Source organism: Paenibacillus phoenicis, assembly GCF_034718895.1.
GTDB classification, from domain to species: domain Bacteria; phylum Bacillota; class Bacilli; order Paenibacillales; family Paenibacillaceae; genus Fontibacillus; species Fontibacillus phoenicis.
Map to the genome: position 1 here is coordinate 2697844 of NZ_JAYERP010000001.1, position 111030 is coordinate 2808873.

Annotated in this window: 129 protein-coding genes, 4 pseudogenes and 3 riboswitches (2 of these 136 cut by a window edge); of the genes and pseudogenes, 33 read left to right on the top strand and 100 right to left on the bottom strand. The window is 50.4% G+C overall.

Annotation, left to right across the window (positions count from 1 at the left end; translation table 11 throughout):
• Together U9M73_RS12710 and U9M73_RS12715 are read right to left on the bottom strand one after the other, a co-directional pair.
• Nucleotides 1–67, bottom strand: the start of a protein-coding gene (locus tag U9M73_RS12710; RefSeq protein WP_009225083.1) for a helix-turn-helix domain-containing protein. The gene continues 719 nt to the left of window position 1, outside the view; 67 of the gene's 786 nt are visible here — the first part of the coding sequence; its start codon is at nucleotides 65–67; its stop codon lies beyond the left edge, outside the window.
• A gap of 125 nt (nucleotides 68–192) precedes the next feature.
• Entirely contained in the window at nucleotides 193–435 is a 243-nt protein-coding gene (locus tag U9M73_RS12715; protein ID WP_323077547.1) for a hypothetical protein, read from the bottom strand.
• A 94-nt stretch (nucleotides 436–529) separates the two neighbouring features.
• Here U9M73_RS12715 and U9M73_RS12720 point away from each other — a divergent pair.
• The 3 genes and pseudogenes from U9M73_RS12720 to U9M73_RS12730 all read left to right on the top strand — a co-directional run.
• Nucleotides 530–808: pseudogene (locus U9M73_RS12720) on the top strand (pyridoxamine 5'-phosphate oxidase family protein); the annotation flags it as partial.
• A gap of 128 nt (nucleotides 809–936) precedes the next feature.
• Nucleotides 937–2235, top strand: a complete 1299-nt coding sequence (locus U9M73_RS12725) for an aminotransferase class I/II-fold pyridoxal phosphate-dependent enzyme (protein ID WP_036645138.1) — start codon at nucleotides 937–939, stop codon at nucleotides 2233–2235.
• Between the two features lie 108 nt (nucleotides 2236–2343).
• Nucleotides 2344–2478 carry a YjcZ family sporulation protein gene (locus tag U9M73_RS12730; protein WP_232282282.1) on the top strand — a complete coding sequence of 45 codons (135 nt, stop codon included), beginning with the start codon at nucleotides 2344–2346 and terminating at the stop codon, nucleotides 2476–2478.
• A gap of 65 nt (nucleotides 2479–2543) precedes the next feature.
• Here the strand turns inward: U9M73_RS12730 and U9M73_RS12735 are convergent, their stop codons facing one another.
• The 5 genes from U9M73_RS12735 to U9M73_RS12755 all read right to left on the bottom strand — a co-directional run bounded on the left by U9M73_RS12735 (nucleotide 2544) and on the right by U9M73_RS12755 (nucleotide 7430).
• Nucleotides 2544–3770 carry an ABC transporter permease gene (locus U9M73_RS12735; protein ID WP_009225079.1) on the bottom strand — a complete coding sequence of 409 codons (1227 nt, stop codon included), beginning with the start codon at nucleotides 3768–3770 and terminating at the stop codon, nucleotides 2544–2546.
• Between the two features lie 2 nt (nucleotides 3771–3772).
• Entirely contained in the window at nucleotides 3773–4525 is a 753-nt protein-coding gene (locus U9M73_RS12740) for an ABC transporter ATP-binding protein (protein WP_009225078.1), read from the bottom strand.
• Nucleotides 4526–4548: 23 nt separating this feature from the next.
• The gene (locus U9M73_RS12745) at nucleotides 4549–5967 is read right to left on the bottom strand and encodes a DEAD/DEAH box helicase (RefSeq protein ID WP_323077550.1); all 1419 of its coding nucleotides are present in this window, start codon (nucleotides 5965–5967) and stop codon (nucleotides 4549–4551) included.
• A 122-nt stretch (nucleotides 5968–6089) separates the two neighbouring features.
• Complete coding sequence (locus tag U9M73_RS12750; protein ID WP_323079127.1) at nucleotides 6090–6866, bottom strand: SDR family NAD(P)-dependent oxidoreductase; 777 nt, start codon at nucleotides 6864–6866, stop codon at nucleotides 6090–6092.
• Nucleotides 6867–6971: 105 nt separating this feature from the next.
• Nucleotides 6972–7430 (bottom strand): chemotaxis protein CheX, encoded by a 459-nt coding sequence (locus U9M73_RS12755; RefSeq protein WP_323077551.1) that lies wholly within the window; start codon nucleotides 7428–7430, stop codon nucleotides 6972–6974.
• Between the two features lie 271 nt (nucleotides 7431–7701).
• Here U9M73_RS12755 and U9M73_RS12760 point away from each other — a divergent pair, with 271 nt between their 5' ends.
• Both U9M73_RS12760 and U9M73_RS12765 read left to right on the top strand, forming a co-directional pair.
• Complete coding sequence (locus U9M73_RS12760) at nucleotides 7702–8604, top strand: LysR family transcriptional regulator (protein ID WP_323077553.1); 903 nt, start codon at nucleotides 7702–7704, stop codon at nucleotides 8602–8604.
• Nucleotides 8605–8667: 63 nt separating this feature from the next.
• A complete protein-coding gene (locus U9M73_RS12765) occupies nucleotides 8668–9477 on the top strand; it encodes a histidinol-phosphatase (RefSeq protein ID WP_009225073.1) in 810 nt (269 codons plus the stop codon).
• A 139-nt stretch (nucleotides 9478–9616) separates the two neighbouring features.
• Here the strand turns inward: U9M73_RS12765 and U9M73_RS12770 are convergent, their stop codons facing one another.
• Both U9M73_RS12770 and U9M73_RS12775 read right to left on the bottom strand, forming a co-directional pair.
• Nucleotides 9617–10180 carry a GNAT family N-acetyltransferase gene (locus U9M73_RS12770; protein ID WP_009225072.1) on the bottom strand — a complete coding sequence of 188 codons (564 nt, stop codon included), beginning with the start codon at nucleotides 10178–10180 and terminating at the stop codon, nucleotides 9617–9619.
• Nucleotides 10181–10216: 36 nt separating this feature from the next.
• Nucleotides 10217–10960 carry a DUF1361 domain-containing protein gene (locus U9M73_RS12775; RefSeq protein WP_323077555.1) on the bottom strand — a complete coding sequence of 248 codons (744 nt, stop codon included), beginning with the start codon at nucleotides 10958–10960 and terminating at the stop codon, nucleotides 10217–10219.
• A gap of 178 nt (nucleotides 10961–11138) precedes the next feature.
• On the opposite strand from U9M73_RS12775, the gene U9M73_RS12780 reads away from it, so the two are divergent.
• On the top strand, nucleotides 11139–11474 hold the full coding sequence (locus tag U9M73_RS12780; RefSeq protein WP_009225070.1) for an MGMT family protein: 336 nt from the start codon (nucleotides 11139–11141) through the stop codon (nucleotides 11472–11474).
• Here the strand turns inward: U9M73_RS12780 and nagZ are convergent.
• The 7 genes from nagZ to selD form a co-directional block, all read right to left on the bottom strand.
• On the bottom strand, nucleotides 11462–12784 hold the full coding sequence (gene nagZ, locus U9M73_RS12785) for a beta-N-acetylhexosaminidase (RefSeq protein WP_323077557.1): 1323 nt from the start codon (nucleotides 12782–12784) through the stop codon (nucleotides 11462–11464). The genes U9M73_RS12780 and nagZ overlap by 13 nt on opposite strands.
• A 36-nt stretch (nucleotides 12785–12820) precedes the next feature.
• Nucleotides 12821–13405, bottom strand: coding sequence for an LOG family protein (locus tag U9M73_RS12790; RefSeq protein WP_260070363.1), 585 nt, complete (start codon nucleotides 13403–13405; stop codon nucleotides 12821–12823).
• A 37-nt stretch (nucleotides 13406–13442) separates the two neighbouring features.
• Nucleotides 13443–13985, bottom strand: coding sequence for a hypothetical protein (locus tag U9M73_RS12795; RefSeq protein WP_009225067.1), 543 nt, complete (start codon nucleotides 13983–13985; stop codon nucleotides 13443–13445).
• A 63-nt stretch (nucleotides 13986–14048) separates the two neighbouring features.
• Nucleotides 14049–14507, bottom strand: coding sequence for a DinB family protein (locus tag U9M73_RS12800; RefSeq protein ID WP_036645134.1), 459 nt, complete (start codon nucleotides 14505–14507; stop codon nucleotides 14049–14051).
• A 380-nt stretch (nucleotides 14508–14887) separates the two neighbouring features.
• Entirely contained in the window at nucleotides 14888–17287 is a 2400-nt protein-coding gene (locus U9M73_RS12805; RefSeq protein WP_323077562.1) for an S-layer homology domain-containing protein, read from the bottom strand.
• A gap of 136 nt (nucleotides 17288–17423) precedes the next feature.
• On the bottom strand, nucleotides 17424–18461 hold the full coding sequence (gene mnmH / locus U9M73_RS12810) for a tRNA 2-selenouridine(34) synthase MnmH (RefSeq protein ID WP_260070366.1): 1038 nt from the start codon (nucleotides 18459–18461) through the stop codon (nucleotides 17424–17426).
• A gap of 22 nt (nucleotides 18462–18483) precedes the next feature.
• Nucleotides 18484–19536, bottom strand: coding sequence for a selenide, water dikinase SelD (selD, locus tag U9M73_RS12815; protein ID WP_260070367.1), 1053 nt, complete (start codon nucleotides 19534–19536; stop codon nucleotides 18484–18486).
• Between the two features lie 204 nt (nucleotides 19537–19740).
• Here selD and U9M73_RS12820 point away from each other — a divergent pair, with 204 nt between their 5' ends.
• The gene (locus U9M73_RS12820; protein ID WP_323077564.1) at nucleotides 19741–20820 is read left to right on the top strand and encodes a permease; all 1080 of its coding nucleotides are present in this window, start codon (nucleotides 19741–19743) and stop codon (nucleotides 20818–20820) included.
• 41 nt (nucleotides 20821–20861) lie between these two features.
• Here the strand turns inward: U9M73_RS12820 and U9M73_RS12825 are convergent, their stop codons facing one another.
• Nucleotides 20862–23474 (bottom strand): carbohydrate-binding protein, encoded by a 2613-nt coding sequence (locus U9M73_RS12825; RefSeq protein ID WP_323077566.1) that lies wholly within the window; start codon nucleotides 23472–23474, stop codon nucleotides 20862–20864.
• A 230-nt stretch (nucleotides 23475–23704) separates the two neighbouring features.
• Nucleotides 23705–24226 carry a YfiT family bacillithiol transferase gene (locus U9M73_RS12830; protein ID WP_323077567.1) on the bottom strand — a complete coding sequence of 174 codons (522 nt, stop codon included), beginning with the start codon at nucleotides 24224–24226 and terminating at the stop codon, nucleotides 23705–23707.
• Nucleotides 24227–24419: 193 nt separating this feature from the next.
• Here U9M73_RS12830 and U9M73_RS12835 point away from each other — a divergent pair, with 193 nt between their 5' ends.
• On the top strand, nucleotides 24420–25103 hold the full coding sequence (locus U9M73_RS12835) for an MBL fold metallo-hydrolase (protein WP_323077568.1): 684 nt from the start codon (nucleotides 24420–24422) through the stop codon (nucleotides 25101–25103).
• A 22-nt stretch (nucleotides 25104–25125) separates the two neighbouring features.
• Here the strand turns inward: U9M73_RS12835 and U9M73_RS12840 are convergent, their stop codons facing one another.
• The 7 genes from U9M73_RS12840 to U9M73_RS12870 all read right to left on the bottom strand — a co-directional run bounded on the left by U9M73_RS12840 (nucleotide 25126) and on the right by U9M73_RS12870 (nucleotide 30478).
• Nucleotides 25126–25359, bottom strand: coding sequence for a hypothetical protein (locus tag U9M73_RS12840; RefSeq protein WP_323077569.1), 234 nt, complete (start codon nucleotides 25357–25359; stop codon nucleotides 25126–25128).
• Nucleotides 25360–25372: 13 nt separating this feature from the next.
• On the bottom strand, nucleotides 25373–25708 hold the full coding sequence (locus tag U9M73_RS12845) for a cupin domain-containing protein (protein ID WP_016311003.1): 336 nt from the start codon (nucleotides 25706–25708) through the stop codon (nucleotides 25373–25375).
• Nucleotides 25705–25851, bottom strand: coding sequence for a hypothetical protein (locus tag U9M73_RS12850; protein ID WP_016311002.1), 147 nt, complete (start codon nucleotides 25849–25851; stop codon nucleotides 25705–25707). The genes U9M73_RS12845 and U9M73_RS12850 overlap by 4 nt, the downstream gene beginning before the upstream one ends.
• Nucleotides 25848–26786: a glycoside hydrolase family 43 protein gene (locus tag U9M73_RS12855; protein WP_323077571.1), complete on the bottom strand. Its 939-nt coding sequence runs from the start codon at nucleotides 26784–26786 to the stop codon at nucleotides 25848–25850. The genes U9M73_RS12850 and U9M73_RS12855 overlap by 4 nt, the downstream gene beginning before the upstream one ends.
• A gap of 156 nt (nucleotides 26787–26942) precedes the next feature.
• Nucleotides 26943–28562 carry an extracellular solute-binding protein gene (locus U9M73_RS12860; RefSeq protein ID WP_323077573.1) on the bottom strand — a complete coding sequence of 540 codons (1620 nt, stop codon included), beginning with the start codon at nucleotides 28560–28562 and terminating at the stop codon, nucleotides 26943–26945.
• 47 nt (nucleotides 28563–28609) lie between these two features.
• Nucleotides 28610–29536 carry a carbohydrate ABC transporter permease gene (locus U9M73_RS12865; protein ID WP_009225057.1) on the bottom strand — a complete coding sequence of 309 codons (927 nt, stop codon included), beginning with the start codon at nucleotides 29534–29536 and terminating at the stop codon, nucleotides 28610–28612.
• Between the two features lie 18 nt (nucleotides 29537–29554).
• The gene (locus U9M73_RS12870; protein WP_323077575.1) at nucleotides 29555–30478 is read right to left on the bottom strand and encodes an ABC transporter permease; all 924 of its coding nucleotides are present in this window, start codon (nucleotides 30476–30478) and stop codon (nucleotides 29555–29557) included.
• Between the two features lie 362 nt (nucleotides 30479–30840).
• Between U9M73_RS12870 and U9M73_RS12875 the strand changes: the two genes are divergently transcribed.
• Nucleotides 30841–32586, top strand: a complete 1746-nt coding sequence (locus U9M73_RS12875; RefSeq protein ID WP_323077576.1) for a sensor histidine kinase — start codon at nucleotides 30841–30843, stop codon at nucleotides 32584–32586.
• On the top strand, nucleotides 32583–34211 hold the full coding sequence (locus U9M73_RS12880; protein ID WP_323077577.1) for a response regulator: 1629 nt from the start codon (nucleotides 32583–32585) through the stop codon (nucleotides 34209–34211). The genes U9M73_RS12875 and U9M73_RS12880 overlap by 4 nt, the downstream gene beginning before the upstream one ends.
• A 60-nt stretch (nucleotides 34212–34271) precedes the next feature.
• Here U9M73_RS12880 and U9M73_RS12885 read toward each other — a convergent pair whose 3' ends face one another.
• Both U9M73_RS12885 and U9M73_RS12890 read right to left on the bottom strand, forming a co-directional pair.
• Nucleotides 34272–34697 (bottom strand): hypothetical protein, encoded by a 426-nt coding sequence (locus U9M73_RS12885; protein WP_009225053.1) that lies wholly within the window; start codon nucleotides 34695–34697, stop codon nucleotides 34272–34274.
• A gap of 149 nt (nucleotides 34698–34846) precedes the next feature.
• Nucleotides 34847–35493 (bottom strand): annotated as a pseudogene (locus U9M73_RS12890) (FusB/FusC family EF-G-binding protein).
• A gap of 229 nt (nucleotides 35494–35722) precedes the next feature.
• On the opposite strand from U9M73_RS12890, the gene U9M73_RS12895 reads away from it, so the two are divergent.
• Nucleotides 35723–36097, top strand: a complete 375-nt coding sequence (locus U9M73_RS12895; RefSeq protein WP_009225051.1) for a hypothetical protein — start codon at nucleotides 35723–35725, stop codon at nucleotides 36095–36097.
• A 280-nt stretch (nucleotides 36098–36377) separates the two neighbouring features.
• Here U9M73_RS12895 and U9M73_RS12905 read toward each other — a convergent pair whose 3' ends face one another.
• The 4 genes from U9M73_RS12905 to U9M73_RS12920 are packed head-to-tail and all read right to left on the bottom strand — an operon-like array spanning nucleotide 36378 to nucleotide 37985.
• The gene (locus tag U9M73_RS12905) at nucleotides 36378–36548 is read right to left on the bottom strand and encodes a hypothetical protein (protein ID WP_407673926.1); all 171 of its coding nucleotides are present in this window, start codon (nucleotides 36546–36548) and stop codon (nucleotides 36378–36380) included.
• 44 nt (nucleotides 36549–36592) lie between these two features.
• A complete protein-coding gene (locus U9M73_RS12910; RefSeq protein ID WP_323077580.1) occupies nucleotides 36593–36982 on the bottom strand; it encodes a VOC family protein in 390 nt (129 codons plus the stop codon).
• A gap of 17 nt (nucleotides 36983–36999) precedes the next feature.
• Nucleotides 37000–37473 carry a hypothetical protein gene (locus U9M73_RS12915; protein WP_036645129.1) on the bottom strand — a complete coding sequence of 158 codons (474 nt, stop codon included), beginning with the start codon at nucleotides 37471–37473 and terminating at the stop codon, nucleotides 37000–37002.
• A gap of 50 nt (nucleotides 37474–37523) precedes the next feature.
• A complete protein-coding gene (locus tag U9M73_RS12920) occupies nucleotides 37524–37985 on the bottom strand; it encodes a GNAT family N-acetyltransferase (protein ID WP_009225047.1) in 462 nt (153 codons plus the stop codon).
• A gap of 218 nt (nucleotides 37986–38203) precedes the next feature.
• On the opposite strand from U9M73_RS12920, the gene U9M73_RS22205 reads away from it, so the two are divergent.
• Entirely contained in the window at nucleotides 38204–38296 is a 93-nt protein-coding gene (locus tag U9M73_RS22205) for a hypothetical protein (RefSeq protein ID WP_407673980.1), read from the top strand.
• A complete protein-coding gene (locus tag U9M73_RS22210; RefSeq protein ID WP_009225046.1) occupies nucleotides 38256–38450 on the top strand; it encodes a hypothetical protein in 195 nt (64 codons plus the stop codon). Before U9M73_RS22205 ends, U9M73_RS22210 begins: the two co-directional genes overlap by 41 nt.
• A 22-nt stretch (nucleotides 38451–38472) precedes the next feature.
• On the opposite strand, the gene U9M73_RS12930 is transcribed toward U9M73_RS22210, so the two are convergent.
• The 11 genes from U9M73_RS12930 to U9M73_RS12980 all read right to left on the bottom strand — a co-directional run bounded on the left by U9M73_RS12930 (nucleotide 38473) and on the right by U9M73_RS12980 (nucleotide 46178).
• A complete protein-coding gene (locus tag U9M73_RS12930; RefSeq protein ID WP_323079184.1) occupies nucleotides 38473–38685 on the bottom strand; it encodes a hypothetical protein in 213 nt (70 codons plus the stop codon).
• A 51-nt stretch (nucleotides 38686–38736) separates the two neighbouring features.
• The gene (locus U9M73_RS12935; RefSeq protein ID WP_050769752.1) at nucleotides 38737–39114 is read right to left on the bottom strand and encodes a hypothetical protein; all 378 of its coding nucleotides are present in this window, start codon (nucleotides 39112–39114) and stop codon (nucleotides 38737–38739) included.
• A 239-nt stretch (nucleotides 39115–39353) separates the two neighbouring features.
• A complete protein-coding gene (locus U9M73_RS12940) occupies nucleotides 39354–40133 on the bottom strand; it encodes an MBL fold metallo-hydrolase (protein WP_323077582.1) in 780 nt (259 codons plus the stop codon).
• A 244-nt stretch (nucleotides 40134–40377) separates the two neighbouring features.
• Entirely contained in the window at nucleotides 40378–40707 is a 330-nt protein-coding gene (locus U9M73_RS12945; RefSeq protein WP_323077584.1) for a DUF2711 family protein, read from the bottom strand.
• A 204-nt stretch (nucleotides 40708–40911) separates the two neighbouring features.
• Nucleotides 40912–41580 carry a Type 1 glutamine amidotransferase-like domain-containing protein gene (locus U9M73_RS12950; protein ID WP_323079129.1) on the bottom strand — a complete coding sequence of 223 codons (669 nt, stop codon included), beginning with the start codon at nucleotides 41578–41580 and terminating at the stop codon, nucleotides 40912–40914.
• Between the two features lie 463 nt (nucleotides 41581–42043).
• Nucleotides 42044–42871, bottom strand: coding sequence for an abortive infection family protein (locus U9M73_RS12955; protein WP_036645180.1), 828 nt, complete (start codon nucleotides 42869–42871; stop codon nucleotides 42044–42046).
• Nucleotides 42872–43140: 269 nt separating this feature from the next.
• Nucleotides 43141–43425 (bottom strand): hypothetical protein, encoded by a 285-nt coding sequence (locus U9M73_RS12960; protein ID WP_323077585.1) that lies wholly within the window; start codon nucleotides 43423–43425, stop codon nucleotides 43141–43143.
• Between the two features lie 251 nt (nucleotides 43426–43676).
• Nucleotides 43677–44597, bottom strand: coding sequence for a hypothetical protein (locus U9M73_RS12965; protein WP_323077586.1), 921 nt, complete (start codon nucleotides 44595–44597; stop codon nucleotides 43677–43679).
• Between the two features lie 235 nt (nucleotides 44598–44832).
• A complete protein-coding gene (locus U9M73_RS12970) occupies nucleotides 44833–45360 on the bottom strand; it encodes a histidine phosphatase family protein (RefSeq protein WP_009225038.1) in 528 nt (175 codons plus the stop codon).
• A gap of 186 nt (nucleotides 45361–45546) precedes the next feature.
• On the bottom strand, nucleotides 45547–45894 hold the full coding sequence (locus U9M73_RS12975) for a HepT-like ribonuclease domain-containing protein (protein WP_009225037.1): 348 nt from the start codon (nucleotides 45892–45894) through the stop codon (nucleotides 45547–45549).
• Nucleotides 45891–46178 (bottom strand): nucleotidyltransferase family protein, encoded by a 288-nt coding sequence (locus U9M73_RS12980; RefSeq protein WP_036645127.1) that lies wholly within the window; start codon nucleotides 46176–46178, stop codon nucleotides 45891–45893. Before U9M73_RS12980 ends, U9M73_RS12975 begins: the two co-directional genes overlap by 4 nt.
• 318 nt (nucleotides 46179–46496) lie before the next feature.
• On the opposite strand from U9M73_RS12980, the gene U9M73_RS12985 reads away from it, so the two are divergent.
• Nucleotides 46497–47396 carry a hypothetical protein gene (locus U9M73_RS12985; protein ID WP_009225035.1) on the top strand — a complete coding sequence of 300 codons (900 nt, stop codon included), beginning with the start codon at nucleotides 46497–46499 and terminating at the stop codon, nucleotides 47394–47396.
• Nucleotides 47397–47616: 220 nt separating this feature from the next.
• Here the strand turns inward: U9M73_RS12985 and U9M73_RS12990 are convergent, their stop codons facing one another.
• Together U9M73_RS12990 and U9M73_RS12995 are read right to left on the bottom strand one after the other, a co-directional pair.
• A complete protein-coding gene (locus tag U9M73_RS12990) occupies nucleotides 47617–48195 on the bottom strand; it encodes a DJ-1/PfpI family protein (protein WP_323077590.1) in 579 nt (192 codons plus the stop codon).
• A gap of 231 nt (nucleotides 48196–48426) precedes the next feature.
• Entirely contained in the window at nucleotides 48427–48705 is a 279-nt protein-coding gene (locus U9M73_RS12995; RefSeq protein ID WP_036714646.1) for a DUF6809 family protein, read from the bottom strand.
• 107 nt (nucleotides 48706–48812) lie between these two features.
• Here U9M73_RS12995 and U9M73_RS13000 point away from each other — a divergent pair, with 107 nt between their 5' ends.
• Nucleotides 48813–49031 carry a helix-turn-helix domain-containing protein gene (locus tag U9M73_RS13000; protein ID WP_036714644.1) on the top strand — a complete coding sequence of 73 codons (219 nt, stop codon included), beginning with the start codon at nucleotides 48813–48815 and terminating at the stop codon, nucleotides 49029–49031.
• 230 nt (nucleotides 49032–49261) lie between these two features.
• Here U9M73_RS13000 and U9M73_RS13005 read toward each other — a convergent pair whose 3' ends face one another.
• The 6 genes from U9M73_RS13005 to U9M73_RS13030 all read right to left on the bottom strand — a co-directional run bounded on the left by U9M73_RS13005 (nucleotide 49262) and on the right by U9M73_RS13030 (nucleotide 55416).
• Nucleotides 49262–49714: an NUDIX hydrolase gene (locus tag U9M73_RS13005; protein ID WP_094093757.1), complete on the bottom strand. Its 453-nt coding sequence runs from the start codon at nucleotides 49712–49714 to the stop codon at nucleotides 49262–49264.
• 227 nt (nucleotides 49715–49941) lie between these two features.
• Nucleotides 49942–50649, bottom strand: coding sequence for a class I SAM-dependent methyltransferase (locus U9M73_RS13010; protein WP_323079130.1), 708 nt, complete (start codon nucleotides 50647–50649; stop codon nucleotides 49942–49944).
• A gap of 162 nt (nucleotides 50650–50811) precedes the next feature.
• Nucleotides 50812–51954, bottom strand: coding sequence for a tyrosine-type recombinase/integrase (locus tag U9M73_RS13015; RefSeq protein ID WP_323077594.1), 1143 nt, complete (start codon nucleotides 51952–51954; stop codon nucleotides 50812–50814).
• Between the two features lie 120 nt (nucleotides 51955–52074).
• Complete coding sequence (gene sdhB / locus U9M73_RS13020) at nucleotides 52075–52860, bottom strand: succinate dehydrogenase iron-sulfur subunit (protein WP_323077597.1); 786 nt, start codon at nucleotides 52858–52860, stop codon at nucleotides 52075–52077.
• Nucleotides 52861–52872: 12 nt separating this feature from the next.
• Nucleotides 52873–54618, bottom strand: coding sequence for a succinate dehydrogenase flavoprotein subunit (gene sdhA, locus U9M73_RS13025; protein ID WP_009224828.1), 1746 nt, complete (start codon nucleotides 54616–54618; stop codon nucleotides 52873–52875).
• A 126-nt stretch (nucleotides 54619–54744) separates the two neighbouring features.
• Nucleotides 54745–55416 (bottom strand): succinate dehydrogenase cytochrome b558 subunit, encoded by a 672-nt coding sequence (locus U9M73_RS13030; protein WP_323077599.1) that lies wholly within the window; start codon nucleotides 55414–55416, stop codon nucleotides 54745–54747.
• 283 nt (nucleotides 55417–55699) lie between these two features.
• On the opposite strand from U9M73_RS13030, the gene U9M73_RS13035 reads away from it, so the two are divergent.
• Nucleotides 55700–56611 (top strand): LysR family transcriptional regulator, encoded by a 912-nt coding sequence (locus U9M73_RS13035; protein WP_009224826.1) that lies wholly within the window; start codon nucleotides 55700–55702, stop codon nucleotides 56609–56611.
• Between the two features lie 99 nt (nucleotides 56612–56710).
• Here the strand turns inward: U9M73_RS13035 and U9M73_RS13040 are convergent, their stop codons facing one another.
• From U9M73_RS13040 to U9M73_RS13050, 3 genes are read right to left on the bottom strand one after another with little or no spacing between them, the layout of a single operon-like run.
• Nucleotides 56711–57991: an ArsB/NhaD family transporter gene (locus U9M73_RS13040; protein ID WP_323077601.1), complete on the bottom strand. Its 1281-nt coding sequence runs from the start codon at nucleotides 57989–57991 to the stop codon at nucleotides 56711–56713.
• Nucleotides 57992–58033: 42 nt separating this feature from the next.
• A complete protein-coding gene (locus U9M73_RS13045; protein WP_323077603.1) occupies nucleotides 58034–58696 on the bottom strand; it encodes a potassium channel family protein in 663 nt (220 codons plus the stop codon).
• A gap of 17 nt (nucleotides 58697–58713) precedes the next feature.
• The gene (locus U9M73_RS13050; protein WP_323077604.1) at nucleotides 58714–60057 is read right to left on the bottom strand and encodes a TrkH family potassium uptake protein; all 1344 of its coding nucleotides are present in this window, start codon (nucleotides 60055–60057) and stop codon (nucleotides 58714–58716) included.
• Between the two features lie 67 nt (nucleotides 60058–60124).
• Nucleotides 60125–60287: riboswitch (cyclic di-AMP (ydaO/yuaA leader) on the bottom strand.
• A 349-nt stretch (nucleotides 60288–60636) separates the two neighbouring features.
• On the opposite strand from U9M73_RS13050, the gene U9M73_RS13055 reads away from it, so the two are divergent.
• On the top strand, nucleotides 60637–62349 hold the full coding sequence (locus tag U9M73_RS13055) for a CPBP family intramembrane glutamic endopeptidase (RefSeq protein WP_407673981.1): 1713 nt from the start codon (nucleotides 60637–60639) through the stop codon (nucleotides 62347–62349).
• Here U9M73_RS13055 and uvrC read toward each other — a convergent pair.
• Together uvrC and trxA are read right to left on the bottom strand one after the other, a co-directional pair.
• Complete coding sequence (gene uvrC / locus U9M73_RS13060) at nucleotides 62309–64126, bottom strand: excinuclease ABC subunit UvrC (protein ID WP_050769744.1); 1818 nt, start codon at nucleotides 64124–64126, stop codon at nucleotides 62309–62311. The genes U9M73_RS13055 and uvrC overlap by 41 nt on opposite strands.
• Before the next feature lie 144 nt (nucleotides 64127–64270).
• Nucleotides 64271–64588, bottom strand: coding sequence for a thioredoxin (gene trxA, locus U9M73_RS13065; RefSeq protein ID WP_009224820.1), 318 nt, complete (start codon nucleotides 64586–64588; stop codon nucleotides 64271–64273).
• A gap of 272 nt (nucleotides 64589–64860) precedes the next feature.
• Between trxA and U9M73_RS13070 the strand changes: the two genes are divergently transcribed.
• Entirely contained in the window at nucleotides 64861–65016 is a 156-nt protein-coding gene (locus U9M73_RS13070) for a hypothetical protein (RefSeq protein ID WP_009224819.1), read from the top strand.
• A 93-nt stretch (nucleotides 65017–65109) separates the two neighbouring features.
• Here U9M73_RS13070 and dnaI read toward each other — a convergent pair whose 3' ends face one another.
• The 3 genes from dnaI to U9M73_RS13085 form a co-directional block, all read right to left on the bottom strand.
• Entirely contained in the window at nucleotides 65110–66063 is a 954-nt protein-coding gene (gene dnaI / locus U9M73_RS13075) for a primosomal protein DnaI (protein WP_009224818.1), read from the bottom strand.
• A 37-nt stretch (nucleotides 66064–66100) separates the two neighbouring features.
• Complete coding sequence (locus U9M73_RS13080) at nucleotides 66101–67651, bottom strand: DnaD domain protein (protein WP_260070535.1); 1551 nt, start codon at nucleotides 67649–67651, stop codon at nucleotides 66101–66103.
• A 202-nt stretch (nucleotides 67652–67853) separates the two neighbouring features.
• Nucleotides 67854–68027: an anti-repressor SinI family protein gene (locus U9M73_RS13085; RefSeq protein ID WP_260070536.1), complete on the bottom strand. Its 174-nt coding sequence runs from the start codon at nucleotides 68025–68027 to the stop codon at nucleotides 67854–67856.
• Between the two features lie 39 nt (nucleotides 68028–68066).
• Nucleotides 68067–68151: riboswitch (cyclic di-GMP riboswitch) on the bottom strand.
• Nucleotides 68152–68612: 461 nt separating this feature from the next.
• On the opposite strand from U9M73_RS13085, the gene U9M73_RS13090 reads away from it, so the two are divergent.
• The 4 genes from U9M73_RS13090 to U9M73_RS13105 all read left to right on the top strand — a co-directional run bounded on the left by U9M73_RS13090 (nucleotide 68613) and on the right by U9M73_RS13105 (nucleotide 71642).
• Nucleotides 68613–69872, top strand: coding sequence for a hypothetical protein (locus U9M73_RS13090; protein ID WP_323077608.1), 1260 nt, complete (start codon nucleotides 68613–68615; stop codon nucleotides 69870–69872).
• Between the two features lies 1 nt (nucleotide 69873).
• The gene (gene sipW / locus U9M73_RS13095; protein WP_323077610.1) at nucleotides 69874–70479 is read left to right on the top strand and encodes a signal peptidase I SipW; all 606 of its coding nucleotides are present in this window, start codon (nucleotides 69874–69876) and stop codon (nucleotides 70477–70479) included.
• Between the two features lie 91 nt (nucleotides 70480–70570).
• A complete protein-coding gene (locus U9M73_RS13100) occupies nucleotides 70571–71158 on the top strand; it encodes a CalY family protein (protein WP_260070539.1) in 588 nt (195 codons plus the stop codon).
• 148 nt (nucleotides 71159–71306) lie between these two features.
• Nucleotides 71307–71642, top strand: coding sequence for a helix-turn-helix domain-containing protein (locus U9M73_RS13105; protein WP_009224812.1), 336 nt, complete (start codon nucleotides 71307–71309; stop codon nucleotides 71640–71642).
• A gap of 76 nt (nucleotides 71643–71718) precedes the next feature.
• Here U9M73_RS13105 and U9M73_RS13110 read toward each other — a convergent pair whose 3' ends face one another.
• Nucleotides 71719–72012 carry a YuiB family protein gene (locus U9M73_RS13110; RefSeq protein ID WP_009224811.1) on the bottom strand — a complete coding sequence of 98 codons (294 nt, stop codon included), beginning with the start codon at nucleotides 72010–72012 and terminating at the stop codon, nucleotides 71719–71721.
• 214 nt (nucleotides 72013–72226) lie between these two features.
• Between U9M73_RS13110 and hemQ the strand changes: the two genes are divergently transcribed.
• Nucleotides 72227–72973 carry a hydrogen peroxide-dependent heme synthase gene (hemQ, locus tag U9M73_RS13115; protein ID WP_009224810.1) on the top strand — a complete coding sequence of 249 codons (747 nt, stop codon included), beginning with the start codon at nucleotides 72227–72229 and terminating at the stop codon, nucleotides 72971–72973.
• A gap of 170 nt (nucleotides 72974–73143) precedes the next feature.
• Here the strand turns inward: hemQ and U9M73_RS13120 are convergent, their stop codons facing one another.
• Both U9M73_RS13120 and U9M73_RS13125 read right to left on the bottom strand, forming a co-directional pair.
• Complete coding sequence (locus U9M73_RS13120; RefSeq protein WP_260070541.1) at nucleotides 73144–73395, bottom strand: hypothetical protein; 252 nt, start codon at nucleotides 73393–73395, stop codon at nucleotides 73144–73146.
• 1 nt (nucleotide 73396) lies between these two features.
• On the bottom strand, nucleotides 73397–74590 hold the full coding sequence (locus U9M73_RS13125; protein WP_009224808.1) for an NAD(P)/FAD-dependent oxidoreductase: 1194 nt from the start codon (nucleotides 74588–74590) through the stop codon (nucleotides 73397–73399).
• A 441-nt stretch (nucleotides 74591–75031) separates the two neighbouring features.
• Here U9M73_RS13125 and U9M73_RS13130 point away from each other — a divergent pair, with 441 nt between their 5' ends.
• Nucleotides 75032–76030, top strand: a complete 999-nt coding sequence (locus U9M73_RS13130; protein WP_323077613.1) for an NAD(P)/FAD-dependent oxidoreductase — start codon at nucleotides 75032–75034, stop codon at nucleotides 76028–76030.
• Between the two features lie 393 nt (nucleotides 76031–76423).
• On the opposite strand, the gene sda is transcribed toward U9M73_RS13130, so the two are convergent.
• Nucleotides 76424–76567 carry a sporulation histidine kinase inhibitor Sda gene (gene sda, locus U9M73_RS13135; protein WP_028540204.1) on the bottom strand — a complete coding sequence of 48 codons (144 nt, stop codon included), beginning with the start codon at nucleotides 76565–76567 and terminating at the stop codon, nucleotides 76424–76426.
• 225 nt (nucleotides 76568–76792) lie between these two features.
• The gene (locus tag U9M73_RS13140; protein WP_009224805.1) at nucleotides 76793–77455 is read right to left on the bottom strand and encodes a YheC/YheD family protein; all 663 of its coding nucleotides are present in this window, start codon (nucleotides 77453–77455) and stop codon (nucleotides 76793–76795) included.
• Between the two features lie 196 nt (nucleotides 77456–77651).
• On the opposite strand from U9M73_RS13140, the gene U9M73_RS13145 reads away from it, so the two are divergent.
• Together U9M73_RS13145 and U9M73_RS13150 are read left to right on the top strand one after the other, a co-directional pair.
• Nucleotides 77652–77876, top strand: a complete 225-nt coding sequence (locus U9M73_RS13145) for a hypothetical protein (RefSeq protein ID WP_009224804.1) — start codon at nucleotides 77652–77654, stop codon at nucleotides 77874–77876.
• Between the two features lie 171 nt (nucleotides 77877–78047).
• On the top strand, nucleotides 78048–79241 hold the full coding sequence (locus U9M73_RS13150) for an AI-2E family transporter (RefSeq protein ID WP_260070543.1): 1194 nt from the start codon (nucleotides 78048–78050) through the stop codon (nucleotides 79239–79241).
• Between the two features lie 44 nt (nucleotides 79242–79285).
• Here U9M73_RS13150 and U9M73_RS13155 read toward each other — a convergent pair.
• Nucleotides 79286–79381, bottom strand: a pseudogene (locus U9M73_RS13155) (iron-sulfur cluster assembly accessory protein); the annotation flags it as partial.
• A 203-nt stretch (nucleotides 79382–79584) separates the two neighbouring features.
• Between U9M73_RS13155 and U9M73_RS13160 the strand changes: the two are divergent.
• The gene (locus tag U9M73_RS13160) at nucleotides 79585–80172 is read left to right on the top strand and encodes a hypothetical protein (RefSeq protein ID WP_323077619.1); all 588 of its coding nucleotides are present in this window, start codon (nucleotides 79585–79587) and stop codon (nucleotides 80170–80172) included.
• A gap of 585 nt (nucleotides 80173–80757) precedes the next feature.
• Here the strand turns inward: U9M73_RS13160 and U9M73_RS13165 are convergent.
• The 18 genes from U9M73_RS13165 to U9M73_RS13250 form a co-directional block, all read right to left on the bottom strand.
• Nucleotides 80758–81060, bottom strand: coding sequence for a phBC6A51 family helix-turn-helix protein (locus tag U9M73_RS13165; protein WP_323077620.1), 303 nt, complete (start codon nucleotides 81058–81060; stop codon nucleotides 80758–80760).
• Between the two features lie 55 nt (nucleotides 81061–81115).
• The gene (locus U9M73_RS13170) at nucleotides 81116–81610 is read right to left on the bottom strand and encodes a cytochrome P450 family protein (protein ID WP_323077622.1); all 495 of its coding nucleotides are present in this window, start codon (nucleotides 81608–81610) and stop codon (nucleotides 81116–81118) included.
• An 83-nt stretch (nucleotides 81611–81693) separates the two neighbouring features.
• A complete protein-coding gene (locus U9M73_RS13175; RefSeq protein WP_323077624.1) occupies nucleotides 81694–82485 on the bottom strand; it encodes a hypothetical protein in 792 nt (263 codons plus the stop codon).
• A gap of 27 nt (nucleotides 82486–82512) precedes the next feature.
• Nucleotides 82513–82893 carry a hypothetical protein gene (locus U9M73_RS13180; RefSeq protein ID WP_323077627.1) on the bottom strand — a complete coding sequence of 127 codons (381 nt, stop codon included), beginning with the start codon at nucleotides 82891–82893 and terminating at the stop codon, nucleotides 82513–82515.
• Entirely contained in the window at nucleotides 82890–83618 is a 729-nt protein-coding gene (locus tag U9M73_RS13185) for a hypothetical protein (RefSeq protein ID WP_323077629.1), read from the bottom strand. Before U9M73_RS13185 ends, U9M73_RS13180 begins: the two co-directional genes overlap by 4 nt.
• Nucleotides 83619–83799: 181 nt before the next feature.
• Complete coding sequence (locus U9M73_RS13190; RefSeq protein ID WP_323077631.1) at nucleotides 83800–84414, bottom strand: hypothetical protein; 615 nt, start codon at nucleotides 84412–84414, stop codon at nucleotides 83800–83802.
• Complete coding sequence (locus tag U9M73_RS13195) at nucleotides 84414–85037, bottom strand: hypothetical protein (RefSeq protein WP_323077633.1); 624 nt, start codon at nucleotides 85035–85037, stop codon at nucleotides 84414–84416. The genes U9M73_RS13190 and U9M73_RS13195 overlap by 1 nt, the downstream gene beginning before the upstream one ends.
• Nucleotides 85038–85041: 4 nt before the next feature.
• Nucleotides 85042–85491: a hypothetical protein gene (locus U9M73_RS13200; RefSeq protein ID WP_323077635.1), complete on the bottom strand. Its 450-nt coding sequence runs from the start codon at nucleotides 85489–85491 to the stop codon at nucleotides 85042–85044.
• Nucleotides 85488–85781 carry a hypothetical protein gene (locus U9M73_RS13205; protein ID WP_323077637.1) on the bottom strand — a complete coding sequence of 98 codons (294 nt, stop codon included), beginning with the start codon at nucleotides 85779–85781 and terminating at the stop codon, nucleotides 85488–85490. Before U9M73_RS13205 ends, U9M73_RS13200 begins: the two co-directional genes overlap by 4 nt.
• On the bottom strand, nucleotides 85778–86101 hold the full coding sequence (locus U9M73_RS13210; RefSeq protein WP_323077639.1) for a cold-shock protein: 324 nt from the start codon (nucleotides 86099–86101) through the stop codon (nucleotides 85778–85780). The genes U9M73_RS13205 and U9M73_RS13210 overlap by 4 nt, the downstream gene beginning before the upstream one ends.
• A gap of 2 nt (nucleotides 86102–86103) precedes the next feature.
• A complete protein-coding gene (locus tag U9M73_RS13215) occupies nucleotides 86104–86466 on the bottom strand; it encodes a hypothetical protein (protein WP_323077641.1) in 363 nt (120 codons plus the stop codon).
• 306 nt (nucleotides 86467–86772) lie between these two features.
• A complete protein-coding gene (locus tag U9M73_RS13220) occupies nucleotides 86773–86982 on the bottom strand; it encodes a hypothetical protein (protein ID WP_323077642.1) in 210 nt (69 codons plus the stop codon).
• Nucleotides 86975–87346 (bottom strand): hypothetical protein, encoded by a 372-nt coding sequence (locus U9M73_RS13225; RefSeq protein WP_323077643.1) that lies wholly within the window; start codon nucleotides 87344–87346, stop codon nucleotides 86975–86977. The genes U9M73_RS13220 and U9M73_RS13225 overlap by 8 nt, the downstream gene beginning before the upstream one ends.
• A gap of 110 nt (nucleotides 87347–87456) precedes the next feature.
• A complete protein-coding gene (locus U9M73_RS13230; protein ID WP_323077645.1) occupies nucleotides 87457–88374 on the bottom strand; it encodes a hypothetical protein in 918 nt (305 codons plus the stop codon).
• A 484-nt stretch (nucleotides 88375–88858) separates the two neighbouring features.
• Nucleotides 88859–89134: a helix-turn-helix domain-containing protein gene (locus U9M73_RS13235; protein WP_323077646.1), complete on the bottom strand. Its 276-nt coding sequence runs from the start codon at nucleotides 89132–89134 to the stop codon at nucleotides 88859–88861.
• A gap of 437 nt (nucleotides 89135–89571) precedes the next feature.
• Nucleotides 89572–89994 (bottom strand): hypothetical protein, encoded by a 423-nt coding sequence (locus U9M73_RS13240; protein ID WP_323077647.1) that lies wholly within the window; start codon nucleotides 89992–89994, stop codon nucleotides 89572–89574.
• A 323-nt stretch (nucleotides 89995–90317) separates the two neighbouring features.
• A complete protein-coding gene (locus tag U9M73_RS13245; protein ID WP_323077649.1) occupies nucleotides 90318–90527 on the bottom strand; it encodes a hypothetical protein in 210 nt (69 codons plus the stop codon).
• 72 nt (nucleotides 90528–90599) lie between these two features.
• A complete protein-coding gene (locus U9M73_RS13250; RefSeq protein ID WP_323077650.1) occupies nucleotides 90600–91130 on the bottom strand; it encodes a hypothetical protein in 531 nt (176 codons plus the stop codon).
• A 113-nt stretch (nucleotides 91131–91243) separates the two neighbouring features.
• On the opposite strand from U9M73_RS13250, the gene U9M73_RS13255 reads away from it, so the two are divergent.
• Nucleotides 91244–91471 (top strand): helix-turn-helix domain-containing protein, encoded by a 228-nt coding sequence (locus U9M73_RS13255; protein ID WP_323077652.1) that lies wholly within the window; start codon nucleotides 91244–91246, stop codon nucleotides 91469–91471.
• Between the two features lie 5 nt (nucleotides 91472–91476).
• Nucleotides 91477–91602 (top strand): annotated as a pseudogene (locus U9M73_RS13260) (ATP-dependent DNA ligase); the annotation flags it as partial.
• On the opposite strand, the gene U9M73_RS13265 reads toward U9M73_RS13260, so the two are convergent.
• From U9M73_RS13265 to U9M73_RS13275, 3 genes are read right to left on the bottom strand one after another with little or no spacing between them, the layout of a single operon-like run.
• Entirely contained in the window at nucleotides 91592–92290 is a 699-nt protein-coding gene (locus U9M73_RS13265; protein WP_323077654.1) for a RelA/SpoT domain-containing protein, read from the bottom strand. The pseudogene U9M73_RS13260 and the gene U9M73_RS13265 overlap by 11 nt on opposite strands.
• Nucleotides 92287–93411: a ParA family protein gene (locus U9M73_RS13270; protein ID WP_323077655.1), complete on the bottom strand. Its 1125-nt coding sequence runs from the start codon at nucleotides 93409–93411 to the stop codon at nucleotides 92287–92289. Before U9M73_RS13270 ends, U9M73_RS13265 begins: the two co-directional genes overlap by 4 nt.
• A 13-nt stretch (nucleotides 93412–93424) precedes the next feature.
• On the bottom strand, nucleotides 93425–93622 hold the full coding sequence (locus U9M73_RS13275; protein ID WP_323077656.1) for a hypothetical protein: 198 nt from the start codon (nucleotides 93620–93622) through the stop codon (nucleotides 93425–93427).
• A 110-nt stretch (nucleotides 93623–93732) separates the two neighbouring features.
• On the opposite strand from U9M73_RS13275, the gene U9M73_RS13280 reads away from it, so the two are divergent.
• On the top strand, nucleotides 93733–94104 hold the full coding sequence (locus tag U9M73_RS13280) for a hypothetical protein (RefSeq protein WP_323077657.1): 372 nt from the start codon (nucleotides 93733–93735) through the stop codon (nucleotides 94102–94104).
• Between the two features lie 91 nt (nucleotides 94105–94195).
• Here U9M73_RS13280 and U9M73_RS13285 read toward each other — a convergent pair whose 3' ends face one another.
• The 4 genes from U9M73_RS13285 to U9M73_RS13300 all read right to left on the bottom strand — a co-directional run bounded on the left by U9M73_RS13285 (nucleotide 94196) and on the right by U9M73_RS13300 (nucleotide 96875).
• Nucleotides 94196–94408: a phage holin family protein gene (locus tag U9M73_RS13285; RefSeq protein ID WP_323077658.1), complete on the bottom strand. Its 213-nt coding sequence runs from the start codon at nucleotides 94406–94408 to the stop codon at nucleotides 94196–94198.
• Between the two features lie 3 nt (nucleotides 94409–94411).
• Nucleotides 94412–94720, bottom strand: coding sequence for a hypothetical protein (locus U9M73_RS13290; protein WP_323077659.1), 309 nt, complete (start codon nucleotides 94718–94720; stop codon nucleotides 94412–94414).
• A 526-nt stretch (nucleotides 94721–95246) separates the two neighbouring features.
• Nucleotides 95247–96281, bottom strand: coding sequence for a tyrosine-type recombinase/integrase (locus U9M73_RS13295; RefSeq protein WP_323077660.1), 1035 nt, complete (start codon nucleotides 96279–96281; stop codon nucleotides 95247–95249).
• Between the two features lie 237 nt (nucleotides 96282–96518).
• A complete protein-coding gene (locus tag U9M73_RS13300; protein ID WP_009224775.1) occupies nucleotides 96519–96875 on the bottom strand; it encodes a HesB/IscA family protein in 357 nt (118 codons plus the stop codon).
• A 195-nt stretch (nucleotides 96876–97070) separates the two neighbouring features.
• Here U9M73_RS13300 and mqnE point away from each other — a divergent pair, with 195 nt between their 5' ends.
• Nucleotides 97071–98177 (top strand): aminofutalosine synthase MqnE, encoded by a 1107-nt coding sequence (mqnE, locus tag U9M73_RS13305; RefSeq protein WP_009224774.1) that lies wholly within the window; start codon nucleotides 97071–97073, stop codon nucleotides 98175–98177.
• A gap of 22 nt (nucleotides 98178–98199) precedes the next feature.
• Here the strand turns inward: mqnE and U9M73_RS13310 are convergent, their stop codons facing one another.
• Nucleotides 98200–98433 carry a YuzB family protein gene (locus tag U9M73_RS13310; protein WP_323077661.1) on the bottom strand — a complete coding sequence of 78 codons (234 nt, stop codon included), beginning with the start codon at nucleotides 98431–98433 and terminating at the stop codon, nucleotides 98200–98202.
• Nucleotides 98434–98511: 78 nt separating this feature from the next.
• On the opposite strand from U9M73_RS13310, the gene U9M73_RS13315 reads away from it, so the two are divergent.
• Nucleotides 98512–98757, top strand: coding sequence for a NifU family protein (locus U9M73_RS13315; protein WP_009224772.1), 246 nt, complete (start codon nucleotides 98512–98514; stop codon nucleotides 98755–98757).
• Nucleotides 98758–98862: 105 nt separating this feature from the next.
• Here U9M73_RS13315 and U9M73_RS13320 read toward each other — a convergent pair whose 3' ends face one another.
• The 8 genes from U9M73_RS13320 to U9M73_RS13355 form a co-directional block, all read right to left on the bottom strand.
• Nucleotides 98863–99636: an SDR family oxidoreductase gene (locus U9M73_RS13320; protein WP_009224771.1), complete on the bottom strand. Its 774-nt coding sequence runs from the start codon at nucleotides 99634–99636 to the stop codon at nucleotides 98863–98865.
• Between the two features lie 399 nt (nucleotides 99637–100035).
• Nucleotides 100036–100917 (bottom strand): MetQ/NlpA family ABC transporter substrate-binding protein, encoded by an 882-nt coding sequence (locus U9M73_RS13325; protein WP_009224770.1) that lies wholly within the window; start codon nucleotides 100915–100917, stop codon nucleotides 100036–100038.
• Between the two features lie 60 nt (nucleotides 100918–100977).
• The gene (locus U9M73_RS13330) at nucleotides 100978–101646 is read right to left on the bottom strand and encodes a methionine ABC transporter permease (protein WP_009224769.1); all 669 of its coding nucleotides are present in this window, start codon (nucleotides 101644–101646) and stop codon (nucleotides 100978–100980) included.
• Nucleotides 101646–102659 (bottom strand): methionine ABC transporter ATP-binding protein, encoded by a 1014-nt coding sequence (locus U9M73_RS13335; RefSeq protein ID WP_009224768.1) that lies wholly within the window; start codon nucleotides 102657–102659, stop codon nucleotides 101646–101648. Before U9M73_RS13335 ends, U9M73_RS13330 begins: the two co-directional genes overlap by 1 nt.
• A 90-nt stretch (nucleotides 102660–102749) precedes the next feature.
• A riboswitch (SAM riboswitch) is annotated at nucleotides 102750–102907 on the bottom strand.
• Between the two features lie 127 nt (nucleotides 102908–103034).
• Complete coding sequence (locus tag U9M73_RS13340) at nucleotides 103035–103751, bottom strand: Cthe_2314 family HEPN domain-containing protein (protein ID WP_009224767.1); 717 nt, start codon at nucleotides 103749–103751, stop codon at nucleotides 103035–103037.
• Between the two features lie 14 nt (nucleotides 103752–103765).
• A complete protein-coding gene (locus U9M73_RS13345; RefSeq protein ID WP_260070546.1) occupies nucleotides 103766–105532 on the bottom strand; it encodes a UbiD family decarboxylase in 1767 nt (588 codons plus the stop codon).
• Between the two features lie 174 nt (nucleotides 105533–105706).
• On the bottom strand, nucleotides 105707–106702 hold the full coding sequence (locus tag U9M73_RS13350; RefSeq protein ID WP_323077663.1) for a COX15/CtaA family protein: 996 nt from the start codon (nucleotides 106700–106702) through the stop codon (nucleotides 105707–105709).
• Nucleotides 106703–106850: 148 nt separating this feature from the next.
• Nucleotides 106851–107219 (bottom strand): thioredoxin family protein, encoded by a 369-nt coding sequence (locus tag U9M73_RS13355; protein WP_260070548.1) that lies wholly within the window; start codon nucleotides 107217–107219, stop codon nucleotides 106851–106853.
• A 147-nt stretch (nucleotides 107220–107366) separates the two neighbouring features.
• Between U9M73_RS13355 and U9M73_RS13360 the strand changes: the two genes are divergently transcribed.
• The gene (locus U9M73_RS13360) at nucleotides 107367–108665 is read left to right on the top strand and encodes a DUF2515 family protein (RefSeq protein WP_323077666.1); all 1299 of its coding nucleotides are present in this window, start codon (nucleotides 107367–107369) and stop codon (nucleotides 108663–108665) included.
• 404 nt (nucleotides 108666–109069) lie between these two features.
• On the opposite strand, the gene U9M73_RS13365 is transcribed toward U9M73_RS13360, so the two are convergent.
• The gene (locus U9M73_RS13365) at nucleotides 109070–110704 is read right to left on the bottom strand and encodes a putative polysaccharide biosynthesis protein (protein ID WP_323077667.1); all 1635 of its coding nucleotides are present in this window, start codon (nucleotides 110702–110704) and stop codon (nucleotides 109070–109072) included.
• A gap of 51 nt (nucleotides 110705–110755) precedes the next feature.
• Nucleotides 110756–111030: the 3' portion of a DUF456 domain-containing protein gene (locus tag U9M73_RS13370; RefSeq protein ID WP_036645012.1), read on the bottom strand. 211 nt of this gene lie beyond the right edge of the window; 275 of the gene's 486 nt are visible here — the last part of the coding sequence; its start codon lies beyond the right edge, outside the window; it ends in the stop codon at nucleotides 110756–110758.

Below are 111030 nucleotides of genomic sequence, written 5' to 3' on the forward strand. Positions count from 1 at the left end.
CGGGTTCGCATACGATTTTGGCGAATGCCGGCTTCAATTCAAATGATGATGGTGAAACGTGAAGCATGTCCTTCCCCCCCATAAAAAAACTACAAACGCATCATTTTGCCTGATCCGTACAGTATCCTGCCCTCCTATTTTAATAACGAGGACAAGTTTATCACCTTTATTATACCTTTAAAGCGCACGGGTTTAAATATCCCCCCAGGCCGCTTTCATTCGAAATACACCCTCGATGAGCGTCGGTTCGTCCAAATGAAAAAAAACAAAGCAGGCTGCCGGTGGCACCGGAGTGATCCGGTAGATCGCCGCATCGCGAAACAGGACGCCGCGGGCGGCCGCAGTTTGGCGGAACGCCTGGTATTCCTCCGGCGAGCGGCACCATTCGGCGTACAGCAGCAATCCGGCATCGGCCGCCGAGGGCCATCGCCGCACGAAGCGCATGGTACAAAGCTAATAAAATTGGTTCTTTTTTCTTGTCAATTTCCGGCGTAAGCTGAATGTCAAACAATCGGAGGGGGAACCATCCATGCGCAGAAAAGAATTTAGCATCACAGAAGAGGCGGAAATTCGCGAGTTTTTGCAGGAGATGAGCTTCGGTTTTCTCGGTACGGTAGGCGAGGACGGCTGGAGCCGGGTCACGCCGCTCAAATTCGTTTATGATGGCGAGCATTTCTATTTTCACGGAAGTCTGGCCGGAGAGAAAATGAAGCAGATCACTCGGGATCCGCAGGTCTGCTTCACGGTAGCCAAGGAGTATGCGATCATTCCGTCGTGTTTTACCGATCCCAAGCTGGCCTGCCCGGCCCACCAAGAAAAATAAGCCAAATCCGTTGTGATTTCACCGTGACGTGCCCGAGTCGAAATGATATAATGTTAGGCAGTTTAAGACGTTACTGTCCTAAAATATCAAACCGATTTGGAAGGATGAATGTGATGAACCCACTCGCGGAGCAGTTAAACGAGAGCGTCAAATCCGGCAACCGGCACGTGTATGACATGCTGTCCACGCTGGGCAAGGAAATTTACTTCCCGAAGGAAGGCATTTTAAGCCAATCTGCCGAAGCTTCAGCCCACGCTAAGAAATATAACGCTACGATCGGCATCGCTACCGAAAACGGCATCCCGATGCATCTGGCAGCGATTCAGGACACGTTGTCCGCCTATAAACCGCAGGATTTGTACCCTTATGCCCCGCCAGCAGGCAAACCTGAGCTGCGCAGCGTATGGCGTGACAAAATGATCCAGGAGAACCCGTCGCTCGAAGGCAAGAGCTTCGGCCAACCGATTGTTACCAACGCCCTGACCCACGGGCTCAGCATCGTCGCCGACCTGTTCGTTGATGAAGGCGATGTTGTCATTTATCCGGACAAAAACTGGGAGAACTACGAGCTTACCTTCGGCATTCGCCGTCACGCCGACATCGTGAATTTCCCGCTGTTCACCGAAGACATGACCTTCAACAGCGCCGGATTGCGTGAAGCGCTGCTAGCTCAGAAGGACAAAGGCAAAGCGATCGTTATCTTGAACTTCCCGAACAATCCAACCGGATATACGCCGGGCGCCAAGGAAGGCGGAGAGATCGTAGCTGCCATCCAGGCAGCGGCCGAAGAAGGAATTAATGTGGTCGTCGTGACCGACGACGCTTATTTTGGGTTGTTTTTCGAAGATTCCCTTCATGAATCATTGTTTGGCAAGCTGGCAGGACTGCATCCGCGCATTTTGCCGATCAAAGTGGACGGCGCAACGAAAGAAGAATACGTCTGGGGCTTCCGCGTCGGATTTATTACTTACGCCGCCGAAGACCAAGCGGTGCTGACCGCATTGGAACAGAAGACGTTGGGGATCATCCGCGCCACGATTTCGAGCGGTGCCCATCCTTCGCAGACGTTTGTGCTTCATGCCCTGAAATCTCCGGAATTTACCGCCCAGAAGGAAGAGAAATTCCGGATTATGAAAGGCCGGGCCAATAAAGTCAAAGCCTTGCTCGACAGCGGCAAGTATGGGGACGTTTGGGAATACTATCCGTTTAATTCCGGCTATTTCATGTGCCTGAAGCTCAAGACGGTTGCGGCGGAAGCGCTGCGCCAGCATCTGATCCACCAGTACGGTATCGGCACGATCGCGCTGGGCGACACCGACCTGCGGATCGCCTTCTCCTGTATCGCGGAGGAGCATCTGGAGGAACTGTTTGATCTGATCTATCAAGGGGTCCAAGACCTGCAGGGCAAATAGGCGGCGGGTCCGTCGGAGAACGGCACATTGGCCCACGCACGCCAGCCCCTCTTCTCATACAATACGGTGTACTATCACAATACACCTAAATGGGAAAGGGGAATGAAGATGAGTGGAATTGAAGAAGCAAGAGGCGGCTACGGAGGCGGCTACGGCGGTCACGGCGGCCTGTTCACGAGCACGGGTGTGATCCTGGTTCTCTTTATCCTGTTGGTTATCGTTAGCCGTTCCATCCTGTATTAATCTGCTGAATAAAAAGTTTCCAAGCAAAAACGGACCGTCTCCCACCCGGGAACGGTCCGTTTTTGCTATTCCTCGTCTTCGTCCTCCTCGCGCCATCTGCGCTTCCAGGAAGAACGCATGCCTATCGCCAGCAGCAAGCCTGCGGCCAAGGAACCAAACGTCAAAAGGGCATCGCCGCCCGGTATGACGGCCATCGGCAGCCATAGCAATACCGTGATCGCGAACAGCAATCGGGAGCTTAATCGAAGCGTCGCCGTCTTCCGTGCGCCGGCAGGCAATGGATAGAAGGAGGCTGCCGGTGAGTCCCGATGGGTTTGGCGTAAGGCGGCTAGCTGCATGCCCGACAGGAACACAAACAGCAAGTGAATCGCCGGTCCGAGCCAGGATTTGTCGTTCCATCCCGTCAGCACCATGCCCAGCAGTGTTAGGCGAAGCAGGATGCCCAACAGCTCGCTGCGGACAAACGTCTTGACCAGCAAATAACGGTAGGCCTCGGCCGGCTGCCAAGGAATCCGGTTGCCGATGCCGGACAACCAGCGGCGGCGGATCACCTTCTGTCCTTCCGACGGCACGTCCACGAACCAGCCGAGAATCATCTGCACCCGGGCAGCCGCCGTGCGTTCAGCGGTGATCAGGTTGTCCCAAGGGACCCTGTATTTCATCGGAAACCGCAAGATCAGGCCGTAATTGAGGCTGACGAGCACCGTGAACAAGGTGCTTTTCCAGGCTGGCTGCCAGATCCAAGCCGCCGTCATCAGCAGCACAAAGCACCAGCGCAGCAAGCGGTACCCGGCTCTGGCCCGGGACGTCGTAATTCTGAGCTCCTGCCAAGCTCCGTAGGCACTTAACGCCTTGAGCAACAGCAGGACGACCAGCATCAGCCATAGGGGCTGAATAACCCCGCCCTCTCCGCTGCGCTGATACAACGGCCAAGCCAGCAACACCACAATATAGAGTCCAACCAGCTTATAAATCAGTCCGTTCCGAAAAGCCGGGGCTAGGTAGGCCTTCATTTGCGTCTCCTGCGGCAGTAAGAAAATTACGTCAGCCGGCTGCGCATAGGTTCGAAATCCGGCATATACGGTCAGCGGACCCCATAACAGCAGCAAAATCCAGCGAATCGGCAAACCGGGCGGAATGTTTTGCAGAAACGCCGTATACCAGGCCGAAAACGCAATAATAAGCAGGAGCAGCAAGACGGCGAGGCCGCTCTGAAAGACATAGGGCAAATACGGGAGCACTTTGCCCCAGAAGGCCGCTCTCCGCCGGCTTCGCAGCGTTTGAAGCTCCATCGCTATTCGCCGTCCTTCACTAAGGCGTAGAAAATTTGCTCCAGCGAAGCTCCCGAGGCTTGCGCCTGCTCCCCGATGTCAGCCAGCGTCCCTTGGGCCAGCACTCTCCCCCGGTGCAGAACGATAAAGCGGTCGCAGTAATTTTCAATCGTTGATAGAATATGCGAGCTTAATAGAATCGAGGCTCCGCCTTGTTTCATTTCCAACATGAAATCAAGCAATGACCGGATGCCCAGCGGGTCCAATCCCAGAAACGGTTCATCGATAATATACAGCGGCGGCCGGGCGACGAACGCACACATGATCATCACCTTCTGCTTCATCCCTTTGGAGAGATGGGCTGACAGGCTGTCCGCCTTCTCTTCCATATGGAACAGCTTCAGCAGATGGTCCGCCCGCTCCCGGTAAGCCGCCGGCTCCACGCCGTAAGCCCGGGCCGCAAACTCCAAATGCTCCCGTACTGTCAATTCCTCATAGAGCAACGGCGACTCCGGAACGAAGGCCAACTGTGATTGGTACGTTTCCGGCGCTTCGTCCCGCGTGTTGCCGGAGATGCGAATCTCTCCCCGATGCGGCGTCATCAGCCCCAGAATATGCTTCATGGTCGTGCTCTTACCGGCTCCGTTTAACCCGATCAGCCCAATCATTTCCCCCGGCTTCACCTCGAAGCTAATCTCGTGAAGTACAGGCCTTCCCAAACTGTAGCCGCCGCTCAGCTCGTCGACCTGCAATACGGGCAGTTCACTTCCACTCAAACCTAACGCCTCCCACGATCCGCCTAACTGCGCGGCGGCTTATTTTTCAACCACTTCGGAGCGCCTTTATTCTTCCGATCCGAAAGACGCTCCTTCTTCCGCTCCGCGGTTGGCGATGCCTTCCGCGGTCCTCCGTGACCGGAAGCCGGCCGGCCGGAAATCTGCGCGGACGGGTGTGTTCGCCCGCTGCCGCCTTCCCCTGCTGTACGGCCTGCGGTCCCCGATGAGCCTGCGCGGCGAGGAGCCGCGTCTGCGCCGGCCTTGCCGCGAACGGAGGAACGAGTTCGCTTGCCCGAACCCGCCTCGCCGGCATCCACCAGCTTCCCGCTATATAACGCCTTGGGCTCAATCTCAATGCCCAGTTCTCGAGCGAATTTACGCATGATGAACTCTTCCTGCGGCGTAACGATCGATACGGCCAGCCCTTTCCGGCCCATACGGCCAGTTCGGCCGACCCGGTGAACGTAATGCTCGGAATCAATGGGCGGATCGAGGTTAACGACCAGGGCCAAATTCTCAATGTCCAGTCCTCGGGCAGCAACGTCGCTCGCCACCAGCACGCGGATTTTCCCCTCGCGGAATCGCTGCAGCGTCAAGCTGCGCGCCGTTTTGTCCGCATCTCCATATAAAGCTCCGGCGCTGAGACCAAAATAATTCATCTTCGCCTCAACTTCGGCGATCTGATCCGTATTGTTGATAAAAACAATCGTCCGCTCCGGTTCGAAGTGGCGTACGATCCGCCGCAGCATATCGATTTTGTCCCGCGCTTCGGATACGAAGTAAAGATGCTCCACCGTTTTGGACGTCCGCTGCTCCGGTTCGATCCCGATTTCAAGCGGCTCCTTCATCTCTTTCGCCGCCAATGCCCGAATATCCGGGTTAATCGTCGCCGACAGGAACATCAGCTGGCGGTCCCGCAACGTCCCGCGCAGAATATGCTCCACGTCTGCCGTGCCGCCGAGCTGGAACATTTGATCCACCTCGTCCACAACAACGGTGAGCAGCGTATGCAGCTTTAGCTTGCGGAGCGCCAAAATTTCGCGGATGCGTCCCGGCGTGCCCACGACAAGTTGGGGATGCAGCTTCAGCTTCTCCAGCTGGCGCTTGATCGCTGCGCCGCCGATCAACGCCTGACTTCTGATCCCCAGCGGTTCTCCGTACTTCTCCGCCTCCCGCAAAATTTGCATCGCCAGCTCCTGGGTTGGTGCCAAAATTAACCCCTGTAACGTCTTCTCCCCAGGGTTAATCCGTTGCAGCAATGGCAGCAGGTAAGCCAGCGTTTTCCCCGTCCCCGTCTGCGACTGCGCAAGGATATCCCGGCCTTCCAGCGCCGCAGGGATACACTCCGCCTGAACCGGTGACGGCTCCGATATTCCGTAGTCCAGCAAGGCTGCGGTCAACTGTTCACCAATTCCCAGCCCGGCAAATGTAATATTCGTCATTTCGCCATTCATCCTTTATTTTCAAAGTACTTGATGTCCTATGCCAATATTTTCATTATATGCGATAAGCCTAAGTCACAACAAATCCACACCGACGCAAATAGCCTGCCTTCACAGGCAGGCTATTTCTTATTCATCATTCGATAGCTTAACCGGTCCGCCAATCGCGGGAACATCTGGTACCACTTCGCTCCTGCGCCGGCGATCCAAGGCAGGTTGATCTCCATCGTGCCTTTCTCTGCCGCCTTTACCATCGCTTTGGCCACGCGCTCCGGATTGAGCATCATCCAACGCACGTTCTTGACATAACCGCCGCTTGGATCCGCAATGTCAAAAAAAGGCGTATCAATCGGTCCCGGATTAATCGTCGACACCGTAATGCCGTACTCCCGGACCTCTTGACGCAATGCGCTGCTAAAGCCAATAACCGCATGCTTCGTCGCGGTGTAGGCCGCAGACTTGGCCGTGCCGATTTTGCCGGCCATCGAAGCGACATTAACGATCCGTCCGGAACGGGCAGCCTTCATCGAGGGAAGAACCGCCTTCGTGCACCGAACCATACCTATGTAATTGACGTTCATCATCTCCGCAAATTCGGAAATCGGCATTTGGTCCAAGGATTCGAACTTGCCGTAACCTGCATTGTTTAACAGGACATCCACCCGTCCAAACTCCGTCAGAACCTGGTCGAATCCTTCCTTCACGGAAGCGTCGCTGCCAACGTCCATCTCCAGTACCCGATAAGGTCCGGCCAGACTCGCCGCAACCCGGTTCAGCTTCTCCGCATTCCGGGCAGCCAGAACGACCACAGCGCCGCGCTCAGACAACCTCTGCGCCGCCAAGGCGCCAATCCCGCTGGATGCGCCGGTGACGACAACGATTTTGCCCTCTAACGACATACTCACCTGTAACTTCCCTTCAAGAGGTAGTTCAAAAAGTCATCTTCCGTTCACGAAGCCGCATCAAGAAAGTGATTTAACCATGACTTTCTGCTGTACCTAATCTTAAGAGATCATCACTTGAATGTCCAGTTCGCCGATGCCGTCCATCAGCAGTGGGATGCAAAGCGCCTTGCGGGGCCCAATCCCTGCCGCGTGCTCCATCTTAAGGACCTGCGGAGGCGTAATGTCCACAACAATTCCCTGATTGGACAAAATGGTGCTGGCATTCCCGCTGATCATGTTGCCGAGCTCGGAGATCGCGCTTTGTCCCATCTCATCCATTTCCGTCAGGACGAATCCGCCCATCATCGCCGAAACGATGCGCAGCGCCACGGCCTCTTGCAAACCGAACACCACCATGCCGCTGAAATGGCCCGTCATTCCGATTTGAATCCATATATGATCCTGCACAGGAATTACTTCTTTAACCCCCATACTCCCGGTGGAAGGCGAAACTTGAACAACCTGTTGAATAACCGAACGTGCGGATTCAAGAAAAGGATTTATGACTTCTGCTTTCAAAAGGATGCGCCCCTTTTCACTAGAAGAATAACTTTACGATTCAATAGACCCGGCATTTAGTTAAAACTTATTATACTTTATTCCTAGGCACAAGTCATTAAAAATCGAATGACGGGGACAAAAGTACTTCTAAAGGATGATCTTGTCGAATGAAGCCGAATGGCGTGTCATTGATTTAGCCAACGAAATTCCCCTATAATGAATTAATCATGGAGGAAGGCGCCGCATCCGGCGCATTTCCCAAGGAACGGGAAAGAAAGGAGGCCTTCTGGTGAATATTAGTCAGTTGGAGACGCTGATTACGATCTCCAAAACAAAAAGCTTCCGAAAGGCTGGTGAATTGCTCAACCTGACCCAGCCCGCAGTCTCGGCTCAAATCAAAAGCCTGGAGGATGAGTTTAATACCGTATTGGTTGACCGCAACCAACCGGTTACCCTGACGGACCGGGGGCAAGTTTTCCTTGAGCAGGCGGAACGCATTCTGGACATCGTTGAAGAACTCAAGCAGAAGCTGTCCGATATGGAGCATACCCCGCAAGGACATATCGTGTTAGGGACAACCACGTCGATCGCAATTCAAATTCTGCCGCGGATCTTATCGTATTTCCAAGACCAGTTTCCGCTGATCAAAACCACCATTCAATCCATGCCCTCCAGCCAGATCTATCAGAACGTGGAGCAGGGTCTTGTCGACATCGGCATCGGGTATTTGATCGAAAACAACCCGCAAGTTCTCTCGTCGGTGCTGTATTATGATACTTTCGAATTCGTCGTCTCGCCGCTGCACCCCTTGGCGAGCAACCCATCTCCCACTCTGGAATCGCTGCGCGGCATCCCTATGATCATGCTGTCTCCCGATACGGTCGGACGCCGGTTTATCGACGAGGTCTTCCGGCAACACGACATCGAACCGCACATCGTGATGGAACTGTCCAGCAGTGAAGAAGTCAAACGGATGGTGGAGATCAATCTGGGCGCGGCGATCATTTCACGGCAATCGATATTACGCGAGTTGAAACAAGGCACGCTAAAGGTTGTGCCGATCCCTGAGCTTGAAGTCACTCACCCGGTGGGCGTCATTTACAAATCCAGCCGATACATCAACTCGGCGATGCAGCAGTTTCTGGGTGACCTGAAGGGCATGCCGGAAACCCATTTTATCAGTTCTGAATAAACCAGGATACGCACGTGCAGATAAGCACAACACCTCAACGCCAACAGAAAGGAGCCGTCTCCCATGAAGTTTGACCTTCACACCCATCATTTCCGCTGCGGCCATGCGGACGGGAACATCCGGGATTACATCGAAGCCGGCCTGGCTGCCGGATTATCGGTAATCGGGATCAGCGATCATACGCCATACTTCGGCCATGATGAGGACCAGCCTTTTCCCCGGATCGCCATGGGCAAACAAGCTTTTGCCGGATATGTTGAGGAAGTGCTGAAGTTAAAGCAGGAATACGCTGGCCGAATCGATGTTCTACTGGGGATTGAATCGGATTTCTTCCCGGAACATTTGGGCGCTTATCGGAATATGCTGAACCAGTATCCTTTTGATTACATTATCGGATCGGTTCACAGCGTTGGAGAGGTCAGCATCTTCAACAAAAATCGTTGGAAGGGCCTGAGCCAAGAGGAAAAAGTGGCCAGCAAAGAGGCCTATTACGATTTGATCCGCCAATCGGCGCGCAGCGGGATGTTTCAAATTTTGGGACACATCGACGCGATGAAGGGCAACTACCCGGCATTTACGGACATTCCCGCCGCACAAGCGATTGACGATACTTTAAAAACGATCGCAGAGCACGGGGTGGCCATCGAAATCAACACCTCCGGGAAAACCAAGCTGAGCGGCGGATGGTATCCTGATGATTCCATTCTCGAGCGGGCCCTTCATTTCGGCGTTTCCGTCACCTTTGGCTCCGACGCCCACACGCCGTCACGGGTCGGGGATGAGTGGGAGGAAGTCGCCCAACGCTTGAAGGAAATCGGATTTCAGGAATGGGTCTATTTCAAAAATAAACAGAAAGTCACCGTTCCTCTGTAGACAAAAAAAGAGAACCCGATCACGTCCTTCGGGTTCTAAGAGAGATATATATTCAAAAGGGGGTCATGTAATAAGTGTACCCCCTTTCTATTAGGGTTTGATCACAGCTATATTTCATTTGTGTAACAAAAACGATCACTTATGTTTCAAAGGACTTCCCTTCGATGATATATCGTTTGAGCGCCAATCTTCGGCCTCTTCGCCCCGCCGGGGAGAGCCTTCCGGCTTCCCGCAGACCGCATTTCCGAAGGACGCGCTCCGATGCCGGATTGTCCGGGCTGCAGCGTGCTTCGACGCAGCCGAGCCCAAGTGTCTCAAAAGCGAAATCCAGCACACTCGCTGCCGCTTCCGTTGCATAGCCCTGGTTCCAATGCGCCGGGGAGATCAGATAGCCGAGTCGCGCAGTTTGTCCCTCAACGTCCCAATGCTGCAGCGAGCATAAACCAATCCAATCTCCTTCCGCTTTACGAATCACAGCAAAGTGAAGATCCCGCAATACACGGTAGGATTCCTCGAAATAGCGGTATAGCCGGCCGGGAAATAGCAGCTTGCCCGGATTGAGTTCGGTAAAGGCGCGCACCGCCGGATCGGACATGCAGCGAAACATCGCCTCCGCATCCTCCGGAAGCAGCCGCCGCAGCACCAGCCGCTCACTTTCCAGGACTGGAAACTGCCGCCGCAGCTGCTCTTTCATTTCCGTCATGTCCCATCCCCCCCGGATCTCGCTTCTAAAATCCTGTCACACCTTATCCCCTTGCATCTGTTCCGAGGCGCGATAAATTCTTGCCACCCCGTAATGCACCACATAACAGAAGAAGGTAATCAAAAAGATCCATTTGCAAAACCCCACCATATGCGCCACGTTCGCGGCATCGGTAAAATAATCCGCCGTTTCTCGGAGCACATATCCCGGATGCCTGAGCAAGTCCCAGCTGTTCCAGCGGATAAAGCGGCCGAGATAAATGCCGAAGCTGCTAAGCAGCAGCACGAGAACAGCAAACGCCCAGCCTGCCAAGCCGCCTCCCGCTCGCCGCACCAGGTGATGCACCGATGCCAGGGATACCGTCGCCAGCGCCAATCCCAGCAACGCAGCAAACAACAACGTAAAGAGGTGATCCCAGAACGAAAGCTCTTCCCAGAACCGGATGCCCGCCGCAATCGGGTAACGGTTAAACGGGTGAAGCAAATCGGTGATGAGATACGCGGCATTTGGATAGAAAAACAGCCATAACAGCCCAACCGGAACGCTTAATGCAACCTTGGCCGTCCGCGATGGGATCAAGTGGATCATGTCGAGCAGAACCGCCAGCCCGAGCGGAATCCAAGCCAAAAACACGTTCCAGATCAGGAACAAATAAGGCGGCCGTCCGCCATCCGGCAACCGCGTGCCGATTACATATTTCATCCCGATCACCGTGAAAATGAATAAAACAACATATAAAATCCATTTCTCCGGATACCCCAGCATCCTCCAGCGTTGCAAACCCATCCCTCCCGTCTGCCTTTGACCTATATACGTTTGGAGCCGGCGGATCGTTACCGTGGCAGCGTTCCTCCTCTGCTCCGGGCTGGGGCGGATGATTTTGAGGCTGGAACTTGTTATTGCGGCGTGGTATATAACGGTATAGACAATCTTCATTTAAAAATAAGGAGTTTTCATCATGCAGCCGTTTACCGCACGAACGATTGAAATCATCTCCTCCATCCCGCCAGGCAAGGTGATGACCTACGGCCAGATCGCTGCCGCAGCAGGAAGTCCCCGCGCCGCCAGGCAGGTCGTCCGCATCCTGCATAGCATGAGCGGTAAATACGGATTGCCGTGGCACCGGGTTGTAAACGGGAAGGGGCAAATCGCATTGCAAGAAGAAGCCGCCTTCCAAGAGCAGACATGGAACCTGGAAGCGGAAGGCGTCGAAGTGCTGCCAGGCGGACGGATTGATCTGGATCGTTACCAGCACCAGTACCGCCCGGACAGTCCCAAGGATCAGAGCCCGTAAGGCTTAAGGATATCGCTGATATCCTGATTTAACTGCTTCGTATTCGGCCCTTGCGCAGGGTCGTTAGTGAGTTTATATTTCTGCTTCAGCTTCAACACGTTATACACCCGTTCATCCAGCGTTTCCGCTGAAATGGTGCCGGAGCTGACGGCATCGCGCAGCGCCTGGATCACCTGCTTCTCCTTCTCTTCGTCATGGCCCACCAGCACGATGTTCCCGCCGGCCTGAATGAACTGCACGGCCGCGTCACGGATATCGTAATGCTCCACGATGGCGCCCATCGTCATATCATCAGAAATGATCGTCCCCTCGTATCCCAGCTCCTCCCGCAGCAAGTCATGAATGACCGCCTTAGAGAAGGAAGCCGGATGCTCGGGGTCCAGCTTCGGCATCAACAGGTGAGCGATCATGACGACGTCGGCCCCCTCTTGAATCGCCTGCTTAAAGGGCACCAGCTCCAGCTTCCGCAGCCGGTCCAAATCATGCTCCACAACCGGCAGCCCCAGATGCGAATCCACCGAAGTATCGCCATGTCCCGGAAAATGCTTAACGACCGGAATTACGCCTTGCTCCCGGATTCCCTTCATCACGGCAATGCCCATGCGGCTAACGATTTCCGGCTTCGTGCCAAATGCCCGATCCCCAATCACCGGATTATCCGGATTGCTGTTGACGTCAAGCACCGGGGCGAAGTCCAGATTCAGTCCGAAGCCGGCCAGCTCTTGCCCGATGATTCCGCCAATTTGCCCGGCCAATTCCTCGCTGACGGTATTGCCGATTTTGCGAGCGGCAGGCAGCTTCGTGAGTTCCCCAGGCATGCGGCTGACCCGCCCGCCTTCTTCGTCAACGCTCAGAAACAGCGGTACCGCCTTGTTCTGGTTGGCGGTCTTCAAGCCGTTAAATAAGGTAAGCGCCTGCTTGGTGTCCTGGATGTTGTCTTTATAGAAAATAAAGCCCCCAACGTGATACTCCTCGATGAGCTGGCGAGTCACGTCGTTTGGCTCAGTTCCATCCATGCCCACCAGAACAAGCTGGCCGATTTTCTCCTCGGTGCTGAGCTCATCCAGCAGTTTGGCGGCAGGATCGGCCGGTTTCTCCGAGGTTTCCGGCGCTTCGGGGGTTGAAGGGGACGTCTCTCCTTGGTTCGTTTCCGTCCCGTTGGAGGTGGAACCTCCGTTTCCTTCTCCAACAGAAGACGAAGGATTGCGTGCTGCCCCCGAACATCCCCCGACTACGAGGATCACGAGCAGCAGCAAGCAAGTGATCATCCAGAGGCTTCTGCTCCGATGCGATGTGTTGATTCTGTCCATTCTATCGCCTCCGTCTCTTTTTTGAATGCCTATATTTCACAGGGTTCGCCCCTGCTTCCATTTCTTCTCCGCAATAACCGGTACAAAGTTCTCCATCCGCGACAGCAGCTCGCCCGGTTCCTCGGCTAGATTGATCAAGGCTTCATGCCCAGGATGGACAAAGCCGGCCCGGATGCAGGAATTCACCAATTCCATCAGCGGCTCGAAATAGCCCTGCACATTAAGAACGCCAACCGGCTTCTGGTGGATGCCGATTTGCAGCCAGCATAACACCTCAAACAGCTCCTCCAACGTGCCAAATCCACCGGGAAGAGCGATGAACCCGTCTGCCAGCTCGCTCATCTTTGCTTTCCGGGCATGCATACCCTCGACTTCGATAAACTGCGTCAACCCCGGATGCGCCATTTCTCCGTGAATCAAACCGGAAGGCATGATGCCAATCGCTTCGCCGCCGGCCTCCAATATCGCATTCGCTACGGCGCCCATCAGCCCGTGCCTAGAGCCTCCATAAATTAAGCGGTATCCCCGCTGTGCCATGACTTTTCCCAGCTGTTCCGCCTTGACGCGGTATTGCTCGTCTTCACCAAATCGCGAGCCGGCAAATACGCAAATCGATTTCATCCTCTTCCCTCCTGCAAAATAAATAGACAACACGTGTTCAAGCGAAATCTAACCGTGCGCCGGCCAGATCCCAACGATGGCTGAACTTCTTCAGCCGCGGATGCAGATGGCTCGGCTCGGCCGCAAGCAGAAGCCGGATCTTGACGATCCACTCCTCAAAGGAGGAGAAGGAAGCAAACTGGTTTGCCAGCTCCGGTGTCAGATACAGGAAGTGGGGGGCCGGATAAGCCTCCGTTAGATGACGAAGGGCTGTGTCGAAGGGCGTATACTTTTTCCGCTTGCCTTCCCAGCCTTCCACAAGGAGCGCCGGCCCTGCTCCCTTCTGCTCCCGTCTCCACGCATGCAACCGGTCCTCCCTTCGATAGAAAGGACTCACCGGTTCTTTCGACATCCGTCTCATCGTTTCTTCATGGAGCGGATAAAGGACCAGCTTCGCAAACTTGCGGGTCTCCGCCTCTTCCGCGGCCCGCAGCAGCTCTTCGTCCGAAATCAACTCAAAGGAATCGTAGAAGATTAACGTCCCTTTCCGGCTCGGGGCCGGAGGCTCATAACCAAAGGGCACCTGAATATTCTGTCTCAAGACGTTTCCTCCTCGGTCGTAATTTGGGAGATATGGATAGGTTACCCTTTTTTTTATCAAAAGCTAACGAAGTCCCCGGTCAATAAAATTTGGTGACACCGGCACCCGCCCCAACTCCCGTGACCACACTGACAGCTGACCGATATGATGAATCTCGTGGGCAATCACATGACGGAGGATTTCGCCTTGCGTAAACTCTCTTCCCCATGAATCGGTCACAAGTATTCCGTCCATCTCGGGGGTCCAAGTCTGAAGAAACGCCTCGACTTCCGTATGAAAGGAATCCGACAGCTTCTTCACCAATTCTAAAGACATAAACGATTTGAAGTCCTCCTGAAAATCCGGTTTCCCTTCGATGGTGCGGATCCAGCTCCATTCAACATCAACGATATGAAATAAGGTCTGTAAAATACTCCCCACACCGCCGACCCGCTTGCGCAGCAGCTCTTCTTCAGGGACATTCTCACACCAGTGAAACCATTCGTCCCGGACTTGCCAATTATATTGAAACCACTTTAACATCAACCTAACTCCTTTCCCTGGTAAAGGTACCTTAGACGTAACTCCACTCTTCTCAGCAGTAACCTGATTTTACCATAAGTATCTGGCTCAATTCAGCACGCGGAATGTAAAAGGCCCCCGGACCTCATGTCGCGGGAGCCTTTGGGGTATTGGGCTCATGAGTATTACTGGTCACTGTCGTTAGCATCCGGCGCGGTAGCCGCATAAGCTTCAGCCGCCGCCAGCAAGTAATACGCCAGCCCGGTTTGTTGTCCTTCTGACCATATTTTTTCATAAAATCCAGATGTCTTTCGATGAGCTGTTGAACTTTCTCATCATTGTGGGCAATCCCGGAGCGTAATGCCTCCTCAAAGGGGAGAGTCAACACTCTATCCTGGGGCTTACTGCGAGGCAATCGGCTGATCGGTATGACCTTGGAGCTTCACCAATCTCATCAGGATAGAAGCGGCTTCGGCTTTGGTGACTTGGCGCTGCGGGTTGAATTTGCCGTTCTGGCCTTGCAGCAATCCGAGTCGAACCGCTATGGTGACCTCGCCGGGGCGAGTGATTTGCTTGGCATCGCTGAACTGGTTGATGAATGCGTCTTTGCCGAAGAAATTCGCCGCCAAGCGATCGTATTTGACCATCGAGGTAAGCAAGACGGCCAGCTGCTCTCGGGTCAGCTTCTGATCCAGTTGTAACGGCTCGGCCGGATCGATCCACCCCAAATCGGCAGCGTACTTCACCGCCTGGGAATACTTGTCGTCCATCGAGACCTCTGCGGACGCGGCAGACGGGGATGCCAGCACGTAGCTTGTATAATAAGGATTCGCCGCCTTCACGGCATAGGTCAGCCAGTCCCCCACCGTGATCGTCTCATTGGGATTCAGGTTCCCTTGCTCATCCGTTTCTAGAATGCGGTATTGAACCAGGGTCTTCAAATCTGCCTCTGCCCAGTGGCCCTTCACATCTTTGGGCTCGATGTCACCCCGCGTTGGTTCCATGCGGATGCCCTCATACGTCGTCACCCACTTGCCCGTCACGGCATTCAGCACTTGAAAAGACGTTCCTGGATCCTTGAATTGCGGTGAGTAAACGAGGTATACCTTTGGATCCACGTAGGTATTATCAATCATATACCCGCCGATCTGGTTATACTGCAATTCTAATTTAAAGTTGTCCAGGTACGATTGGAGTGCTTGCTCCGCTGTTACGGTTGCTGTTTGGCTGTCCGGCAGATCCTCCGGAATTTGCTCGTGGTTCACAGAATAGAAGAACAACCGACCATACGCATCGACCGTAATAAAAACCCCTCCACCGAGCACCGGAAGGTCATTAACGTAACGGGTCAATTCGAAGCGGAATTGCTCTCCATTCGAGAGGCGACTCCAAGATTCCCCGCGTTCAATCAGTTTTAGGTTCCGGCTCGCTTGCGGATATAACTGGTTCACCCATTCCAAGGCGCGCTGCTTCGCTTGCTCATAATTCAGTTTCGCTGCTCCAGGCGGAGGCGCCAACGGTTCACGCGGCTCGCCATAATTAAACGCTTCAATCTGGAACCCGAGAATTTGTCCGCTCAAGGCATCGACCGTGGCGTACGTCTGGGCCGGGAAATACATCGGTCCCGTCAGGTTCTGGCGCTCCTCTTCCCATCTTAAGCTCCATGTCTTCCTCTCCGGATTCCTGTAATCGCTGCTCATACTCGGATATATAAGCTTCCGGCCTTCTGGAATAAAAACCGTTTGTTCCACCAACTTCGCGGCTTCATCAGATGTTAATTCCACTTTAGAAGTGCGCGGCTCAAATATCTTGGTCCCGGCTGGAACATCGCTAATTGTAACCGTGGTGGAGGTCAGCTCTGTACCTTCACTGTTAATCTTGCGTCCCGTCTGGGCGTTAATGGCCAGGGAAGCATCCGAAACCGGCTGCCAAGCCAGGATCCAATCGGAAATGGCACCGTTCTTCCGTACCGGGACATACCCCAGTTCAACCTGGAACTCGTCTCGGAACTTCTTCTCCGCTTCCGCTTTAGAAACCGTCGGAACGGAGGACGGATATTCCAACCTCTCCTCAGAACGGCTAAAAAAGACGACTTCTCCATCGCCGGTTACCGTGATATGAATGGATTCAAAACCGGAGGGCAGCCCATTCTTCAGAACATCGAAAGAAAAATCATACTGTACCGGACCAAATAAAGCCTGCGAATCCAAGTAAAAAAGAGAATCACTTTCTTTCACCTCATCGGCTGATAACGATGGAGCAGCTTTGGCGAGAAAGGCATTCGCTTGTTCCGAAGCCTGCTCTCTCGTTAATTTCGGAGGATAATAGACCTTATTGCCTTGTCGCGGAAAGGTAATATAGGTGCTCATCAAATCCCCGGTGATGGCATCCACCCTGCTTGAAAAGCTGTGACTCCCATTGCCAACTTCAACTTGCCAATGAATGGTCCAGACATCCTGATAGCTTGGTGCAGGGTACACATTAATAATCCCGTATTCGACCTGGTTCACTGTCGCCTCTTTCAAAATCGGAAACAATTCCCGAACCTTAGCGATAGCCTGCTCCTTCGTAATTTTGGCACGAGACGAATCGGCAACTGCCTCCCCTTGCTTGGACGGATCGGTTCCCAAGTTCCCGGTGTTTACGATCGTCGTCGTTGTTGACGTAGAGGCTGTGGCCTCCTCTGCCAGCGCCGCCCGCTGCGGCAAGGCCACTGAAAGCGCCACCAAACCAAGAAATGCCAATTTGACAGGCGGCTTTTGCCGTGCTGCTTTGCTGATTTGATTCAATTGTTGCTTCAACCGTTTCACCTTCCCACATTTACCCATATTTTCTTTTCCATTGTAAATGCAATTGGCTGAATTTACCATCCCTAAAACGGTTTAGCAAAATAACAGCCCGCAGAACCTCTGCGAGCTGTTAAGAAGTCAATCGGAGTTAAACCAACTTCGGTAAGAGTCGTTGAACTTCCATGACGGCTTCGTCAACCGTGTTGGCCCGAATCACCGTAAATTCCGCTCCCTCGTATTGCCCTTCTGTATGGGCATACCGAGGATCATAGTAGTAAGTTAGAAGAAGCTCAACCGCGCGGTCATAGCGGCCTGCAAGCAGGCTTTGTTCGATTTCCGCAGCGATGGGCGTATGGATTCTGGATTTGATTTTTCGGAACGCTAGCAGACAGCCCTCCGGATTGTTCCAAGGCTCGTAATCCTCCAAAATGATCTGCACCCGTACGTCCGTTGGCAGATCGATCCGGATATGCCGCCCCTGCTCTTTCTTCTCCATGAGGAATTCAGGGACAACCACCTTGCCGATTCGTTTGCTTTCCGCCTCCATCAACACGTAAGGCGCTTCCCGATAACGCAGGAGATCATCCAACAGCAGCGAGTCGAACATCTTCTGGTTATGCGCCTGCAGCCCAATTTGCCCAAACACCGAGCCCCGATGACCCGCCATCTTCTCCAGATCGATAACGGGATACCCTTGTTCCTGAAGCTTGCGAAGCAGCAAGGTTTTGCCGCTTCCCGTATTCCCGTGGATCACGGTGAGTTCAGGAGCAAACTCCATCTGCTCGAGCGTGCTGACAACCCATTGGCGATAAGCGCGATATCCGCCGGCCAGCCGGTACGTATGGATATCCATCAGACTGAGCAGCGTCGCCGTCGTTCGGCTTCGCATCCCACCACGCCAGCAGAACACCGCTTTACGCCCCGGGATTTCCGCAAACTTCCGGACAAAGTCGGGCAGCTTGGCTGAAACGATCTCAAGCCCGCGTTGTTTGGCGGCGTCTACGCTCACCTGCTTATATAAAGTTCCAATTTCCGCCCGCTCCTGATCATCAAACAGCGGGATATTCAAACTGCCTGGAATCGTGGACTCGGCGAACTCGGAGGGCGATCTAACGTCAATCATGGTGATCGCTTTGCCGCTTTCTCGCTGCTCCGCCCATTCCTGCAAGCCTATATCCTGAAACATATCCAATGCTGCAAACCCCTTCCTAGGCTTCGACCACAATATGGCCCGCGTTCTCTGCGGTGACCTCACCGATCAGGCTCGCTTCAACGCCGGCTTTCTGCAGTTCATCCAACAGCTGCTCGCTTTGATCCGGATTCACAGAAATCAGCAAGCCTCCCGATGTCACCGCATCGCACAGGATGTATCGGCCGATCTGATCCAGCGAGTCCGGGAACGTAATGTTCGCTTCCACATGCGCGAAATTGTTCTTCGTTCCGCCAGGGACAAATCCTTGCTCCGCTAATTCCCGCACGCGTGGAAGCACCGGCACGCGGCTCTGGAAGATGGTGATGCCGGTTCCGCTGCCCTTGGCCATCTCCAGGGTATGTCCCATCAATCCAAAGCCGGTCACGTCCGTGCATGCGTGTACATCATACGGCTCCATGACTTCAGCGGCCGTTTTGTTTAAGGTCGACATGACTTCGGTGACCCGCTTCGTCTCTTCTGCGCTGAGCTGATCCTTCTTGATCGAGGTGGTCATGATGCCAACGCCGATCGGCTTCGTTAAGATCAGCTTGTCCCCCGGCTTGGCGCCAGCATTGGTTCTGACCTTATCCGGGTGAACCAACCCGGTCACAGCCAAGCCAAATTTCGGCTCTTTGTCGTCGATGGAGTGGCCGCCCACCAGCGTCGCTCCAGCTTCTTGCACCTTGTCTCCTGCGCCGCGCAGGATGTCGGCCAGAATGCTTTTATCCAAAGTGGAAATCGGAAAAGCTACAATGTTCAGCACGGTGAGCGGCTTGCCGCCCATCGCGTAAATATCGCTGAGCGCATTTGCGGCGGCGATTTGGCCAAACGCGTACGGATCGTCAACGATTGGTGTAAAGAAATCGACCGTTTGCACCAGCGCGAGGTCATCGCTTAACCGATATACCCCGGCATCATCACTTGTATCAAGCCCCACCAGCAGATCTGGATTCGGCACCGTTGGCGGGAGGCTTCGAATCACTTGCATGAGGTCTGCCGGGCCGATTTTGCAGCCGCAGCCTCCTTTGCTGGACAAGGATGTTAATTTTATAGGTTCAACAGTAGACATGACGGATCACAATCCTTCCCTACGTATCGATATAGGATTTTCTAGCTTATGCTTATTTAAGCGTACTCCGTTGAATTACAAATGGCAACCGTCCCGCTTCTCGCTTACCAGCAGATTCAATGTAGTTCACTTGCCATCGTATGGTATACTATATTTCGTGTCTTAGTTCAAATTTTGAATCATATGTGAAGGGAAATGAAGTCTATGGTTTCATCATCAAGCGGCAACTATCCGCAACAGCAACCACGCGGTTTGGATAAACGCAAAACGGCGATATTTGTCGTTCTGTTTCTCATCATAGCCATCGCTGGCCTAAGTTATGTCAAGTGGTGGCCTTATTATGGAAAAGCGTTCAAAGCCGCCACCGAGCATTCGATTGGCTCTTCGATCCTTGGATCAGATGCTTCCGGACCCATTTCATGGAGTGCCGCGCTCGATTATGCAGCCGCCTATTTCAAATCGGTCTGGAAGGCCGCCGTCCTCGGGATTTTACTAGGATCGCTTGTCCAGGTGCTCCTGCCGGCTCAATGGTTATATAAAGTGCTTGGGAGCAGCCGGTTTAAGAGCACGTTTCTGGGCGGTATCGTCTCCTTGCCGGGGATGATGTGCACCTGCTGTGCCGCCCCTATCGCCGCCGGCCTGCGGAAACGTAATGTATCCGTCGGCGCCAGCCTGGCCTTCTGGCTGGGTAATCCGGTACTGAATCCGGCGACATTGATCTTCATGACCTTTGTCTTGTCCTGGAGATTTACTTTGCTCCGCCTCGTGTTTGGCATCGTGCTGACGTTTGGGGTAAGTTACCTCGCCAACCGTCTGGCGAAAGGCCAGCAGGTTCCCGCGCCAGCGGAGCTGGAAAAGGCGGAAGCGGCAGCCGAACAGAAGAACGAGGGACCGTTCGCTCTTCGCTGGCTGAAGAGCCTCGGGATGATGATCCTGAACGTTGTACCGGCGTATCTGTTGTCCGTCTTGCTGCTGGGAGCCTTCCAAGGCGTCTTGTTCCCCGTTGAGTTGGGCAGCGGCATTCTAGCCATCCTGTTGTTTGCCCTCGTCGGCACGTTGTTCGTCATTCCGACGGCTGCGGAAATTCCGATTATTCAATCGTTCACCGCGCTTGGGCTTGGCGCAGGCCCAGCTGCAGCCCTGCTCATCACGCTGCCGGCTGTCAGCCTGCCGTCTCTGCTGATGGTGTCGCGTTCGTTCCCGCGCAAGGTGTTGGGATTCTTGTTCGCCTCAGTGGTCATCCTTGGCATCGTTGCCGGGATTGTGGGCGCTTGGGTGCTGTAACAAATTAAAAAGGAGCCGAGATTCACGGCTCCTTTTTTTGTTTATTTTTTTCCGCCCCCCGCAACAGGAACAAGCTGAAGCAATTTCGACTCGGCCCCTTGCAGTGTGACGTGCAGCTCCGTTTTCTCACGCCATTCTTCACCAGTCCACAGATCCGTCACGCGGAAGCCGGACTTCCCTTTGTTGTCCATGGCAGCCCGCTCGAAGGAGATCGTCCGTTCCACCGGCTCGTTCGTGAAATTGAAGATCGCGAGATAATATCCCCCGCCGTCTTTTAAGATGTAAGCGTCCGCCGCTGCCGTTCCGGTGTTGCCCTCCATCGGCCGGAATGCTAGCCCTTTCTTCGCCACCGCATTCACCGCCGGGTTCACCAGCAGCTGCTCCATATACTCCCGGGCCGTCTGATTCGCCACATCATCCGAGTTTAGGAACACAGTACCGGAAATCGCCGCCGCGTTCACTCGGGTTTGCGCTCCAAGCAGTGAGCCGCCCTTCTCCAACGTCATATAGTCCGGATCCGTGTAGCGGTAGATGGTTCCGTTTTGCCACCAGCCGTAGGTCAGGTTGTTTAACTGGTATTCCGTACTGCCCAGCGAACCGTCAACATCGCAGGAGATCCGCCGGCTGTGCGCGTATTGGCTGGGGAACAGCGGCGCGATCGACGCGCTGATGAACATCGAGCCGTCCAGCGCATCCACGATGTAAGCCATTCCTTCGTTATAAGCCTGAATGCCGGTAAAAACTTGCAGGTTAAAGTGTTGGCCTTCCAATGCGCCATGGCTCAGAAAATCCAGCTTAATATACTCGAAGCCATGCTCCTTAAAGCGATTCATATAATAGTCGATACGCTGCTTCGTCCCCGGATGGGTCGGATCGACGGCATAGGCGCCGTCTATCTTCGGCAGCGGATTCCCTTGCGCATCGCGAAGGACGATATCGCCATAGGTATATTTTCCGTCCGTGCCTTCCACAGTCTGGTTCAAATTATCGCCCCAGTAGACGAACGGGCCGTAATAGATGCCTGCTTTTTGATCGTTCGCCTTAATATAATCCACCAGCTGCCCCAGCTGCTCATCGTTCATATTATCCCAGTACGAGTCGAGGTTAATATACAGCTGACCTTCGTTATTAAACGACTCTCCTTGCAGCTTCTCCTTAAAGTAATTGGAGGTTTCGATCACTTGATCGTAGCTTAATTTGCTGCCGACAGCTCCCCAGCTGTTCCAGCCCACCGGGACCCCTTGCGGAACACCGGGACCAAAAGCCAGCGGCGGGGCTTCCACTGCATTTGCCTGACCATAGGTTTCCAAACCGTCCCGATAGTCGGTAAAAAATCCAACAAACACCTTCGGAGAAGCAATCGTCGTCCCGCTGACCTTGGCATGCGGCAGCGAATCGTGCGTGGAAGCAAGAGAAGTGAAGCCGCCATATACGTTCAGCTTGTTCAGACGGTCATTGGATCCGCTCCAATAAATGCCGGTTTTCCACGTATCATGGCTAACCGAACCCACCACAAAGCCGCGACGGCTGTCGTTATCGAAAATGGCCGTCAGTTCCGAGCTTTCATAATTTTGATTGTTGAGATCCGTGTTGATCGTCTTGGACAAATACCGCGACCATGCATCGTTATCAAAGGGAGCTACCAGCACCCGGTTGTCGCCATATTGGCCGATATCCACTCCGCCGCGGTGATCTACAATCAGCGGGACAATATAGTTCGTTGCGAGCGGCGTATCTTGCTCGGCAATAACTTGAGTGAGCAAATAATCCTTCTGCTCATAGATATAGTAGATTTGCTTCAGGGTCGGCAGACCTTCCTGCCTGTTGTTCACCGTGACCTTGATCCCTTTGCCTCCCCGGTCGTGGAACCGCTCCACCTCTTCCAGCTTGAACTCATGCTTGGCGTAATCCTTGCTGGTTAAGTACTGGTCCAACTGTATGGAGCTGTACGCCCCTTGGATCTTGGCCTCTTCACCGCGATTTTTCCAGCTGTACGCCGAGAGCCCATTTTCCGTATTATAGAGCAGCTTCAGACTGCCGCTGGTTACGCTCATCCCTTTCGCGTGCCGGGTTACGGCAATCGGCCCGTATTTCACCGTGCTGAGCGGCGCACCAAGCTCCAGATCTTCACCGTTCCCCGGATCGGTTCCCGGCTCCGAGGACGAGACGAAGGTCAAGCTAATTTTGTCCAAATCCGGAGCATATCCGCCGTCATCGTCAAAAGACAACGTATTATCGCCCGCCTGTAAACGGACCTCGAAGTCGAATACGCCCACCGTATTCCAATCCTTCGTCGCCGGCGGCGAGAAGCGCTCCCGCTCTCCGTCATTTACGCTGACCATAAACGAACGGGGATCCCCGGAAATATAGGACAAGCTTAGCTTATAAACGCCTGCCTCCGTTACATTCACCGCGTTAAACTGCATTGCCGAGCCTTGGTAAAGGTTGCCTACTTTTGCCCCGCCGGAGCAGGTGTCGCAAGGAACCGGACCGGCTTTGCCGGAGTAGGTATTTGCCGCCGCCTCCGCCTCAAACGTATAAACCGCCTCCGTTGCTTGCGTGCTTCCTGCTTCAGCGGCCGCCTGTTTTGGGGCGATCTGCGCGCCACCTGTCAGCGAACAAGCCAATATCGCAATCAGTACATATCGGAGCATTGCACTCCACCTCGACCTCTTCCCCGTACCCGCCTTCACGAATCATCCATCCTTTCATCGATAAGTTCGATTACGAACCCCATGTTAAAATAGACAGCGCTTTCTTTCTATAACTCAAAATGCCGATTTATAGCGGAAATTAAAGTTCTTTTCCAATTTCGATGCAAACAAAAAACAGCCTGCCGTCCTTATTAGGACTTTCAGGCTGTCTGCAAAAGAGAAGGATGGAACTATAGATCCAACCGCGTTCTTAACGCCGTAATATGAGCAAGATGATGATTCCCGTGCCAAGCGTAGTTTCCGAGGTTGTAGGCCAAGCTCGTCGTTTTCCCCGATTCGGGATGGTGGAACGAACGCTCAAAATCTTCCTCGCTCAGCGATCTCAACAGGTGGGTCCAGCGACGATGCAGCGCTTCCAACAGAAGCAGTGAAGCTTCGATGTCTCCCTCGTAGTCGGACAGCTTCGCCCAACGGTCTTCGTGATAAGGCCGAATCGTTGGGGTCTCTTCAGTCAGCGCCAGTTTAAACCGGGTGTAGGCATTGATATGGCTGTCAGCCAGATGGTGCACAACCTGCCGCAGCGTCCAGCCGCCCTCGCGGTAGGGAAGGTTCAGCTGATCTTCACTTAATCCGGCCACCGCCTGCCTTAATCGCGTCGGCAGCGTCTCGATTTCACGTATCCATTGCTCCCGCTGTGCCGCCGTAATCTCGCCTGTGAAGGCATACTCGCCTATTGGATATCTAGGGTCCATGTCTGGTTCGCCTCCTGATCAGGAATTAAACTGCCACTTTCACTTTCTTATTGATTCATTTATACCTGATCAAGCTGACATTGTCGATAACCTATTCCATACGATTGAAGCTTAGGACTTGTCCTTTGGGCTATTCTCTGCTACGATTTTGGCGCAGGTTAAACTATGTTTAAATGTCGAGGAGGGGACGAAAATGGAACATTCTAAAGAATCCGGCATTCTGCCGTTGCCGCTCAACCTGAAGTTGCAAAATGGGAACCAGATGGCTGTCCATGCGGCGTTATTATGGGGTACCGATCATCTCGTCCTCGTTGACACCGGGGTTCCCGGGCAATTGGATGTGATCCGCGAAGGGTTGGAGCAAGCAGGATTCTCCTTGGATCAGCTGACCCATGTGATCATTACACATCAAGACCGCGACCATATCGGCAGCCTGCCGGAGCTGATCCGGGCGAAGGAAGGGAAGTTGGAAGTGTTGGCCCACGAGGAGGGGATTCCGTATCTGGCTGGTGAAATCCCGCTGATTAAGGGCGGTGCTTACGCCGAGTCGGTGAAAGTCAATACGGCGCTTCACGACGGGGACGATTTGCCATTTGGCGGAGGATTACGAGTCGTGTACACCCCAGGACACACGCCTGACCATATTAGCTTGTATCATCCTTCCAGTAAAACGTTAATCAGCGGAGACGCAGTCGTCTCTAGCGAGGGCCAGGTACAGCCGCCCGTACCGAATTTCACGCAGGATTACCCCCAGGCCCTGAGATCGGTCAAGAAATTGGCTGCCTTGGATGTGGAAACCGTGATCACCTATCATGGCGGCGTATGTACCGGGGCGGTTCAAGAACGGCTGAAGGAGATTGCGGCAGGCGTAAAATAAACCGTTCGCGGCAACAGAACCGCTAGATATCCCCTACCGGAATTAAGCCGGTTAACCAGTTTATTTCGCTGTCTTCCATAAAACGCGACGGCCAGCTTCGGTCGTCCTCGCCCCAATCGGCAAACGTGCGGACCGAATGGTAAAAAGCTTCGATCCGCTCGGCCGTTGGCTCTTGCAGCATTTGTTCGATCAAATACAGGATTCTCCGGTCGAACCGGGGCTGTACATTTCTGTTCTCCTCTTCTTTTATCTGCATCCTTCCAGTGGATTTAAGCCAGCACTCGGTCCCCCCGTGTATTTGGGCGGGATATAACAAGGAATTCCACCGAATCAGCGGATCGGTTCATGGCCTGATGCGGCATATTCGGCGGGATCTCAAGCCCTTCATGCGGATGAAGCTCGTATTGGATTCCGTCCAATTCGAGATGCAGACAACCGGACAGGACGAAGAAAAACTGCTCCGCCTTTTCGTGAAAATGCCGGACTTCCTGGCTGTCCGGGGGCATTTTCTCATGGATAATGCTGCACTCCTCCCGATCCACCAGCCGCCAACCGTCGCAATTTCCGCCCCACACATAATGCTCTGCGTTCTGTTTACTGATCACGTCATTTCCATCCTCTCTGCGATAAAATGACGCAGCCGTGCATCCTCCCACTTATACAGCGTTAGCAGCGTTTCATAGTAAGCTTGGCGTTGTCGTTCATTGCCTTTTTGCAAATACGTTAGATCCATAAAGTTGTTCGTCATCCTTCCGCCCGCTGCAACGGTCTGGCCGTAACGCCTTCATGGGTCATTTGCACTGGCTGGATTCGCCCGTCCTCTTCAAATAACATGCGATCGATGCAAACCACGCGATGATTCGCATCGGTTTCACTGAGCGGCCGGCGGTGGTAAACGATGTACCACTCGTCGCTGCCCGGAATTTGCAGAAATCCGTGATGACCGGCGCCGGTGGCGATTTCCGGATCCTGCTGCAGAATCTTGCCTACGCGCTTGAACGGTCCAACCGGCGAATCGGACATGGCGTAGGCTACGGAATAATCCGGTCCGGTCCAGCCCCCCTCGGCCCACATGAAATAGTAAATGCCGTTCCGTTTGAACATGCAAGGCCCCTCAACATAATGATCCGGGGTGATCTCCTTGAACGTGGTTCCATCCTCGAACGTGTCCAGATGAATCATGTCCTCGGTCAGCTTCGCCACATTGCAATGTCCCCACCCCCCATAGTACAGGTAAGCGCTTCCGTCATCATCGAGAAAAACATGGGGGTCAATCGGCTGCGCGCCAAAATGAAACCGATCAATCAACGGCTTGCCCAGCGCATCCCGGTACGGACCCTCCGGCCGATCGGCAACCGCCACGCCGATTCCGCCCAGCTCCTCGTCACTTTGAATGTCGTTCGCAGCAAAATAATAATAGAACTTTCCGTTTCGTTCGATCGGCGACGGAGCCCATAGCGCCCGTCGCGCCCAAGCGATATCTTCCATCGTCAGGATGCGCTCAACCTTCGTCCACTCCGTCAAATCCGTGGAATAGAAAGCATCAAAAAACGTCTGTTCATCGTAAGGGGCCGAGTACGTCAGGTAAATCCAATACCGATCCTGAAAAATCCTCGCTTCCGGGTCCGCATACCAGCCTGTAAATAAGGGATTGCCGGATCTCTTGAGCTGCTCTTCGTTCATGGGGCTCCTCCTTTTTGCTTATTGCATCAACGGACACATAATGCTATATTCTCCGCCGCGGGTATCCATACCTGCATGGGATCATCCCGTCATCCCTAAAGAATACAAAACCGCCCTGCAATCCATGTACAGGACGGTTCCTTGGCGATTAAGATGTTATTTCACGCTCATGTAACGGTCGTAGGCGTCGGTGCGGATTTTCATCAGCTTCTCCAGGCCCATGTCGTTCAGCTTCTTTACGTAAGCGTCCCAGCCTTCGTCGATGCCCCCTTTCGTTACCCACTGGGCGCGCATCGTCGAAACATAAGTGTCGATGTCCGTGGTCAGGGTCGGGAGCTCCTGGAACTCCTCGGCCGTATACATGACATTCGGGAATGGCGTAGTCACGTATTCGCTGCCCATTTTGTCAATCTCCAGCTTCAGGCCGTCGCCAGCTTTCGGGTTAAGCACGATGTTCTTCTCGAAGGAAGGGCTGACGTATTTCGGTCCGAAATCCCGCAGCGATTGCTCCCAGTACCATGCGTCCGCGCTGGTGCCGGCCGGCGGATCCATCAAGGTGTAGGTGCCATCGTCATTCTTCTGAATGACCGTGCCAATCGCGCCCCAGAAGTTCTGGATGCTCGCTTCGTTGGTATAGAACTGGTCGGCCCAGCGGGCGGCCACTTCCGGATATTTGCAGGACGTCGTAATCAACAACTCGTTGCGGTTAAAACTCATGCCGTTCGGATTCCCCGGATTGTAACGCTTCCCGTCGGGACCTGCGATAGGCGGAATGGCGACATACTGATCACTCCATTTGCCAAACACCGCGTCCGGCGTCCACTGGTTCGTAAATCCGACGATCGGAGCATCCGCATTCTGCTGTTTCGCCGACGTCATCGTGGCATCCTGGGTGAACAACTCTTTGTCGATCAGGCCTTCCGCATACAGCTTATGGGCGAATTTCAAGCCTTCCTTGTACTCCTCGCTGGTTGGATAGAACACCGGTTTGCCATCCTTCACCAACATGTTATTGGCGTTGATGTCGGTAATGCCAAATGGATTCAGAAAATCCGGGGCCAACCCGGTTTCGGTATACGGAATTTCGTCCGCTTTCCCGTTGCCGTTCGGATCCTGCTCTTTAAACGCTTTCAACACGTTGTATAGATCATCAACCGTGTCCGGCACTTGGAGTCCCAATTTATCGAGCCAAGCCTTGTTAATGACCGGCTGGTTTTTCGTTTTCGGACGCGATGGCAGCCGGGTCGGCAAGGAATAGATTTTGCCGTCCGGGAACGTGCTGATCTTCTTCAGCTCCGGCGTCTCGGCCATCGCGGCTTTGAGGTTCGGCATGTATTGGTCAATGTACTCGTCCAGCGGACGGAAGTAACTTAAGTTATTCACGATATCGGAGTCGGAAAAAGTCTGGTCGCCTAATATAATGTCCGGCAGCGTGCCGCTGGCCAGCATGATCGATTTCTGCTCGTTCCAATCGTTCGAGGACACGACCTGCCATTCAATTTTGACATTCGTACTCTTCTCCAAATCCTTCAGCCACTGATTCTGGGTAAACGTATCGCCCATGTTCCCCCAGCGCATCGTCAACACCTTTAGCGTAACGGGTTCGTTTACGATCGGCAGCCCCTCTTTATTGAAGAAGCTCGTATCGCTTGGCGCCGGACTTCCGGAATCCGCGGATTTACCGCCGCCGCACCCTGCGAGGCCAAAGGCGAGCGCTCCCGCAAGAATCAGCGCGGTCCATTTTTTTACCGTGAATCTGCCTGTTTGTTTGCTCATTGCTCGTTCCCCCATTCTTTGATTGTACCATGCCTTACGGTGTCCAATTAGCTTTTGACCGCTCCGATCATCACCCCCTGATTGAAATATTTCTGCAGGAAGGGATACACGCACATGATCGGGACGGTGGCGATAATAATGACGGAGTAGCGCATCAGATTGGCGAGCCGAAGCGCGATTTGGGCTGCTTCCCCGGTCCCCATGCCGGACTGCATCTGGTTTGTGATCAGGATGTTGCGCAGGATCAGCTGCAGGGGATGCAGGTCCGGATTTTTTAAATAAATCAAAGCATTGAAGTAAGAGTTCCAGTAACCAACCGCGATCCATAGCCCCAGCACGGCGATGATCGCCTTGGACAGCGGCAGCACGATCTGGGCGAAATAACGGAGATTGCCGCAGCCGTCAATTTGCGCCGCCTCCCACAAATCCTCGGGAATGCTCGACTGAAAGAACGTCCTTGCAACGATGATATCGTACACGATCACGGAAAACGGCAAGACCATCACCAAAAACGTATCGTACAGATGGAAATCCCGGATCGTCAGGAAGGTTGGAATGAGTCCGCCGCTGAAAAACATCGTAAAGATGAAAAACAACGAAAGGAACTTCCGTCCGACCAGATCCTTCCGCGACAACGCGTACGCCGCTGACACGTTCACGATCAGGCCAATGGCCGTGCCTACTACCGTATACAATATCGTGTTTCGATAGCCGATCCAAATATTTTCGTGCTTCAGCAGCTCCTTATAGCCATCCAGGGTAAACCCCTTGGGAACAAACCACACCTGCCCGTTCGCCACCGCTGACGGGTCGCTGAAAGAAGCGATAACGATAAAATAAAGCGGGTAAATTAACACAATCAGAAACAGCACCGCAAAGACATAAAGCAGCACTTCCATCACTCTGTCGGAAGATCGATTGTTAATTGGCTGCACGGCTGGATTTGTTGCTGAATGGGCTGTCTCCATTTTCATCTCCTTCTCCCCCCTTCCCTACCACAGGCTGTTCTCGCTGTATTTCTTGGAGATCTGGTTCACCAGAATCAGCAGCAGGAAGTTAATGACCGTGTTAAACAGGTTGACCGCCGAGGAGAAGCTGTACTGGCTGCTCAGCAGGCCGATCTTGTAGATGTACGTGGACAAGATTTCACTTGCGGTAATGTTCAGGTCGTTTTGCATTAGATAGACCTTCTCGAATCCAACGCCCAGCAGACCGCCAACCCGCAAAATGAGCAGCGTGATCGCCGTCGGCACCAGCATCGGAATATCGATGTAGCGGATTTTGTGCCAGCGGCTGGCTCCATCAACGGTAGCCGCCTCGTACAAGCTGGGATCAACTGTAGACAACGCAGCAATGTAGATGATGCTGTCCCATCCAACATGCTGCCACACGTCCGACCAGACGTAGATGCTGCTGAACCAACCGGCAGAACCGATCAAATCAGGTGCATCTCCGCCGAACAGTTTGTACAAATTGCCGACCAGTCCGGTGCTCGGAGAGAGCAGAATCAGCATCAACCCGACCATGACGACGGTAGAAATGAAATGCGGCATATACGAGACGGTTTGAAAAAAACGTCGGAACCGGTTCGGCCGCATCTGATTGACCATCAAGGCCAGCCCAATCGGAATCGGAAACGTGGCGATACTGTATAAGCTGATAATGATGGTGTTCTTAATCGTCGTCGAAAATTGATACGAATGAAAAAATTTCTCAAAATGCTTGAACCCCACCCAAGGACTACCGTCAATGCCAAGCGCCGGGCTATAATCCTTGAACGCAATGACCACGCCGTACATCGGTTTGTACGCGAATAACAGCGTCAGCACCACCGCAGGCAACAGCAGCAAGTACAGTCCCCGGTTTCTTTTGATTTGTCCAAGCGTCCGCCTTAGGCCCACTGCGCCGGATTTCATGACATCCCCTCCTTCTTGATCGTCTAAACTCCTAGTCACGCCTTTCGTATGTCCGGCGGCTTCATGTCTTCAGTATAGTGCCCAGCCTGGTGCGTTTATCGGACTCAAACTCGGCAGTAAACGGACTTTTGCTCGCCGGCTCCCATGGGCCCGAAGCCTGTCCCCTTAACCAGCGGCCGAAGGGAATAACGGAATCCGGACTTGATTTGACGCTTTCCGGACTTTCCGTTGGTGTGGATGGGATTCGGTCTTCTTTTTCTAAAGGAAGGATTTATAATAGGGTTAATACCTTTGACAGCGCATTCATAAAGGTGTTCACACTGAAAAACAAGCTAGTATCGGCAGGAAGAGGCGAGGGGGCCATGGCTAACACCGCGAAAAACAAACCATATCCGATTCGTCACTACGTTAACTTCATGTTTCTGATCTCCTTCATCATCCTGATCCTGGATTTTGTCATCAGCTTATCTGCGGTATCGATCGTCAAGCAGCAATCCACGCGTTTTCTGCAGGATACCGCGGATTTATACATCAACCGGATCAACCACGATTTCGCTTATATCAACCACTATACGGGCTGGACGCTGGCGAACGATGAGAACTTGCAGGCGATGAACGATCACCCGATGAACAGCGTGGAGTTTTTTGAGGGGAATGAAAATCTGCACAAGCGCTTTAATGAGCTGCAAAAAAACTACGGCCAGGAATACAATTTCTTCGTGTATTTGAAGAAACAGGATTTTTTCCTCAACTGTGCGCCGATCAGTATTCCGTATTCAGATTACCTGGAGCTCAAGGAACAGGTCATCGCCAATGTGGAGGCGGGACGGGATGTCTACGAGAAAATTTACTCCAAGTGGACACCGGTTGAAATTAACGGCAGGCACTATATTACGAACATCGTTCCTTTTCACGATAGCTACATGATCAGCCTGGTGTCCGCGGATCAACTGATTCGTCCTTTACGGGAGCTGAATCTCGGCGAGAACGGGTTCGTCTCCCTGGTGGATAATCGCAGCCAGGTCTTAACCAGCCCGATCTCCAACAACGGCGCGCTGCTGGACGATGATCGGCGACCCTCGTTCTTTCAGAACTTGTTTAAGGGTGGAACGACGGTTAACGGGGAGTTCACGAACGCTTCTTTTCACGTAAAGCTGGTGATCCAGTTCGGGACATTTGAGAAAATCATGATCGCCCAGCTGCTGATCCTCCTGCTCGCCGTTATGATCACCTGCAGCCTGGGGTTCATCCTGATCTACTTCCGGAACAAGGTCCTTCTTCCAATCAAGAGCTTCTCCTATAACCTGGCGTTTTGGACGGAGGAAGGGGAGCCGTTGGCGTTCGAGAGCAGTAAGATCATCGAGCTGGAAAGAGCAAATAAACAATTCATGAACCTGGTCGACCAGATCAAGAAGTTTAAAATCGACTTGTACGAACGGGAACTGGAGAAGCAGCGGATCCAATTGGATTATATGAAGCTGCAGATTAATCCGCATTTTTTCCTGAATTGCCTGACGAATATCTATAGCATGGCGCAAATGCAGCTATATCAGGAAATCGAGCAGATGGCCTTATCCACCTCGCGATATTTCCGCTACATCTTCCAAAACGATGGCGATTTCGTTAAGTTGAGAGATGAGATCGAGCACGTGCGGATATATCTGGATATTCAGAAACACCGGTATCCGGACGCACTGGTTTATCGCATCGACGTAGAGGAAATGTTGGCCGCAGAGATTCAAATCCCGCCGCTCGTCTTGCAGACCTTTGTGGAAAATGCGGTGAAATATGCGGTGTCCCGTATTTCACAAGTACACATCGAATTGGCGGTGCGATTGGAGCGGGAGGATGGCGAGGAGCGCATGACGATCCGGATCACCGATACCGGACCCGGATTCCCGCCGGAGATCCTGGAGTGTCTGCAGAACGGCAGACCTCTGGATCAATCCGCTGGAAACCATATCGGAATCATGAACACACTGCAGCGTTTGGCGTCTCTCTACAACGGGGATGCAGCCGTATCGTTCTCCAACCGGGAGGACGGCGGTGCATGCGTGATCTTATCCCTTCCGGCAGATGCCGGGACGAACAGGAGCGTGGCAGTATGAATGCATTAGTCGTGGATGACGATGTTTACGTCGTCGCTGCTTTAGAGAAGAAAATCGAGTGGAAGGCTCTGGGGATCGATAAGGTCTATACCGCAAACAACGTCGCCCAGGCTCGTGACATCCTGCAACAGCACTCGGTACAAATTCTGATCTCTGACATCGAGATGCCGCAGGGTAGCGGACTTGAGCTGCTCGCTTGGATCCGGGAAGAGAACTATGCCGTCCAGGCTATCTTCCTGACAAACTATGCGGATTTCAACTATGCGCAGAAAGCGATTGAGCTTCAGAGCTTCGAGTATTTTCTCAAGCCAATCGAGTTTGATAAGCTGATGCTGATCCTTCGTAAAGCGGTCGCGCGGGCCGAGGAGCAGCAGCAGCGGGAGAAGGCGATGCAAGAAGGGGTGCTATGGCAGAGAAATCAGGCCAACCTCTTGGAGTATTTCTGGCGTAAGCTGGTGAACGCCAGCGTGGCCGCACCCGTTAAGCCTGCAGCGGTGGCTCAGGCGGTGGAAGATCAGCAGCTCTCCTACCTTCCGTCCGACATCCTTCAGCCAGTGCTGATTCACGTGTTTCCATACAACGGCAGCTTAGGCCGGGAGGAGAAGGGGTTGTTCGATTTTGCCCTCGGGAATGTATTGGGCGAACTGCTCAAACATCCGCAGTTTGCCGTCGAGACGATCCTGGAGGTGAAGGAGCATCAATGGATGGCCATCCTCAAGTGGAACGCCCCGCCGGAACCCGACGTACTCGCGGAGTTATGCTCCGAAGGGATTCGCAGAGCCAACGCCTATTTGCATTGCGATGCTTGCTGCTTAGTGGGTCTCTCCGATCGGCTGGAGAGTATCGGCCACGTACTGCACCAACTGCTGGCGATGAACGAGGGTTTGACCAAAACCCGCAACCGAACCTATTGGGCAGAGCGCGATGATCTAAAAAAGCAAACGGTATATCATCCCCCGAATTTGACCCGTTTGGAGGAACTGCTTCATCAGAACGATTCGGCTTCGTTCCTCGCCGAGACGGCGCGATATCTTCGCGACTGCCTGGACCGCAAGACGCTGGACACCTCTTGCCTTGCCTTATTCCGTCTGGATATTGTGCAGCTTGTCTATGCCTTCTTGAAGTTAAAAGGCATCGAAGCGCACAAATTATATGCAGCGCGGGCCAATGAGCAGCTGTTGGCGCAGTCTCTCCATTCCATCGAGGACATGCAGGAATACGTCACTTATTTGGTGAATACGGCCATGGCCTATCGGGATTTTGCGGCGGAACCGAAATCCGTTGCCGAGGAGATCAAACAGTACATCCACGCCCATTACGGGGATGAGCTGACCCGGAACGACCTCGCGGAGGTCGTCTACCTCAACCCGGATTATCTCGCCCGCTTATTCAAGAAAGAAACGGGCATCTCGCTGGGCAGCTACGTCATCCAGGTCCGGATCTCCGTTGCCAAGCAACTGCTCGAAACAACCAAACTGTCTGTGTACGCTGTGGCAAACCAAGTCGGCTACGCCAACTACTCCTACTTCTCCAAGCTGTTCAAGCAGGAGGTGGGAGTCACGCCCAACGAGTACAAGAAGAACCCGCGCACTGCTGCACGATGGCCGGTGGCGGAGCGGGCTTGAACGCTCCCCAAGCGCATGAAGAAGGGCCTTTCCGACGATCGGAAGGCCCTTTTCCCTTGTCTATTTCGATTTTTGCACCTTAAACGTAAATTTCCATTCCGCCGTATTCCCGGAATACCGGCCTCGATTTTCGGTAACCTTTACTTTAAGTGACTTGGTAATGTCCTTGGTCACGGAGGACCCTTTCACCGTTGCGTTAGCTGAGCCGCTCTCCGGAATTTTGTCCTGCTCTTCCGCATACGCTTTTAACTTCAGACTCTCCGATGATTTTAGCTTCAGAGTGACGGTTGAGCCTTCCTCGATTTCTTTGCCATTCACCGATGCCTTGGTATACCACTCATTGCCAACATGATTGTTCTCCACCAACTCAACACTAACGAGGGTCACCTTGAGTTTGATCGTCTTTGTTGTAGCCGCCGACACAGGCTGAACCAAGCAAACCCAAATCAAGGACAGCATCAGCATAATTTTCAGTGCTTTTTTCATTGAGAGTGCCTCCCTCAAATCATATTTCCAGCAGTGCTCCGCACGGCCTGGGTTCCGCTTCCATTTTACTCCAATCCTTTGACACCCACAATCCTATGCAAGTGCAAAAGAAGATCGCCGATCAACGGCGATCTTCTTCGCTTATTCACTTATTTTCCAACCGACAGCAAGAACCGCTCCAAAGCCCCCGTATCCGTAATGCTATGGTTGCAATCCCGGTTCTCCAGGCAGACATAATTCCCGTACATGGAGAAGTTGTCCGGCGAAGCATGGGCGGACTTGGTTTTCACCGAGAAAAAGGCAAGCTCCTGATGCCGATTGCAGAACAAGCAATACCCTTTCTTATTGGTCGGCGTGATGCGGCCCTCGATGCCGATGAACCGGCCTTCGTACGGGTAGACGATGTATAGCTTGTTCGTCGCGATGTCCACCCAACTCAAGTACGTCACGTAACGAAAGTCGATGGCGGCGAGATCCGGTACTTTCAGCTTTTATTTTTAGGGAATAGCTTCTCAATCTGCTTCACCGTAATCGGCGGAAAAGGCTCCAGATATTGTTCCAACGCGCCAAGATATCTTTGGAACTCATAAGCTGTCTCGAAGGTCGCGATTTGACCGAGCATCTGCTTCTGCTCCTCCGTCAGCGTCGGAAAGGCCTCAACGATATTCGTAACGGCACTAAACCTTACTGTCTCCAGAACGCTTCGATCCGCGACGGCTCGCAGGGTTTTCTGAAGAAATTCCGCTTGTTTCTTGATCACGTTATACTGGTGGTTTCTAATAAATGGTGTACACATAGCTTTCAGCCCCTTATTTGTAATGAATCAATTCAATAAGGTGCAAAGCCTGTTATTAGAAACGATAAAATGAATTTTGGGCGATCGAATAGGAAAAAGTATATCAGCAAGTTCGGAAAGCCGCAATTCGATTCCTCTTAAAATCAAACAAGTGCCCTACTCTCTTGTCCACACCGATTCATAGAAACGGAAATATATTATATCACCCCTATGAAAAGGAGTGATAGATTTGGCAAACCGCGATGTACGTCTTGCATTATGGTCAGGTACTAATTTTACTGGCCGCCGAATTCTCTTCAGACGCGGCGGGGTCGCTGTCCGCGATCTTGGAGCGTTCAGATTCAACAATGCACTTACCAGCTTCCGTCTCAGAAATATTGTGCAAAGCTCTCGCGTTACCCTGGTGTTGTTCTCGGGAACGAACTTTCAAGGTTCCTTCCGGGTATTCCGGGGCAGTCAAAATGTGTCCAACTTGGGCAATTTCAACTTCAATAACGTGACATCTTCGCTCATTTTAGTTGGCCGTAATCTGACGAACTCGGAGATCGCTGAAATCCAACGCACCGGAAGACCACCTAGAGACATTCTTATTATTAGACAATAATTGATTACAGGCTCATCGTTGGAAGCAGATCTAAAGAAGCTAGAATTCACCGCGTTCCTCTTACCCGGATTGGTTTCCTCCTTAAATGCACGAATATAGCGAAACGCCCCGGCCTTAGATCGCTCTTTGGCTGGGGCGTTTGTTGTTTAAGCTGCTTTTTTACTTTGCACCTTTGTAAGTTAAATTGATGTGATTCAGGTCCGTACTGCTATCAAAAATAAATTCAAGCTGGTAATCCCCACGGACGTACACTAATTTTTTCTGAGTGAGTTTACCCGATTTAATGGTAGAAGTCGAGTTTGGCATCCCATTTCTGGATCATTTCATCACGTGGATTGCCCTCATCCGCATTCAGAATTAGGGATACATTCAACTCGCCTGAATGTTTGGGGGGTTCTAAACTTGACCATTTTATTCCGTGTTTCGCCAGTTTCATATGTGCCTCTTGCACTTGCTTGCCTGAATAGCCGTGTTCATTAAATAAAAATAATCCTACTAATGCAAAGAAGCAACAATTTCTACCTTCATTCGATCAGGATCCTCAAAAAATACCGCATAATGATCCGGTCCACCTGCATAAGGATGTCTATCTTTATACAGAATAGTAACCCCACGATCTTCAAGCTGATTCGTAATCTTATTTACCTGCTCCTTGGAATTAGCTTGGAAAGCAAGATGATTTAATCCCACTCTTTTTCGGTGATAGGGAATATCTAAGTATTTTTCTCCTGTTTGTACAAAGACAATATATGTAGTTCCGCTGATCCAACTCACTCCCTGGTCCCACTCTTGATAGACCGAATATCCAAGCTCTTGAAAAATCCAATCCCAGAACGCTCTACTTGTTTGGAGGTCGGAAACATTGATTTCGACATGATGGATCATTGATAAGCTCCTTTTTATTACATTCCCTCAAGGATGTTTCTAGCAACCTGGTTTGCTTCATTTTTATTTCCCGCTGGTCCTGATACATATCCCTCAGTAAGATGATATCTCTCATTTATATCATTCAATTGTAACCATACCTTATTAAAATCAGCGGATGTCATTATGGAGCCGATTGAATTTAGTACATGAAACTCATTATTCTTTGTAAGTGTTTCAAAATATTTGTTGCCTTCTCTCTTGAGCTTGATATCATAGACCAAATCGTTATCTACAATCATTTTTCCGATGAACCTATCTTTCCCAAATAGCACTTTATAGTGCTCGCCGATGATTGATATTTGCGTTTGCTTTTCGAACTCCGTTTCTACCGAGTAAATAGTGCTTCTCAGACTTACTTCTACATGACGGGGACGATGAAAGTCATAAGTGAGATAAAGAATTACAATAAGGAATATACAACATAATGTTATGATCACTCTCTTCTTCAATTGGTCACCTCCATAAGATGAAACCTGAAGGATGTTACGGAGTCTTCAAGTTATTCAATCAAATCAAGACTTAACCGGATCATATCCCTGCACTGAATTCCGTTCTCATAAATCTTTTCAGGATAATGTCTTATAAAAAAATCCCGATCGATTCCAGTAATTCGGAATCCACATTTTTGATAAAGGAATAGCTGACCTATGCTTGAGTTTCCTGTCCCTATTTCAATCGTTTTGACGTTTTGTTCTCTTGCTTTGTCAATTGCAAAATGGATCAGTTTCTTCCCGATTCCTCTTCCCTGAAAGTCTTCACGCACCGCGATATTAACAATCTCCAATGTTCCTGGTCGTGTTTGTAGTAATACAATGACAGCAATAACTTTATCTCTATCATGCAAACCAACATAACACTGACCTCTTTGCAAATACTCCTCGATCATCTCTTGCGATGGATCAGCTAAGAGTAATAGATCAAGGGGAATATCTTCGTGATCCTTAAGTAATCTAATCTTCACATCCATATTTATCTCCCATACATTCTGCAGTAATTGAATCTATTGTTCTTGCATGCATGAACTAATATTCTTTATTGAACCTACAAATTACGTCGATGATTTTGTGTATTGAAATCTAGAAATAGAAAGACCAATCCCACAATAATGCAGAGTGACCCAAACCAATAATTGATCCGCCTTCTTCGACCAAGGAATTCAAACTTCAAACCGTAAGACTCATCCAAGAAGAAGGGAAAACGGTGGCGCAGGTAGCCCGAGAAATGGGGCTGCATGAGTACGTTGTACCGCTGGATCGCCGAATTCAAGAGTAGCGGAGAAGCCGAATCAGGTCTGGAGGACCCCTGCACGCGTAAAATTGTCGGCTTCCATATGGACGAACGAATGACGAAGGAGCTTTGTTTGAAGGCCCTGGATCAGGCGTATCGCCTTCAGAAGCCCAAAGGGAACGTGGCTGCATCATTCTGATCGCGGCAGCCAGTACGCATCCTCAGACTATTAGCAGCGATTGAAACAATATGTCATTATAGGCAATAAATGGATTTTCAAAGCCCCATACTCCTAAAAGTATTGCTATTTCAATTAGCCAATGAAATATTTTGTTTTTTTCTTTTTTATTTTCTTCCATTACTCTTCTTCCAAAAAATGTTTTGTGTCCGGCTGCTTCCGCTTCCTTGCTACTGAAATGCCTCTCCGAATCCACTCCTAACTTCGTGCCGGACCGAGGGCGAATGCCCGATGCGTGAATATGGTGTTATCTGTAGTAATCGCCATCTTCGTCCCCTCTTCCAAACGGCAGTTCTATATATTCTTCTATTTCATAATCCTCATCCATTTCAGAAAATAATAATCGTTCAATCTCTTGGTTTTCTATTATCTTCTTCTTTTTCATATCTGTCCTTCTAATTTTATTTTGTAAATCTATTTCCAATTGCTTCTTATATTCTTTATCAATTTGGATTCCCAGTTTTTCTAGTTCTCTTACTGCACACAATAGATCAACAGCAAAATGATTGCTATATCCTCTAACAAGATTCTTTCCATTGTACTTAACTAACCAATGCTTCGCAGCTTGTAGTCTGCCTTCTTGATTAAGTCTTTTATGTCTTGGTGTATTATTTTTCTTTTTCATTTTTCCTCTTGGCTCTTATGAATTTTGCGATTATTACAGATTACGTTCGTGTATTCACGACGTCCTTCCCCCTTAGATAGCTCCTATCTTAGGGGGAAGGATGTGTCCGGCTGAATTCACTTCCCTGCTTCTGCCAATGACATCCCCGAATCCACTTCCGACTCCGGTCCGGACCGAGGAGGCTCGTCCCCCGATGCGCAAATATGGTGTTAGCTGAATTTGCTGTCTTCTACGAATTACTAAAAATAGATCTTTACATCTTTGTAATCATGTATCCCTGTTCCATGCCTGGCTAATCCTTTATTAAACAGCTCCTGGCAGGCATTATTCAACTCAATTATAAAATCCTTGCTCAAGTCTAATTCATTATGTCCCGGCAGTATTCTTGTTATATGATCGATTCGACTTATCTTCTCTACAGATTTGATAAACAACAATGGATCTGTCGTTGGATAAAATGCAAACAAAGTTCCCTTGTAGATTAAGTCTCCAGTATACAAATAGCCGCGCTCTTCTTCATAAATACATAGATGCCCTGGTGAATGCCCAGGTGTATGTAAGAAAGTTAATGTTCTGTTTCCTAAATTTATCGTTTGATTATCCTTTAATACGGCAGTGGGCTTACCCCTGTATGGCTCATAAGCTTCTATTCTAAAATCAACTGGTAACGGTTTTGTAATATCTCTACCTACATCACGACGTATTACCTCAATAGGAAGTCCAGGTATTCCATTCTCTAACCAATCATTCTCTAACTCATGTACGTATATTTCATTAAACTGCCCATGACCCCCAATATGATCCCAATGAACGTGTGTTGTTAAGACTTTAATAGGCAAAGAAGTTAATTGATCAACAACACTTTTGATATTTCCTATTCCAATTCCTGAATCTATTAGCGCAGCGTATTCATCACCAATAACTAAATATGAATGCACCTTCTCCCAATGGCCATATTCACTTATGGCAAAAGTCATTGGGTCGATTTCTTCAATTGTGAACCACTCATCGGGATTCAATGAGTTTCCCTCCCTTTTACTTTCGTTCTTTACAGCAATTTCAGCTAACGTTACTGTATCTGCAAACCCGAGAGGCTTAAAGGAGCGATAGCGACTGGGTCCCACGGACTTAGTCTCGCAGGGTTGTGAGCTGATTTAACTTCTCTGCTATTTCTTCTTGCGAACCAAGGGCGTAGCCCGCAGCGTAGATACTATGTTATAGGATGTCAGCGACTTCTTTGAATCATCTATATACCGAAGTTTATTACTCAAGATACCAATTTATCATTGTAGCTTCATTACATTCAATCGCTTCCCAACCTTCACTAGTAATTATTTCTTTCGTGTTTATATCATTGCTTAATATAAGTGTAATCAATGAATCATAAACACTTAAAAATGCTGTATCATTAGTTTCATACGTTACAATAATCTCTGAAGGTGCCATTTCATAGAAGTTTTTATTTGTAATATCATCTACTAGTATTTCACCACTTGTATCGAATATTGGTTCAGAGTATTGGATTTTTGTAATTCCCTTTGATTTAAATACTTCAATTATTGTTGCAATTAAGAAGTGAGAGATAAATCTCAAGTTAGTTCTCCAATTCGTTCAGCAGAAACATAACCTCTAAAATAGAAGAATCCTCTCGGTTCCAAAAAAGCAATGGTTTATACTCATCTTTTTCTAGTCCGGGTAACCAATTACTCACAAACTCTTCTAAAATCGCCTTCGTCAAGACTCACCAAGGTTCCACCAACCAAGTAAGTTATCTTATATGTTAACAGCGGTGTAATATCAGGGCGAATAAAGTTTCCAATGCCCTTCGGTAACAACTTCGACTGCTCCGTCGGTCACTTTGATGGCGGTCTGATCATCAATCGCATACGCCGGCCCCTGCATCCCGGCGGCCCATCTCTCTGCAGCTGACATGGTGTTTTCCGGAAGCATCTCGTGGTCCAGATGCGGAAATATTGCAAAATCAACCAGTCCCAGCGCTTCATCGCCACCGGTGGGCGGAGTCCAGCCAACGAAAAATTCCCCGATGTTAGGTGCCATCACCATACTCCCGGCGCTCAGTCCCACATAGACTGTGTGCAGCGACGGCAAGAGGTCTGCCAGCCCGGATTGCCGCATCCAGTGGCACAGGTATAGGGCGTCCCCGCCCGCCACTAGCAGGACGTCCGTCTTCTGGACCAGCGGCACCCAGCGGTCTTCGCCGATGCTTGGCAGCGCTGTAAGCTCCAGCACGCCGACGGACTTCCAGCCCAGGCCGACCATGTGATCCTCGGAATTTCCGCTGATGAATTCCCAGGCTTTGACGCCGGGGCCGACCCAGGGGTGTCCGTACATCGCGGTGGGGATGCACAGGGCATTGGAGTCGGAGATCGGCTTGCCCAGCATGCCAACCAGCGCGTCGTGTATGCTTTTGTTACTGATGCCTCCAGATGTGAGCAGAAATTTCATAACTTCACTCCCTTTCATTGTGTGCATCTGACGTTTATTCCTTTACACTTTTCAAACGGGGGTGCGAACGTCTAAGGGACAGCTTAAGCTGGTATACAACCCAAACTGACCTGACATTGTTTCGGTCTTTTAATTACATCGGACATTGTTTCTATCAAACAATCATTTGCTTTAGTGGACTTCGTAATTTCCCATATGCCTAGGTATTCAAAAAAATGATTGAACTATCCTGCCCTTGCCAGTAGTTTACTAACTAAGAAGAAATCTCTTTTGATTTTTTCGCTGATTTCCTATAACGTTTTTGTATTCACGAAACGACCCAGCCTTAGATAGCTCTTATCTTAGGCTGGGTCGTTTGTTGTCTGAGCTTGCTTCTTCGGTTATTCGTCTGACAACCAAGAGACCATTAAGTCTCGCAGCGTGAATACGGTGTTATATGAAGTGTCACTCTTCATTGAAAGTACTACGATAATATTTCATTCCATTCTTCTTCTGAGATAACTTTATTTTTGACTTTGCTAGACTCAATTGATTCTATAAATGAAACAATGCTTGAAATATTCTTAAAGATTAATAAACTTTCTTGATAATTCAAAATACTGTTGTCATGAGCAAAACTCCTATCATTTCTTACTTCATTAAAAGCTTCCAGTATCGATATCGAACTTTTTAGTATTCTTTCTGTCATTGATGATTCTATATATCCATTCTTTTTGAGGAATTTTATATACTCTCCATAAAAACTATGAAGCGGTTTACTCTTGTCATACGATATCCCATGCCGATCACACAGACTTCTTATATATTTGACCATATAAGTATGAAGTCTATCTAACGCTACTTCTGGTTCATTTTTTTCAATTGCCTCTCTTATATTCTTGGCAAGGAGTTTAAAGTTCATATCATCAATCTGGGGTTCAGTCAAATCAGCTAAGTGTTCAGAGATATTTTCACGTTTAAGTTTTTCTGCGATCTTGATACATTCATCAAACAGCTCTTGTTCTTTATCGCTTATTTCTTCCTCAAACCTTGCTTTCATTTCCTTCCAATAGTTCAACAAATCAATGGTAAGGACAGAAACAATATAATTGTTCTCCAATCTCCATATTGCTCTAAGTCTATTTGCTTTTGAGTCTCCAAAGATAGAATATTTGGGGTCATAAACATCAATATTCACAGAATCAAATACGGATTGCTGAAAACTATTATTAGAAAAATTCAGTACATATCCACCCCCCATATTAAAAATTCTCTCGAGTTTTATTTTTTCAATGTTTGTCAAGTCTGACACCAATGATCACACCCTCAAAAACATATTGTGACATTTCATCTAACGTTTCCGTGTTCACGACGTCCCACCGACTTAAGCCACGAAGTGGCGGCCGCGATGCGGTTAGTCGGTGCGGATGTGTCCGGCTGATTCTGCTTCCCAGAAGCTGCCAATTACATCCCTGAATCCACATCTTACTCCTGCCGGACCGAGGGGCGAATGCCCCGAAGCGTGAACATGGTGTTAGACGAAGTTATTGCCATCTTGATATGCCTGCATTAATGTTCTTATTACTCATTTTTCATTTCATTTCTAATTCTATTCTCAATAACAAGTAAATCTTCTCTTGCATCCTTAGCAATAATCTTCAATATAATTCCCAATAAAATAAGAAATATAGAAACTAGAAATGAAAATATTGTTATAAGTTTTCCAAGCAATTTATCTTTAATATCGTAATCTATAAGCTCATTAAAGTTGCTTGTACTAAAGAAAATAATACCTAAGAAAAAGAATACAACCCCTACTAAAATAAGCCAGATTGATGGTTTTTTGGCTCTTTCAAAATACGGCATAGTAATCCTCCAATCAAATTATTATTTCGATTTAAATCAACAAATTTAAAGTCCTTTGATGTGAGGTTTTTACTGTATTGCAATAATTTCGTCTAACGTTCTTGCATTAACGACGCCCCACCACCTTAAGGCTCCAGAGGAACCGGCCGCGATGCGGTTAGGTGGTGCGGGTGTGTCGCCTGTGATAGCCTCTTCGAAATGCCTCGGGCGACCGTGGGACGGCGAAGCCGACCCGATGCGTGAATGCATTGTTAGCTGATGTTGCTGCCTTCTCTTGAAATTTCCCGCGAGGTATTTCTTCTATAATTATCAAATAATTTTTTTATATCCGATTTTCTTGTTACATAGCTAGTTAATACTTGACTATTCTGAACAAAGTTACTAACTTTCTTAATATTGATGTTACAGAAGAAAAGAATCCTTAGTTTTAATTTACCTCTTAAATTATCATCTATGGTTTTCTTAAAGCTAAGTCTTATAAACAATATCTCATACGCAGCATAGAGTACAAAAAAATATATGTAGATTACAAACATCAATGAAAGGAGTAGCGGTAAAAGAAAGTCCTTAATTAATTCACTTACGTTAATTTGATCTAAGCCTAATATAATTGATCTTATTGAGTGAATTATTACAATGAACCCTATTATAAATAATATAGCGTTGAAGAAGTTCTTTATGATTGCATTTCTATTTTGGTAATCTGCCGAATGTTCTATAAATCCTACAAATATAGAAGAAACGATAATAAGAAACACAATTACAATCTCCCATATTACTCTGAAACTATAAAGGTTAGTAATGAACTCTACGATAGCGACTATTTTGACATTTTCTTTAATCATATTATAAAAGTAGCTAATATCTTTTGCCTTTCCGATTGCAGATGACGCAGAAATTACACCGGTAACGAAAAACCATACAAGTGTGTCTTTCAACTGTCTATATTCCCAGAATCCAATCTTTATTAAAATATAGATCATTAACAAGTAATAAATACACATAGTGATATACCAATATACTAACTTTCTACTAAACATAATTTTTAGCATACCTGGAATTTGTGCTCTTACATTATGTAAAGAGAGTGCATACAAAATAAAAATCAATATCCAAAATCCAATAGCTAGTTCCCTATTGCTAAATACTTGATTTAATTGTGAGAGCCACATTTTATCATCTCGCTCTTTTGTGTTTTCGCAGCAATGTCAGCTAACGTTCTCGTATTCACGAACCCTCACTGGCTTAAGAGGCTTTAGCCCCGGGTCCGACGGACTTTGCCAGTGCAGGGTTGTCTGCTGATTCCACTTCCTCGAAAACCCTCTTGCAGACCAAGGACCGTTAGGCCCGCAGCGTGAATACGGTGTTATCTGCTGTTCCTCGACTCCAATGAAATACTTTCAAGTACTAATTCTTTGTTATCTCGATGATTGAAGCATGTGGAATCTCCTCGATTTCGTACTGTGTCCTAAATGCCATTCCATGTCCTACTACAATCACATAGTCATATGTTTTGTATTTATCAATCACTTTGTCCATTCTATCTTTCATCATTTGTTTAGATTCCCATTTCCTCGTTTCTCCTGCTGGATAAATTCCTTTATGATTATCATAATCTATACTTAATTCTCTTAATTGCTCTAATGAATCATATTGAAAGGTGAGATCTCGCTGCCATTCCCTTAGATCAAATTCGACTCTTAGCTCTAGCTTTAGTTCTTTGGACAGGATCGCGGCTGTCTGCATTGCTCTTGTATATGGAGAACTTATTATAATATTTCCCTTTTTTAGTCTTGGATCTCGTGATGCACTATGTACTTGTTTGATACCGCCTTCTGTAAGTGGGACTAAATCCCGTCCATGTCCTCTAAGTTTATATATTTCGTTAATTTCCCATAATGGTTCGCCATGGCGAACTAAATAATATGTTGTCATTCATTCCACGTCTCTCTATTAATAATTTGCTTTCGAGGAATTGCAGATAACGTTTTTGTATTCACGAAACGACCCAGCCTTAGATAGCTCTTATCTTAGGCTGGGTCGTTTGTTGTCTGAGCTTGCTTCTTCGGTTATTCGTCTGACAACCAAGAGACAATTAAGTCTCGCAGCGTGAATACGGTGTTAAGTGAAGTCTCCCTCTTCTTGAATTGCCCTCACGATAATGGGTTTAACTTCTTTTAGGTTTCTTGTAGCTACTTCCCAAACGATACTTTCATCAATTCCAAAATATTCGTGAATCAAGATATTCCTTAGTCCGATCATATTCTTCCAAGGGACTTCTGGATACTTCCTCTTAACTTCATCGCTAAGATTTCTAGCGGCTTCTCCGATAATTTCTAAGTTTCTTATTACTGCATCCAAAAGCATTTGATTAGCTAAAAACTCATCATATTTAACGGCACCGAGATAAGTTTCTATCCGATTAATTGACTCTAGAATGTCCATTAGTACATTAACCGATCGCTTCACTGATATTGTACCTCGCTAAGAATTTCATCTTTCATATAAGATTTAATGGCATTAGGGGTTACAAGATCGACTTCTCTGCCAAATACAGACTCTAAATAATCCTTCAAATCCAAAAATTCAAATCCTACTGGACGAGAAAATTCAACTAATAAATCGATATCACTTGTTTCCGTCTGTTCATCTCGAGCAAAAGAACCAAATAATCCTATCTTCGAAACATAAAAACGATCCATCAAAAATCTCTTTTCAATCCTTAACTTGTTTTCAATATCTTCTCGCTTCATTGAATTCCCTCCTTGTTTCAAGATTATGTTTTCATTATAACCTAATGGATATTATTTTGTTCGTATTGTCTTTAAAGGGAGATTTCACTTAACGTTCTTGTATTCACGAACCCGAGAGCCTTAAGTGAACAACGGGAACGGGTCGCCAGACTTAGGCTCGCAGTGGTTGTCTGCCTGATCCCCTTCTTCGAAATGCCGCGGGCAGACCAAGGGGCATTAGCCCTGCAGCGTGAATACGGTGTTAGACGAAGTACTTGTCCTCTTTGAGTTTACTGATATAGTTATTATTAAATCCTTAATGTCCTTGGAGGTAATATCTTGAGAAATCTTGTGGACGATTATTTAACTCATAATTTAACCCCTTTACTTTTAGAATTTGGTGCAAATACAGAAGTTGTCTCGAAAGTCTGCGCTGATATCAACTCAAGGTTATCGTCAATAATTTATCGTTGGAGTGATGAAGAATTCCGTTCAACAATACTCCTACATGGAATTGAAGAAGCCACATACTATAGCCCTGTGAGTGATATAAATATAAGGGCACTTGTGGTAGTTTGTATTAGAAATAGCTTGCTAGAGGACCTTTCAAGCACAAGATCTGCAGCCAAAAGTCTTGGTTTATCAAATCCTATTATCTCAGATGACCAAATTAAGAAAATTACTTCGGATGCTATTACTTTCTTCTCAAATAACGACCTGCTGTCAGCATCCCAACAAATCACTAAGCCTCTAGTGGATCCTTTCGAAAAGATTCAATTTGAGTATCCTCTAGCCTGGTATGTAATGAGAAAACTTAGTAAATGTACTAATTTTACAACATTTGGGGCCAAAGAAATTTTGAAAAGTAATGACTATACTACCAACAAAAGTAATGCATCGGATATCTTTGTAGAAGTTCAAAGTGGAATTGACCCCACTATTAATCATACCTTAAACAAAATACTTGAAAGTATTAGAAACAGGAAACAGCACTTTTTCTTTTCGGACTCTTTCAAGATGATAACAAGGCACCCAGAGAAATTGTATAAAATTATTGAATCCGTCCTAAATGCAAATGCTCCAGTAGTGACCTTTAACTATTACATTAGTAATGGCTATGTTGCACGCAGAACTAATTTGTTAAAACCAGCCCACTCAGAGAAAGATCTTAACGAAAAGTACAAGAATACTAATGGCTTAAGAAAGGCGCATTTAGAGATAATTAAAATCATGCGCTGATTTTAATGTTCTGATCACTTACAAGTATTTCGTCTAACGTCTGTGTATTCACGACCCCGAGAATCTTAAGGCTCCGGAGGAGCCGGCCGCGACGCGGTTAGGTTCGCAGGGTTGTCCGCTTGGATCCACTTCTTCGAAATTCCTCGGGCGGACCGAGCAGCCACCAGGCTGCGATGCGTGAATACGGTGTTAGATGAAGTACCCGTTCTCTTCGATTCACTTACACCTCAACAATTCCTTGTGATTCATATGGATAGTCAATTTGTTTCTTGATGATTTCTACAGCATCCTTATTAACTAATAGGCTAACAATATATAAAGCAAGATCAATTGATGTCGATACTCCCCCGGCAGTTATGAGATTCCCATCCTTAACTATTCTTGATTTAATCACTTCTTCACAATATGGCTCTAGTAATTCATAAGCATTGGGATGTGTTGTTGCTTTCTTGTACTTTAAAAAGCCTGCAGCTCCTAGTAAAAGCGAGCCTGTACAAACAGACACTATGTACTTTACCTTATCAGCTTGTCCCAACCATGTGATAAATTCCTCGTCAAATCTGAGTTTACGTGTTCCCATCCCTCCAGGAACAAATAATAGATCATATTGTGAGAGATCTGGCTTGATCTTGTTTACTTTAATTGTTAATCCTAACTCATCAGATATTTCTTCAGATAGGCCACAGATATCCCATGTGGTCCCTTTTTCTTCAAATAAGTTCAACCGATAGATAACATCATAAAATCCAATAAAATCAAGAAATGTGATTCCATTGAAGAGGACAAAACCGATCTTCATACGAACTGACCTCCTAGGTTTGATCGCTCTTTACAGGTATTTCATCTAACGTTTTTGTATTCACGAAACGACCCAGCCTTAGATAGCTCTTATCTTAGGCTGGGTCGTTTGTTGTCTGAGCTTCTTCCATGATTATACATCCGACAACCAAGGGGCGATAGCCCCGCAGCGTGAATACTGTGTTAACTGAAGTCAACAACTTCATCGAACTGCTTCACTCTCTATGTATTACTAGTCTTTATTCCCATCAGCATAAGCCTCCGTTATAATTTGAACACCCATTTTGAAACCATAGATGAATACTTCAGTTGAATATATCGAAGAAGACTTTCCTAATAGATCATATATTTTTTCAAGAAGTTCTATCTCATCCTCCGTCAGGCTGGTTATTAGCTTCTCCTTGAAGTTTGAGATTTCGACATTCAACAACTTGTACTCTGGATTCTTTGGTATAATCTTTTCTTCTGGTCTAATTTCTCCAAAATACAATTGCTCTAATAAGCTACTCATCCTTCATTCCCTCCATTGTGTTTCTCATAAGAATACTTTAGCGATTTTATCGCTAAAACTCAATAGCGAATTACTCGCTAGAGTATTTTTATGTTGGAGGTGTTTATATGTACCCAAGAATTAGAAGCTTGCGTGAAGATAAAGATTTAACTCAATCTCAAATTGCTGCATATCTCAACTGTAGTCAACGTATATACAGTAATTATGAACGCGGTGAAGTCGATATTCCAACCGCCATACTCATTAAACTTGCCGACTTCCACCAAACCAGCACCGATTATCTTCTTAATAGAACTAACATTAAACAAGCTTATCCCAAAGATTGAAAAAGATTTTTGGAGTTCTTATTTCACTATCGTTGATTTCAGTTAACGTTCTCGTATTCACGAACCCGAGAACCTTAAGGCAGCTTTAGCTGCCGGCCGCGACGCGGTTAGGTTCGCAGGGTTGTTCGCCTGAATCCACTTCCAGCTTCATCCTCATCGGGCGAACCAAGGGCCGACTGGCCCGCAGCGTGAATATATTGTTATATGACGTCATAGACTTCTTCGATTAACTACCAATGAATGTATCCTGACTTCTTTAAGATCTTATAGGTCATTGAATTCAATTCATTTATTGGCTCTTTTAAACTAAAATACTTCAATTCAAGTCCTTCATTATCATTGATTGTTGGAATCCCAGATACCTTGTGGGCTTCGTATACTATAATTGCATTATAAACTTCATCGCCATGAGGATATTGATAGTACATATCACTTCCAGATAAGACCGTTATAAATTTCAGTTCTTCTGCATTGAGTCCAGCTTCTTCATATAATTCTCTATGTCCTGCTTCTTCAAAAGTTTCAGCTATTTCTAAGGCTCCTCCAATAACTCCCCAATCTCCTGTATCCGTTCTTCTTTGAAGCAGTATATTCTTTTCTTCGTTCAATACGATAACCGTCACACCAGTCAAAATTAAAGGTCGAGTACCGACCAATTTCCGGAGTTCTGAAATATATCCCATCTTGATTCCTCTTTCTAATATTCATTTGTCTGTGATGTCATATAACGTTCCTTGTATTCACGACGCCCCACCACCTTAAGGTCACGAAGTGACCGGCCGCGATGCGGTTAGGTGAATGGATGTGTCCCGGCAATTACTTCCCCGACTTATCTTCCGGGACCGAGGCGGCTTGTCCGCCGATGCGTGAACACATTGTTAGATGATGCTTGCAGGCCTCTTTGAATTACTTACACTATTTTCTTTGCAACATAGGTTATACAATCCGTTGTCAGTTTTACGGGTTCTCCATTTCTGTCAATCTCATATTCTAATTGTTTTACAAATCGTTTTTTGATTTCCCAACCAGAATATTGATGATCCAATAATTCCATCATTCGTTCAGTAGATATATTCACTTCAAACATTGGATCTAATTCTTGTCCATTATCAAGGTTTACTTCCTTTATGTTCGATCCAATAATTATACAGTTGGATCCATTCGTTTTGGTTCCAAGAGTCATTTCTTTAAGCTTTATTTCCAATGCCCTTTCCGAACTAACATGTTCCAAGGCAGATACAGAAATAATCATGTCATACTCGTCTTGTTCGATTCTGAACTGTTCAATATCTGATAATCTTGTAACAATATATTGTTCAACCCCAAATTTGTTACTATAGCTTTTCAATTTATCTATCGCTGATTCCAATAAATCAACGCAAACTACTTTCCCCATTCTGGTCTTTAATGATTCTGCTATGGGGATACTATTCCTACCAATTCCAGATCCTAAATCTAATACAGATAAGTATTCTTGACCTTTATACTCATCGAGGAGGTCGATTACGGTTCTTACTGGTCTATGCAGCCACGAACCAGGTTCATACAAATTGTAATTATCATAACAGAAGTCATGATATTTCTTCTCTTCTGATCTTATATACGCTACTCTGTCCAAACCCTCACCTCTAGCTTTCTGCAAGTTTCATCTAACTCCCTTATCTCTGCACGTCACAAATACCATCTTGACCTGGGGATTTGCGTAATCGATTACATCACCTTAATTATACCTCCATTCCTTAATTCTGTAAGTTGTAATTTATCCTCCTCCCGGAGTCTGCTATTCCCCCCTTCGATCACGTAAAATCCGATCAAGCGGACTCTCAATCCGTTTCAGATTCTTGGTGCTGACGTGGGTGTAGCGTTCGGTGGTGGAGGGATTGGCGTGGCCCAGCAGTTCCTGGATATAGCGGAGGTCGGTGCCGTTCTCAAGCAAATGGGTGGCGAAAGAGTGCCGAAGGACGTGAATGCCTACCTGTTTCCGGATGACGGAGGTTTGCAGGGCTTCCTGAAATACCTTTTGCAATGAACGTTCATGCAAGTGGCTCCCCGAATGCTGCCCCGGAAACAACCACATCGAGTTGGAGAGTCGCTCCGCTTCTACGTATTTTTTGATCATGTCCCAAGCCGTTTGCGATAGTAAGGTATGCCTGTCCTTTTTGCCTTTTCCTTGCCGGACTCGAAGGATGCCGCGTTCTGGGTCGATATCCGTGACTTTCAGCCGTACGACCTCGCTCACGCGCAGCCCTGAGGCGTAAGCCAGATACAACATCGTGCGGTGCTTCAGATTCGTCGGCGCTTGGATAACGCGGAGTACTTCCTGCTCCGATAGGACATAGGGCAGTTTTTTCTCTTTTTGGGGTCGGATATATTTCATCTGTTCGGAAGGTTGCTTGAATACCTCGACGGCCAGGAAACGCAAAGCACTGATGGCTTGGTTCACATAAGCAGGAGAGTGCCCTTGCTCAAGGAGCTGCAAAGCATACTGTTGTGTACGGGACGAGTCGATGATCGCGGACATAATTTTCTCATCCTTGAGGGTTCCTGGGCTTTTCATCTTCAAATGATCAGCCAAGTTCTGCAAATATCGCCGGACATGCCCCCTGTAGGCCTTGCTGGTTTTGAGGCTATATCCCTTCAGCTTGAGCGAGGTGAGTAGCTTTTGTTCCAGGGCCTGAATGAATTTTTCATCGCTGGATAGCTTTGACGACACGGCTAACCCGTCCATTCGAATCTCCGCTTCCGGAAAGCACTCTGCGAATTGCCTGATTTTCTCCTCTGTGCAAGGAAAACGCCAGAACTTCCCATTAGGATCCCACTTCCCTCCCCCAACCGCACGCAGCTTACCTACATCCTCTTTCGAGAAATCCTCCAATTTCACGGAAACCTGATCATGTTCGATCCGATAAATATGAATGTACATCCCTGATCCCCTCCATTATTCTGTCTAGCTTGAAAAAAAGAGACAGCCCCTCCCGGGGTCTGTCTCCGATTCTTTCGAATGAATGGTGTTACTTTATCGGTATGAATCCATTAGATTCTATTACTGCTGAAACCACATTTTAAACATGTGCTTCGTGGTCGCCTTGTTCATTTCGGCGATGGAAGTGGTCAGCGGGATGCCTTTCGGGCAGGCGCGGACGCAGTTTTGCGAGTTGCCGCAGCCTTCGATGCCGCCGGGTTCCATCAGGGCCTCCAGACGCTCTTCGGCGTTCATCTCGCCTGTTGGATGCGCGTTGAACAAGCGCACTTGGGAAATAGCTGCCGGACCGATGAAGTCCGTCTTCTCATTGACGTTTGGACAAGCCTCCAGGCAGACGCCGCAGGTCATGCACTTGGACAATTCATACGCCCATTGCCGTTTCTTCTCCGGCATCCGAGGCCCCGGTCCCAGATCGTACGTGCCGTCGATCGGAATCCATGCTTTCACCCGCTTGAGCGCATTAAACATCCGGCTGCGGTCGATCACCAGGTCGCGTACGACCGGGAACGTCCGCATCGGTTCAATGCGAATCGGCTGTTCCAAATTGTCGATAAGTGCCGCACAAGCCTGGCGCGGTTTGCCGTTGATCACCATCGAGCAGGCGCCGCACACTTCCTCCAGACAGTTGGACTCCCAGCAAACCGGCGAGGTACGCTCGCCCTTCTGGTTCACCGGGTTCCGCTGGATTTCCATCAAGGCGCTGATCACGTTCATGCCAGGGCGGTAATCCAGCTCGAATTCTTCCGTATAAGGCTTCGAGTTCGGATCATCCTGGCGTGTAATGATGAATTTAACTTTTTTGGCCGTTTGTTGTTTGGCCGATACATCCGTTTCCGCCATTGCCATGGGTATCCCCTCCTATTTGTCCTTCGAGTAGTCGCGAATCCGCGGTGGGATCAAGGAGACGTCGACCGGTTCGTACGAAATTTCCGGGCCGTCCGGCGTCCACTTCGCCATTGTCGTCTTCAAGAATTCCTCGTCGTTCCGGTTCGGGAACTCCGGTTTATAATGCGCGCCCCGGCTTTCGTTACGCAGCAGCGCCCCCTTCGTCATGGCTTCGGCCAGCTCCAGCATATTCCACAGCTGACGGGTGAACGCCGCTCCCGTATTGTTCCAGCGGGACGTATCGTTGATGTTGATCTTTTTGTAACGTTCTTTGAGTTCTTTGATTTTGCCTATGGTTGCTTCCAAGCGATCGTTGTGACGAACGACGGTCATGTTCGCGGTCATCCATTCGCCCAGTTCTTTGTGGATGACATAGGCATTTTCCGTGCCATCCATCGCCAGGATCCCTTCGTATTTCTCTTCTTGGGCCTTGCGGTAACTTTCGAAAATGCTTGGGCTCAAATCCTCTGCCGATTTCTTCAGGCCACGAAGATATTCCACCGCTTTCGGTCCGGCCACCATGCCGCCGTAAATCGCCGACACCAGCGAGTTGGCGCCAAGACGGTTCGCCCCGTGATATTGGTATTCGCATTCGCCAGCCGCAAACAGGCCAGGAATGTTGGTCATTTGGTTATAGTCGACCCACATACCGCCCATAGAGTAATGGACTGCCGGGAAAATTTTCATCGGAATTTTGCGCGGATCGTCGCCCATGAACTTCTCGTAAATCTCGATAATCCCGCCGAGCTTCACGTCCAGCTCTTTCGGATCCTTGTGGGACAGGTCGAGATACACCATGTTCTCGCCGTTAATGCCCAGCTTCAGGTCCACGCACACATGGAAAATTTCCCGTGTCGCGATGTCCCGCGGTACAAGGTTACCGTAGGCCGGGTATTTCTCCTCCAGGAAGTACCACGGTTTGCCGTCCTTATACGTCCAGATCCGTCCGCCTTCGCCGCGTGCAGATTCCGACATCAGACGCAGCTTGTCATCGCCCGGAATCGCCGTTGGGTGAATTTGAATGAACTCACCGTTAGCGTACGTGACGCCTTGCTGATACACGGCACTGGCCGCGGTCCCCGTGTTGATGACCGAGTTCGTCGTTTTACCAAAGATAATCCCTGGGCCACCTGTCGCCAAAATGACCGCATCGGAAGGGAACGTGGTGATTTCCATCGAGCGAAGGTTTTGTGCGGTAATGCCGCGGCAGACGCCTTCATCGTCCAAAACAACAGACAGGAACTCCCAGTTTTCATATTTCGTGACCAGGCCGGCCGCTTCATGACGGCGTACCTGCTCATCCAGCGCGTACAGCAGCTGTTGTCCGGTCGTTGCTCCGGCAAACGCCGTGCGGTGATGCTTCGTCCCGCCGAACCGGCGGAAATCAAGCAGCCCCTCCGGCGTGCGGTTGAACATGACGCCCATCCGGTCCATCAAGTGAATGATGCCAGGTGCAGCTTCGCACATCGCCTTCACCGGCGGTTGGTTGGCCAGGAAATCCCCGCCGTATACGGTATCGTCAAAATGCTCCCAAGGCGAGTCGCCTTCGCCTTTCGTATTCACGGCCCCGTTAATGCCGCCTTGCGCGCACACCGAGTGGGAACGTTTTACCGGCACAAGGGAAAACAGCTGTACCGGCACGCCTGCTTCGGCTGATTTGATCGTAGCCATCAAGCCGGCCAAGCCGCCGCCAACGACGATTAAGCTTTGTTTAGCCATTTGCTTTCAACTCCTAAAAGTTTTGTGAGCGATACTTCAACGGAAATGCTTCGTACAAAACTTGCACCGGAAGCATTCGCTTAGTTTTGTGAGCGTTACTTCAAACGAGTCATCTACGAACAAAGCCTAAGCCATCCAAGCCTTTGCCGTCTCCAGCAAGGCAGTGCCTTCGGCTTGGAATTCCGAGCCGCGGAATGCGATCAGCGACCACACGAACATGATAGCAACGATCGCGAACAAGCCCATGCAAATATAGGAGGACACACGTTGCGACCGCGGGCCGACTGTCACGCCCCAGCTGACGAGGAACGACCACAATCCATTCGTAAAGTGGAAGGCCGCCGACACGACCCCAATCAGATACAACACGAAGAAAATCGGGTTGCTGACGATGTCATGCATTAAGCCGCCCAATTCCTCATGCTCCACATTGCCCAGTGCCACCTGTACACGGGTCTCCACCACGTGCCAGATCACAAACACAAACGCGATGACGCCAGTGATCCGCTGCAGCAAATAACGCAGGTTACGTTCAGTTGGGAACCGCCGATTGTTCGGCTTCGCCTGAAACGCAATATAAAGCCCGTAAACCCCGTGATACAAGAGCGGCAGCCAGATCCCAAAAATCTCCAAAACCAAGACGAGCGGCAGGCTGTTCAGGAACGCGACAGCTTCCCTAAAGCCTTCGCTCCCGCCTTCCACCGCCGAAAAGTTGGTGATCATGTGCTCCAGCAGGAAAAATCCCAGCGGAATGACGCCCAGCAGCGAGTGCAGTTTTCTGGAATAAAACCCTTTCATAAATGCGTATACCCCTTTCTCATTCCATCATCCGTTTCAACTTGCGCAATTTCACTCAAGATTCGACCTTACGGGGGCGCGGAGGTTGAATATGATATATCCCACACCGCAGTCGGTAAAACCCCTTTGTACCTCCAATAACTTGTGAACAACTTGTGTCACTTTTCATGTTACTCCTTTTTATCTTATAATGGAATTGCAATATATTTATTAATCATTATAACAAATTCACATATGTAAACCTGTCGAATCTTGTCCTTCGCCCAGAAAAAGGAGGTAACCCATGCTGGAAGAGTTGCTGGTGTTCACCACCGTCGTGGAGCAATCCAGTTTGAACAAAGCATCCAAGCTGTTAAACCTGTCCCAGCCCGCCCTTTCGCGGAAAATCGCCAAGTTGGAGGAGGAGTGGGGAGTCTCCCTGTTTCACCGCAAAGGGAAAAGACTCGAGCTGACCCGCGTCGGGCAGGAAGCTTACCAATATGCGCTGGAACAGCGGCAACGCCACCAGAACTTCCTGCAGACCGTGTCCCGAATCAAGGCAGCGGAGCGCCGTATCGTCACGTTAGGCGCCAGCCTGACGACGATCCAAACCACCCTGCCGCCGCTCGTGACCTCGTTAATGGAGAAGTTTCCAGATATCGAATTGAAGCTCGTTACCGGCAAAACCCATGAAATCGTCTCTTATGTCCGCGAGAAGAGAGTGGACTTCGGCGTCGTGGCCTCCCTGGTGAACGAGACGGGCTTGAAATGCTTGCCGCTGTTCAAAGACCACCTCGAGTTGGTCGTTCCCAAAGGGCATGAGCTAGCCGCCGCCGGGCAGAAGCGCCGTCTGATCATGGACGATCTGAACGGTCGGCCGATGATCGTATTTTCCAAGGGAACTTGGTATCGCCGGCTGATCGACGACCTGTTTGGACGCTACAGCATCGTGCCCGATATTCGCATGGAAATCGATTCGTTTGAAGCGATCGTCCGCCTGCTGCCGATCTGTAAAGCAGCCGCGCTATTGCCCAAATCGTACCTGCGTATGCCGCTGCTGCGGGATAACGGCCTGCTGACCGTGCCGATTCCAGAACTGGCCCAGACACGGCGCGAAACCTGTCTCGTATATGGCGACAAATCGGAGCTGACGAGCGAAACGAAGGAATGGATCACGCAAATCCGCGAAACCCTCGTGAAAGAATTGCCGCTCTAACGCCACCATGATCCACCCGAACCTAAACAGCTATTCGTTACACCAAAAAAGCTGCCGCTCCTTCAGGCTAAAACCTGGATTAGCGGCAGCTTGTCTATTTTAAATGAAGTATCGCAAATAAACGTAGAGGCTGGAGATCAAAATGGTGACGATCATCAGCGGCAGCCCGTATTTCAAATATTTTAGGAAGCTGATCGGTTCCCCTTCCTTGGCGGACATCCCAGCAGCGATCAAATTGGCGCTGGCTCCGATTAATGTTCCGTTTCCACCGAGACAAGCGCCAAGCGATAGGCTCCACCATAGCGGCTCCAGGTGCTGAATCCCCATTCCGCCCATGTCTTGGATCATCGGAATCATCGTCGCCACCAGCGGAATATTGTCGATAAACGCCGACGCCAAAGCACTCAGCCAGAGGATCAGCATCGAGGTGGTTAGCGGATCGCCTCCAGTCAGGCGCATCACCTCTTCGGCCACTCTCGTAATGATTCCCGTTTCAACCAACCCTCCGACCAATACGAACAAACCCACGAAAAAGAAGATGGTGGGCCATTCCACCGAACGGAAGGCTTGTTCCATCACGTGCTCGCCGGTCATGAGCAGCAGCAAGAAGGCGCCAGCCAGCGCAATAGTAGCCGTTTCCAGATGTATGTATTGATGAAGGAAAAAGCCCAACAAGGTCAACCCCAAGGCGATCAGGCATTGGGTGAGCAGCTTTTTCTCCGTAATCAAGCCCTCCAGACTGATCTCCATCAAGCTCTGTTGATGAGCATAAGCCTTTTTCAACTCTTTGCGGAAGATCACGATCACAAGCGGCAGAATCACTGCCAAAATGATCAACACGACTGGCGTCAAATTTTGCATGAAGGCTACGAAGGTCAGTTCCTTCACGGCGCTGCCAATCATAATGTTGGGAGGGTCTCCGATTAAAGTCGCCGTCCCGCCGATATTCGTGGCAAGAATCATAGAAAAGAGGTAAGGGAACGCCTGAACCCTCAACCTCCGCGTAATGCTAAATGCCACCGGGACCATCAAAATAATGGTCGTTACGTTATCCAGGAATGCCGAACCTATCGCGGTGATCAGCGCCAGCAACCACAGCAGAGTGATCGGATTGCCTTTGGCCAGCTTGGCCGTCCATATACCGATGTACGTGAATAAACCGGTCTTGGCTGTCGTATTCACGATGATCATCATCCCGATCAAGAGTCCCAGCGTATTAAAATCAATATGATGCACTGCGCTCTCCTGATCAAGGATGCCAAAGATTATCATGAACGCCGCACCAGCCATAGCCAGCATCGTTCGGTGAATTTTCTCAGATATAATGAGTGCGTAGGTCAGCAAAAAAATGATTAAAGCCCAAATGGCCTGTTGTTCCATACTTCTCTCCGTTCCATGCTAGTAAGCCATCTTACCATCTTATTAAGGATTGATGATTGATTCAAATTGCTCGATATTTTTCTTTGCTCCTATAATAACCATAATGTCGCCTTCATTTAACTGATCCATCGCAGTGGGAGCAACCAAAATACCGCCATTGCGGTGAATCGCCACAATACTGCAGCCAAAGCGCGTCCGCGGATTAATATCGCCCAGGCTCTTTTGGTCCAGGCATGCCGGGACGTTCATCTCGACGATGCTGTATTCCTTCGACAGTTCAATATAATCCAGCAGATTCGGGGTAACCAGCTGATGGGCAACACGAATCCCCATGTCGCGTTCCGGATAGATCACCCGATCCACCCCCAGCTTCTCTAGGGCCCGGCCGTGCAGAAGCGAGATCGCCTTGGCGACTACCGTTTTCATGCCCAGATCTTTGAGGAGAATGGCCGCTAGGATGCTCATTTGAATATCGTTGCCAATCGCCACGATCCCGCAATCGAAATTACGAACCCCCAGCGACTTCAGCACCTCTTCCTCTGTTGCATCGGCGACAACCGTATGCGTGAGCCGATCGCTTAATTCGTCAACGATCTCTTCATTCCGGTCGATGCCCAGAACCTCATATCCTAACTCCACCAACTCCAAGGCCAGGCTCGATCCGAAGCGCCCCAAGCCGATGACCACAAACTGCTGCTTTTTCATTTTTGCCCCATTTCCCCTTATCCAATAATGATTTTGCCTTCTGGATGGCGATACAGCTCTTTCCCCTTCCTTGGACCGATGGCATAAGCAAGCGTCAAGGGCCCCAGCCGTCCGGCAAACATCGTAAGACTGATCACAACTTTCCCAAATTCCGTCAAGTGCTCCGTTAAGCCCATCGATAATCCAACCGTTCCAAAAGCCGAAGTCGTTTCAAATAAAATGGAGAGGAAGCTTGCGTCTTCTGTGGTGGACAGAACCATCGCTACAGCAACGATGACGAACAGTGCCATCATCGTAATCGTGAGCGCCTTGAAGATCCGTTCTTGGGCCATCCGGTAACGGAACAACACCAAATCGGTTCGTCCGCGGATCATGGAGATCACCGCGCCGATGAGAATCGTAAAGGTAGTTGTCTTGATCCCGCCCCCCGTCGAGCCGGGCGAAGCCCCGATAAACATCAGGATGATTATGAAGAATTGCGTAGCCTGACGCAGCGAACCGATATCAAGGGTGACAACCCCTCCCGAACGAGGCGTAATCGATTGGAACATTGAAGCCCAGATTTTGCCGCTCCAACTGAGCGGTTCCAGCGTACGCGAGTTCGTGAATTCGAACACGAAAATGACGATCGTGCCAATCGCAATCAGCGCCCCCGTCATGGACAGCACCACTTTGGAATGAAGCGACAATTTGCGATGCTTGCGATACTCTGCCAGATCGGACAAGACAATAAAACCAAGCCCCCCGGACACGATGAGCAAGATGGAGACGATGTTAATCAAAGGATCGTTAACATAGGGGATTAAACTGCGATTTTCCCCAAACAAATCAAATCCCGCATTATTAAACATCGAAATCGAATGCCAAATCCCATAATACAGCGCCCGGCCAAACGGCATATCAAAGGCCCAGCGAATCGTGAGGAGCACCGCCGCACTGGACTCGATGATCAGGGAGTACATCAGCACCTTGCGGATTAAGCGAACGATGCCTTCCATTGAGCTCTGGTTCATCGCTTCCTGGAGCAGCAGACGGTCTTTCAGCGAGATTTTCCGTTTGAGGACAAGGGAGAACAAGGTGGCCATGGTCATAAAGCCAAGCCCCCCGATTTGTACAAGCATGATGATGACGATATGTCCAAAGGTTGAAAAATACCTTCCCGTATCCACCACAAACAGCCCCGTCACACAAGTTGCCGAGGTTGCCGTAAATAAAGCATCAATAAATGGCATCGGTTCCCCGGACGTCCCAGAGATCGGAAGCATAAGCAGCAGAGTTCCCAACAAAATGATGAGGGCAAACCCAGTCACCAATATCTGCGGCGGAGAAAGGTTAATTTTCTTGGTATGCAACGCGTTCACCTCATCATCGTTCTGAAAAAAACACAAAAGAAAAAAAGCACTGGAAATCCAATGCCTTTCGGTGTTTGGTTCCTGATGCACAGGCCTACGAGGTTAGCTGACGGATTCGGACATGCCCAGTTGCCCTATTCGCGGAACATATCCCCTTGCTGGGAGTTGAAGCTCCGTGAAATTCACCCCAAAATATACGGTTCCCCCGTTTTCATTGCGAAATTCGGCCAATCTTTTCAATTGTTTTCAATCATTTTTCGTCAAATGGATTATATCCCTTATTCCGTCCCGCCACAAAGCTCTATTTTCAAGAAAAAGACCAGAAAAGGACGAAATCAGGGAGTGGGAGGATCAACTTCGCCCCCAATCTGAGTGATGCGAGGGCTTGCCGGAGTTTTTGCCGTTTCTCGTCATTTTTGCCATCCGTCTGGCGCAGGGGGGATAGCTGTGTTATCTTTACTTTGACGTACTTGAGGGAAAAACATACCTCATAATATAAGAAGAGTACGTGTTCCCGATTTCATTCAACTTAATAACAAAGGAGTTTTGCGAGTGAGTTCCCCTTTGACGTCAAATGGCCGCCGCAGGATGAAGACCAAAAATCTGTGGCTGCTGGCCGCCCTAGGATTCATTGTGTTCGTCGCCGTTCAACTGTTTCCGACCACCGATTCGGAGTCCTTGCAGCTGCAGCAAGCAAATGAGGTGATCAGCAAACCGGAAGCAACTGCCCGTGCAAGTGAATTTGTCCAATCCGTACTTGGGATCGACCTGCCGAATCCCACGAAGGATAAAGCATTGATTACATACGAAACGCGTTCCGATCTGTTTGGTTACTTAACCAAAGCCGATCTGCTCGCCCCATACTTAAAAACGTATGACAAGCAATTTCCATATGACGTATTTCGTGTCCGTTACACGGACCCCACCGAATCGTTAAGCGCCGTGACCGTGGATGTCCATATGACCACCGGTCAAGTCGTCGGCTTCGAGGAGATCAGTTCCTCCAGCAACGCCACCAAGCAGATGATGCTTGATGTAGGATCGGAAACCACCGATTCCATGAAGGCATGGGAGGGGGATTTAACGTTAGCGGAGAAAGAAGAGCTGGCACAGCCTTACCTGAACGCCTTTGGATTTAAATCAAGCGATCTGGAGCTGGCCTCCGGTGAAGGGGATGTGGGCCTCCTCTACCATATCAATGGCTACACGTTAGGCGAATCGCAAGCGGAAATCAAGCTCAGCTTCGAATACGGCAAGGTTTCCTCGTTGGAGAGCTATTTTACCGTACCGCAGGCTCATCAGGACTACGTCGCCGGACAGACGAAAATCGCCAGCTGGCTCACCTATGCCGGATACGCCCTGTTGACGTTCGTGCTGGCGATTCTGGCGATCGTCTACAGCGCGCTGACACGGGCCCATACCTCGTTTAAGCGGGGTATTTTCCTGGCCTCGGCTTACTTCGTGCTATCCACGATTGGAACGATCAACATGATCCCCGTGTTCCAAAAAGACGGTCTTGAATCCGGCGTGCTCATCTTTGGCCTCTTCTTCCAAGGTCTGGTGACGTTGTTCCTCGCCGCTTCCGTGTACTTCTCGCTGGTGGGCGGCGATGGACTGTGGCGGAAGAACGGCATCAACTTGTGGGCGCGATCACGGGAAGAAGGGTACGGCCGTTCCATCCTGACCTCCGTGGCTGACGGGTATGCCTGGGCATTGATCCTGTTAGGCGTTCAATCCGTTGTTTTCTTCATTCTAGAGCAAACGATTCATACCTGGTCCACGACCGATGCGACGCAATCGCCTTACAACATGGTGTACCCGCTATTGTTTCCGCTGCTGGCTTGGGTGGCAGGGATCGGAGAAGAAGCGGTGTATCGCTTGTTCGGGATCCCAATGCTGAAGAAAATGTTCCGCAGCACCTTTGTCGCCTGCCTGCTGTCGACCTTAATCTGGGCGTTTGGCCACACGTTGTATCCGATTTATCCGGTCATTTCGCGCCCGATCGAATTAACCTTTATCGGACTGCTGTTCAGCTTCGTGTTCCTGCGCTACGGCTTCGCGACCGTTGTCTTCTCGCACGTCATCTTCGACAGCATCCTGATGTCGCTGAGCCTGATGTTTATGGGCGGAGCGCTGAACATCGTCGCCGGGTTGTTCTACATCGCCTTGCCGGCGATCGTTGCGTATGTGATTTACTTGTTTAACCCGCCAAGCAAGGAGCGGAAGACCCCGACGCCGCAACAAAAAGAGGAGCCGTATGTTATGACTCCTCTGGCGGATCTTCGTCCCGAAGGGCATTAAGGATTTGACGGGCTAATTTATCCCCGATAGAAAGAGGCCGAAAGTCTTCGACGGAGGCCTCTTTAATTTTTTTCAGCGATCCAAAGTGCTTAAGCAGCGCCTTCCGGCGTTTCTCCCCGATGCCGGGGATCGAGTCCAGCCGTGAGGCGACCATCGACTTGGCCCGCTGTTCGCGATGGAACGAAATGGCGAAGCGGTGCACCTCGTCCTGAATCCGCTGCAGCAGGTAGAACTCCTGGCTGTCGCGCGGCAGATAAACCGGCTCCGGCGGATCAAACGCCATCAGCTGTGCGGTTTTATGCTTGGCGTCCTTCACGAGGCCGCATACCGGGATGTGTAGGCCCAGCTCGTTCTCCAGCACATCGGTAGCCGCAGAGATCTGCCCCTTGCCTCCGTCGACCACGATTAGGTCAGGCCGCGGTAAATTCTCCTTCAGCACCCGCTCATAGCGACGGCGGATGACCTCGCGCATCGTCTCGTAATCGTCCGGGCCCTTCACGGTTTTTACTTTATATTTGCGGTATTCCTTCTTGGCCGGCTTGCCGTCAATGAACACCACCATGGCTGAGACCGGGTTCGACCCTTGGATGTTGGAGTTATCAAACGCTTCGATCCGCGACACCGACTCCAGGCCAATCGCTTTGCCGAGGTTCTCGGCCGCCTTCGAGGTGCGTTCCTCATCCCGTTCGATCAGGCGGAACTTCTCGTCCAGCGTCACGCGCGCGTTCTCCTCGGCCATTTTGGTCATTTGCCGCTTTAAGCCGCGTTGCGGCACCAGCGTCTTCACCCCCAGCCATTCCTGCAAGGCGGTTGGAGCATCGAGCGCGCCGGCCTCCTCTTGATCCTCCGGCTTCTCCGGCAGCAGAATCTCCTGCGGCAAAGCCGGGTTATCGCTGTAATACTGCGTCACGTAGGACATAAAATCGCCGTAGGCGTCGCCGTAAAACGGAAAGACCGACGCATGCCGTTCGATCATTTTTCCCTGACGCATGTATAGAATCTGCACGCACATCCAGCCCTTGTCTACGGCATACCCAAACACGTCGCGGTCCTTCGCATCGGTCACCGTAATCTTCTGCTTCTCCATCAGCGCATCGATGTTGATGATTTGGTCGCGCAGTTCCTTGGCCCGCTCGAATTGCAAGGCTTCGGCCGCCTCGTGCATTTTGCGCTCCAGCTCTTTCTTGATCTCCTCATGCCCGCCGCTAAGGAACGAAACAATTTCTTGAGTCATCTTCTCGTACGTTTCCTTCTCCACCTCATGCACGCAAGGCGCCAAGCACTGGCCGATGTGATAATACAAGCACACTTCCTTCGGCATCACATTGCATTTGCGCAGCGGATACATGCGGTCGAGCAGCTTCTTCGTTTGCTGAGCCGCGTAGGCGTTCGGATACGGACCAAAATATTTTGCTTTATCTTTAAGCACCCGCCGGGTCACTTCCAGCCGGGGATGCGGTTCATTCGTAATTTTGATATAGGGGAAAGTCTTGTCATCCTTCAGGAGGATATTGTAACGCGGATGATGTTCTTTAATCAGGTTACATTCCAGGATAAGTGCTTCCATATTGCTCGCGGTCACGATGTATTCGAAGTCGCGGATCTCGGATACGAGCAGCTGGGTTTTCCCGTTATGGCTGCCTGTAAAATAGGAACGGACCCGGTTCTTCAGCACCTTGGCTTTGCCGACGTAAATGATCTTACCGTCTTTGTTCTTCATTAAGTAACAACCCGGGGAATCGGGCAGCAGCGCCAGTTTATGTTGGATTCGCTCCATCGCTTTCTCGTAACTTAACGTTTCATTGGCCGATGTGTCCAAGCTTCCTCCTCCTTTCTCCACTCCAAGTTAACGCAGAAAACGCCTCCGGCCCAAACCGGAGGCGTCATCCAAGGCGTCAAGCGACGCGCCTGATCGTCTGGATTATTGATGTTTAGCGATCAGGTTCTTCAGCGTATCCTTCGAGTTCAATCCGACGATTTTATCGACCGGTTGACCGTCTTTGAACAGGATCAGTGTAGGAATGCTCATCACGCCGAAACGGGAAGCTGTTTCCGGGTTATCATCCACGTTCAGCTTGGCGATCTTCACGGAGTCACCTACTTCTGCATCCAGCTCCTCCAGAATCGGAGCGATCATTTTGCAAGGGCCGCACCATGGAGCCCAAAAATCAACAAGAACCGGACCTTGTCCTTCGATTTCAGCATTGAAGGACTGATCGGATACGTTCACGATAGCCATGATAATTTCCTCCTTATTTGGGTTGCCCGGCCTGGCACTTTAGTGACACAAGCGCGAACAACTGGATAGTTAGACAAAAAAATTGGAGCAGTCAGCCCAAAAAGCTGTTGCCGAACTCATTATACCACACTACACTGAAAAAAAGAAAGTGTATGGTAACGCCTTCTTTACAAAACGAAAAAAGTTTGGTTATACTAAGAATAACCTGAAAACGGATTGTCTATGACATATTTCATTGACGAGACGATAATTTCCTGAGGAGGCCCGTCGCCATGGATGCTAACACGCATGCGAACGATCCGCGGCAGCATATCAACGAAGAACCCCGCAACGATCTGTTTGATTTGATGAACGGCTTTTTTGGCATGTTGACGTTTATGATCGTGATTTTCTTCGGCATGGTCATCATTAAATTTATCGCCAGCTAGGCGGTAACCAGACCTCGAATTAACGAAAGAGCCAGGCGATCCCCCGATAAGGGATGTGCTCGGCTCTTTATCTTTGTCCGCAGTATTCCGTTATTAGGCTTGGCCGCGCTTATTCGTCCCATTCACCTGAACAACGTTCACGAACGGGGCAATCCGATCCATTAACCGTTGGCCCTTATGCCGCTCTTCCCCGTCCTTGCTCGTAAAGCTCAAATGCTTCTCCAACGCACTCAAGGAATAGTTTGACGTGTAGAACGTGGGCTTCCGGTTCATCCGATAATTCAAAATCGCGCCCATGACATGGTCGCGCACCCACGGATTCAGGTTCTCTGCACCGATATCGTCAAAGATCAGCAGATCCACCTGCTTCATCATTTCCACCGTTTCGCGCAGCTTGTCGCTGTCCTGCAGCATGCTCTTCAGCTCTTCCACGAATTCCGGCATATAAACGATGGCGCCGGAGTAACCTTCCTTGGCCAGTTCGTGCAGCAAATAGCACATCAAGAACGTTTTGCCGGTGCCAAACGGACCTTCCAGATACAGCCCTTTCGTTTGCAGGCCGGATTCCTTCGTTTCATTAATATAGCGGAACACTTGCCCTACCGCCGGCGCACGCATGGCATCCTTCGTCATGATTTCCACTTCGTCATAACCGGCTTCCAGCGCCCGCTCATCCACATAAAAGCTATGAATCCGTTTCTTGACGGACAATTCGCGCTCATATTGCAGTTGCTTGGGGCATGGCACCTGACGATCTACAAGCTGCGGGCTCCCGCCCACCTGCTCGACCGTCAGCTTCGTGAAATGGCCAGGGAAATCGTTGGGACATTGCTCCAAGCCCGGGCAGTTGGCGCAGTGCTTGCTGTCGTTGATGTATTGATACAGCTTGGCCATCCCGCGCGTCAGCTGCTCCTGTTCCAGCTCCGGATGTTGGTCCCGGAGTTCCCTTACCAGCGGGTCATTCATCAGACGTGCGGTCAGCTCCTCGGAGCGTTGTTTGAATTGCGTGCTTTTCATCTGCGTAAGCAGTTCCCCAAGTGATTCCATTGATTGTGTCACCTTCCTTCCCCAAGCCTAAACGGATTCAGACTTCTTTTTTATGCTTTCCGGATTGCATGCGTTCCGCCATCTTAATCAGCTCAGCAAATTCTTCTTCCGATACGGCGGTCTCCTGGCCAGTCCGTTCCACAATCGGGATTTCCGGCTTCGGCTTCGCTCCCCGGCTGCCGTAGGTTCGCGCCCGTCCTCCACCGGAGGCGGCGCCGCCCGCCTTCTCCTTGACCTTCTCCTTCACCTTCGATTGGTCGCGGATATATTGTACGGCCTGCTCATACGTGTTGATCTGCTTAAGCAGCATGTTGGCTGCGATCGCATCGATGAAATTGCGATTGATCCGCTGCTCCCCGCCAGAAGTGAGCAAAGACATCAAATAATGGATCAGTACGTTGATTACTTCGCCGGGCAGCTTGTAGTTCAAATCGATTTTCTCAAAAATGTCCAGCAGGTTGTCCGGAATCGATCCCGGAAAGAACGTCTTCAGTAACCGGGTATACGGCTCATTGCGAAGCATCATATTATATTGGTGAATATCGCATTTGCTTTGGAATTGCGGCGGTACGTCAACGTAATACTCCATCTGTACCGCAACCTCCTCGGCCACGTTCCCCGCTTGAGCGGAAGCGGCCGCCGCTTTCGGCTCCTCGCCGCGCAACGCGACGATTTTGCCGTAAGCTACCTCGCGTTCCTCCTGACGGCGCTTGCCTTGGCGGAACTGCAGGTTGGCCTTGTGCTGGAGTGCATCCAGCAGAATCCCGCCGCCCGGATCAAAGACGCCGTCTTCATCCAGCAGCCGGCAAATATCCTGGACGCTTAAATCGTACTTGCGGGCAACATAATTCACCACGCCCATCCCTTCCGGGTCAAAGCGAAGCGCCTCAACGAAGGAGCGATTCTGGGACTCACGCGGAAAACGCAGGATGATGTCCGCATAGTTGATCGCATCCTCTTCCAAAGCCAGCTTGAGCCCCGGCTGCCTGGCGATCGACGTCTCGGCAATCGCCTGCTCCAGCTCGTAATCAATGGAATGGGTGTTCAGCTCAAAGATCTCATAGAACGGAACCGTAATATTTTCCTTATTCAGGCCAACCCCTGACCACGCCTCCGGTTCTCCGCGGAACAACTGCTCCCGCAGAGACAGGACCGCGAATTTCCCGATCTTGTCTCGTAGCAGCAAAGTCAGGTGCTGAGTCCGGAAAAATTCCGCCGGCGCCAGCGGTGCCTGAAGCTCATATTCGTAGATATAATCGTCGCTGTCCGGAACATAGAGCCGGTTCGTCTGAAGCAGCCCCACCGCCTCCAACCGGGAAGTCTGCTCGATGAGAAACTTCCGCCCTTTCTCGCTTGGATCGAGGCCAAGAGTCAGGAACAGCTTCCGCTGCTGCTCGACGTCCGAATATCCAACCTGCTCCTGGGGAACATGCTCTACCAGCAGCCGGTACAGCGAAATCGCGAACGCCCCGACCATCGGTTGATAGATCAAACCTAGCATTTTGCCATCGACGGGACTGAGTCCGAAGTCACGGTATACGCAATAACGGTGATTTTCGGTAAAATGCAGCATGTTGTTCATGCGCACGGCTTCATCGCTCCTTCCCTATCACGTACAAATAGACTTCCTCTATTTTAGCATAAAAGACGCCGTCCTGAATCGCCCCCAGCTTACAAAAATCTCCCTTTTTCTTCCTGAGCCTCGCCGGGACAATGTTTTACGCCGGAATAAGCACAAAAAAGAACCGTCCCCCTGATGGGGCGGCCCTTTACTCCCTCTTCTTTATCATCTATTTGTTATGTAAATGCCACTCTTTTAAATAAGGGCGATCTCCGGCTAAAAAACGCCGAACCTCATCAATGGAGACCCCCTCCTCCTTTGCCATGGCGAGCAAAATCACCCATTCCGGGTCAACGTTTCCGGGGAACCGATCATAAGAAATAACCTGGGCGGACTTCTTCAACAACAATCTCCTCCTAAGATCATTATTTTGGTTTTGTCCCCAGGCAGTCCAGCCATCTTAGTATTCCTACCTTAGATCTGAGACTTTGTGCCCCTGCTTTTCAACAGGTTTACCCTTATCTGGTGCTTCTGATGCCAATGGATCTCCTTAGTCAGTATGCATCTTGGTACTTATTATAACGTCTCAAATTTGAAAAGTATGTCATTCCACGTAAGTTCGGCATACCGTTTTCATCGAAAAGGTTAGCTTTTTTTGTTTAATCCCTAATGTTCTTGTCATATTGAACCACCGCTTGTCAAGTACTAGGAATTGTTTCTTATAGAGAACAATAAATCGTGAAATCCCGTGAATTAGTCAGATTTTTAAAGAAAACAATAGATAAATGTTCTTTATTAAGAACAAATCACTGGATTTGCGCCTTTCCTAACGTTAACCATTTCAGGTATATTCAAATCACGGTGTTTGTTCTTAATAACGAACATATTAACGAACATAACGGACCATACCTAGAAAGGAGCGACTATTCTGCGAAGATCCCGAGCTGAAGTAATCCGTAAACTACGCAAAAAACGGAAGAAGCAAAACATGGTCAAATCGCTGCAGTCCGGATTAATTCTCTCAACTCTGCTCTTGTGGACTTCTCAGCAGGTTGGCACAACCTTCGGCGAATTCACCAGCACACGCGAAGATAACACGGAAATCAAGGCGTGCCGAGTCTTTCCAAGCCAAATCGAAAGCCAGCTCGCGATGTTGGCCGAGCATTTGAACCGAGCCGCTTCCTTAAAAGGAAGACTTATCGGAGCAAGCCTAATCCGCGCTTCGATAGATACAACAACTCCGATCTCGTCTCCGGCTCTTCCGAATGCGAGTGATCCGGCCACCAGTCTTCCGCTGCCCCCGTCTTCAACCGATGCGGTGTACTCCAGCGGCGACGGACCGGTCAGCTCGGAAGGTTCCGCAGATTTCTCCGCAAGCCTGCAGCTGGACGCAGCCGAAGGCTTATCGGCACGGATTAGCGAGCTGAACGCCACAATCCAGCAGCTGCAGCAGCAACTGGCGCTGAATCAGTCCACTTGGCAAGAGCTGGTGCAGGAAATCACGGCAGCGACCGCCGTGATTCAAGGGCTACTGACTTCATTAAACGGCCTGGAGCCGAATTGTGCCGAGCTCACGCAAACTACGGTGCTTGACCGGATTGCGGATCTCCTGAAGGGCAGCGGTTTGCTATCCGGCCCGCTTCGCGGGACGTTACAGGAGATCTTAAGCTACCTGCGCTCCGTCCATCAATCTGAGTTTAGCCTCTCGACCAACGGCTTTGTTGCTATCGCTTTTGCCAGCCCGTTTTCGTCCCGGTCGGCCGATGATTTAAGTGCCTTCAGCGATCCGGTCGCCGGCGAAGAGCGCACGTACTTTGAGAGCGTACATGCTTCTCTGGAATCGGCAATCGCAGGCTTAACTGCCGAGATTTCCAGTCTCGAAGCGCAGCGGGCTCAACTGTTGGCAGAAGCGGAAGCACAGCGGCTGGCGGAGCTGGAACGATTAAAGCAGTTGGAGGAAGAACCCCCTCCGACGGTGGGCGATTCCGGTGATGGAGCAGTCCAACCTCCTGCAGAAGAAGATGGTGTTGCAGAGGATGAATCTGCAACCCTTCCGCCGGATGCGCCGGCTAGCAGCGGCACACCGGGGCTAGAACCTCTGCTGCCCCCCGAGCAGCCAAATCCATTGGACAGTCTTATCCTGACGAAACCGGAGGATGAACTGCCCATCGATTTGAACGACGACGGGGATGAAGAGGATGACGATGACGAGAATGAGGACGCGATTCCTTCAGAAGTAGGTGAATAACATGCGTATTCGTAAATGGTTAGGAAACGCGCTGACGTTCCTGATGGCGGTTGCCTTTTTTACCGTGGCAGGCTCGGTGGTCCTCTCAAAGATTTCCGGCAGCGAACCGAACTTCTACGGCTATCAGCTGAAAACGGTCTTGTCCGGCTCGATGGAGCCTTCCATCCCTACCGGTTCCGTTGCGGCCATTAAGCCGGGCGGCGATATGACCCGTTTCAACGTCGGCGACGTCATCACCTTCCGGTCAGGCGATAACAAGCTGATTACCCACCGCATCATCGAGGTGACACAGGACGAACAAAACGGCCAGGTGCTGTACCGGACGAAAGGCGATAATAACGATTCCGCCGATTCGGAATTGGTGCACCCCGCGAATGTGACCGGCGTCTATACCGGATTTAACGTTCCGTACGTGGGCTATTTCTTAAGCTTCGCTGGAACGAAGACGGGGAATGTCACCCTGTTGATCATCCCAGGGATCCTATTGTTCCTGTACGCGGTGGTTACGCTGTGGAAAGCCATCGCCAGTCTGGAAGAAAAAAAACCGGAAGCGAATCAATCGCAATCGGACACCAAGCACCCTGACGTCATTGACGCATCAACCTAAGCTCAGCACTAATGATTTGGTTGTTCTCCTTATGTATACATAAGGATGCTATATATAAAAAATTTATTTAAGATCAGGGAGGAATTCAGGAATGGGTATCAAAAAGACATTAGGTTTTGGGGTAGCAACTGCAGCACTCGGTTTGACATTGATCGGCGGAGGAACGTTCGCTTACTTTAGCGATACGGTCGAAACGACTGGGACGTTCGCCGCAGGTACATTGGATATCAACGCTGATCCAACAGCGATTGTAAATCTTAACAACTTGAAACCAGGTGACACGATTCCTCGTACGTTCAAGCTCAAAAATGACGGAACGCTTGACATTAAAGAAGTTCTGTTGAAAACGAGCTACACGGTGACGAATAAAGCCGGCGCTCCAGACAACACGGACGATTTTGGTAAACATATTAAGGTAAAATTCCTGAACAATATCGACAAGCTGAATGACGTCATTTGGGAAACTACGCTCTATGACCTGCAAAATCAAACACCGGACGCCGTTGAAAGAGGCTTCTTCCTCGGCGAGCGCAGCGGCTTAAGAGCCGGCACTACCGACACGTTGGCCGTTGCTTTTGAATTCGTGGACAACGGTCAAGACCAAAACCAATTCCAAGGCGACACGCTGAACCTGACGTGGACGTTTGAAGCGAAACAAGGCGACGGTCAAATTAGATAATTTGAGAAATTTAAGCAGAACACCTTACCCCGATCTGGGACTAAGGTGTTCTTTGTTTGGTTGAATTTCCGACTTAACACCTTTGTCCGATCCCGGTTATTCTGATATAATGACATCAAATTATTTCTGATAGAAGGGCGACGGCTACATGGCAGAACATATTGGCGAGCGTATTCAGAAACTTCGGCAGGACCGAGGGTACTCCTTGTCCGAGCTGGCGGAGAAGGCAGATGTGGCAAAATCCTATCTCAGCAACGTTGAGCGCAATATTCAATCGAATCCCTCTATTTCCTTCATTGAGAAGATAGCCGACGCTCTTAACGTCTCGATCAACCTGCTATTGTATGGCGACCGCCCCGCACCGGAATTACTCGATCCGGAATGGTCGGAGTTGGTGCAGGAAGCTATGACTTCGGGCGTCAGCAAGAAGGAATTTAAGGAATTCCTTGAATATCAGAAATGGAAGCGAGGCCAGCAGGAATAACGGTACACAGAGAAAAAGTACACACAGAAAAAGCGCGAGACCTCAGGGTTATCCCCCGACGGTACTCGCGCTTTTTTTAAAACATTTTGTACCCGCCCAACCGCAGTTTTCGGATCGTCCATCCGCTTAGGATCGCCCCGCACAGCCCGGCGAACGCCGTCAAATAATCGACCAGCCGGAACGATGCGAGATAGGTCCCAAAGCTCTGTTCATGGTCCCACAGCGTATAGACCACAATGGGCAAAATCACAATGATAAAGACGTATGCCGGAAACCAGGTTGTTTTCATTAACATATTCAAAATGAAACCGATGCCGAACATCATCACGAAGAAGAGAACCATCAGCACCAGTACGATGAGCCAGCCCATCGATCGCTCCCCCACCCTTCTTAGAGGTAACTATAACATTCATCACACTAAATCAAGCTAGTAGTTAGTTTACTAGATATTATGTAACGAAGCAATGAACTTTACATGAAAATGGAGTGAATCGATTTGCCCCGTCTAGGCTCCTTGCGATACAATAAGATACGTATTGGCAATTCGTAAATGAGGATCAGATTGAATCTAGGAGTGATTATACATGAACGAAGCTACTCTAACCTTAGAAGGTTGGTATGCGCTTCACGATTTCCGCACCATCGATTGGACCGCCTGGAAAGCGGCGGATGACGAAGAACGCGCCGGAGCCCTGGAGGAGCTGCATACGTTCCTGAAAGAATGGGAATTGATGGAGGAATCCAAAACCGGCAGCACCGCGGTGTATTCGATCGTCGGACAGAAAGCCGATCTCGTGTTCATGCACCTGCGCGAAAGCCTGGAAGAGCTGAACGCCCTGGAGACGGCCTTCAACAAAACAACCTTTGCTGAATATACAACCAAAGCATACTCCTACGTCAGCGTCGTAGAACTTAGCAATTATCTCGCATCCGGCGGCGGTGACCCGAAGGCGAATCCGGAAGTGATGGCCCGTTTGCAGCCGATCCTGCCGAAGACCAACCATATCTGCTTCTATCCAATGAACAAAAAGCGCGATCTCACCGACAACTGGTACATGCTGACGATGGAAGAGCGCCGCGAAATGATGCGCAGCCATGGCCTGATCGGCCGCAGCTATGCAGGTAAAGTGAAGCAGATCATCACTGGTTCCGTAGGCCTCGACGATTGGGAATGGGGCGTTACCCTGTTCGCCGACGATGCCTTGCAATTCAAGAAGCTGGTCTATGAAATGCGGTTTGACGAGGTCAGCGCACGTTTTGGCGAGTTTGGTGCCTTTTACGTCGGCAATCTGCTGAATGCAGAGCGTTTGGACGAGATGTTGAAAGTGTAATTCCATATAGATAAGAAAAACGTCTATCGACGTATATTCTAGGAAGACAGACCGCGGTTAGCGGTAGTTTTTCTTGTGATATCAGGAAGCGGAAGCTCCGAAGTTTATACTTTCTGATATCTTAAAAAAGAAGGGTGTGCCAGCCTCGGGCGGCACACCCTTTTGTTCGTTTAATCTTCCCCTTCGGCCTCTGCCTCCAGCGACTTCAGGAACTCCGCGGTCGCCCGGTCGCGTTCGCGGCTCTTCTCCTTCAGCCGTTCGATGGCCGGCTGGATCAGAAGGTCCACTTCCTTCTGCACCGTATAAGCCAAATCGTAACGCTGCTGCGATTCCAGGTAAGATCCCACTTCCATCAAGGCGTTATAGCGATCCAGCTCGTCCCGCGTCAACAGCCCCCGAACCTGTACGCTGCAGTGACGCATCTTAGAAGAATCTTCCTTTCTTCAACACCAGCGGAATCCCGCCGATAATGAACAGGTAACGCATATCCACCAGCTTCTTTAATTGGGCAGCAACCCAACCTTTATATTTCTTGCCAAACGCGCTGGCGATGGCTTCCCCTTTGCCCAGCGAAGCCACGGTTCCTTTATTGCTGAACACAAATTTCTTGAGCTCTTTGCCGCGAATGGCCGCCACCACGTTTTGCGCACAGGTCACCCCTTGCTGCATGGCAATTTGCGCCGTAGGTGGGTATGGACGCCCTTCCGGATTAAACATCAGCGAATTGTCCCCGATGATAAAGACGTTATCATGGCCAGGTGCCCGCAAATAATCGTCGACCTTCACGCGACCGCGCGCTGTCTCGAAGCCTGCCGCTTCGATAAGACGGTTGCCACGGATGCCGCCTGTCCAAATGACGGTTTGCGACTTAATTTCCTCTCCGGTGGCCAAGATAACACCATCCGGCGTGCATTCCTTGATCGCTACGCCAATCTTGAACTGTACGCCCTTCTTCTTCAGCACGTCCATCGCGTATTCGACCAGCTCCGGATCGAAGCCTGGCAGAACCGTTGGTGCAGCTTCAACGTTGTACACGTTAACAAAGTTCGGATCAACGTCGTATTCCTTGCACAGCTGCGGGATCCGATCAGCCAGCTCGGCAACGAATTCAATGCCGCTGAAGCCCGCGCCGCCAACGACGAAGTTCAATCGGTCGGTCCGGCTTTCGTCCATTTTGTAAAGCGCAAATTGATATTCGATATGCTGGCGAATTAAGCGAACGGAATTGATACTGCGGATCGTCATCGCATATTCCGTCAGGCCCGGGATGCCAAAGGATTCCGGTTCGCCGCCCAGCGCGATCACCAGATAATCATAAGAAAGGGTTCCGTCCTGCAGCACGACCTTCTTGTCGGCCAGACGAATCTCCTGTACATTCGATTTCACAAGGTCGATTTTAAATTCGTCAATTAATTTGGATATTGCCACTCGGGTATGTTCAATGGAATCCGTCCCGGCAGCCGGCATATGCAGATGCGTCGTGAAGTAGTGATAGTCGTGCCGATTCACCAGAGTAACGTCCGCTTCATTGTAATTCAACTCTTTCTGCAGCCGCTGCGCGGTAAGAATGCCGCCATAACCCGCACCAAGAATCACTATTTTGGGTATGGTACTCATGTAATTGTTCTCCTTCCAATATTACGCACTCTATATTTGATTAAAGCCAAAAACGCAATGTGAAAATTAACACATAAAAACCCAGTCTATACCAACTCAAACCGTTTCAGTCATCCCATTAGGTCAATCCAGAGACATTTGTCACATTTTAGTATTAGTTTAAACCTTATTTGTAGGATGAGCAAAAGTCTTCTGTCGTATAATCATAAATGTACTTTTTTCGTCACAAATATGAATGCATACATTTGAATGATATCGGCTTTTGCCTAAAAGATCAAGTCTTATTTTACCCGTAATTATAGGACTTTCAACGGATTATATTCCAGATTTTCGACAGTTTTCATCTTGCCTTTCCAAACTAGGGATACGACGATTATAATAAAGTAGAATTGACATTATAGTTGCAGAAAGAAAAAGAAACCATCTGGAGGTGTTTGACACGTGTCAACCCAAAATAACGCCGAATTCACGGATCTTCTGATTGTCGGTGGTGGACCGGCGGGCATGTTTGCTGCATTTTACGGCGGAATGAGAAAGGCTTCCGTCAAACTGATTGAAAGTATGCCTCAGCTTGGGGGGCAAGTTGCTGCCCTTTACCCTGAGAAATATATTTACGACGTGGCTGGCTTTCCTAAAGTGACCGGCCAAGAGCTGATCAACAACCTGCATGAACAATTAAAGCTTTTCGAGCCGGACGTGCGTCTGGAGGAACGGGTGCTGCAAATTGAGAAGAAAGAAGAGCGCCATTTTGTGGTGACCACCGATAAAGGTGTTCACTATGCGCGCGCCATCATCATTACCGCAGGAGTCGGCGCCTTTGAGCCTCGTCGTCTGGATCTGGAGAACGCCGCCCGTTTCGAGAAAACGAACCTGCATTATTTCGTTAGCGACATGAACCGCTTCCACGGCAAGAAAGTGCTGATTAGCGGCGGCGGCGACTCCGCTGTGGACTGGGCATTGATGCTTGAGCCGATCGCTGAGCAGGTGACGCTGATTCACCGCCGCGATAAATTCCGGGCGCATGAGCACAGCGTTGAGAAGCTGATGGCTTCCCGCGTCCAGGTCATTACGCCTACGGAAATCGCAGAGCTGCACGGTGACGAGCGCATCGAACGCGTCACACTGGCAGACGTTAAAACGAAGGAAACCCAAGAGATCGTTGTGGACGACGTGATCGTTAACTTCGGTTTTGTATCCTCGCTGGGACCGATCGCGGAATGGGGCCTCGAGATCGAAGGCAACGCCATTGTCGTCGATTCCCGGATGGAAAGCTCGATTCCCGGCATTTTTGCCGCCGGTGACATTACGACATATCCCGGCAAATTGGACCTGATTGCGGTGGGATTCGGCGAAGCGCCGACAGCGGTCAACAACGCCAAGGTCTACATCGATCCGGAAGCGAAGTTGTCCCCAGGTCACAGCAGTAATTTGAAGCTGTAATTTAAGCAGCTTATTCACGTTCTTACATGTTCTAGCAAACAAAAGGGTATCTTACCTTTACGGAAGATGATGTCGTAAAGGAGAGATACCCTTTGCCATATATATGCCCGTTATGCAACGGCTTAGCTTCATTAAACGCCACCTGCCCCGATTGCGGACACGTTCTAGAGAATGCTGGAAAAAGAGAAGATTACGCTGGGCCTTACAGCCCCTACGGATCCGCTGATCAGTATACCTCAGCCATCTCCGCGCGTATTCCTTCGGGCTGCGAACATGTCGTTCAGTGTCCGCATTGTCATGAAGCTTATATTTATCATGTCAACGCCTGGCGGGCGCCTTGATGGTTGGGGATAATTTTATCCTTCTTAAAGAAGTTAGCCAGGTTGTCCACAATTAGTGCAAAACGGACGGCGCGGCAAGCTCTAATTCGCGTTTGCGAATCTCTGCTAACAGCAGTGCGATAAACTCCCGATCCAACTGCAGTTCGGTCGCCTTCTGGTAGGATTCCAGGAGCAACTCATCCGTTAACAGCGCCATTGATAACACATCCTTTCTAGTATTTTCCCCATCATAACAGGAAAAGTTTAGTAGAACAAGTGTTCTTGCTATCCACAAACCCTTGTGGAAATCCTGTGAATAACGTGTTAGTAAATATCGAAAACCGTTGAAAAAGCTAGTGGGATAATGTGGACAAAAGTTATTCACAGGACACCCGTTCCCATTTTTCACCAAAAAAATTTTTTATTTTCCGACAATCCGAGCTTATTGTGGCCGCGTATTGACCTCAAAAATCCAGATCTTCCCGTTCCGATCCACGCCATAATCAAAACCAAGCTGCCCGATCCCCGGAAACCGAGCCTCTAGAATCTGTACACAAAGATTCGTTAACGTACGCATCTCCCGTCGCTTGCTGGCGGCGATTTTGCGGCCCAGTGAGCGGCTGAGCCCTGCGCGGGCACTAAGCATCGTCCCTCCCTTGGACAAGTTGGTCACGAACAGCCCAGGGCGGGCTAACCGGCCGACCATGGAGCGATAGACCCAAACTTCGTTCTCTTTAACGACCTTCACGCGATAGTCGATCGGGCGCCCGGCGATGCGGGCCAAATGAATACCTTGCTGGATCATATACTTACGTCCGACCTTCACTCGGTTTAAGGAACGAAACATCGCCTCAAAGCTGGAAAACGCGCGTGTTCGGGACAAATAGGTATAAGCATAAACTCCGCCTGCGTAAGTTACCTTAATCACACCATAACCCCCGCCGCCGCGGAGGGGTTTAATGACGACCATGCCGAACTGATGCAGCATGCTCCTTAACGAATCGGCACTGTACAATCGGGTTTGCGGTATGTGGGCGGCCACGACCGCGTTGCTGAGAAGCGCTTCGGTCTTGAGCCACTTATTGGCCAATTGTCTCCCCGCCATGACACCATCCCCTTCCTCTCACTATACGGTATAGTACTCATTTGTAGATTCGTATTCTTGGATGATTGTCCAAGGCTTAAGCCCTTTCTCCGGTAAGGCTGTCAGGCAGGCTCTTTCTATGCAAAGCGAGGGATTTCGCGTATATTAAGGGGAGACGTTAGTCTATGACTAGCAGAGGAAGGAGAGTTCACAAGCTTTGAATACAGAGGGTTCTTCATTTGAGGCAGCTCTGTTCGAGGTCCTCTATTGGTTTGCCATGATCGCCATGTCGTTGGTGCTGGCCGGCATTACCGTCGCATTGTTCCTCACGGGCATCAAAATGGCCAGGACAACGCGTAAGGGTCTCGGCATCGGCTGTATCGTCTTTTCTCTGGCAGCGGCCTGTATGGTCGTCATGATGGTGAATCGTCAATTTTTCTAAAGCAAGTCGGGAGTGCCTGACCGCACAGGAAAAGCTCGGAGCATCGCTTGCGGATGGCATCCGGGCTTTTTTTCCATAAAAAAGATGGGAACCAAAACCCATTTCTGCGTATTACTACATAGAAATTATCGTTACTTGGGATAGTAGAAAGATACAGGAGGTTCTATTGGCATGGGAAGTACGCAACCTTGGGGGGACCGATTCAAAAGGTTTTTTCTAAATAACCGTTTCGTAGTGTTTTTGCTCGTCGTCTTGCTGATTGGCTTGAATATTCTGGTGTTCGCCCATATTCCGTTTGTGTTCAAACCCATTACGGTGCTGTTCAAAACCGTCTTGCTCCCGATTCTGCTCACCGGAGCGATCTATTATCTGCTCAACCCGCTGGTGGATTGGCTGGAAACGAAGCGCATTCGCCGGGTATACACGATTACCGGGTTATATTTGTTGATCGCGGGGATCCTCACGGTGCTCATTATGACCGTTATCCCGTTGGTTCAGGCACAGATTCTGAGTTTGATCGAAAATTTACCAAGATATACGTCTGAGGTGCAGCGGCAGTTCGAAAGCTTGATCGGCAGCAACTTCTTCCATCAGGTCCAAGAGTCGACCGGCTTTAATCTGGACGACCTGTCCAACACGCTGTCGGAGCGAGGGACCGCTTTGTTGAACAACGCCTGGTCCGGCATCGGCGGATTCCTTGGAGCCGTCAAGAACGTCGTCCTGGCGATCATCACCATGCCGTTCATCTTATTTTATCTGTTAAAGGACGGCAAGAAGCTGCCGGAGTTCATCCTGCGTTACGTGCCCGTTCGCTTCCGTGAACAAACGCACCATGTGATGACCGAGATGAACAGCCAAATTAGCTCTTATATCCGCGGGCAAATCATCGTCAGCTTCTGCATCGGGGCGCTGATGTATGTCGGCTTCGTGATCATCGGCCTGGATTATTCGCTGACGCTGGCGATCATCGCTTCGTTCACGAGCGTCGTCCCGTATCTCGGGCCGGCTATCGCGATTACCCCGGCGATCATTGTGGCCATCGTCACCTCGCCGATCATGCTGCTGAAGCTGATCGTCGTCTGGACGGTTGTCCAGCTCGTTGAAGGCAAGTTCATTTCGCCGCAAATCATGGGCAAGACGCTGCGCATTCACCCGATCACGATCATCTTCGTGATCCTCACCGCCGGCAATCTGTTTGGCGTCCTGGGCGTGATTCTCGCCGTGCCGGGCTACGCTGTGCTGAAAGTAATTTTCACCCATCTGTTCCAATGGTTCGAACGGCGGTCCCATTTGTATGAGGAGCCGGATGCGCCTGCCCCTGATCAGCTTGACCTTCGCGAGCCTCCAACTGAAACGCAACCATGAAAAAAGGACTCTTCCAGATGGAAGAGTCCCTTATTATTTTCCAATCAATCGCAAGGTTGCGGCGCGCCTTCCTCGTCCTTAAAGCGGAACGATTGACCGCATCCGCAGGTGGCGATGGCGTTCGGGTTGTGGATGGTGAATTTGACGGATGGCTTGCGCTCGGCTAAAACCGCGTCAGATCAACGTTTTCACCGCGCAGGCCGGGATTGTTAATCACCGAATTGACTCGTTAATCACACGCCCCTATGGCGTATAATCTCGTTAACCGTATTGTACCCAAAATACAACCATCCCACAAGATATTTGGTATAATATACAAAAAATATAGAGGTAGGAAAGTAGCATGAGCGATAAAGTCAACATACCAATTGAACTTATTAAAGTAGTCATTCCGGGACTAATTGCATTTTGGGCTGCGATGAAAACCACACTACAATCAAGACACTTAGACACGACAAAAGAAATATTCAATCGCTTCTATCTTCCTGCATTTAAAATTCTTGAGCCTCATTTATATGGGAGCTGCACTAAACAAGTGACTTTGGAGATTTCCGAAAAACTAGAATTACTCGCAGAGGAAAATTATGAGTTTGCAAAAGGCCGAGACATCAACTTAATTAGAAAATACAGACACACGGCTTTAAATTGCGAACACGTCTTTTACGATAATACCAGTCAAATAGATCAGATATTTCAAGAACTATGTATGTGTATTGATAAGGAATTCGAGCGTTGCCGGAGAAAATTAGGACTACCAACTAGGACGTTCATAGACAAATTGAACTCTGGTAAGTATAGTAAGTCGGTTCAATATAGATTGGGAGAAGTGTATAGACTTATAGAAGGGATGTATCCTCTGATTTTAATAGCCGCCTTATCTATACTGATGTATTCACTTATCGATCTGATCATAAAGATATTCACTATATAATAGGAAGTTAATATTTTACATAATTTTCCACACAGTTTTAGGATATGCTTAGATTTTGCTGGGGCCTGTCGGGCGGCCAGCGAGGGGGTGCCATGGGGGTTGTCTTTCGATCTTATTCGTATGCATTACGATATACATTCATATGCAATCGCGCAGGGTTGATAATGTGCAATCCGCAATCCATTCCAAACGCCGCGAAGCCGCACCACTACGCCATTTACGCCGATCCTGCATAAAACGGCGTTATTCATCGTATATACGTTTCCAGTACATTTCGCATAATGGCGCGGTTTATCGAAATTTTCGCTGGTAAATTATTCACCGCGGAATAAGGTGTTTATACATCGTTTATGCACCGAAATCGACCGCATAACCCCGTGAGTTTTACGCGGCCGTCCACCCTGCGCCGCCAGCCCGCGAAACGTTTCCGGAAGGGCACGCGTCTCACCCCGCTTGCAGGAAAATCGCCCATAAAGCGCAATTTTGAGAAGCTAATTCGCGCAACACTTACCGCCTCTAATCCGCGCCGTATCAACGGTTTAGCGATCACCATCCGCAGCGCAATCAACTTCCGATTCAAATTTACTACGCAATTAATCCGCACATGCGGAACGTCTCCTCGATATCACGCGCGGTCATCACGTATTTTATCTTAGCTTTCAGCCATCGCCGATGATCTTCCGTTTTCCTGCGCTGAACCTTGACGAGCTCACGCGTAAAGTCCTTGCGCTGTCTCCACGTATAAAGTTGGCGTCGACTCACTCCGCAAGCTTGCGCAATCTCTTCGAGGTTCGGCGTCGGTACTGTCGTAAGCAGTTCGATCGCGAGGTAATGGCGTTCATCGAGCGGTAATACCGGCCTGCCCCGCTTTGGTTTCTTCCGCGGCACTCCGCTTCACCTCCGTATACAAAAATAAGGCCGCCCCGAAGGACGGCCCGCTATGTTATTCGTTCAATTCCGCTTTGATTTCTTCAATCATAGTATTGTAACTTTCGAGGCGGTCGCGAAGATCATCTAGGAAAATCTGCAATTCCTCGATCTCCTTCGCGTCTGTGCTTACGGCAAGTCTTGATTCAGTTTCCGCGATTATCTCCTTATATTTTGCCGCCCCGCTCTCTAGCCCTTCCAGTCTTTCTTTAAGAACCTCCGGGTCCGTTTGATTAGGCGCTGTTTCGATCGCGGTCTTCTTCTCTACCAAAATAATCTTCTTCCCCCTTACTTCAAGCGGAATACCCGTCGCGTCCGTAAGTGCGCGGATAGGTACATACGCCGATCCATTTATAACCGGAGCGTCAGCTATTTTTGATCCGTCGCTTTTTTCAATCTGAAATACACCTGTTATCTTTGCGCGCATAAGATCAATCGTAGATTCCGCGAAGGCTGGCACAGCCCCGAATAATAGCGCCCCCACAAAAATGCCGAGTATGAACTTCTTCAATGTAACCCCTCCATTAGAAGATATTACCTTTATTATCGCCCATATCAACGACAATTTGTAGCAAAATGTGGGAGCGCCAATGATTATGACAACGTTACCTGCGCAAGCAATGATCCTTCGCGTGTCCACAACTTAAGATTTTTGGTGCTGCTGTCGTACGTCATGTTATACGCGGCCTCACTTACATTCGCCTTCGTACTTAACTCCGACGCGACAACAATCCGGTTACCTGCCGAAGTATTTCCGACATAAGCTCCAAAGCTTGGCTGCAAAATTACATCGAAACCGGCTTTAATTACTGCATTTAGGCCCGCATCAATCCGGACATCGTTCGCCCCACGCAGCTTTAATTCGCGCGAACTCCCGGTAAACGATAGATACGCCTCGTAAATGCTCGGATCAACGAAGGCGATCCTTCTATCCGTGATCTGACCGGTCAATCCGAGATAAATGTTGTTACCTACCCGAATGTCGCGCGTAATATCGATGTCCGTGTTACTGCGGATACTGCCGCCAATAATCTGCGCGCCGTTGATAGTTCCTCCGTTAATCGTCCCTGCATTGATCGTCGACGTATTGATCGTGCTATTTTCCACGGTCCCGGTCAATGTAATTTTCCGCGCAATAACGTTGCCCTGCATATCTGCATGTAATGACGCGCCCTTAACCGGCCACATTCGCAGCGGCTTCGTGTCGCGAATCGGACGAACAAGACGCTCAACCGCGCCAGGTGATACCGTATAGCGCACGAGCTTTCCGCCTATAAACTCGTTAGCAAGGTGCTCATACGTCCGCATAATTGCGTCATCGATCGGCACCCCTTTCCCGGCGAGCTTTGCGATATATGTGAGTGCCTCCTCCGATCTTCCGGCCACCGCGAATAACTCCTGATTGTTCGGGACCTAGCGCTCTACTTTAAAATCGTCGATATAGCGGAGTTGGTAATATACAGGTACGCCGTCCTCGATTGCGTGAACATACGCGCCAAACTCGATACCATATTTACCGCCGTCATAATCCGGATTAGCGCGTTTGAAATCGTTATAGGCTTTGCGGGCCGCTTCCGCAATATCCTCGACCGTACTCTGATCATCAATAGCCGCGAAAAAGTTATCGCAAATCTCAAGCTCTCCGGATGTGAATACTACTTTGTCGCCTACTTCGCGCAGCTTATTGTAATTGTCGTGGACATAATAACTCCGGCCGTTTTTGTACGCCGACACACGTGTATCCGCGAATACGTAAATATTCCCGTTAAAGTAAAACGAAACGCATAAACTCAAATGGATCCCTCCGTAATTAGCGTTATCTTTCGGGCGACAACGTTCCCCTGCATGTCCACGCGAAACGGCGCGCTATTAAAGTTCGCATGGCCAGCCGCGATCCCGTTCGGATTAATATATGTGATGTTGTTGCCGCTACCGATCGATAAGCCGACGCCGTTAATTTGCTGCCCGACGATCCTTTCCGCGATTACGAGCTCAGCGACCGCTTTTTGCAGAACGTCGCGAATCAGCCGCTTAATCCCCGGTTTCTCGCGAATTGTATGCCGCAGGCTCTCACGTACGCCGGCCGCATCGATCTCGTATACCGTCAGGTCGCCGCCGATCCCCTCGTAACTGATCGCGCGGAAAGCGTACTTATACGTAGAGTAAACGTCCAAAGTCTCCCGGAATTTCGCCATCGCCGCGTCGGTCGCCTGCTGTGTCCGGATACCGCCGGCCCATACCGCGAAATCCATCGGACTATTAAGCGTGCGTTCTACGATTTCGAAATCGTTATGATACGGTGATATGCTGGCGACTACCGTTTTGCCGCGCCTCTTATCGTAATAGGCAGTCATTAATTCGACGAACATGCCGCGCCGCTCCTTAACTTCCGGATGCTCGGCGGTATATTCCGCGCATTGTCGGCGAGCGATCTTCTGCAGTTTGGTGAGAGAGAGTGGTCCGCCGCCGCTTCGTATTCCGCCATGATCGCGGCTGCCAGTTCCATGATCCCGGAGCAAAAAATCACCTTGTCGCCAATGTGAAATAGTTTCTTGCCGTCCTCATGGAGCCGATATGTGTCGCCTCCAATATTCGCAGATACCGCGCTATCCGCTCCGATCCAAACGCGGTCATAAGTTTGTATAGCAATTACGCTGCTCAATACATCATCTCCTTTAGATGAATAAAGAAGCCAGCGCGTTAAGCGCCGGCCTCCTCGTTTGCTTGATATTGTCTTTTTAGAACTGCATAATCAGCGATGTCCCGCGCTGAACTCGTCCTTTGCGCCTTAACCCGCGCAGCCTCTACGTCCTCGACCGTTACCTTCGGCGGTTCCGTCTTTGTGGGCGGCGTATATGTTCCGTCCTCTTGCGCCTGTTTGACGGATTTCAGCCGCGAATATAACGTGACCACTTCCGCAGAAGGATTGTGGCGAGCGAGTTTATACGCCTCGTTGATGTCCCGCTGCGTCACCTTCGCACCGGAGTCTATCAACCCGCTTAAACGTTCGCGTGATCTGCGCCAGTCGAGATGCTGCGTCTTTTCGGCCTCGTAATGATTGAGGCGGTCGCGCAAAATAACGGCGCGAGCCTTATCGCCGGGATCGCCGGATTTTTCCGCTTTGGCTTCGAGTTCCGCGACAAAAGACTCCATCGGATGAGCGATGAACTTGACGCCGGATTCCTCGTTAAAATACTCCGCGACCATTTCGTCGTAACGCTTTTGGGCGAGTCTGTATTGAGCCATTCTTTCCGGATGACCGGCGGCCATTTTCTTCATCTCTTCAAGTTGCGCTAGGGTTGTTCCGAGTTCCATTATTTTTCACCTCTGGTTCCGGTTTTAGGCAATTTTGCCGGACGGATGCCGCTGGCGAGTTGCGACAAATCATCCGGAGTCAATGCCGCCTTAGTTAACGGATTGCTAACGTGACGCAACTCATTTTTTAGGTTCCGCAGCTTATATTCGTAACCGTGCCCCAACGTGGTTTTAGCGTCGTAGTAGATCGCGTCCACTTCATCGATAATGGACAGTACACGCTCAAACTCATCCGCATACGCGCAGGCAGCGGCATTCAGCCTTTCCAGCGCCGGCTCTAACGTTTGGCGCATTACAACATTCGGATAATAATCCGTATTCCAGGCCGCAGCTATTTCGTCTTTTCCGCCCACACCCACGCTTACGGCGAGTCCCGCATTTACTTCCGCGTCAACCCGTCTTAATGTGCGCTCTGCTTGTTCGATTTTTTTGTCGATCTCTTCGATCTCAGTAGCGTTATCTGCGCCCTCAACAACGGACTTCCTAACAGCCTCAGCATACGCCGCCTTTAGGGACTGGACCCCCTCCTGCGCCGCCCGTAGACGCGCCTGCAACTCCGATCGACGTTGTCCAATTTCAGCGCTCTTTTGTTTGTAGACCTCAATAGCTTCAAACTTTTTCATTCTCTCATTCCCCCATTGATTCGATTCTTGTGATCAAATACTGCAAAAAGCTAACTACCTTGGCGCGCCAGCCTGTGAGTACCGGACGTATTCCCTCGCTGACCGACGGCGGAGTTGGCGGATCATCCGGATACAATTCCCGGTATAGCTCCGCGTGATCTGTCACCATGCGCCTAACATGCGCGGTGTCAGACGGATGCAGAATCTCCGCGTTAAGGTCGGGCTCCGCCATCGCAGCTGCAAAGATGGCGCGATCCGACGTCTTGAAATCGATAATCTCGTAATAGCCGGCGAACTCCGCCATCTCTAACGCAACCTGAACGGCCAAAACGGCCTTGTCACAAGGCGCGGCAATAGCAGTCTGATAATCTCCGTGTCTGTCGTAGAGTTGCACGACGAGCAGCGGTTTCACGCCGTCAATCCGGACAAAATCCGCGACGATGATCGGCCTCATACTCTCACCGCATACCCTTCCGCGGCCAGTGCATCGATAAAGTCCTGCTGCCGTGGTATAATTGCGCTCAACGTGACCGGCTGCCGGGTCCGTAGTGACTCCGCGCGGATGACGGCTCCGTTACCATCTACCGCCTCAAACGTCACAGTTGCGAACATATCGCCGCTAGGACTCGTTGTTACCCGGCGGCGCACCGTTACAATCTGCTTCGGCAGCTTTGCTGGTTGCGGCGTGATCCGGCGCGTCGTAACACCGGTGTCCCCGCCGATTAATCCCCGCGCGGTAATCATCGTGCTAACCTCACGTTCTTTGCCGTCAACCTTCCGCGCGCGTCCTCGCCGACTTCGAACGTTACGCGGTCGCCGCGCATTAATTTCGCACCGTCCGGTACGCTAAAGTGCAGATCATCCGCGCCATAGATCGAAATAAAGCCGTAGCCTTTTTCCGCGTTGATAAATTTGATGCGGCCTTTCTTGCGGCTGGTTTTCGCCTTATTTTTTGGGGGTAATTCACTCCTCGGTGAGTAACCCAAGCTCGGGCCAATCCGTGAATACACTTCCTCCATGTCCTCACCGAGTCCTTGCCACGTAATTGCTGCTGGATATGACATACTTACTCCTCCATCTCCTCTTCGTCTTCTTCTTCCGGTTCCGGCTCCGCCCACTGCAGACGCACGTTCTCCGCCTTGTCCATGCGCGGATGATACGTTAACTCGCCTTTAAATCCGCTCTCCGTAGCCGTATATTCAACGCGGCCCCGGATATTGCAGTCGTAAATGACGCGATCCGGCGCAAGGCTGCGTTTAAGTACCCGGAGCATGTACTTCGCGTGCTCGTCCGCAATTTGCTTGAGCGGATACGCAGCGTAGTCCGAAATGTTCCGGTTGAGCACCGCGCCGGCGTCATTAATGATCGTCGTATGGACGCGCGTTTTGTCCCGATCCGCAAATACGTACTGATACACTGTTATGGTCATTCTGCGTCATCCCCTTTTGCATATTTGCGTTTCAAGGTATCGGCACCGGATCGACTCGGCACCGCGCCATACCTTAAAGCGCACATCCGACTTGCTCATCGCCGCCAGTAACGCGCAAGTACATCCGTCAGCGCCCCGAAAATAAGGACAGTAACGTTTCGCGTCCTCCCGTCGGTCATCCAATCGTGTTCCTCCCCCTCATAATTGGTACCCTTTTTTGCAATTTCACGCGATTTTAGCCACGCCAAATAGCCCGGTAAGGTGTTCTATCCTCCGAGCTTCAAACGCGCCAAAACAGCGCATTATTTACGATAAGTTGACGCCAAATAAGCGACGCGCCGACCGCTTGCGAGACGACGGAATCCGGTATTGCCGCGCATAGATAACGCCGTTTTTCTCATACGTCGCCATCTCCGCGAAATCCGGATACGAGCGTTTGATCTTGCGCATGATGTCCGCGTCCTCCGTGTAACCGGCCAGAAATGCCGAGTTGAGTCGCCAGATTGCGTTATTCATCGAGGTAGCCCCCGTTTCGAACGAAGGTATTGCGCGTGATCTCGTAACTGTCCGGCCAGGTTCCGGCAGCAATGGCGGCCTTTAGCGTAAATAAGACGATGCCGCGGATCTCCGCTTTGGTGACGCCCCATTTTGCCATCGGCGAGAACTTGCGGCAGGCCAGCGTTGATAGGCGCTCGACCAACGCGTAAAACTTCGATTCCTCCATTTTTGCGAGGTGATGCGGTGCGTTTGCGTTCGCCTCGACGAAGAGTATAATCTCCCATAATACTCCGCGATCGCCGTCGTTTCGGACAATGTACGGCTCGATCTTGAGCGGGCGCTTGTCCTCCGCGTACTTAACGATTGTTACGTGCTTATCCATTTACTTCTCATCCATTCAGCGGCCTAGCAGTTTTGCCTTTGGATTTTTCCCTGCGTGTTGCCCGAGGATTTGCCGCCTCGTTCGGCTTAATTAAAAAGCGCCTCATGCGCTTAATTGAAAAGTACCTTTATTGCGGCCAGCCTTTCCGGGTTGGTACCTGCGTACACAACGCGCGGATTTACGATAACTCTGCGTTTCCTCTTGTCGTTGACGTCGGGGATTACAAGGAATACGGGTTTTCCGTCAAGTTTAAGCGAGCCGAGCGCAGTGCGCAGTTTTTGCGTATCCTTATAATTGAGTAACGCGGCTAACCGATCCAAGTCCATCGGCGATACACGATCCTCGTTTTGTTCCTCTGGGTTAAAGCAAACGACGTTGAACGAGAAGTTTATAAACGGAAGCACCGCGAAGACGATCGCCAGTTGTTTGATTGACCGACCGTTATACCGCTCGTACAAATTGCGAACCGTTCTCCGGAATAGTCGTGTATGCCGATACTCATCGAGCTTATACTCCGCGTCATCAAGTGATCCCCGGTAGAATATCGAAGGGTTGACGTAGATGTCACCGTGTTCGTTTTCGTCGTTTATGATCCCATCCGCAAGCAGCTTCCCGTAGAACTCCGAGAACCTAGCGCGGCTCATATTCAACAGCGACTCAAGCGCCTTGCGGTTAATCGGGCGACCATTATCGTATTGGAGGCGGCCGTCGTAATTGGTGTACGTCCCCAAAAACATTAGCCGCGCAAGGTCCGACTGGCTGAGCGAAGGGAAACGCTCGGTCATCGTCATGCAGCCGTTGAATAATGCGAAAACAAACCCACCGTTCTCGTCCGAGTGATTCCGAAGCTCGTCGAGGGTCTTTCTTCCGCGGGCTTGTGGTTCCGTCGTTTTAAGTACGATTTCGAAGTGCGTCAGGCGTTCGCCAAGTTCGGACTCGATCGCTTCTTTACGCGCCAGGACGCCGCGTTTCGTTTGCGGTGTGAGGTTAGCCCAGCGCCGTTGTTCTCGTCTCCTATCGATTGCCATTTGACCCCTCCTCAAAAAATACCCTGCTTTTCAGGAACAAAACTACCGAATTACCATGCTTTTCAGGAACAACACAAAAAGCCGGAATCCTGCGTCTGGTGCGGTCTCTCACGGCTTTGGCTGTATCTATCCCTATTTATTAGTCCATTTATCTTCTCTTCTTTGAACTTGAACGCGCATAGAAACTATCACGCCATCATGATTTACTTCGATGATGCGCTTCATGAGTAAACGTGAGATTGTTCAATGATGTGTCGCCGTCGCCTACCGGCCCCGTCGGCCTTGTTGCTTCGCACCTTCGGCACCATATCTATTTCAACCGCGGATAAAGATTATCAACTTCCTAACGCGGCAGAAGACATATAATAATCCCACAAGGCCCGGTTTTGGCCGCAGTGGTGAGGAGCGTAGCGACTCAACCCTGTTCGCGCTCGTTCACATGAACGTACGGGAACATACGTAGTTACTCGGCATTTGTAGCGTCTTACTGCGCAAGTTTGACGAGTTTCTGGCGCGCTCGATCCTTCGTAGTTTCCGCAGCTTCTTCCGCTTCGTAAACCGAAATCAGAAACGCCAATTTCTCCGGTGTGAGGTCGAGCTCTCGCATCAACAGTCCGACTTGATCACTGCGCAGCGGACGGCTTCCTTTTTCGATGTAATGCAGGTGCGGGCCGGATACGTTCATGAGCGCGCCCATTTCGTCGAGCGTCAGACCGAGCGCCTTCCGAATTTTGTGCAAATCTCTACGGTTGATCCCCATATTCGTTATCTCCTTTCGCGTTAAGAATTTTTTCTTACTAGTTGAACAAATAAAAAGAACCGCTCACGCACCGCCGAGCATCCGGCACGTTTGCAGTTTGCTTATTGTTGCCCCTATCTTCTTAGTCCTTAAATCGCGTAAAAAGCAGGTGTGATCAAAATTTTCTCATAACCCGTAGCCGCATTTTGGCGCAAAATACAACCATAAACGCAAAAAATCTTTGTCTATAACGTGAGGGTAACTAAACGCGAAAAATACAGGTATCAACACACAAAATTCACAAAATGTTCACATTTAAACGAAAAGAGAAGCGCTGCCAGGCATTCAGCACGTTTGCAGTTGCCCCCTATCTTCTAGGTCCTTAATACGTATGAACGTAAAATAAAAAGAGCCCAATTAGGCCCTCTCACTTATGTATTTTGTCGCCAGCTAAATTTTTAGTATTCTACTTTACGGATTGGCTTCCTCCGACCGCCTCCCATGAGCCGCGCCCGTTCCCGTGCCGCAGCAATTTGCGCCAGCTTGTCCGGATCGTACGGTTTCTCGTAGTTCCACAACCGCCGCATGAACGCCTCCTGGTCGTACCGACGCTCCCGTTTCGGCTTGTCTACGTCTTTCCGCGCTCGTTGCTCCGCCCGTTGGACCGTTTTCCGCGTAGTTTTGCACGACGGGCCGCATACTTTCGCATTGCCTGGCCGCGTCTTGTCGCGAAATGGATAACCGCAAATTTCACACCGTTTAATGCGTGGATCTTCGATAGGCTCCCGCAATAGCTTACGTATTATTGCCGCCGCATCTTCCCGCGTGAGCCCTTCCGTTAATTCTGCCGCGTATTCGATCGCACCCTCTCCCGGTTCCATTCGCTACACCCCCTATATATAAATAACGATTTCGGACCCCGCTCCGCACATTTTCACGGAAATATTTTCGAAACCATACGAACACACATTCGTATTATATCATATAAAACGAAAAGAGAAGCGCCCGCCCGTCGCGCTCCTCTCCTCTAATTGTCCGGCCGATAACCGAAACGTTGGCGCGAATCGTTACCGACCGGATAAGTCTGCCGAGCATTTGGCGCTACTCGGCGCATTCACGAACGGAGTTTAACTCCACTCGCCCGCATGGCGATCCCACCGGTCGGCGGCCGGCAGGTACGGGATATAACGCGCGTCTCCTCCGCTTATCGACCGTTGGCGCGGTCGGCATCATCGGAGCGTTGTCTCTCCGCCTTTATCTGGCGCGTTACAGCCGCCTTGTACGCCATCAGGCGGTTGAAGCGCCCGGCTGGCGACCTCTTAGCGGATCGGCCGCGCAGGCAATCGAAACGCAGCGCCCCGTATTGATTAGCTTTGCGCGTAAAATATGCGATTCGATCAACGGTCGTTTTCATGCGATCAACTCCTTGATAAAGAGCGCGGCCGCCCATATTAAGACGCGGAGGATGGTGCGCAGTCGGCGTTTTTTAGGCATAGGCTTGTAATAGCTCCGGTGCGGTGTGTACGCGGTCACGGTCGGCACCCCCTTTCGGAACAACGAAGCCGAGCGCGGCAGCTTGCGCATAGGTAAGCGGAGTCGCCCCGAGGACTGCGCGCGGCGAAATATCGATAACCCGGCGGAGTAGCGCGGCGTTGACGCTGATTTCCTGGCGCGGCTCCATTATGCGCACGAAATAGCGGCCGGTCGTCGGATCGAATACATAGCGGGCCTGCAGCGGTGGTTCAGCGGGCGCGGCTGGCTCGACCGTTACCTCGCGGAAATGGTGCGGTTTGCGTGTCGTCTTAAGACCGATAGCCGCGAGTTGATCCGGTGTTGCCTCCGCTATGTCGCCGGCGATGGTGCGGTCAAGCTGCGGGAAGATGGCGTAGAATAGCGATGGATGTATGGTCGCGTGCTGGGCGTTGCGGCCCGTGCCGAGCGCGATCTCTATGAGGTTGGTGCGGCAGTTGCGATAGTAGCCAATTTCATGGGTAGGTACGAGGATAATGGATTTCATAGCGAAACCTCCTGTTAACGATTTGGGTTATTAACTTGATTCGATATTAACTTAATTCGTTAATAACGTCAAGCGTTAATTTTGTGCTAGTATGAATTTTGAGGTGAACTTTAATGATCGTCTTTAAATTAGCTCGGTTGCTGCAAGAGCGGGGAATGACTATGTACCAACTAAGTAAGGCAACAGGCGTTAGGCCGAACACAGTCAGCCAGTGGGTGAATAACGAGAAGTTGCGCGGAGAAGGAAAGGAAGTTAAGTCTATAAGCGTCGAAGTCCTCAACGCCTTCTGTCGGGAATTGAAGTGCTCCCCTAGTGACATACTTGAATACATAGAGGATTAACACCACTGATTACCGGTGAGGATCGCGACTTCGTATACGTGGAGCCGCGAATAAGAGCGCGTGTGAAAATGCGAAACTGGACTCGCGCGGGGATGCTGCGGAGTCCAGTGTTTAAAGAGTTTATCTTGTAGTTACGGGGCTTTTATTCTGTGAAGTTTTATGTTCTTGATAGCTCCTGAATATTGAATCTGCAAGCCTGGTCCCGGTCGAGACAAGCTTGGACAAAACGCGAATTTGTTCTCTACATGCGATGCTTTCTGTTTGGTGGGGGTAGTTTATAGTGTGATCAATCTCTCCCCAAACTTCCTCAAACAAAGTTCTAACTTGAATTTCGCATGTGAGAGGGCTATCCTCCCTTGGCTTTACCAAGTAATGGATGCTTGTATAATAACTTTCTTTTTGGTAGCAAGAGATATTTAACTTTTCAAAGTAGCTTTTTGCCTCGGGATCCCATGTGTAAGCTTTAGGAGACTCGGCAAACACCCAATCCTTTGATTCAACTTTTTCAAGAATTTTTTTATGAATAATCTCGAACTGATCTTGATAAAGATGCAGAACGCGAACTCCCGCTAAATCAGTGACCTCAGCAAATAAAGTTTCAGGGGTAATAATTCTACCCTGTTCTCTTTTTCTTGCAAGTTTGTCTCGCAGATGATCTTCATCCTTTAATCTATACTTGAGCGAATGAATTACAGTAGTCGAGCTTTTGTTAAAAGGAGGCTCAAGTCTGAAGTAATCTCTAACAATATACATAAATTGCTCAAAACGGGGAAGCATCTCTCTATATTGTTCGATACAAACTTCTATTTCATTGCTCATACTACCTCTGCCTCCTCGCTGTCAAGAGTAGCTACTCTTTGTAATAGGGCAATAGTAAACTCTTTATATTTTTCCTTAGTGCCCTCGTATTGAGGCTTGCTACCTCCTCGGATTGTGGCGACGTCTTCGTCATCAAGGTTATCAAGTGAAGGAATTTGCCACATGGGTTTTTTATACTTTTGGGTCACGTTCGGAAGAGTGTTATGTGTGTGCATTATTGCTGTACCACCGATAGGATCGGCTAACATATCATCGGACAAATGAGATCTTACATCTGGTTGGATGTAGTGTTTTATGGTTTCTGGAATTTGCACAACATAATCATAGTGGGCTTGAGCAAGCTCATAAGGTGTTCGATTTGAGTATTTTTTTGCGTTATAGATTGTATATCCTAAGAATCTAACAAAATTTTTAGGGAAGTACGATCTTTTTTCGTCTGACAAAAGCCCATATATTGTCTCGAACTCTTTTTTCCACCGGATAAGGTACTCACCTATATTTTTAATACCATATAAAGAAAACATATCAGGGAGACAGGGGATTAAGAAACCATCCACGGTTGAGATAATAACTTTATTCAACGTACCCAGGCTTGGTGATGTGTCAATAATTACAAAATCATAATTGTATTTTTCCCCATACATTTCAGCAAGATTTCTAATCATTGTTGTTGTTCGAATTGATAGCGGGTCTCCTCTATACACACCGCTCCATCTTTCCGCTATTTTATCTTCATACATATGCAATGTGAGTCTTCCTGGTATTAGGGCTAAATTTTCTGTAAGTTCAACTGGTGGAGGAAGTACTTCTAAGTCTCCAGTCCCCTCTTCTGTTGTTTTTAGAAGGTAGTGAAGTGTTCTTGGGGAATTATTTATTGCGTCGAACTCTTCTTGAGATACTTTATCTTTAGAAGCTTTAAAATCGTCAATGAAAGAGTCCTCTTCTTCCCAGACATGCCTAATCTCCTCATCGGTCAGCGAGCAAATTGTAAGATTACACTGAGGGTCTGCATCGAGCATAAGTACTCTATTCCCCATTTCGGCAAGGCTGTGTGAGAGATGATAAGCAAGTGTTGTTTTTCCGACTCCGCCTTTATTGTTAAATAGCGAAATTATCTTCATAATGTCCTCCTAATTACTCCGTATATTTAAACGTACACACCGCGCGAAGATACCGCTCATCGCCGATCCTTACGCTATTCTCCGTAATCTCCGCAATCTTTCCGCAACCTACCAGTTCTCCCGCGATGAAAACAACGATAGGTGTACGGTCCATCTGCGCGGTATAAAGCTGGATATCGGACGTTAACGGGCGCGTAGAACTGCGCTTCATACTTCGGCACCTCTCGATAAATTTTACCATATTTTTTGCAATTATTGGTGTATAATTATTTCAAAAGACCTATGCCAATAGTGTGAATAAATAAGTTAAGAGGTGTTTGTATGTCGAAGTTTTTAGATGTAGTTGGGAAAATCACGATAGTCGCGGCCGTCATTCTAGGAATTGTATACGGACTTAAAAGCGACCCACTAGCGGAAGCGTTTGGATATGACGACGAAGCGTTTCGGTGGACTATTGCCCTTACGTGGTGGGTGAGCGGGGCAATCTCAGGCGCGGTACTCATAGCGCTCGGAACGATGCTTAATTATCTCGAAGAAAACAACGCCATGCTTCGGGAACTTGTGCGGAAATCTGAAATAAATACTAGTGTGTCTTATGATCAATACGCCAAGGATACTCTCAATAAAATCAAAGAGTCAAAAGTGCCATTCTCCTCAAAGTTGAGTGGATATAAGTTCAAAGCAAACGATTAAACGCAAAAAAGGGGCGCAAGCCAAACGGATTTTACTCCGCCAGCTTGCGCCCCTCTTTTCAATCGGTGCGTTCTTTTGCGCCCCTTTTACGTCATTCCTCCGTTTTATCTCCGCTCCCATTGCCGTCTGCGTAACTTTCCGCCAACATATACGCAACACACGCACCCACCGCGCCAATCACGCCCGTCACCTGCAGTACCGCGTTATCATCCGCGCCAGCCGCCGCCAGAATTGACGTAGCAAGCGCGGCCAACAGCGCCCAGAACTTGCGCGAAGATAATTTCCGTTTCCAATCGATTTTCATCGTTTATTTCGCTCCCTTCGGACTATTAAAGATTCCTGCGCGGTCCAAGATCGTCACCATCCGGTAAAAGTCGTAGCTGCCGTTCGCGGTCGTATCCAGCACGCCTGCCTTCTTCGCATTTTCGCACGCGGTCAGCGCCCATGCCGGAACCGCCGCCATCTTCGCGCTATTTTCGAGCGCGGCCAGTCGGGAGTTGCGCGCGTTTTGACGAGTTCCCGACGATACTATACGTGACAACGACGGAGCATCGGAGGGCCTGACGTAAGCTGGGGACAAAGTTCCCGACGTCGGAACGTTCGAACGTTCGAACATGCTAGACTCCGCGCGCTTACGGACAGTTTGGTGAGGTCGGTGCCCCGTGGCACCAACGTAACACGCGAGTTACATTTCCTTTACGAAATCGCGCGACGTCGAGCGGTTTGGGGACGATGTCGTCCCGATTTGATTCCGCGGTCAATGGGAACCCCGATGTTCCGATGTAGCGAGGTATGGACGTAACGACGTCGTTACAAACGTCTTATCGACAAGACATCCGCTCGGAACCGATGTCTCCACGTGGTTACACGCAGGACTCCGCGCACTCTACGGAAACTTCGCTATTTCTAAAACTTTTGCGATGTTTCGACGTCGAAACGTTTGGAAAACGACGTCGTCGTCCGATTTGATTACGATGTATCGACGTCGATACGCATCAGCAATTTGGAAAGACGTCGCACCATTCCCGCGCCTTTTACGTGAAATTAACGCTTATATACGCCTACCCTACCGTTTGTATTCAGACGCGGCCATAGCGGCTAATTTCGCGGTAAATGAGCGTAAAGGGTGCGATATATGACGTTTATTTCCGCTTCATTATAAAGCGATTCGTTGGCGAAAATTCATCATGACTCTTGCGCAGGTCGTCCGTATCCATTTGGACGTAGCGCCGCATCGTGCGCATGTCGGCCCAACCGCCCATTTTCTGAATCGTAAACGGATCAGCACCGTTTAGGACCATCGCGCGGGCCCAAGTGTGACGGTAGACGTGCGCGGTCATCTTCTTGCCAGCCACTCCCGCTTTTTCCCCGTAATATTTCAGCCGTTTATTGAAATGGTTCGGAGAGATCGGCTCCCCAAACGAGGACATAAAAAGGCGATCCGTCGAGAAGAATTGACGGTTTTCTTCAATAAGCTGCAGGAGGAGCTTCGCGGTGTGTGCGGATATCGGGACCATGCGCGGCTTCCGGTTTTTGTTCATTTCACCGGGCAGTACGATAAACCGCGTCTGAAAATCGATGTCGCCGGCGCGAAGTTTGAGCAACTCCGAAATCCGGAGACCGCTATCTAAAAGCGTCACGATCCCCACGTAATCGCGAAATCCCACGAAATCGCGGCGGTTCGGCTGCGCTAGGATCGCCTTAACTTCGTCGTCCGTCAGACAGTTCGTAAGATCCACGTCCTGGCGCAACAGCTTCACCTTCGCGAACGGGTTAACTTCGATCAAATCGTCCCGTTCTAACTGATTAAATATCGCCTTAAGCGTACGCAGCCGTATGTTGATCGTGGTATCCGAAAGTCCGACGCGCTGATCCTTCGTTGGGATATACTTATGCCCCTCGTACCGCGTCCGATCGTATTTCAAATACGATATGTGGTCGCGAACCATTTGCGTAGTAACCTCGTCCACGTATTCAACGTCAGGGTGCGCCTCCCGCAACCAATCGACGAAGTAGCCATAATGCTTCGCGTAATCTGTGAGTGTCCTTTCGCGCAAACCCTCCGCTTTCTTCGCGCTTATTACAAAGTCAATCGCCTGGTCCAGTTTAATCCGCGGATATTCGTGCAGCGTACGAGCCCCGTTAGGTACGCGCCGTTCCCGTTTCTTGAGCGACATAAAAAAACGACCTCCAATACGATATAATCGCGAGATTATACGTAATAGAGGCCGTGATCCACAACCCTGAAATGCGTTTTTTAGGGTTGTTAACGTACACTATTCGGGGTTGTTAACGCTCATTTTTCCGCTGTTATCCGCAATCCCAAACGTTCGTTCGCGCGTGGGTTTCCGTATCGGCTTCCGTTCAGATCAACGGAATGTGAAACCGGAGAACCCGCGTGGTTACTGCGTTTTTCAATCGCAAGGTTGCGGCGCGCCTTCCTCGTCCTTAAAGCGGAACGATTGACCGCATCCGCAGGTGGCGATGGCGTTCGGGTTGTGGATGGTGAAGCCGCCGCTCAAGCCGGATTCCTTGAAGTCGATCTCCAGGCCGTTCAGATAACGGATGCTGTCCTTATCTACGACGACCTTCAGCCCCTTGATGTCCATATAGACATCCTGTTCGCTCTCCTGATCATCAAGGCCCATCCCGTAGGAGAAGCCGCTGCAGCCGCCGGGATTCACTCCGACACGCAGGAACATATTGGGTGTTTCTTCTTGGGCTATCATATCTTTAATCCGCGCCAGGGCGCTGTCGCTGATATTAATCATTATGCACTCACTCCTTTACGAAAAATTATACTCCTTCTCCTCCAATCGCTCAACAACTGTGATTTTTCTAGTTGCCAATCTTTAATCTTCGCCCTAGGCTTATTGCCCGCTTGGAATGTGAGGTTTATAATAGGTAGGTAATTCATACTGTTAGGATACGAGGCATTTCATGCAATTGGAAACGGAGGGAACGTCATGTTCACTGTAGTCACCCCAAACACCGACAAGAGAATGGCCGAAATTGTGGACAAAGTCCGCCAAGGCGAACGTCTCAACCTCGAAGACGGTGTCTATCTATATGAAAGCAATGATATATTGACGATCGGGCAATTAGCGAATGAAGTTAACCTGCGTAAGAACGGGAAAAAGGTATATTTTATCGAAAATATGAGCCTCTACTTCACGAACGTCTGCGAATCTCACTGTGCGTTTTGCAGCTTCCGCAAGGATCAAGGAGAAGAAGGGGCTTATACGCTTTCCGGGGAGGAAATGGTCGCTTACGTGAAGCAGCACATCACTCCGGGCGTCCGTGAGTTCCATATCGTAGGCGGGCACAACAACCACGTACCGTTCCAATATTACGTGGACTCGCTCAAAGCGCTGAAAGAGAATTTCCCGCATGTGACCATCAAGGCGTATACGGCGGCGGAGATCGAATTCTTCACCCGGCTCAGCGGCCTGAGCACGAAGGAAGTGCTGATGCAACTGCAGGAAGCCGGCCTCGAATCCTTAACCGGCGGCGGCGCGGAAATCTTGTCCGACCAATATCGGGAAAAGATGAAGGTCGAGAAAGCCAACGTCGACCAATATCTGGACGTCCATCGGACGGCGCACCGGCTGGGAATGAAGACCCCAACCACGATGCTCTACGGCTCTATCGAATCCTATGAGGATCGCATCCGCCATATGATGCAAATCCGCGATCTGCAGGACGAAACCGGCGGGTTCCAGGTGTTTATCCCGTTGTCCATGCAGCCGCGAAACAAGAACGCCAGCATCATGCGCCGCAATTCGGCCTTCGAGGACCTCAAGACGATCGCGATCAGCCGCTTGATGCTGGATAACATTCAGCACATCAAAGCTTACTTTATCAATATCGGCGTCCAGCTGACGCAGGTGGCCTTAACCTTTGGGGCCTCGGACGTACACGGCACGATCCTGAAGGAGCAAATCAGCCATGCGGCAGGCGCGCAAACCCCGGAAGGATTGACGTTAAAAGAGCTGATCTGGCTCGTCAAAGGGGCCGGGCGCATTCCGGTTGAACGGGATACGTTCTACAACGAGCTTCGGGTCTACGAATAATTTCGTCAGGGGGAACCTTTCGTTACGGATGGGTCTCCCTAATTTTTTGCAGGATTCGTTCGGCTAACTGGTCGGCATCTTCCCCCTCCACCTGCTCGCCGTCAACCAGCACGTACGGAAACAAATAACACGTGCCGCAAGCGGTGAGGCAGCCGTATTCATAGATATCGCAATCGACTTGCTCCTTCACTTTCCAAATCGCTTCGTCCGTACCTAAACTGGCATTATTCGTACAATATTCAAGGATCGGTTTCATCTTCCGTCCTCCCCATGAAGAAGCATTTAAATTTTTGACTTTTTGTAATATAATAAGGCAAGAAAGGAGTTGAAAACAATGAGTGAAAACGTACAAGATAAATTGTATGATGAAGTATTGGAAGTATTGGACAAACTGCGGCCTTTCCTGCAACGTGACGGTGGCGACGTCGAACTCGTCGACGTAGAAGACGGCATCGTGAAACTGAAATTGATGGGTGCCTGCGGCAGCTGCCCAAGCTCCACGATCACCCTCAAAGCAGGGATCGAACGCGCTCTGTTTGAAGAAGTGGAAGGCGTAGAAGAGGTCGTACAAGTATTTTAATTCGCAATCCATGAATGATCGCTCTTCAGCAGGAGGGTTTAAACAAACCCGGCTCCGGCAAGATGTCGGAAGGCCGGGTTTTTTTGTTGGGTCTGACAGACCCGCTTAAGAAGGCTTGATCCACGGACGGATCGGGTCGAGTCCGCCGGAGATGTCCATGATATTGCCAGTGATGAAATCCGAGTCCGAATGGCACAAAAACGCAATGACGCGGGCGATATCCTCCCCGCTTCCGGGACGCCCCAGCGGCGTCTCCCCATCGCGGAGCCCCCGAACTTCATGTATCGACATCTCTTTCTGACTCCCGCGAATGTCGCCGGGGCAAACCATATTGACGGTGATGCCGTATGGGGCTTCCTCGACGGCCAGCGTCTTCGTAAAGGACACCAGCCCGGTTTTGGCTGCGGCATAGACCGCCCGATGCGGCCAGGCGCGCGATTCAGCGGCATGACCAAATCCAAAATGGATGATCCGCCCCCATCGTTTCTCCCGCATCCCCGGCAGCACAAGATGATCCAGCAGCAGACTGCCCACCAAATTCCCTTCGATCATGGCCAGCACTTCACTCTGGCTGTAGTCGGCAAACAGCTTGCGTTCGCGGATAAACGGTCCGGCGTTGTTGACCAGGATGTCAATCGTGCCGAGCTGCTCGTTCACTTGACGGGCCAGGTCCTCGATTTGCTCCCGGCGCGAAACGTCGGCTTGCACTGCGATGCAGCGGACGCCCAGGCGCTCGATGTCCGATTGGAGGGAGAGCGCTTCCGCTTTGCTATGTACGTAATTCAGCGCGATATGGCAGCCTTGTTCTGCCAGCGTCAGCGCTGTTTTCTTCCCGAGGCCTTTGGCGCTCCCGGTAATTAAGGCAACTTTGCCATGCAACGTTCCTTCTCCTCCTCTCAGGTGCTGTTCCTTTAAGTATAAAAGATTTAAAGGATTCCCACAAACCGCCGCGGCGTTCTATCCCGTTCTTTTGCGCTCCCCCCATGCTCCACGACGAAACAGCGCTCTTTAAATGCAAAAGTGCAGTTGATTTTCACCAAAATGCCCTGACATTAAGCTTTCAAATGCAAAAGTACAGTTGATTTCCCGTCAGAAGCGTCTTTTGGGGCCAAATTGCCTCCAATCGAATGCACTTTTACATTTCACAAGCCATAAATCGGGCGATTTGCCGAAAATGAACTGCAGTTTTACAGTTGAGATGCAATGGACGCTTCAAACTGGCAGGAAAACAAAAAAATCCCGCTGCACACGCAACGGGACATTTCTGCTTCTTGCTACTTAGAATACCGGTACCAAAGCACCATCATAGGTGTCGTTGATGAACGTGCGGACTTCGTCGGAAGTCAGCGCCTTCGCCAGCTTCTGGATCGCTTCGGAATCTTTATTGTCCGGGCGAGCTACCAGAAGGTTCGTGTATGGCGAATCTTTATCCTCGATGAACAAAGCATCCTTCGTCGGATTCAGCTTCGCTTCCAGCGCGAAGTTCGTATTGATCAGCGCCAGATCCACTTCAGGCAGCAGACGAGGCAGCATAGCTGCATCCGTTTCTTTGAATTTCAGGTTTTTCGGATTTTCTACGATGTCTTTAGCCGTTGCTGTGATTCCAGCGTCATCCTTCAGTTTGATCAAGCCTTGCTTCTGCAGCAACAGCAACGCGCGGCCGCCGTTGGTTGGGTCGTTCGGGATCGCGATTGTAGCGCCGTCCGGAAGCTCGTCAGCGGATTTGTATTTGTTGGAGTAAGCGCCAAACGGTTCAACGTGAACCCCTACAACCGGAACGAGATCAAAGCCGTTTTGGGCATTTTGTTCGTCCAGGTAAGGCTGATGTTGGAAGTAGTTCGCATCCAACTCTTTTTCATACAGCTGTACGTTGGGTTGCACATAATCGGTGAATTCTTTAACTTCCAGCTCAACGCCTTCTTCCTTCAGCTTCGGTGCAATAAATTTCAAGATGTCAGCATGAGGCACGGTCGCACCTACAACCAGCTTCACTGGCTCGGCTGCGGTTTGGTTCCCCGTATCTGCGGCGTTCCCTTCAGCTGCCGACGTTTCGCCAGCCGTGTTACCTGCTGCCCCGTTATTGGCGGCGTTATTGCTGCCGCAAGCAGCCAGTACCAGTACCAATACGAGCGTTAACAAAGATAAAGTCCATTTTTTCATTGCAGGTTCTCCCCCTTAAAGGTTTTTTGAATAAGGATGCTTCTATATATTTAAGTTTCCTTATTTCCGCGTAAAATAAATCACCAAGCGGTCACCCAGCATTTGCAGCACCTGCACCAGAATGACCATAAAAATCACCGAAACGATCATGATTCCCGTCTCGTACCGGTAATACCCGTAACGGATCGCCAGGTCGCCGAGACCACCGCCGCCGACCATGCCCGACATGGCGGTATAGGACACCAGCGTGACTACGGTAATCGTCATGCCCGCGATCAGGCCGGGCAGCGATTCCGGCAGCAGCACCTTGCGAATGATCTGGAACGAGGAAGCGCCCATCGCTTGGGAAGCTTCGATCACTCCGCGATCCACCTCGCGCAGCGCCGTTTCCACCAACCGGGCGAAGAACGGGGCTGCCCCGATCACCAGCGGCGGAATCGTCCCCTCCACACCGGTGGATACGCCCATGATCGCCCGCGTAACCGGAATTAACGCAACGATCAAGATAATGAACGGAACCGAGCGAAGGATGTTAACAATTAGCGAAATTATCCGGTAAACCCATCCTAATACCAAGGATTGAGAACGCGAGAAGGTGTACAGCAACACCCCGAGCGGAAGCCCGATCAAGAAAGTAAACAAGGTTGCAAAACCCATCATCTTTAGGGTGTCCAGCGTGGCCACACCCATCTCTGCCCAATCGATGGTTCCGAGATCCAATCCACGCATTATTCGATCACCTCCACGTCAAGGTCGCGTTCCCGCAGGAGCGACAGCGTGCGCTCCACCTGGTCATCTTCGCCTTCAAACGATACGGTCAGTTGACCGTACGGGATATCCTTAATCGCTGAGATCGTGCCTTGCAGGATGGCGAAGTTGACGCCGGTTTCCCGAACGACCTGGGACAACACCGATTCGTAGGTTTTCGCTCCCAGGAACGTGATTTTCACCAGCTTCGCCCACGCAGGATGCGGAACCGAAGTCGCCAGCTTCAAGCCTTCGTCCCCTGACTCCCGGTGGATAAACTCCCGGGTCACCGGATGTTTCGGCTTCAGGAACACCTCCGTCACCGGCCCCTCTTCCACGATGCCTCCTTGGTGAATAACCGCCACACGGTCGCAGATGCTTTGGATGACATGCATCTCGTGCGTAATCAGCAGGATCGTCAGCTGGAACCGCTTGTTGATGTCCAGCAGCAGCTTCAGGATGGAATCCGTCGTCTGTGGATCCAGCGCCGAAGTGGCCTCGTCGCACAGCAGCACATCCGGTTCGCTGGCCAAGGCCCGGGCGATGCCGACGCGCTGCTTCTGACCACCGGAGAGCTGCGCCGGATACTTGTGACGATGCTCCTCCAAGCCGACGAGAGCCAGCAGCTCATTGACCTTCTCCGCGATGGCCGCCTTCGGCGTTCCGATCAGCGTCAGCGGAAATGCGATATTATCATAAACGGTAGCCGATGACAGCAGGTTGAAATGTTGAAAAATCATGCCGATCTTGCGGCGCTGCTGCTGCAGCTCACGCTTACCGAGCTTCGTCAGCTCAACCCCGCCGACCCACACCTCACCTTCGGTCGGGCGCTCCAGCAAATTGATGCAGCGGATCAACGTGCTCTTGCCGGCACCGGAATGACCGATGACGCCGAAGATTTCCCCTTTGCGAACGCTCAGATTTAATCCGGACAGTGCGGGGGTCGCCGTTTTTTTGGTGCGATAGATTTTCGTAATGCCCTTAAGTTCAATCAATCGGCTAACCTCCTGTTCCTAGCATGATGTAAATATAAGAAAAAGAGCCCTAACAGATTCAAAGGGCTCTCTTTACGTAAAGACAATGCCTTCTCATCTGCCAAAACCGAGTAAATCACATCGGTTTTGAAGGAATTAGCACCATGACATTCCGCCGTGACGAGTGCGCTACATCCTGCAAATCATTTCACGGGCGAATCGGTTGCTGGGCTTCATCGGGCCTTTCCCTCCGCCTCTCTCGATAAGAAATAAAATATGAAATTAAAAGAGTCATTTGCGAGATTACATCGTTGTTAACCTGTCATGTAAAACTATTGATGAGTATAATGAGTTTTGTTCGTTTTGTAAAGAGGAAAAATAAGAATGGCGATCGGGTTAGATCGCCGTAATTTTTTTCCATCTATGATTGATGTAGTCAAAAACCGTGAAATAGGTTTCGCAAACCATTTGGTATCCCTGCTCAAGCTCACGGATATGCTGATCCAAGTCCTCCAGAGCAACCTTTCCGAACAACGCTTGATGCCGTTGCCACAAGTCGTCCTTCATCTCCGAGTTCATGTAGTGAATCTCCGTATTTCTCCGGCGCCGCAACACGCCCAGCGCTTCCCGGTACGTCTCTTTAATCGCGTTCAACCGGTTCCCCAGCTCGGTGTGAGTCTTCAAAGCAGCAAATTGGCGCAGCACGGTAAAATAAGAGAAACGCGACTTCACCTTCGATGTGTTCAAATCAAACAGTTCATTGAGCACCGTCCCGAGCTTGTCCAGCGCCGAGAACACGCGAATGAATCCGTCCTTGTAAAAATACACATATCTTGCATAATCCGCCCGTTCAACCGGATCCATGTCTTCAACGAATTCGGTATGTACCTTTTTGCGAAAAAAGGTGGCGGCATATAAGCATTGTTCGAGCTCATCCAACGAAGTGATCAAGCCGTGCACCCAAATCTCCAGCTTGCGGAAATCATGCGTAGGGTCTTGATGCTCCTTGATTTCCTTCTGCAGCAGCCTCACGGTCTGCGTCATCGCGCTGATCGTTTCGGCCAACCGCCCCTCGTTTTGGCGAGGCGGCTCCCCAAGCAAGCTTCGCAGCATAGGCATTCCCCTTTTCACAGAAAGTAGGATTTCCAACGCTGATCCACCAAGGACACGATATCCTCTTGCGGGAACAGCTCATCCGGATAACCCGGCTTCATGCGGGCATCAATGACCAGCGGCAAACTGTAGGACAGATGATGCTGACGCACCTCGGAAGCCGCGTAAATGTCGCTGGCCGGATTAAACCGCGTAAACACCGTCCACAGGAACGCCGTTTGATCATGGGCCGCCGCTTCGGCGTTATCCACCAATACCACAAGCGGCCAAGCGGTCCCGCGTTCGCGAAGACGGCCCAGCAGACGCTCAGCAAGCTCCGGCTCGTCCTCATAGGATGCACCAGAAACGACAAGACATCCGTCATGAAAAACTTGGATCGCATCGATTTCCGCGATTTCACCTTCTTCGTACGCCCGGGGCAGCTCGCGCATCGGCTCGCCTACGCCGATCAGAATCGCCTTACTGCCGTGGTTCAGCTTATGGCCGGTATAATCCAGCGTATCATGCGAGGTGTTGTTTAGAATGAACAGATCCGTGCGCGGATCAAAACGTTCCAGCACCGTCTTCAGCAGCAGACGGAAATCTGCGAGATCAATCAGCTTGTCCGTCAGCATGAGGAATTTGGTCAGCGAGAGCTGGCCTTCACCCAGAATGCGGAAGGCGGACACCAGCGCTTCGCGGGAATAGCTCTCACGGACGACCGCCGAGCTCAGCGCATGGAACCCGCTCTCCGCATACGTCCATAGCGAGCGCACATTCGGCATTACGATCGGGAAGGCTGGCGACAGCAGCTTTTGCAGGAAATCGCCTAGATAATAATCCTCCTGACGCGGTTTACCGACGATCGTCGCCGGGTAGATAGCATCCTTCCGATGCCACATATGTCCGACGTGCAGCACCGGGAATTCATGCTGCAAGGAATAATATCCAAAGTGGTCGCCGAAGGGACCTTCGAGTCGGCGTTCATGCGGAGGCACCAGCCCAAAGATGGCGAATTCCGATTCGGCCGGAATGCGGTGGCCGCCCAGCGGGTTTTCAGCCATCGGCAGCTTCTCGCCGAGAATGAAGGAAGCGACCAGCAGCTCGGACAGATGCTCAGGCACCGGCGAGATCGCCGAGGCGATCATGGCTGGAGGTCCGCCCAGGAACACGGATACCGGCAACGGCTCGCCGCGTTTCTCCGCCTCATGGTAGTGGAACCCTCCGCCTTTTTGGATTTGCCAGTGCACGCCGGTAGTTTGGTCATCATACAATTGGATCCGGTACATCCCCAGATTGTTTTCTTTTGGCTGCAGCGGATTTTCCGTATATACAAGCGGCAGTGTAATAAACGGGCCACCGTCCTTCTGCCAGCTGGTCACCTTCGGCAGGTCCTTCAGCGGCGCTTCCGTTCGGCAGACGTCCAGAATGGGGGCGTCTTTTTTGGATACCGTTCTCATGCCGACCTTCAGTACGTCGCGGATTAGCCCGCGCTCATTCCAAATCGCTTTAGGTGTCGGCGGCAGCAGTTTATGTATCGCGTCAACCAGTTGGTTAGCAAGCTGTTCAGGCCGGGGACCAAAGGCCATCTCCACCCGGCGAGGCGTTCCGAACAGATTCGTTGCCACGGGGAAAGGCGTACCTTTGACATTGGTAAACAGCAAAGCCGGGCCGCCGTCGTCAATGACCCGCCGGTGAATTTCGGCCAACTCCAGGTAAGGATCAACCGGCACATCGATGATCGCCAGGTCGTTTTCTTTTTGCAGTGCATCGATCCATTGACGCAGGTTCTTGTAGCTCATCTCCTGATCCTCCTAAAAGACCGGGTCATCACCCGATCGTTGCATCACTTTACACTATAGACAAAAGTATACCTTACCTCACACTCCTCGGGAGGCCCTGTCATTCTACAGATTCATGACAATCCCGACGTAATCGCGGAAGTCACGCCGAAGCCGGACGTCAAGAAGTGCCAGTTAAACGGCTTTGTCAGCCGGCGCAGCCTGTGCCTCCTTGGCTGTTCGGCTCAACTGCCAGGTTCGGACGCTTAAATAGCACAAGACCCCAAACAAGGAGGCCAACACGATAATATGGGCCAGCGAAGCGAAGAGATAAACGTGGTAATTGTTTAACGTCAGCGCGATGGTCGCCCCGGTCAACACTTGAACGATCACCAGCACCGTTGCAGCAACGCCCAGCTTGCGGATGTCCGGCAGTTCCGGATGCTTGCGGAAGGCAAAATGGCCAACCGTTGCGATCACGACCAGCAACAGAGCGGCCGCAACCCGGTGAATAAAGGCGATCCCTTCTCCGCCGGATAATCCGGGAATGAGCTGACCGTTACATAGCGGCCAGCCGCTGCATCCGCCCGCCGAGTCCGTATGGCTGACATAGGCACCGAGATAAACGACGATATACGTATAGCCCGTCGCAAACCAGGTCAGATTGCGGAACGCTTTAGACACGCGGGCTGCCGAGCCAGATGGGCGCATAGGGTCCTGCGGACGGCGCCCCGCGCTGCGGTCAGCTTGTCCGCGTTCTTCCTCGCGAACGCCTAGAACCAGCATGATCGAGCTGGCGAATGCGATCAACGAGAACCCGAAATGCAGCGCCATAACGGCGGACGACGTCGGGTAAATGACCGCCATCGCTCCCATCACGGCCTGCACCATGACAAAAACTAAGGCCATCAAGGAATACAACTGCAGATCCTTGCGGTTCTTCCGATACATCCAAAACGCGACAAACGCCGCCAAAGAAAACAAACCGGCCGCCCCGCTGACTGCCCGGTGAGAATATTCGATCATGGAAGCGAGCGTATGAGCCGGGACAAACTTCCCGTGACAGAGCGGCCAATCATTGCCGCAGCCGAGTCCTGATTCCGTTTTGGTCACAACGCTGCCCCCAAGCGTCGCCAGGAACATGACAAAACAAGAGGCGTAACTGAGCCATTTTAAAGATTTCGTATGCAAAACGGTTCACACCTTTAAGTTAATCGCTAATCCTTTTCATTATAACCGATCAAGTAACCACTTTCATAGAAAATGTTGAAAAATCGACACCGCCGCAAGGGATTTCCCTGCGGCGGTGTGATGAATATAATGGCGTTTGATTTTTGGATTATAACGTATCCCGGGTTTCCGGCGTGTCATGGAGCGTATGATACACATCCAACGCCTTGTTCAGGAAATCCTCAATTTCCTCACGGGATTTGCGGAGTTTGTTCACGAACCGAACCAGCTCGCGGCCGTCGGTATAGGCGACAAAGCTGGGGATACCGAGAATGTTTTGCTCCTGGCTGACCTCGCCAACTTGGTCCACATCGACCTCAATCAACGTCAGTCGACCTTCGTATTTCGCCTCAACCTCAGGCATAAACGGATCTATGAATTTACAATCCGAGCACCAGTCGGCTTTAAAGACCGCTACGATTAAGTTGCTGGATTGAATGCTGACTTGAAATTCCGCGGGGGACGTAATTTTTTTCATGGATGATCCTTCCTTTCATCAGGATACTTCTAGTCAACCAGAAGCGGGAGTGGAAGTCAATCTTTTTGGACATACTAGATCGTATTATGCCTAGCCGGCCGCCAAATATTCGGACGCTCGATCTAAGGTAGAAGGGAGGCGGAATCCATGGGGGACCACCGCCAAGACAATGGGAAGGCTGTCAACCTGAGAAGATGGATGTCCAGCCTGCCCGCCGCAATCTCAACCATGCTCAAAAACAAAACCGCCGTGCTTTCCGATTCTTCTGAATTGCGGAAAGAGACGGTTGATTTGGGCTGGAACGAAGCGGCCGCCCGTACGGTCATCAGCGAGATCGAGGAGTTGCTGCGGCGCACTGCGGCCGCTCGGACGGCGTCAGCAGGTGAAGATTACAGCGCCGAGGATTTGCAGTTGGCCGAAGCAATCGCTGAGGAAACCCGTTTGGCCGGTGCGAACAACATCAGCCGGACGGCGGCTTATCTCGCCTGCTATCAAGCTTGCCCGGAGCTGCACTGGGCTTTCCTCGCGCATATGGTCTCGCGAAACGCCGGCTGGAACATGACAGACCTGCACAGCAGCCGAATGGCTGATGCGATTGATGCGGAAGAGAAGCGGCTCACGTATCGGTTTCTGGAGCGGTGCAACGCCCTGATTTTTCAGGACGCTTATCCGCAGCTCAGACTGTATATGAAAAGCCGGGAGCTCGGGGCCAGTCGGTTCCACCTGCTGCCGTATTTTCACGTTTCGCGTTTTATGCGTCCGTTTTGGGAGCGGTTTTGGATCGACCGCGGCAGCGCTTTGCTGACCGTCGGACTCATCATCAATGAGCAAAATTATATTGAAAAACGCGTCGTACGCCACCCTTACTTCCAGAAGCAGGTCACGGATAAATTGAATTTCCGCCTGTTTAGCTTGGCGGGATTAAACCAAATCGTATTCCCGCTGAGCGAAGCGGCGGGAGTGGACGGGGCTGCCGGGGGTAAAATGCGCCGCCTTGCGGGGCGCACCGTCTCCGACTTCGGCAGCCTGCAGGCCCGCATCGCGTTAGGCAAGAGCCTGTACGCGATGCTGATGGGCTACCGCGCCGTGCGCAGCGGCGCGGAGCACTTCGCCGCGAGCGTGCCGCACAGCGGCTCGCGGGCCGATTATTGGCCGGAACTGTTCACGGCCAATTTAGAAGAAGCTCTGACCGCCAAGGTACAGGGGTCAGAGCTTCTCGCCCAGGAGACGCTGCCGCCGGGCCAGCGTCTCTACAGCCCCAAGCTGCTCAGCGCTTGGGGCGACACCGCCTATGAGCCAATCTCCCGAGAGGATTGGCTCAAAGACACCCGCGCGCTGGACGACATCAGCGCGCCAAAAGCGCCGTTCCTGTGCGATATCAGCGGCTCGCACAGGAACGGCATCCTCACCACCGCATTGGTGCACGATGCGGTGGAGGAGCATTGACTGACCGGGGGTGAGGTTGAGTTGAACGTCACCCCCGCTCCCGTCTTCGTCTACCCTCCTCCCCCCGAGGGACCTTCCTCGCCAACTCCTTTTCCACCATTATCCCGTATGATCAGGTAACTCAAAAGCAACACAAGTGAATATACATTTTACCCAACGCCCTGCCGCTCACCCCACTGCAACCACATGAGGCATCCCTTCGTACCTTCCACCTTTCCTTAACCAAAGGGATAATCATCCAAAAGCGCTCACGCAGGATACCTTAGTTAGCCGAGCTTTACCCATCAACCTACCGCCCGCCCCTCTGCAACCGCGTGTGGCATCCCCTCGCACTTCTAGCTTTCCTGAGCCAATGGGATAATCGTGCAAAAGCTACATCAAAGCATCCCCGACGTACTTCTTCCTCACTGAACTTGACGATCTCGGCCGCCGCGTTGCAAACGCATTAGCGGGGAGAGTATTTTGCGGAGGGGGGCTGGGTAGCTAGCTAGCTCGTCCTTACGGACGACGCGCAGCAGGATGAGCAGCACCGGATAGAGCGCGACAACTGCCACGCCAACGATGCAGCAGGTCAGGAAGAAGGCGACCCGCGCCGGCATCAGGTCCACCATTTGAATTCCGGCCTGGTTCAGGCCGTAGCCGACACCGGACAATGCAACGACCGTGACCAGGAAACCGCCCCAGCGGCTGCCCATGAGCGAGAACGGCACGATTTGCTTCATCGCCCGAACGTTCAGCAGCGTGATAACGAAGAAGCAGAGTCCGGTGGCGATAATGATGCCATATATCCCCCAAAACTGCGCAAACACATAGCTGGCCGCCAGCTTCACGAGAATCCCGATGGCCACGTGCACCATCGACAAATTAGCTTTGCCTACCCCAAGCAGAATCGAGTTACTGGTCATCATCGTAATTTGAAAAATCGTCGCATACGTCAGCAACGCCACGATGCTGCTGCCGTCCCGGGTGCTGAACAGCAGCCCGTTCACAGAGTAAGCCGCCGTGCCCAGCGCAAGGATAATCGGCATCCCGCTCAACACTGCGACTCGCATCGCCAGGGTGACCTGACGCTGGAGATGTTCCTGGTCCTTCCGCGCGTATGCGGCGGAGATGATCGGCACCAGCGATTGGCTGAGCGCAATCGCCAGAATCGGCGGAATCCCGGCGATCATCTGCGCCCGGTTGCCGAGAATCCCAAGGATGTAGGTGGCTTGTCCGGAGCCGATTTGCCCGGTCAGCAACGGCTTCAGGATCGAGTTATCGATGAAGTTGACCGCCGGTACCGCCAGCGCGGTTAGCACGATCGGAATCGACAGCTTAAAGATCTCCGCATAGATCCGCTTAAACGGCAGACGACCGGAATCGCCCCGCGGCTTTCCTCGCCCCGCGGCCTGGTCTTTCCGCTGCAGCTTCATGCTGTACACCAACATCACGATCAGTGCGGCAACTCCGCCGAGCACCGCGCCAAACGTCGCGCCGGCCGCGATCTTTTCGCCCGAATAGCCCCAGTGGAACAACACGAACGCCAAAATAATGCCGGCCGCCACCCGCACGATCTGCTCGATGACCTGTGAAACCCCCCCGGCGATCATGATATTCCGACCTTGCAAGTAACCTCGGATCATAGCGATCAGCGGGAACAGCAGCAAGGCCGGCGCCAGGGCACGAATGGCCATCACCGATTCCGGAACGCCGGAAGCTTCCGCATAATAGGGCGCCAAGGCATACAGCAGCACGAACATGACCAAGCCCGCCACACCGGCAAAGAGCAGCGCCGCCTGGTACACGCGCCGCGCCTCCTCCGGCCGGTTCAGCGCGTGCCGCTCCGACACCATTTTGCTCAGCGTACTCGGGATCCCCGCCGTTGCTAAAGTTAACAGCATGAAATACGCCGCATTCGCTTGCGAATACGACGCGTTCCCGATATCTCCAAGGATGTGCTCCAACGGAACGCGCTGGAACAAGCCAAGCACCCTTGCGATCAGCGCGGCTCCCGCCAAAATTAACGTGCCTTTAATAAACGATTCCTTCTTGGACAAAAGCAATTCCTTCTTTCCCGCAATCCATATAAGTGCTAACTAGAATGAAAACTAAAATGCAACGATCCAAATGATAAACACGATGATCATCACCAGCTGTAAAATCACCTTGACCACCATGCTGCTAAACAAGCCAACGACGGAACCAATGCCCACTTTAAACGATTTGGTGAGCGACTCGCCCTTAATCAATTCCCCGATCATTGCACCCAGCAACGGCCCTAGTACCAGACCAAAAGCCGGAATAACAAACGGACCGATGATAATGCCGATCGTGCTAAGCCAGACGGACAGCTTGCTGCCGCCGAATTTTTTGACGCCCCAAG

What these genes read in the sequence shown, in the direction of transcription:
- selD (WP_260070367.1), bottom strand. Translation starts at nt 19,536, where the DNA reads ATGTCTACTGTTGAACCTATAAAATTAACATCCTTGTCCAGCAAAGGA.
- U9M73_RS13190 (WP_323077631.1), bottom strand. Translation starts at nt 84,414, where the DNA reads ATGGAACTCGGAACAACCCTAGCGCAACTTGAAGAGATGAAGAAAATG.
- U9M73_RS12995 (WP_036714646.1), bottom strand. Translation starts at nt 48,705, where the DNA reads ATGAGTAGCTTATTAGAGCAATTGTATTTTGGAGAAATTAGACCAGAA.
- sdhB (WP_323077597.1), bottom strand. Translation starts at nt 52,860, where the DNA reads ATGGCAATGGCGGAAACGGATGTATCGGCCAAACAACAAACGGCCAAA.
- U9M73_RS12885 (WP_009225053.1), bottom strand. Translation starts at nt 34,697, where the DNA reads ATGAAAAAAGCACTGAAAATTATGCTGATGCTGTCCTTGATTTGGGTT.
- U9M73_RS13125 (WP_009224808.1), bottom strand. Translation starts at nt 74,590, where the DNA reads ATGAGTACCATACCCAAAATAGTGATTCTTGGTGCGGGTTATGGCGGC.
- U9M73_RS13325 (WP_009224770.1), bottom strand. Translation starts at nt 100,917, where the DNA reads ATGAAAAAATGGACTTTATCTTTGTTAACGCTCGTATTGGTACTGGTA.
- U9M73_RS13055 (WP_407673981.1), top strand. Translation starts at nt 60,637, where the DNA reads ATGAAGACCAAAAATCTGTGGCTGCTGGCCGCCCTAGGATTCATTGTG.
- U9M73_RS13205 (WP_323077637.1), bottom strand. Translation starts at nt 85,781, where the DNA reads ATGATTACCGCGCGGGGATTAATCGGCGGGGACACCGGTGTTACGACG.
- U9M73_RS13275 (WP_323077656.1), bottom strand. Translation starts at nt 93,622, where the DNA reads ATGAAGCGCAGTTCTACGCGCCCGTTAACGTCCGATATCCAGCTTTAT.
- U9M73_RS13315 (WP_009224772.1), top strand. Translation starts at nt 98,512, where the DNA reads ATGAGTGAAAACGTACAAGATAAATTGTATGATGAAGTATTGGAAGTA.
- U9M73_RS12770 (WP_009225072.1), bottom strand. Translation starts at nt 10,180, where the DNA reads ATGACGGAAATGAAAGAGCAGCTGCGGCGGCAGTTTCCAGTCCTGGAA.
- U9M73_RS12725 (WP_036645138.1), top strand. Translation starts at nt 937, where the DNA reads ATGAACCCACTCGCGGAGCAGTTAAACGAGAGCGTCAAATCCGGCAAC.
- U9M73_RS13265 (WP_323077654.1), bottom strand. Translation starts at nt 92,290, where the DNA reads ATGAGCAATGAAATAGAAGTTTGTATCGAACAATATAGAGAGATGCTT.
- U9M73_RS13120 (WP_260070541.1), bottom strand. Translation starts at nt 73,395, where the DNA reads ATGCGTCACTGCAGCGTACAGGTTCGGGGGCTGTTGACGCGGGACGAG.
- U9M73_RS12835 (WP_323077568.1), top strand. Translation starts at nt 24,420, where the DNA reads ATGGAACATTCTAAAGAATCCGGCATTCTGCCGTTGCCGCTCAACCTG.
- U9M73_RS13270 (WP_323077655.1), bottom strand. Translation starts at nt 93,411, where the DNA reads ATGAAGATAATTTCGCTATTTAACAATAAAGGCGGAGTCGGAAAAACA.
- U9M73_RS13140 (WP_009224805.1), bottom strand. Translation starts at nt 77,455, where the DNA reads ATGGCGGGGAGACAATTGGCCAATAAGTGGCTCAAGACCGAAGCGCTT.
- U9M73_RS13040 (WP_323077601.1), bottom strand. Translation starts at nt 57,991, where the DNA reads ATGGAACAACAGGCCATTTGGGCTTTAATCATTTTTTTGCTGACCTAC.
- U9M73_RS13100 (WP_260070539.1), top strand. Translation starts at nt 70,571, where the DNA reads ATGGGTATCAAAAAGACATTAGGTTTTGGGGTAGCAACTGCAGCACTC.
- U9M73_RS12875 (WP_323077576.1), top strand. Translation starts at nt 30,841, where the DNA reads ATGGCTAACACCGCGAAAAACAAACCATATCCGATTCGTCACTACGTT.
- U9M73_RS12730 (WP_232282282.1), top strand. Translation starts at nt 2,344, where the DNA reads ATGAGTGGAATTGAAGAAGCAAGAGGCGGCTACGGAGGCGGCTACGGC.
- U9M73_RS12935 (WP_050769752.1), bottom strand. Translation starts at nt 39,114, where the DNA reads ATGAAAAAGAAAAATAATACACCAAGACATAAAAGACTTAATCAAGAA.
- U9M73_RS13045 (WP_323077603.1), bottom strand. Translation starts at nt 58,696, where the DNA reads ATGAAAAAGCAGCAGTTTGTGGTCATCGGCTTGGGGCGCTTCGGATCG.
- U9M73_RS13230 (WP_323077645.1), bottom strand. Translation starts at nt 88,374, where the DNA reads ATGGCAATCGATAGGAGACGAGAACAACGGCGCTGGGCTAACCTCACA.
- U9M73_RS13070 (WP_009224819.1), top strand. Translation starts at nt 64,861, where the DNA reads ATGGATGCTAACACGCATGCGAACGATCCGCGGCAGCATATCAACGAA.
- nagZ (WP_323077557.1), bottom strand. Translation starts at nt 12,784, where the DNA reads ATGGACAGAATCAACACATCGCATCGGAGCAGAAGCCTCTGGATGATC.
- U9M73_RS12800 (WP_036645134.1), bottom strand. Translation starts at nt 14,507, where the DNA reads ATGTTAAAGTGGTTTCAATATAATTGGCAAGTCCGGGACGAATGGTTT.
- U9M73_RS12780 (WP_009225070.1), top strand. Translation starts at nt 11,139, where the DNA reads ATGCAGCCGTTTACCGCACGAACGATTGAAATCATCTCCTCCATCCCG.
- U9M73_RS13280 (WP_323077657.1), top strand. Translation starts at nt 93,733, where the DNA reads ATGTCGAAGTTTTTAGATGTAGTTGGGAAAATCACGATAGTCGCGGCC.
- U9M73_RS12765 (WP_009225073.1), top strand. Translation starts at nt 8,668, where the DNA reads ATGAAGTTTGACCTTCACACCCATCATTTCCGCTGCGGCCATGCGGAC.
- U9M73_RS12970 (WP_009225038.1), bottom strand. Translation starts at nt 45,360, where the DNA reads ATGACAACATATTATTTAGTTCGCCATGGCGAACCATTATGGGAAATT.
- U9M73_RS12870 (WP_323077575.1), bottom strand. Translation starts at nt 30,478, where the DNA reads ATGAAATCCGGCGCAGTGGGCCTAAGGCGGACGCTTGGACAAATCAAA.
- U9M73_RS12960 (WP_323077585.1), bottom strand. Translation starts at nt 43,425, where the DNA reads ATGCCGTATTTTGAAAGAGCCAAAAAACCATCAATCTGGCTTATTTTA.
- U9M73_RS13240 (WP_323077647.1), bottom strand. Translation starts at nt 89,994, where the DNA reads ATGGAACCGGGAGAGGGTGCGATCGAATACGCGGCAGAATTAACGGAA.
- U9M73_RS12840 (WP_323077569.1), bottom strand. Translation starts at nt 25,359, where the DNA reads ATGCAGATAAAAGAAGAGGAGAACAGAAATGTACAGCCCCGGTTCGAC.
- U9M73_RS12855 (WP_323077571.1), bottom strand. Translation starts at nt 26,786, where the DNA reads ATGAACGAAGAGCAGCTCAAGAGATCCGGCAATCCCTTATTTACAGGC.
- sdhA (WP_009224828.1), bottom strand. Translation starts at nt 54,618, where the DNA reads ATGGCTAAACAAAGCTTAATCGTCGTTGGCGGCGGCTTGGCCGGCTTG.
- U9M73_RS13345 (WP_260070546.1), bottom strand. Translation starts at nt 105,532, where the DNA reads ATGAGCTACAAGAACCTGCGTCAATGGATCGATGCACTGCAAAAAGAA.
- mqnE (WP_009224774.1), top strand. Translation starts at nt 97,071, where the DNA reads ATGTTCACTGTAGTCACCCCAAACACCGACAAGAGAATGGCCGAAATT.
- trxA (WP_009224820.1), bottom strand. Translation starts at nt 64,588, where the DNA reads ATGGCTATCGTGAACGTATCCGATCAGTCCTTCAATGCTGAAATCGAA.
- U9M73_RS12865 (WP_009225057.1), bottom strand. Translation starts at nt 29,536, where the DNA reads ATGAAAATGGAGACAGCCCATTCAGCAACAAATCCAGCCGTGCAGCCA.
- U9M73_RS12880 (WP_323077577.1), top strand. Translation starts at nt 32,583, where the DNA reads ATGAATGCATTAGTCGTGGATGACGATGTTTACGTCGTCGCTGCTTTA.
- U9M73_RS13000 (WP_036714644.1), top strand. Translation starts at nt 48,813, where the DNA reads ATGTACCCAAGAATTAGAAGCTTGCGTGAAGATAAAGATTTAACTCAA.
- U9M73_RS13310 (WP_323077661.1), bottom strand. Translation starts at nt 98,433, where the DNA reads ATGAAACCGATCCTTGAATATTGTACGAATAATGCCAGTTTAGGTACG.
- U9M73_RS13195 (WP_323077633.1), bottom strand. Translation starts at nt 85,037, where the DNA reads ATGAAAAAGTTTGAAGCTATTGAGGTCTACAAACAAAAGAGCGCTGAA.
- mnmH (WP_260070366.1), bottom strand. Translation starts at nt 18,461, where the DNA reads ATGTTTCAGGATATAGGCTTGCAGGAATGGGCGGAGCAGCGAGAAAGC.
- U9M73_RS12965 (WP_323077586.1), bottom strand. Translation starts at nt 44,597, where the DNA reads ATGTGGCTCTCACAATTAAATCAAGTATTTAGCAATAGGGAACTAGCT.
- U9M73_RS12850 (WP_016311002.1), bottom strand. Translation starts at nt 25,851, where the DNA reads ATGACGAACAACTTTATGGATCTAACGTATTTGCAAAAAGGCAATGAA.
- U9M73_RS12735 (WP_009225079.1), bottom strand. Translation starts at nt 3,770, where the DNA reads ATGGAGCTTCAAACGCTGCGAAGCCGGCGGAGAGCGGCCTTCTGGGGC.
- U9M73_RS12860 (WP_323077573.1), bottom strand. Translation starts at nt 28,562, where the DNA reads ATGAGCAAACAAACAGGCAGATTCACGGTAAAAAAATGGACCGCGCTG.
- U9M73_RS12830 (WP_323077567.1), bottom strand. Translation starts at nt 24,226, where the DNA reads ATGGACCCTAGATATCCAATAGGCGAGTATGCCTTCACAGGCGAGATT.
- U9M73_RS12750 (WP_323079127.1), bottom strand. Translation starts at nt 6,866, where the DNA reads ATGTCGTTAGAGGGCAAAATCGTTGTCGTCACCGGCGCATCCAGCGGG.
- U9M73_RS13330 (WP_009224769.1), bottom strand. Translation starts at nt 101,646, where the DNA reads ATGCGTGGATTGGATCTCGGAACCATCGATTGGGCAGAGATGGGTGTG.
- U9M73_RS12950 (WP_323079129.1), bottom strand. Translation starts at nt 41,580, where the DNA reads ATGAAATTTCTGCTCACATCTGGAGGCATCAGTAACAAAAGCATACAC.
- U9M73_RS12910 (WP_323077580.1), bottom strand. Translation starts at nt 36,982, where the DNA reads ATGATCCATCATGTCGAAATCAATGTTTCCGACCTCCAAACAAGTAGA.
- U9M73_RS13285 (WP_323077658.1), bottom strand. Translation starts at nt 94,408, where the DNA reads ATGAAAATCGATTGGAAACGGAAATTATCTTCGCGCAAGTTCTGGGCG.
- U9M73_RS13090 (WP_323077608.1), top strand. Translation starts at nt 68,613, where the DNA reads ATGGTCAAATCGCTGCAGTCCGGATTAATTCTCTCAACTCTGCTCTTG.
- U9M73_RS13235 (WP_323077646.1), bottom strand. Translation starts at nt 89,134, where the DNA reads ATGGGGATCAACCGTAGAGATTTGCACAAAATTCGGAAGGCGCTCGGT.
- U9M73_RS13355 (WP_260070548.1), bottom strand. Translation starts at nt 107,219, where the DNA reads ATGAAAAAAATTACGTCCCCCGCGGAATTTCAAGTCAGCATTCAATCC.
- U9M73_RS13160 (WP_323077619.1), top strand. Translation starts at nt 79,585, where the DNA reads ATGAGCGATAAAGTCAACATACCAATTGAACTTATTAAAGTAGTCATT.
- U9M73_RS13150 (WP_260070543.1), top strand. Translation starts at nt 78,048, where the DNA reads ATGGGAAGTACGCAACCTTGGGGGGACCGATTCAAAAGGTTTTTTCTA.
- U9M73_RS13225 (WP_323077643.1), bottom strand. Translation starts at nt 87,346, where the DNA reads ATGGATAAGCACGTAACAATCGTTAAGTACGCGGAGGACAAGCGCCCG.
- sipW (WP_323077610.1), top strand. Translation starts at nt 69,874, where the DNA reads ATGCGTATTCGTAAATGGTTAGGAAACGCGCTGACGTTCCTGATGGCG.
- U9M73_RS13290 (WP_323077659.1), bottom strand. Translation starts at nt 94,720, where the DNA reads ATGTTCGAACGTTCGAACGTTCCGACGTCGGGAACTTTGTCCCCAGCT.
- U9M73_RS13035 (WP_009224826.1), top strand. Translation starts at nt 55,700, where the DNA reads ATGCTGGAAGAGTTGCTGGTGTTCACCACCGTCGTGGAGCAATCCAGT.
- U9M73_RS12980 (WP_036645127.1), bottom strand. Translation starts at nt 46,178, where the DNA reads ATGAAGCGAGAAGATATTGAAAACAAGTTAAGGATTGAAAAGAGATTT.
- U9M73_RS13030 (WP_323077599.1), bottom strand. Translation starts at nt 55,416, where the DNA reads ATGAAAGGGTTTTATTCCAGAAAACTGCACTCGCTGCTGGGCGTCATT.
- U9M73_RS12745 (WP_323077550.1), bottom strand. Translation starts at nt 5,967, where the DNA reads ATGACGAATATTACATTTGCCGGGCTGGGAATTGGTGAACAGTTGACC.
- U9M73_RS22210 (WP_009225046.1), top strand. Translation starts at nt 38,256, where the DNA reads ATGAGTACGTTGTACCGCTGGATCGCCGAATTCAAGAGTAGCGGAGAA.
- U9M73_RS13250 (WP_323077650.1), bottom strand. Translation starts at nt 91,130, where the DNA reads ATGAAATCCATTATCCTCGTACCTACCCATGAAATTGGCTACTATCGC.
- U9M73_RS12790 (WP_260070363.1), bottom strand. Translation starts at nt 13,405, where the DNA reads ATGAAATCGATTTGCGTATTTGCCGGCTCGCGATTTGGTGAAGACGAG.
- U9M73_RS13300 (WP_009224775.1), bottom strand. Translation starts at nt 96,875, where the DNA reads ATGATTAATATCAGCGACAGCGCCCTGGCGCGGATTAAAGATATGATA.
- dnaI (WP_009224818.1), bottom strand. Translation starts at nt 66,063, where the DNA reads ATGGAATCACTTGGGGAACTGCTTACGCAGATGAAAAGCACGCAATTC.
- U9M73_RS13215 (WP_323077641.1), bottom strand. Translation starts at nt 86,466, where the DNA reads ATGACCATAACAGTGTATCAGTACGTATTTGCGGATCGGGACAAAACG.
- U9M73_RS12990 (WP_323077590.1), bottom strand. Translation starts at nt 48,195, where the DNA reads ATGAAGATCGGTTTTGTCCTCTTCAATGGAATCACATTTCTTGATTTT.
- hemQ (WP_009224810.1), top strand. Translation starts at nt 72,227, where the DNA reads ATGAACGAAGCTACTCTAACCTTAGAAGGTTGGTATGCGCTTCACGAT.
- uvrC (WP_050769744.1), bottom strand. Translation starts at nt 64,126, where the DNA reads ATGGAGCGAATCCAACATAAACTGGCGCTGCTGCCCGATTCCCCGGGT.
- U9M73_RS13110 (WP_009224811.1), bottom strand. Translation starts at nt 72,012, where the DNA reads ATGGGCTGGCTCATCGTACTGGTGCTGATGGTTCTCTTCTTCGTGATG.
- U9M73_RS13105 (WP_009224812.1), top strand. Translation starts at nt 71,307, where the DNA reads ATGGCAGAACATATTGGCGAGCGTATTCAGAAACTTCGGCAGGACCGA.
- U9M73_RS13360 (WP_323077666.1), top strand. Translation starts at nt 107,367, where the DNA reads ATGGGGGACCACCGCCAAGACAATGGGAAGGCTGTCAACCTGAGAAGA.
- U9M73_RS12825 (WP_323077566.1), bottom strand. Translation starts at nt 23,474, where the DNA reads ATGCTCCGATATGTACTGATTGCGATATTGGCTTGTTCGCTGACAGGT.
- U9M73_RS13005 (WP_094093757.1), bottom strand. Translation starts at nt 49,714, where the DNA reads ATGGGATATATTTCAGAACTCCGGAAATTGGTCGGTACTCGACCTTTA.
- sda (WP_028540204.1), bottom strand. Translation starts at nt 76,567, where the DNA reads ATGGCGCTGTTAACGGATGAGTTGCTCCTGGAATCCTACCAGAAGGCG.
- U9M73_RS13015 (WP_323077594.1), bottom strand. Translation starts at nt 51,954, where the DNA reads ATGTACATTCATATTTATCGGATCGAACATGATCAGGTTTCCGTGAAA.
- U9M73_RS13200 (WP_323077635.1), bottom strand. Translation starts at nt 85,491, where the DNA reads ATGAGGCCGATCATCGTCGCGGATTTTGTCCGGATTGACGGCGTGAAA.
- U9M73_RS12820 (WP_323077564.1), top strand. Translation starts at nt 19,741, where the DNA reads ATGGTTTCATCATCAAGCGGCAACTATCCGCAACAGCAACCACGCGGT.
- U9M73_RS13210 (WP_323077639.1), bottom strand. Translation starts at nt 86,101, where the DNA reads ATGTCATATCCAGCAGCAATTACGTGGCAAGGACTCGGTGAGGACATG.
- U9M73_RS13295 (WP_323077660.1), bottom strand. Translation starts at nt 96,281, where the DNA reads ATGTCGCTCAAGAAACGGGAACGGCGCGTACCTAACGGGGCTCGTACG.
- U9M73_RS13340 (WP_009224767.1), bottom strand. Translation starts at nt 103,751, where the DNA reads ATGCTGCGAAGCTTGCTTGGGGAGCCGCCTCGCCAAAACGAGGGGCGG.
- U9M73_RS13245 (WP_323077649.1), bottom strand. Translation starts at nt 90,527, where the DNA reads ATGAAAACGACCGTTGATCGAATCGCATATTTTACGCGCAAAGCTAAT.
- U9M73_RS13220 (WP_323077642.1), bottom strand. Translation starts at nt 86,982, where the DNA reads ATGAATAACGCAATCTGGCGACTCAACTCGGCATTTCTGGCCGGTTAC.
- U9M73_RS13255 (WP_323077652.1), top strand. Translation starts at nt 91,244, where the DNA reads ATGATCGTCTTTAAATTAGCTCGGTTGCTGCAAGAGCGGGGAATGACT.